The following is a 103891-nucleotide window of genomic DNA, read 5'->3' as shown; positions in this document are numbered from 1 at the left end:
AAGATCATGCGCCGGATCCTGCGCAAGATCGCCGAGAACGATTTCGGCTCCCTCGGAGACATCTCGACCCTCGCCGACCCTTCGGTCGTCGACGAGCTGATCAATAACAGGATGAACACGGACTGATCCGCCCCGAAGGTTTTGAAAGAAAAGGGCCGGTGGTCATCCACCGGCCCTTTTACTGTCGAATGACACCCCGGCCTCCGGCCGGCAAGGCGTTTCAGCACCCGGGCGCCGTGACCGTCGCCATGTCGCTGATGGTGCTCACGCCCGGTTCGCATTCCTCGGGCTCCTTGGCACAGCCCGCAAGCACCGCCACCAGACCGATCCCAAGCAGCAGTCCCTTGACCTTCGTGATGTTCCGCATTGCTCTCTCCCTTCCTTGGCGGGTGTCCCGACCCGCCGAAACTGAACTACACCGTTCAGTAAAACACATCCTTGATTCCGATCAAGACAGGCGGAGGCCCGGCCACCGCGTCATCGCGGCGCGCCGGGACCCGCCCGGCCTGCATATGGCCGCGCCGTCTAGTGCAGCGCGGCATCGGTGACGACATGGGTCCAGGCGCCCTCGGGTTCCCTTGTGATGACCGGGTCCGACCCGCCTGCCAGCAGCGTATCGACCGTGCGCCGGTAATCCTCGGGATCGAGCGCGCCATTAGAGCCCGCGGTCAGCTTGGCGACCTCGCCCATCATCCGGATCTGGTGCTTTTCGGTCTGCGCCCCGGTCTCGTCATGGTCGAGCACGATCATCGCGGCCTCTTCGGGATTGGCCTCGGCCCATTTCCAGCCCTTCATCGAGGCCCGCACGAAGCGCACCAGCTTGTCGACCTCGGCCGGATCGTCCAGCTTTTCCTCCAGCACGTACAACCCGTCTTCCAACGTGGCGACGCCCTGATCCTCGTATTTGAACGTGATCAGTTCCTCGGGCGCGATCCCCGCGTCGATCACCTGCCAGTATTCGTTATAGGTCATGGTCGAGATGCAGTCGGCCTGCTTCTGCAACAACGGATCGACGTTGAAGCCCTGTTTCAGCACGGTCACGCCGCCCTCGGACCCGTCGGTCGGAATGCCAAGATGCGCCATCCAGCTGAGGAAGGGATATTCGTTGCCGAAGAACCAGACCCCCAGCGTGCGGCCCGGGAAATCCTCGGGGCTTTCGACCCCAGTTTCCTTCAGGCAGGTCAGCATCATGCCCGAGGACTTGTAGGGCTGGGCGATGTTGACGATCGGCAGCCCTTTCTCGCGCGCGGCCAGCGCCGAGGGCATCCAGTCGATCATCACATCGGCCCCGCCGCCCGCGATCACCTGGCTCGGCGCGATATCGGGCCCGCCGGGCTTGATGGTCACATCAAGGTCTTCCTCGTCGTAAAAGCCCTTGTCGAGCGCCACGTAATAGCCCGCGAACTGGGCCTGGGTCACCCATTTGAGCTGCAGCGTGACCTCGTCGGCAGCTTGCGCCGACCCGGTCCCCAGAAGAAGCGCGGCCAGCGCCCCCGTCAGTTTCACGTCCATCCTTACCTCCTGTGGGGTCATTCGCCCCTTGCTTGTTGTCAAAGGCCCCGTTGCGACGGGTGCCAGAAGGTGACGGCGCGTTCGCACGCCGCCACCGCGCCGTAAAAGGCGGACCCAGCCAGGGCCGCCACGGCGATCTCGGCCCAGACCATGTCAAGCGCGAGCCGCCCGACCTCGGTCGAGATCCGGAAGCCCATGCCCCGGATCGGGCTGCCGAAGAATTCGGCCACGATGGCCCCGATCAGGGCCAGCGTGGTGGCGATCTTCAGCCCGTTGAAGATGAAGGGCATGGCCGCGGGCAGCCTCAGCTTGGTCAGCGTCTGCAGGTAGCTTGCGGAATAGGTCTTCATCAGGTCGCGTTGCATGGCATCGGCCGCCGAAAGCCCCTGGAGGGTGTTCACCAGCACCGGGAAGAAGACCATGGCGACGACCACCGCCGCCTTCGACTGCCAGTCGAAGCCGAACCACATCACGAGGATCGGCGCGGTCCCGACGATGGGCAGGGCCGCGATGAAATTGCCGACCGGCAGCAGCCCGCGTTGCAGGAAGGGCGAGCGGTCGATGGCAATGGCGCTCAGCACCCCCGCGCCGCAGCCCAGCACATAGCCCGACAGCGCGCCCTTGACGAAGGTCTGGACGAAATCGGCCCAGAGCACCGGCAGGCTGGTCGCGATCCGCGCCCCGATGGCCGAGGGCGGCGGCAGGATCACGCCCGGCACGTTCAGGCCGCGCACGAGCCCCTCCCAGACCACCAGCAGGGTCAGACCGAACAGCGCGGGCATCAAAAGGCCCAGCGTGCGCGTATTGCGCAGCCGCGCCAGCCGCACATTCAGCGCCCAGGCGGCGGCCCAGAAGCCCAGCGCCCCGAGAACCCAGCTCATCGTGCCATCCCCATCCGTTTCAGCGTGATCCGCTGCGCGAGCCCCACCAGCCCGACCAGCAAAGCGGCGAGGATCGCGGCGCCGAAAAGCGCGCTCCAGATCTGCACCGTCTGGCCGTAATAGCTGCCCGCCAGCAGCCGCGCGCCAAGGCCCCGGATCGCGCCCGTGGGAAGCTCGCCCACGATGGCACCGACGAGGCTCGCGGCCATCGCGACCTTCAGCGAGGTAAAGAGATAGGGCATCGACGAGGGCCAGCGCAGTTTCCAGAACACCTGGCCCGCACGCGCGCCCCAGGTCTTCATCAGGTCGAGATCCATCGCATCGGGGCTGCGCAGCCCCTTCACCATGCCGACCGCGACCGGGAAGAACGAGAGGTACGCCGAGATGATGGCCTTGGGCACCAGCCCGGTGATGCCGATGGAATTCAGCACCACGATGATCATCGGCGCGATCGCGAGGATCGGGATGGTCTGCGAGGCGATGGCCCAGGGCATCACGCTGCGGTCCATCGCGCGGTTATGAACGATGCCCACCGCCAGCAGGATGCCCGCGCCCGCACCGATGGCAAAGCCCAGCAACGTGGCCGACAGCGTGACCCAGCCGTGATAGATCAGGCTGCGCTTGGAAAAGGCCCGCCCCTCCAGCGCCATCGCCCCGGTCGTCTTCCAAAGCTCGGCCCCCACCTGATGGGGCGCGGGCAGCTTCGGGCGCTCTTGCTGCAGCGTATCCGACACGATCTGGCCGAGCGTCAGCTCCTGCCCCGCGCGCGCCGCCTGATCGAGCGTCCAGCGCGCATTCAGTGCCACCGCCGCCCCGTACCACAGCGCGAGGATCGCCAGCACCACCGTCAGGATCGGCAGAACGCTACGCATCGCGCCGCCCCTTGCGGGCCAGCCGCCGGGCCAGCAGGTGCATGCCCCAGACCAGAGGCGCCAGGACCACAAGAAACAAACCCCACCCTAGCACCGGCACCGCCATCACCGAGGGCAGGAAGACCCAGACCAGCAGGACCGCCAGCCACAGCCCGGCCAGCCCCGCCCCCGTCAGACGCTGTTTCCTAGTCATAGGCATGCCCCGCGCGCAGCCCCTCGCGGACGCGATGGGCGATTTCCAGAAATTCCGGCGTGTCGCGAATGTCGAGCGGTCGCTCTTTCGGCAGCGGGCTGTCGATCACATCGGCGATCCGCCCCGGGCGCGGGCTCATCACTACGATCTTTGTCGAGAGATAAACCGCCTCGGGGATCGAATGGGTGACAAACAGGCAGGTCTTGCCGGTCCGCGCCCACAGCGCCAGAAGCTGTTCGTTCAGATGGTCGCGCACGATCTCGTCCAGCGCGCCGAAGGGTTCGTCCATCAGCAGGATATCGGCATCGAAGGCCAGCGCCCGGGCGATGCTGGCCCGCTGCTGCATGCCGCCCGACAGCTGCCAGGGAAACTTGTTGCCGAAGCCCGCCAGGTCGACCAGCTCCAGCACCTTCTGCACCCGCGCCGCCTGTTCGGCCTTCGGATAGCCCATGATTTCCAGCGGCAACCGGATGTTGCGCGCAATCGTCCGCCAAGGGTAAAGCCCCGCCGCCTGGAAGACATAGCCATAGCTGCGTTCCTTGCGGGCATTGTCGGGGCTCATCCCGTTGACGCTGAGGCTGCCGCCGGTCGGATGTTCCAGCGCCGCCACACAGCGCAGGAAGGTGGTCTTGCCGCAGCCCGAGGGGCCGATGAAACTCACGAACTCGCCGCGCCCCACATCAAGCGACACATCGCTCAATGCCTGCACGGACCCGTCGCCGGTCTGGAACACCAGATCGACGTTCTCTGCCTTGATGACCGGTGTCTTCACGTCACGTCCCTTGCCTGCAAGGCGCACGCACCCGCGCGGCCCCGCCCCTCACATCCGGGCGCGAGGATCCCCCGCGCCCGCCCTCTCGCAAAGGGGACCGTAGCGTCAGACGCCGCTGGCCGGAATGCCCGCCCGCTCGATGGCCCGCGGCGCGGTCAGCGCCTTCCAGGACGACAGCGCCTTGTTGACGGCGCCATTCGGCGGGCGCTTGACGAATTCGCCCCAGCCTTCCTGCGGCTTCATCTCGCCATCGGCGACGGCGACGCGACCACGGGTCAGCGTATAGCGAGGCAGCCCTTTGACCTCCTTGCCCTCGAAGACGTTGTAATCGATGGCAGATTGCTGGGTCGCGGCGCCGATGGTTTTGGTCTTTTCGGGGTCCCAGACCACCAGATCGGCATCCGCGCCGACCAGCACCGCGCCTTTCCGGGGATAGACGTTGAGGATCTTGGCGATATTGGTCGAGGTCACCGCCACGAATTCGTTGGGTGTGATCCGCCCGGTGCCGACGCCATAGGTCCAAAGCATCGGAAGCCGGTCCTCAAGCCCGCCGGTGCCGTTCGGGATCTTGGTGAAATCGCCAACCCCATAACGTTTCTGATCGGTGGTGAAGGCGCAATGGTCCGTCGCCACGCAAGACAGCGAGCCCGAGGCGAGCCCCGCCCAAAGGCTGTCCTGATGCTGGCGGTTCCGGAAGGGCGGCGACATCACGCGGCGCGCTGCATGGTCCCAGTCGGCGTTGAAATATTCGTTCTCGTCCAGCGTCAGGTGCTGGATCAGCGGCTCGCCCCAGACCCGTTTGCCCTGCATCCGCGCGCGCCGGATCGCCTCATGGCTCTCCTCGCAAGAGACATGCACCACGTAAAGCGGCACGCCCGCCATGTCGGCAATCATGATCGCGCGGTTGGTCGCCTCACCCTCGACCTGGGGCGGGCGCGAATAGGCATGGGCCTCGGGGCCATTGTTGCCCTCGGCCAGCAACTTCGCCGACAGCTCGGCCACGACATCGCCATTCTCGGCATGGACCAGCGGAATGGCCCCCAGCTCGGCGCAGCGGCGGAACGAGGCGAACATCTCGTCGTCATTCACCATCAGCGAGCCCTTGTAGGCCATGAAATGCTTGAAGGTGGTGATGCCGCGCTCTTTCACCACCGTCTCCATCTCGTCGAAGACCTGCTTGTCCCACCAGGTGATCGCCATGTGGAAGGAATAGTCGCAATGCGCGCGCGTCGACTTGTTGTCCCACATCTTCAGCGCATCCAGGAGCCCCTGCCCCGGCGAGGGCAGCGCGAAATCGACCACCATCGTCGTGCCGCCCGCCAGAGCCGCGCGCGTGCCGGATTCGAAATCGTCCGAGGAATAGGTGCCCATGAAGGGCATTTCCAGATGGGTATGCGGGTCGATCCCGCCCGGCATCACATAGCAGCCGGAGGCATCCAGCACCTCGTCGCCGGAAAGATCGGGGCCGATCGCGGCGATCTTTCCGCCCTCGATCAGCACATCCGCCTCATAGGTCAGATCGGCGGTCACGATGGTGCCGTTCCTGATAACCGTGCTCATGTCTTTCTCCCTGCGTCTATTTTTTCTCCGGCGCTTTCAGGTGTTCGATTTCCACCTCGTTGCGCACAGAGCGTCTGTCCGCCTCTTGGCTTTGCCGGTATGCAAGCCAAGCAATCAGCAGACCGATTGCCGTGAAGCCGACTCCCACTCTTGTCATCCACTTCGCTTCGTTCCGGGCTTTCTGCTCATGGGCGTACCGCTTTTCAGAAACGGCACGATCCAGCAGTCGGCTTGCCTGGGTTTCCGAAAGCGTTCCACAAACGTGATTTTCGCAAAGGGTGCCCAATATCTGCTGATCCATGAGGGCCTGCAAACTCGAAGCTTCAAAGCTCTCTCGAAGTAGTTTAGCTTCACTTTCAATTTCTTGGGGAGCAGAAATACCGTAGCCTCCCTCTCCCCCTCCGCCAGCACTGAACGCAAAAACGGGTGAGTAGAGCATTAGCGCTACGAAGCAGGTCGCAGCAAACCTCACTCGACGATCCCCGCCGTCTCCAGCACCGCGTGGCAAAGCACGTCGGCCCCGGCCGCAGCCCAGTCCTTCGAGATTTCCTCGGCCTCGTTATGCGAGAGCCCGCCTACGCAGGGGCACATGATCATGGTTGTGGGCGCGACCTTGGCGGCCCAGCAGGCATCGTGCCCCGCCCCCGAAACGATATCCATATGCGAATAACCGAGCTTCTCGGCCGCGCTCCGGACCGCGCCCACCAGATCGGGGGTGAAGGTCACGGGGTCGAAATGGCCCACCGGCTCGACCGAACAACCGACGCCCAGATCCTCGCAGATCACCGCCGCGCGGGTCTCGATCTCGGCCCGCATCCGGTCGAGCTTGGCCTGATCGGGGGTGCGGATGTCGACGGTGAAGACCACGGTCCCCGGCAGCACGTTGCGCGAATTGGGCGAGAACTGCATCTGCCCCACGCCGCCCACGGCATTGGGCTGGGCCGCCATCGCGACCTCCTGCACCATCTCGAAGATGCGCGCCGCCGCCAGCCCCGCATTCACCCGCATCGCCATCGGCGTCGAGCCGGTATGCGCCTCGCGGCCCGTCAGGGTGAATTCCAGCCACCACAGCCCCTGGCAATGGGTGACGACCCCGATTTCCTTGCCCTCGGCCTCGAGGATCGGGCCCTGCTCGATATGCAGCTCGTAATAGGCATGCATCTTGCGGGCGCCGACCTCTTCCTCGCCCTTCCAGCCGATCCGGGCCAGCTCGTCGCCATAGCTGAGCCCCTCGAGATCCTTGCGGCCATAGGCATAGTCGAGGCTGTGCACCCCCGCGAAGACGCCCGAGGCCAGCATGGCGGGGGCAAAGCGCGCGCCTTCCTCGTTGGCCCAGTTGGTGACGACGATGGGATGCTTCGTCCGGATCCCGAGATCGTTCATCGTGCGCACCGCCTCCAGCGCGCCCAGAACCCCCAGCACCCCGTCATATTTTCCGCCGGTGGGCTGGGTGTCGAGATGGCTGCCCACATAGACCGGCAGCGCGTCCGCGTCCGCGCCCGCGCGCGTCGCGAACATCGTCCCCATCCGGTCGACGCCCATCGTCAGGCCGGCCTCCTCGCACCAGCTCTGGAACAGGGCGCGGCCCTCGGCATCGGCATCGGTCAGCGTCTGGCGGTTGTTGCCGCCGGCGATGCCGGGGCCGACCTTGGCCATCTCCATCAGGCTGTCCCAGAGCCGGTCGCCGTTGATGCGCAGATTCTCACCTGGGGCTGTCATCGTTCTTACCTCACCTGTCATTCGGTCTTGCCGTCAGTGCCTCGGAGCGCCGCCTTGCCCGGCACGGGCAGGTGCGGCGTCAGGGACAATATTCTTCGTCTGTCCGGCGGTTACATTCGGGCGTCCCGCGTCCGCGGGGCGTTTCCTCATCTGGCCGGGCCTCGGCCCGGCATTCACAATTCCCCTCGGGAGGTCGTGACCTTGGAAATTCTGAAAGACCAGTTCAAATGGATGCTGGGCCTCGTGGCCCTGATCGGCGTGTTCGGACTCGGCTACGAGCTGAACAAGGCCGATCCCAGCCCGAAAGCCGGGACCGAAGCCGAAGTCGCCGCGGTCGCGGCGCCCGCCGCCGACACCGCGGCTCCGGCAGAGGCCGAAGCGCCGGCCGAAGCGGCCCCGGCCCCGGCCGAGCCGCTCGAAGCCCCGGCCCAATAAGCCCGCAGCGGGTCCCGGACGACCCGGGACATCCGCCGCAGCCATTGCGCCCGCCGGTCCGCTCCGGCGGGCGCGCTGCTGGAAAGGCTCAGTCCAGCGCCTTGAGAACATCGGTCAGCTTGCCGAAAAGTTCGTCGATCTGGGCCTTGTTGATCATCAGGGGCGGCGACATGGCGATGATGTCGCCGGTGGTCCGGATCATCAGGTTCTTCTCGAAGGCATCGAGGAACGCGGCGAAGGCCCGCTTGGTCGGTTCGCCCGCGATGGGTTCCAGCTCGACCGCGCCGATCAGGCCCATGTTGCGGATGTCGATCACATGCGGCAAGCCCTTCAGCGCGTGCAGGGCATCCTCCCAATAGGGCGCCAGTGCCGCGGCATTCTCGAACAACCCTTCCTCGCGATAGGTCTGAAGCGTCGCCAGCCCCGCGGCCGAGGCGATCGGGTTCCCGGAATAGGTATAGCCGTGGAAGAACTCGATCATGTGCTCGGGGCCCTGCATGAAGGCGTCATGCACCTCGGAGGTGGTCAGCACCGCGCCCATCGGGATCACCCCGTTGGTCAGGCCCTTGGCGGTGGTCATCATGTCGGGAAGCACCCCGAAATGCTCGGCCGCGAAGGACGACCCAAGCCGCCCGAACCCGGTGATGACCTCGTCGAAGATCAGCAGGATGCCGTGTTTCTTCGTGATCGCGCGCAGCTTTTCCAGATAGCCCTTGGGCGGCAGCAGCACGCCGGTCGAGCCCGACATCGGCTCGACGATCACCGCGGCGATGGTCTCGGCGCCATGCAGCGCCACGATCCGTTCCAGCTCGTCCGCCAGATGGACGCCATGTTCGGGCTGGCCGCGGGTAAAGGCGTTCTGCTCCGGCAGATGGGTATGCGGCAGGTGGTCGACGCCGGTCAGCAGGCTGCCGAACATCTTGCGGTTGCTGACGATCCCGCCGACCGAGATGCCGCCGAAGTTCACCCCGTGATAGCCGCGCTCGCGCCCGATCAGGCGGGTGCGCGCGCCGTCGCCCCGCGCCCGGTGATAGGCGATGGCCATCTTGAGAGCGGTTTCGACCGATTCCGACCCGGAATTGGTGAAGAACACGTGATCCATGCCCTTCGGCGCCATGTCGCGCACCGCGCTGGCCAGTTCGAACGCCTTGGGGTGGCCCATTTGGAAGGCCGGCGCATAGTCAAGCTCGGCCGCCTGCTTCTGGATCGCCTCGGTGATCTTCGGCCGGCAATGGCCCGCGTTGCAGCACCACAGCCCCGCCGTGCCGTCCAGCACCTGGCGACCGTCGGCGGTGCGGTAATACATGCCTTCTGCGCCCACCAGCATTCGCGGCGCCGTCTTGAATTGCCGGTTCGCGGTGAACGGCATCCAGAAAGCCGACAGGTCGTTGGGACCGGAATTGCGATCGAGCGCCATGGGGGACCCCCTTGAATTATGGCCCTTCGCCCGCGCAAAGGCGAAAGACCCAAAACATTTGACCAAACGGTCAGGGGCACGCTAGCAGAGGTCGGGAACCAGTCAAGCGGACGGCTCCGGCCCCGGCCCGAGTCGTTCTCTCAGTGTCCGACCGAGTGGCGATTTTCGCCCGGGAATGATGGGATTTTGCGCAACCTATGGAAAGTGGAATTAACGGATCAGGCAAATTCCGGTGGCGCGCATGACCGACACCCCGCCCCGCACCCGGATCCAGCAGCGGAATCGCGAGACCATTCTCGGGGCGGCACTGGAGGTGTTCTCGCAGCACGGATTTCGCGGGGCGACGCTGGATCAGATCGCGCAGGCCGCGGGTCTGTCGAAGCCGAACCTGCTGTACTACTTCCCCTCCAAGGAGGCGATGCACGAGGCCTTGCTGGCGGGGCTGATGGACACCTGGCTCGCGCCGCTGCGCGCGCTTGACCCCGGCGGCGAGCCGCTCGACGAAATCCTGGGCTACGTGCACCGCAAACTGTTGCTCAGTCGCGATTTTCCGCGCGAAAGTCGGCTTTTCGCCAACGAGATCCTGCAAGGGGCCGAACGGATCCGGCCAACGCTTGAAGGCGAATTGAAGACCCTGGTCGACCAGACCGCCGCAGTGATTTCCGGCTGGGCACGCGAGGGCCGGATCGCGCCGGTCGATCCCTATCACCTGATCTTCTCGATCTGGGCGCTGACCCAGCATTACGCCGATTTCGACGTGCAGGTGCGGGCGGTTCTGGGCCCAGGCAAGGACGATCCGTTCGACGGCGCCGACCGCTATCTGGCGACCCTGTTTAGCCGCTTGCTGACCCCCTGACGAGGCGCGGCGGGCGTTAACCTTGAGATCAGAAACCTGCCGCCGGGATCTTCTCAAGACCCCCTGTCTCGTGCATATTTCCTGATGGTGGTGGGGGCCTGAGCTGGAGCTTGGGTGAAATGCAATTTATCGCTCCCATTTCGGTGGGAGGCGCGCATGACGTAGCGCCTACCATTGTCGCCCCTGCGGCGCCGACGGCGCCGGTGGCTGCTGCCGGATCTGGCGGCGGTTCAAGCCAGACCCGTTCGGAAACCGGCCAACGCGGCCAGACGCCGATGCGTCAGGAATTTCCTGCGCCCGATCCCGACCGCCCTGCCGGGCCGCCGCCCGCCTTCGATACGACGCCGCTTCAGCTTGAAGCCGAGCGGCGCCAGAACGAAGCCTCCGTCTTCTGGCGGGTCGAGATGGCCGGGGACACGTCCGAGCCGGCCCCGCGCCAGCTTGACATAGAAGTCTGACCTACTCCAACCCCTGCTCCGCGGCGCTTTTTCGCCCGGGATTGTTGGGGTGGGTCGTCCAGTTGGCATAACTCGCCGGCACTTCCATTCCGGTGCGCGGGTCTATTTCGCCCGGCGCCAGCTGACGCATCTCGATGCAGCCCTCCACCGGGCAGACGTCGATGCAAAGATTGCAGGCCACGCACTCTTCGTCCTTCACCACGAACGACCGGTCCGCCGTCATCTCGATGGCCTGATGACTGGTATCCTCGCAGGCGGCATAACAGCGGCCGCATTTGATGCAGGTTTCGGCGTCGATCTGCGCCTTGGCGATGTAGTTGAGGTTCAGATACTGCCAGTCGGTCACGTTCGGCACCGCCATGCCGACGAAATTCTCAAGCCGCGCATGGCCCTTGCGGTCCATCCAGTCCGACAGCCCCGCGATCATCTCCTGCACGATCCGGAAGCCGTAGGTCATCGCCGCCGTGCACACCTGCACGTTGCCCGCCCCCAGCGCCATGAACTCGGCCGCGTCCTTCCAGGTGGTCACCCCGCCGATGCCGGAGATCGGCAGGCCCCGGGTCGCCGGGTCGCGGGCGATCTCGGACACCATGTTCAGCGCGATGGGTTTGACCGCCGGGCCGCAATAGCCGCCATGGGTGCCCTTGCCGTCGATGGTGGGCTCGGGCGCCATCAGGTCCAGATCGACCGAGGTGATCGAGTTGATGGTGTTGATGAGGCTGACCGCATCGGCGCCCCCCTTATGGGCGGCGCGGCTGGCCAGGCGGATATCGGTGATGTTGGGCGTGAGCTTCACGATCACCGGCATCCGGGTCATCTGCTTGCACCACCGGGTGACCATCTCGACATATTCGGGCACCTGCCCCACGGCCGAGCCCATGCCGCGTTCGCTCATCCCGTGCGGACAGCCGAAGTTCAGCTCGACCCCGTCGGTGCCGGTTTCCTCGACCCGCGCGAGGATGCGCCTCCAGGCGTTTTCCTCACAGGGCACCATCAGCGACACCACCAGTGCCCGGTCGGGATAGTCGCGCTTGACCGTCGTGATCTCGCGCAGGTTCACTTCCAGTGGCCGGTCGGTGATCAGCTCGATATTGTTCAGCCCCAGAAGCCGCCGGTCGGCGCCGTAGATCGCGCCATAGCGGGGGCCGTTGACGTTCACGACCGGTGCGCCGTCCTCGCCCAGCGTCTTCCAGACCACGCCGCCCCAGCCCGCCTCATAGGCGCGGCGAACATTGTATTCCTTGTCGGTGGGCGGCGCCGAGGCCAGCCAGAACGGGTTCGGGCTTTTGATGCCCACGAAATCGCAGGAAAGATCGGCCATGGATCAGCCCTCCGCCATCAGCGTTGCGTGAATGTCCTCGGCGGCGTCGCGGCCCTCGGCCACCGCCGTCACCGTCAGATCGTCGCCCCCGGTGGCGCAGTCGCCCCCGGCCCAGACCAAGGGCAACGACGTCCGCCCCGGCCCGGTCACCGCGATCTTGCGGCCCGAAAGCGCGATCCCCTCGGGCGCGCCCTCAAGCTTCTGCCCGATGGCCTTGAAGACCTGATCGGCCCGGATCCGGAAGGTCTCGTCCGTCAGTTCCAGCCCGGTGTCGGTTTCGCGGGTATAGGCGAATTCCACTGCCTCGACCGCGCCCTCGCCCAGCAGGCGCAAGGGCGCCGCGCCCGTCACGATCCGCACGCCCTTGGAACTGGCCAGATGCTGTTCCTCTTCCGAGGCGCTCATCGCCGCGCGGTCCCGCCGATAGACCATTGTGACGGATTCCGCCCCCAGAAGCTTGGACTGCACCGCCGCGTCGACCGCCGTCATGCCGCCGCCGATCACCACCACATGGCGCCCGACCGGAATGGTCGACAGATCCTCGGCCTGGCGCAGCCGGGCGATGAAATCGACCGCATCCACCACCTGCGCCTTGTCCTCGCCCTCGGCCCGAAGCGCGTTGACGCCGCCCAGCCCGATCGCGAGGAAGACCGCGTCATGGCCCGCGCGCAGCTCGTCCAGCGTCATGTCGCGGCCCAGCGCCTTGCCGTTCGTGACGGCGATTCCGCCGATCCCCATCAGCCAGGCGACCTCGGCCTGGGCATAGTCGTTGACGGTCTTGTAGGCCGCGATGCCATATTCGTTCAGCCCGCCCGCCTTGGGCCGTGCGTCGAATAGCTGCACCTCATGGCCCTTCATCGCCAGCCGGTGCGCGCAGGCCAGCCCCGCGGGCCCCGCCCCCACCACGGCGATCCGCCGCCCCGTCGGCGCCGCGCGGACGAAGGGGTGACCCTCGCGCGTCATCAGCGTGTCGGTGGCAAAGCGCTGCAAGCGCCCGATCTCGACCGGGCGGGCCTCGGCGGTCATCCGCACGCAGGCCTCCTCGCACAGCTGTTCGGTCGGACAGACCCGCGCGCACATGCCGCCCAAGATGTTCTGTTCGAAGATCGTCCGCGCCGCCGCGGCAGGCGCCCCGGTCGCGATCTCGCGGATGAACAGCGGGATGTCGATGGCGGTGGGACAGGCCGTGACGCAAGGCGCATCATGGCAGAAATAACAGCGATCCGCGGCAACCGCGGCCTCATGCGCGGTCAGCGGCGGCGCCTTGTCGGCAAAGTTCCGGGTATAGTCGTCTGGCTGCAGACGCCCGGGAACGACGCCCGGGGTCAGTGGCGAATTGGCCATTCCGGCCCTCCCTGTCTTCCTGTCTTCGGGCAAGCCTGCCACAACCCCGGATTTTATCAAAAGGTAAATTTTTCAGCCTGCCGTTTTGCCCCAATTCCGGGCCGTGCGCGGGTCCATCTGCCCAAGGAAAAGGCGCCCCTTGTCCCGCACGCACTGTCGCAGGGCGGGTCGCGGGGCCGCCGAACGGCCCGATGCGTCTGACGGCCGGGCGCTCGCATGTCGGCGCGGCGGGCCGCGAAAACCGGCCGCACCGCCTTTCCATGGGGTTTTCCCTCGCGTATAAGCGCCCCAATTCTTACCGCGGCCCCGCCCATGGGCCTGGGGCCGCGCGACCGATCGAGGACAGGCATGACCAAGACTTCCCACGAGGCGGACGTCGCCTTCATCCAGGCGCTGGCCGAGCTTCTGCGCGAACACGACCTGACCGAACTGCAGGTCAAGCGCGAATACGGCGAGGACGACTCGCTGGATGTGCGGGTATCGCGCTCGCAGCCGGCCCCGGTCGTCGCGCACGCCCCGGCGATGCAGATGCCGGCCTATGCCCCGGCCCCCGCCGCGGCCGCCCCCGGCGCCACCGTCGAGGTCAGCGTCGAGGACCCGGCGCAGCATCCGGGCGCCGTCACCTCGCCGATGGTCGGCACCGCCTATCTGCAGCCCGAGCCCGGCTCGGACCCGTTCGTCAAGGTCGGCGAGACCGTGACCGAGGGCCAGACCCTGCTGATCGTCGAAGCCATGAAGACGATGAACCACATCCCCGCCCCGCGCGCCGGGACCGTCAAGCGCATCCTGATCGAGGATTCAGCGCCGGTCGAATTCGGCACGCCGCTGATGATCATCGAGTAGGACGCCGCGGGTCATGTTCGACAAGATCCTCATCGCCAACCGCGGAGAGATCGCGCTCCGCGTGATCCGGGCCTGCCGCGAGATGGGCATCCATTCGGTCGCGGTGCATTCGACCGCCGATGCCGATGCCATGCATGTGCGCATGGCCGACGAAAGCGTCTGCATCGGCCCGCCCCCCGGCACCGAAAGCTATCTGTCCATTCCCTCGATCATTTCGGCCTGCGAAATCACCGGCGCCCAGGCGATCCACCCGGGCTACGGCTTCCTGTCCGAGAACGCCCGCTTCGTGCAGATCGTCGAGGATCACGGCCTGACCTTCATCGGTCCCTCGGCCGAGCATATCCGGATGATGGGCGACAAGATCACCGCCAAGGAGACCATGAAGGCACTGGGCGTGCCCTGCGTGCCCGGGTCGGACGGTGGCGTGCCGGACCTCGAGACGGCGAAGACGGTCGCGGCCGAGATCGGCTATCCGGTCATCATCAAGGCCACCGCCGGCGGCGGCGGGCGCGGCATGAAGCTGGCCAAGACCGCCGAGGATCTGGAACAGGCCTTCCAGACCGCGCGGGCCGAGGCGAAATCGGCCTTCGGCAATGACGAGGTCTATATCGAGAAATATCTCGGGCGGCCCCGCCATATCGAGATCCAGGTCTTCGGCGACGGCAAGGGCAATGCGGTCCATCTGGGGGAACGCGACTGCTCGCTGCAGCGCCGCCACCAGAAAGTTCTGGAAGAAGCCCCCGGCCCCGTCATCGACCCCGAGACCCGCGCCCGCATCGGCAAGGTCTGCGCCGACGCTGTGGCCCGGATCGGCTATTCCGGCGCCGGGACCATCGAGTTTCTCTTTGAGGATGGCGAGTTCTACTTCATCGAGATGAACACCCGTCTTCAGGTCGAACACCCGGTCACCGAGGCGATCTTCGGCGTCGATCTGGTGCGCGAACAGATCCGCGTGGCCGAAGGCCTGCCGCTGTCCTTCGGTCAGGACGATCTGCAGCTGAACGGCCATGCGGTCGAGGTGCGGATCAATGCCGAACGGTTGCCGAACTTCGCGCCCTGCCCCGGCAAGATCACGGCCTATCACGCCCCGGGCGGGCTGGGCGTGCGGATGGATTCGGCGCTTTATGACGGCTATTCGATCCCGCCCTATTACGACAGCCTGATCGGCAAGCTGATCGTCCACGGCCGCGACCGGACCGAGGCTCTGGCCCGGCTCGACCGCGCGCTGGGCGAGCTGATCGTCGATGGGGTCGAGACCACGGCGCCGCTGTTCCGGGCCCTGCTGATGGAACCGGACATCCAGCGCGGCGCTTACAATATCCATTGGCTGGAACGCTGGCTGGAGTCCGGACCCGAGCTCTGACCGGCGCGCCCCCGGCCACGGGAGCGATGATGGATGCCGAACGCCTGACGCCACTGACCCTGCTCAGAGCCTATGCCATGGGGATTTTCCCCATGGCCGAGTCGCGTCATGACCCGCGCATCTTCTGGGTCAATCCGCGCAAGCGCGGCATCTTCCCGCTCGACGGCTTCCATATCTCGAAAAGCCTCGCCCGCACGATCCGCCGGGGCCGGTTCGAGATCCGCGCCGATACCGCCTTCGAGGGCGTGGTGCAGGGCTGCGCCAGCCGCCCCGAGACCTGGATCAACGACGAGATCTACCGCCTGTACCGGCAGCTTTTCGAGCTGGGCCACGCCCATACGATGGAGGTCTGGCAGAACGAGGAACTGGTGGGAGGGGTTTACGGCGTCACGCTGGGCGCGGCCTTCTTCGGCGAAAGCATGTTCTCGCGCCGCACCGACGCCTCGAAGGTGGCGCTGGCCTATCTGGTCGACCGGCTCAGGATCGGGGGGTTCACGCTCTTTGACACGCAGTTCCTGACCGACCATCTGGCCAGCCTCGGCGCCATCGAGATCGAGCGCGACGACTATCTGCTACGGCTGGAACGCGCCGTGAACCGGGGCGCGAATTTCGACCGGGCGGGGCCCCTCCCCGCGGCTCAGCTGCTTTTGCAGCGCAGCACCCAGACGTCGTAGCGCGAATTGTCGAGAGGGTTCAGCGCCGGGCTCGACGCGATCATCCAGCCCGAAAACAGGTGGCTGTTCCGGGTCGGGTCGGAAATGTCGAGATAGGCGAAGGCGTCCGAGGCCGGGTTGTCGGCCGGAAAGCGGCATTCGTCCAGTTTCACCGTCAGCCGCCAGACCCGGCCGGTCTCTCCCGGTGCCAGCGTCAGGTCGACCGTGTCGCCCGACAGCTTGTCGAGCCCCCGCAGCACCGCGCCATGGGGCGCGGTCGCGGTCACCGCAGCGGTCCGGGTCTCGGTCCGGTGTTCCTGCATCACCAGCGGGTCGGGGCGGCTCACCAGCGGCAGCGGGCGGCCCGCCAGCTGGGTCTGATCGAGCCCGAGCCCCTCCATCATCTCGTCGGCATGGGGCATGTCCTCCAGCGGCTCGACCGACCAGCCATCCGGGGTCCAGCCGTCGGGGCTCCACTGCTGCTGGGCCAGCGCGGGCAGCGCCGCCAGCGTCAGAAGCGAGGCCGCCAGCGCCGCTCGGATCATTGCCCGGCACCCCCGCCCGTGCTGGCCGCGTCGTCTCCGGCATCGGCCGCATCCGACCCGCCGCTGCCGCCGACGAATTTCATCAGCAGCGAAATCAGCCCGACCGCGCCCTGGGTGTCGATCACCTCGGCGCCCGGGTCCAGGTTGAAGGGCGAGCCGCCCGGCACCAGTTCGAGGAAGGTCCCGCCCAGAAGCCCTTCGGACGCGACCGCAGCGGTGCTGTCATCCGGGATCTCGATCCCGGTCTTCACCGAAAACCGGGCATCGGCGCGGAAGGTCTGCGGGTTCAGGTCAAGTGCGGTCACGGTGCCGACCTTGACCCCGGCCAGCCGCACATCGGTACCCACCGACACCCCCTCGGCCGAGCGGAAGCTGGCGGTCAGTTCGTAATGGTCCTGGGCGGCATTGCCGATCATGCCCGTCGCATTCGAGGCATAGACGAAAAAGCCTGCGGCCACCGCCAGCACGGCGGCGCCGGTCAGGATTTCGGTCGCGCTGTTCTCTGCCATATCGTGTTTATTCCGGTTGCCAGGCCTCGTAATCGCGCCGCGGCTCGGGCTCGGGCCGGCGGATCGAGCCCGGGGGCGCATAGGCCAGGGGCGTGCCTGTCAGGTTTTCCTTGTGGGGCTTTTCCCAGGCCTTGTGCGGCAGCGGCGCCTCGGTCGGGGGCGCGTCATAGGTGTGGTGCAGCCAGCCGTGCCATTCGGGGGAAATCCGGCTTGCCTCGACCTCGCCGTTATAGATCACCCAGCGCCGCTTGCCGTCCTTCGAGCGGTAGAAGATATTGCCCTGCCCGTCCTCACCGACCTTCTGGCCGTTGCGCGCGGTCCAGATCCGGGTGTTCACGGTCTGCCCGTTCCACCAGGTCACGTAGCTGAGAAAACTGTCGACCACGCCCATGCGTTCCTCCTGACCGGTTTGGAATTGGTATGGCCCAAGTCGGGGCCGAGGTCCAGTGCCAGGGCCGGGCCTCACGCAGTCGGCACCGCGCCTCGCGCGCGCGTCCGGTTCCTGTCCGGTTCCGGTCCGGTCCCAGAGGGCCGGGCGCGAGGCGCAGTCGACACCCGGGCTCAGTCGTCCATCTTCAGCGCGTTGATGAAGGCCTGCTGCGGGATCTCGACCTTGCCGAACTGGCGCATCTTCTTCTTGCCGGCCTTCTGCTTGTCCAGAAGCTTGCGCTTTCGCGTCGCGTCGCCGCCATAGCATTTCGCGGTCACGTCCTTGCGCAGCGCCGCGATGGTCTCGCGCGCGATCACCCGGCCGCCGATCGCCGCCTGAATCGGGATCTTGAACATGTGGCGCGGGATCAGCTCCTTCAGCTTCTCGCACATCGCCCGGCCGCGCATTTCGGCGCGGTCGCGGTGGACCATCACCGACAGCGCATCGACCGGCTCGTCATTGACGAGGATCTGCATCTTCACGAGGTAATCCTCGCGATAGCCCGAGATCTGGTAGTCGAAGCTGGCATAGCCCTTGGTCACCGACTTGAGCCGGTCGTAGAAGTCGAACACCACCTCGTTCAACGGGAGATCGTAGACCGCCATCGCGCGCGAGCCCGCATAGGTCAGGTCCAGCTGCTCGCCCCGGCGGTCCTGGCACAGCTTCAGCACGTCGCCCAGGAACTCGTCGGGCACGAGGATCGTGGCCTTGATCCGCGGCTCCTGGATGTGGTCGACATAGGTCAGGTCGGGCATGTCGGCCGGGTTGTGCAGCTCGCGCACCTCGCCGTCCTTCATGTGGATCTTGTAGATCACCGAGGGCGCCGTGGTGATCAGGTCGATCCCGTATTCCCGCTCCAGCCGGTCGCGCACGACCTCAAGGTGCAAAAGCCCGAGGAACCCGCAGCGGAAGCCGAAGCCCAGCGCCGCCGAAGTCTCCATCTCATAGGTGAAGGAGGCGTCATTCAGCGCCAGTTTCTCGATGGCATCGCGCAGATCGTCGAAATCGTTGGTATCGACCGGGAACAGCCCGCAGAAGACCACCGGCTGGCTGGGCTTGAACCCCGGAAGCGGCGTCTCGCAGCCCTTCTTCTCGGTCGTCACCGTGTCGCCGACGCGGGTGTCGCGGACCTGCTTGATCGAGGCGGTCAGAAAGCCGATCTCGCCCGGGCCCAGCTCGTCCACGTTCTGCATGGCGGGCCGGAAGACCCCGATCCGGTCCACCGGATAGATGCCGCCCGTCTTCATCATGCGGATGCGGTCGCCTTTCTTCAGCACCCCGTCGATGATCCGCACCAGAACCACGACGCCCAGATAGGCATCGTAATAGCTGTCGACCAGCAGCGCCTTCAGCGGCTTCGTCCGGTCACCCTCATGGGGCGGCGGCAGGCGGGTGACGATGGCCTCCAGCACGTCCGGGATGCCAAGCCCGGTCTTGGCCGAGATCCGGATCGCGTTCGAAGCGTCGATGCCGATCACGTCCTCGATCTGTTCGGCCACCCGCTCGGGCTCGGCCGCCGGAAGGTCGATCTTGTTCAGGACCGGGACGATCTCGTGATCGGCCTCGATGGCGGTATAGACGTTCGCCAGCGTCTGCGCCTCGACCCCCTGGGTCGCATCGACGACCAGCAGCGAGCCCTCGACCGCGCGCATCGACCGGCTGACCTCATAGGCGAAGTCCACATGGCCGGGCGTGTCGATCAGGTTCAGCACATAGATCTGGCCGTCCTTCGCCGGATATTCGATCCGGACGGTGTTGGCCTTGATGGTGATGCCGCGCTCGCGCTCGATATCCATCGAGTCGAGCAACTGCTCCTTCATGTCGCGTTCGGCGACGGTGCCGGTCAGCTGGATCAGCCGGTCGGCAAGGGTCGATTTCCCGTGGTCGATATGGGCCACGATGGAGAAGTTGCGGATGTATCTGAGCTCGGTCATGCGGGCGGATATGCGGTGGATTTCGAAGCCGGTCAATGGGCTGTTTCAGGGCGCCCCTCCGGGCGGGCCGGGGGCTGGGAGAGAACGGTGCGAAGGCCAGATATACCACATCCGGGCCGAGACGCACGCCGGCTGTTGAGGTGGGCGGCAGGTGTAGGATGCGGAGGCTGATGCAAAGGCCGCACTTCCCCGACTTGATCAGGCAGCGGGGGGACCGCAGACTGCGCCGTGCAGGGAGGAGAGGATGTCTATTGGCGACGGCGAAAGCACCAAGGCTTGGTTGAAGGACCAGCCGCATGAAGTTCAGGTGGCCTTCGCGACCAGATGTGCTTTGCGCTCCTTCCCGGCTTTAGCGCGAGAGAGCAACACGGTGCTCCGCAAATTGACGCTTCCAATGTTTCGCGCTGTAATGAATGCTGCGGCTATCGCGGTTAAAGATCGTCATGATCTCTCTTTTGCGGCTAGGCGCGCTGAAGATTTGCTTTTTAAAAGCAGAGATTCTACCAGCTCGAGGTTCTTTGGCGTTAATCCGGACGCAGCGGTATCTGCAACTCTGTATACTGCCAAGACTGCGAAAGCAGAATCCCCTCGTTGTGCGAATGAAGCTGCGTCCTTTGCCTTCCTTGCAATATCACCTCAGGTTCGCATGAGTGACTACTTCGCCTCGCATGACGGATTTTCGCCTTCCTTCGCGCGCCTTTACCCAACAGCATACGCTTTCCTTGAGAGCGCGATGGCTGACTTTAAGGCCCTATCCACAACAATTCCAGCCGATATTTTTCGCCGGGCTCTGTGGATTAAGGGAGAGATACCAGATGGTTTGAGCGAGCACTATGAAGACCTGAAATCGTTTTGGGCTGAAAGCCCTCGAACTTGGATCTTCTGGCAGAACTGGTACGAGGACATGCTGGCTGGCCGACCCGTCGACTGGGATTTCCTGCGGCAGGTCGTCCTCCTTCCCGACGAAGACTGGAAAGCCGGACCGGAGCGAATTGCGGAAAGGATTTCCGGCCTTCAGGCGCGCTATCTGGCGGAAAAGACACCACAGGCCGAACGGATCGAATTCGTGCCCGAGACGGGGCGCTTCCGGGCGGTCCCTGTCCCGGTCGTCAATCCGGGGCTGCTCGGGGCATCGTTGTCGCAGGTCTCGGATGCTCTTGACGACGCTTTGGCGAAGCCGTCGAACGGCCTGTCGGAACGCTCGCGCGAGGCACATGTCCTGCGCCGGACCGTTCTGAAATACGGCAACGACCCGCAACGGATCGAGATGGACCTGACCACGATCCATGCCGCCCTGACCCGTCAGATCGCCCGGGAGGACCTACCCCCCAGCGAAGAGAACCTTGCGCTTCAGGCGGCCTGCGAAGAAGGCGCCCGCGCCGTCCGGGCCACGCATCCCGAGATTGCCCGGAACCGCCAGATCCTGTCGCAGCAGGCCTGGACGGAAATGACACCCGAGGCGAAAGCCATCGTCGAAAAGGCTCTGCCGGTCCTGACCGCGATTTCCGATCAGTCCCTTGCCGAGGACTTCGGCGCCGATATTCCCGAGCTTGTGAACGACGCCATCGGTCCCCCGCCCGACTGGGCGCCCCGACTTCCGGGCGCCGATCCCGCCACCCGGGTCTTCAGCCGCGTGTCGCAGATGACCATCATCCTGCGAAGCTCGCTCGAAACGCTGGACGCGGTTGCGGACCGACTCGGGATGACTCGCGGCGAGGTCATCGGGATCTTCCTCAGTCTCGTGGGCATAGGCCTGTCTCTCCTTTAGCAATCCGGCCTCGAAACCCATTGCGTCCCCGCTAAGTGAAAAGTTTGAGAAGGGGCGAGACCGATGACCGAGCACACCAGCATCCGCATTCGCGTCACCGGCCACGTGCAGGGCGTGGGGTTTCGCGCCTGGACTCAAGCCCGCGCCGAGGAACTGGGGCTCTGGGGCTGGGTGCGCAATGTCGCCGATGGCAGCGTCGAGGCGTGGGTCTCGGGGCCTGCCGGGGCGGTGGCGGATCTAGTCGAGGCGCTTGGCCACGGCCCCGCCGCCGCGCGGGTCGCCGCGGTCGAGACCGGACCGGCCGATGCGGCCTCCGACGCTGCCGGAGCCGGCTTTCGCATCCTGCGCTGAGCGGTTTACGCCCTATATGGTCTCTGCGTCGCCTCTTGAAAGGATTGCGTTGTGACACGTTCGCCCGACACGGACCTCGACACAGGCCCCGGCCCCGCAGAGGCCCCCCGCGACACGGCCCAGCACGCACGCGAATTGACCGGTCACCTCGCCTGGCTCGACAGCTTCACCGGCGTGGCGCTGGGCGTTCTGGCGGCAGCCTCGGGGATCTACACCTATATCGGCGTGCGCTCGCTGCTCGATGACAGCGGCGCCTGGACGACCTTCGCGGCACTTGCCTATTCGCTGGCGGTCTCGGTCGCGATCTTCGTTTTCTGGACCTACATGATGCGCCTGCTGCCCGCGATGCGAAGCGCCGCGTCGCGGACGGGATTGCTGCTGTCGATGGGCCTGGGCAGCGTGGCGATCATCGCGATGTCGTCCTGGCTGAATGCGGCGGCGCTGGCGGGCGCGGCGGCCGTGGAACAGCACCTGGCCCATACGGTGCAGGACTATCAGGCCGCGCTGGAACGGACCCATGCCAACACCATCGCGGGCCAGAGCCTGTCGCGGGACGTCGCCCGCGTGCGCGCCAGTTTCGAAAGCCTGTCCGATCAGGAAGAGGGCGGCAACCTGTCGGGCCTTGCCGGCCGCGGCGCGGTGTTCCGCATCCTGACCCAGAAGGCGGCGGAACTGGCCGCGCTCGAGGACCAGATCGCAGGCCAGGGCCGTGCCGTCGAAGAGGCCTTCGCCGAGGGCAATGCGATCCTCAGCCGGATGCGCGCGCTGACCGTTCAGGCGGGGGCCGTCGAGAACCGGTCGCTGCTGTTTTCGGAAGAGGCGGTGCGGCTTTCTGGGATCGTGGCGCGCCTGCGCCAGCTGAACGCCGCGCCCCTGGTCGTGCGCGCGGCGGGCGATCTGCGCGACTCGGTCGTCCTGCCCACCCTCGATGCGGGCTCGGCGCTCGGGCGCCAGTCGCAGGAGGCCACCATCGCCTCGGTGCTGCAGGCGCTTCGCGACCGTGCCGACACGCTGGAGGCCGCCGCCACCCAGGTCGCCACCCGCCCGGAACCGGCCGAGGTCGAATACACCCCCCTCTCGGCCGCCGACGCGGTCATCCGCTATGCCGGGAATTTCGTGCCCTCCTGGGCGGGTGCCATCGCCATCGACCTGTTGCCGGGTGTTCTGGTCTTCATCCTCATGGTCACGCATCAGGCCATCCGGACCAGCCGGGGCGTCAGCGCCCTGCAGGACACGATGACGGTGGCCGAGCTGCGCGCCGCGCTCGAGGCCGCCCGCGCGCTGGGTCTGGACGACCGGGCCGCGCCCGTCCCCGGCGCCAGCGACCTGACACGGCCGAAGCCCATTCCGGTCAGGGGGGCGGAGTAGGCCATGGACGACACGCAGCCGTCCTCCGCGCGCGGCCTGCGCCGGGCGATAATGGCCGTGCTTGCGGTGCAGGCGGGCATCGCGGCCCTTCTCGTCGCCATCGATCTTGTCCAGGCCGTCCCGCGGCCGGGGCTTCCGTCGGCTCCGGGGCCCGCGGGTCCGTCGGTGCGTCCCTATGTGCCAGATCGCCATCCGGCCGGTCCCGATGCGCCGCGCGGACGCCCCATGGCAGACCGGCTTGCCTTCGATGGAACCGGCGACCGCCTGAACGTCTCGGGCCAGATCGCACCGGGCGACGCCGAGCGCATGGTCCAGGAGCTGTCCCGGCGTTCTGAGGCTGGCGAGCCTGTCCGTGTCGTCAATCTCGACAGCACGGGCGGTTCGGTTCGCGACGCGCTGGCCATCGGCCGCGAGCTGCGCGAGCGCGAGATCGACACCGACATTGCGGACAGCGCCATCTGCTTTTCGGCCTGTCCCTACATCTTCGCCGGCGGGGTCGAGCGGACGGTAAACCAAGGCGGCCGTCTGGGCGTGCATCAGCACTATTTCGGCGAAAGCACGTTCCTGCCCGCCTTCATGGCCGTCAACGACATCCAGCGCGGGCAGGCCGAGGTCATGGCGCATCTGCGGGCCATGGGCGTCGACCCCGCCCTGCTGGAACCCGCGATGCGCACGCCGCCCGGCGAGATCTACATCCTCGACCGGCAAGAGCTGGTCGAGTTCCGGCTGGTGACTTCGGACGACTAGCTGAAACAGTCCGACGCGTGCGGACAGGCCGTCACTCCGCCTTCCAGGGGACTTCGCGCCGCGGCCCCGGATGGCCCCGCCAGACATCGTCTGCGCGTTGGAGGGCTGGTGGAGCGGAACTCGGACCTCCGGAGCGAATGCCGGACGTTCGACGGGCAGAGCCGACCGAACGGTGTGAGGGCGCAATACGCCGCCGCCCGGCCGTCTTCGGCGGCGCCACGGGTCGGGCCGGAGAGGTTGCGGCGGACCTGATGCCTTCGGAACGGATCCATCGGCCGGGTTTCAGGTCCCGTTCGCCGCCCGCTTCGGGTCCGGGTGCCATCCGGCCGACCGGCCTTGTCGATGACCGGGATGCGGGGTGCGATGTCGCCCCCTGCCAGCCCGGCCGTGGTCCTGATCCGCCCTCCGGGACGATGCCGACCCCGTCTGTCACGCGGTGCCGCATCGTCCTTGTCGCGCCTCGACGTGACCGGCCGACCGCGTGCCGTCGACGGGCCTCAACGCCCGGCACGAGCCATGATCTGGGCCGCGCGCTGGATGGGCTCGCACTCTGCCAGATCGGCGGCCCCCGGACCGATCCGGCGGCGCCAGTTGGGGTGGCTGTCGACGGTGCCGGGCAGGTTCGCTTGTTCGGTGGCCCCAAGCATGTCCTCGACCTGCAACGCCGCCAGCCGGGCCGGACTTGCCGCCAGTGCCGCATGGAGCGCATCGACCCCGACCCCGCCGATCCGCACGCTCAGCGCATGGGCCTGACCCGCGCGCTCGGCCCGAAGCGCCTCGGCGCGGTCGGGCGGGATATGGCCAAGCGTCAGATGCCAGTCGATGTCGCGCCCCGCGCCCCAGGCGGCGAAGGGCGGCAGATCGTGGCTGCCGAAACTGCCCAGCACAGGCTCGGGCCAAGTCTCAAGATCGGTGTCGAACATCGCCAGCCGACAGCCCAGAAGCCCCGAGGCCGCCAGATCCTCGCGCAGCCCCTCGGGCACATTGCCGAGGTCCTCGCCCACGATCACCGCCCCCGCCCGCGCGGCCTCGATCCGTGCCACCGCCAGAAGGGCCGCGCGCGGCATTCGCACATAGCCCCCCGGCGCGCCCCCTTCGGGCACCCAGAAGGTGCGTTCGAAGCCAAGGATATGGTCGATCCGCAAGAGCCCGGCGAAGCGCAGCTGGGCGCGCAGGATCTCGGCCAGCGGGCGGAAGCCGCGCGCGGCCAGCGCGCCGGGCACCATCGGCGCCAGCCCCCAGCTTTGGCCTTGCGGCGCGAAGGCATCGGGCGGCGCGCCCAGAGAGACGCCCTGCGCGAAAAGCCCCGGATCGGCCCAGGTCTCGGCCCCGCCCGGATGGGTCCCGACCGCAAGGTCCAGATACAGCCCCTGCGCCATCCCCGCCGCCTGCGCCGCGGCGCGGACCCGGTCGAGCTGGCTCTCGGCCTGAAGCTGCAGCCAGAGATGGAAGGCGACCGCCTCGGCATTCTCGGCGGCGAAGCGACGCGTGGCCGGGCTGTCGGGGCTGCGATACTCGGCGGGCCAGTCGGGCCAATAGGGACCGAACCGGTCGGCCAGCGCCTGATGCAGCGCGAAGCGGTCCAGATCGGCGCCGTCGGCCGCTCTGCGACGTGCGGCCAGCGCCTTTGCGTCGAGACCGGCAAAAGCCGCGCGCAGCGCCGCCATCCGCGCGGCGATGGCGCCGGGATAGTCCACCAGATCGCCGCCCGCCTGCGTGCCCTCGCCGGGCACCGCCAGATGGGCCACGTTGAAGCGGCGGCGGCTCGAGGGCGAATAGGGGCTGATCGCGTGGGGATCGGTCGGAAAGCCCGCATGGATCGGGTTGATCCCGACAAAGCCTGCGCCAAGCCCGCCCAGCCAGGCCAGAGCGGTCCGAAGATCCTCGAAATCGCCCAGCCCGCCGGTCGCGGCATCGCGCAGCCCGTACAGTGGCAGCATGACGCCCCAACCGCGCTCGGGCAGCGGCAGCGCGGGGGGTGCCGCCAGCAAGGTGGACGTCTGGCCGCCCGAGATCAGCCGATGAATGCCAAGGGGCAGCGCGGGCAAAGGGTCCTCCGCACGGCCTTCGATCAGCCCGCCGCTCTCAAGCTCGATCCGCCACTCGGCCGGAACAGTCAGCTCGGGGGCCACGCCCTCGGCCGCGACCAGCCAGTCGGGCAGCACGCGGCCCGCCCGCATAGCCTCGAATGCGGCCAGCGTTTCGGCCGCCTCGGCCTCGGTCGCGGCGGGCAGTCCCATCGCGGCCAGGAGGGCCTGCGCGGTCTCCGGCAGGGTCTCGCGTTCGGTGCCGGTCAGGTCGCGATAAACCGGCAGCAGACCGGCCGCCTGGGCCAGCACGGCCAGAGCGGTCAAACCGGCTGCTCCTCTTCCAGCACCAGAACGGCCACGGCCTCGGCAGGCATCTGGAAGCTGCCCTCGACCGGCTCGGGCGCCAGATCGGGGCGCGAGCTGTCCAGATGCAGGCTCCAGACCTGGCCCTCGGGCGCGTCGGGCACCGTGACCTCGACCGCCTCGCCCGCGTTGAAGACCGCGACGATGGCATATTCCAGCGCGGCATAGGGCGGCGTGCCCGAGGCGGTGCGCAACTCGACCACCAGAAGCCGCAGCTCGGGGTCCTCCCAGTCGGCCCGGCACATCGGCTCGCCATCGGCGCGGCGCCAGAAGAGATCCTCGATCCCGTCGAGCGCGCGTTCGCGCGAATGCAGGAACAGCTTTTGCCGCAGGATCGGGTGCGCCTTGCGGAAGGCGATGCATTTCGCAGTGAAGGCCAGAAAGGCGTCGTCGGCGCCCTGCCAGTCGACCCAGGCGGTGGCGTTGTCCTGGCAATAGGCGTTGTTGTTGCCGTGCTGGGTATGGCCGATCTCGTCGCCCGCGAGGATCATCGGCACACCCTGGCTGAGGAAAAGCGTCGCCATCATGTTGCGCCGCCGCTGCGCCCGGGCCGCGGTCACGGCCGGATCGGTGCTAGGCCCCTCGACGCCCATATTGTCGGAATAATTCGCCGAATGGCCGTCGCGATTGTCCTCGCCATTGGCCTCGTTATGCTTGTCGTTGTAGCTGACCACATCCATCAGCGTGAAGCCGTCATGGGCGGTCAGCAGGTTGACGCTGGAACTGGCCGGACGGCCGGAATGGTCGAATTGCGGGGCCGAGCCCATCAGCCGCGCCGCCAGATCCGGCACCCGCCCCGGATCGCGGCGCCAGAACCGCCGCACCCCGTCGCGGAACCGGTCGTTCCATTCGGAAAAGGGCGGCGGGAAGGCGCCCAGCTGATAGCCGCCCGGGCCGATATCCCAGGGTTCGGCGATCAGCTTGACCCGGGCCAGCACCGGGTCCTGCCGCATCGCCTGGAAGATCGCGGCATTGGGGTCGAAGCCGCCCGGCCCCCGGCCCAGCGTCGCCGCCAGATCGAAGCGGAAGCCGTCCACATGCATCGTCTCGACCCAGTAGCGCAGGCTGTCCATCACCATCCGCAGGACCATCGGATGGCCGGTGTTCAGCGTGTTGCCGCAGCCGGTGTCGTTGACGTAATAGCGCCGGTCCTCGGCCAGCCGGTAATAGCTGGCATTGTCGATGCCCCGGAACGACAGCGTCGGCCCCATCTCGTTGCCTTCGCAGGTGTGGTTGTAGACCACATCCAGCAGCACCTCGATCCCCGCCGAATGCAGCCGCGCCACCATGCGCTGGAACTCGGCGATGTCGCCGGTCTCCATGTAGCGGGGATCCGGGGCGAAGAACGCGAGCGTCTGGTAGCCCCAGTAGTTCGTCAGCCCCTTCTCGACCAGGAAACGGTCGTTGAGGAAGGCCTGCACCGGCAAAAGCTCGATCGCGGTGATGCCGAGCCGGCGCAGATGGTCCAGCATCGGGTCCGAGGCCAGCGCGCGGAACTTGCCCGGGGCATGCAGCCGCGGGTGGCGGCAGGTCAGGCCCTTGACATGGGCCTCGTAGATCACGGTTTCCGACATCGGCGTCGCGGGCGGCGCATCGTCGCCCCAGTCGATATCGGGGGCCACCACGATCGAGCGCGGCGCATAGGGGGCGCTGTCGCGCGTGTCGAAGCTGAGATCGGCCTGTGCGGCACCCACCTCGTATCCCATCAGCGCGTCATGCCAGCGCGGCTGGCGCGAGATCCGCCGGGCATAGGGATCGACCAGCAGCTTGTTGGGGTTGAATCGGTGACCCTGGTCGGGATGGTACGGGCCCGAGATGCGATAGCCGTAATGCTGGCCCGGCTGCAGCCCGTCGATCCGGCCGTGCCAGACATGATGCGTGCGTTCGGGCAGGTCGATATTGGCGAGTTCGGTGCGGCCGGTTTCGTCGAACAGGCACAGCGACACCCGGCTGGCATGTTCCGAGAAGATCGCGAAATTGACGCCCTCGCCATCGTATCGCGCGCCAAGCGCGTTCGGACAACCGGCGGTGATCGTGGTGGGCAATGTCGTCATGGGGTGGGAACGATCTCCCGGAAGAGGCGGGCATAGGCGGCGGCAGAGCCCTGCCAGCCGACCGGCGCGCGCATCGCGTTGCGCTGAAGTTTCGCGAAAAGATCCGTGTCGGCATAGAGGTCGCAAAGCCGGTCGAGCGCGACCGACAGCGCCTCGGCGGTCACGGGGGCAAACTGGATGCCGGTCGCCACGCCCGCCGCCAGCGCCGCCGGATTGGCGTCGATCACGGTATCGGCCAGCCCGCCGGTGCGGGCCACGACCGGGATGGTGCCATAGCGCAGCCCGTACATCTGGGTCAGCCCGCAGGGTTCGAAGCGCGAAGGCAAGAGGATCGCGTCGCCCCCCGCGATCAGCCGGTGCGCCAGCGCCTCGTCATAGCCGATCCGGACCGCGACGCCCTCGTGTCGGGCCGCGGCCGAGCGCCAGGCCTGTTCCAAGGGCGGCTCGCCCGAGCCCAGAAGCGCCAGCCGCCCGCCGCGCGCCACCAGATCCGGCAGCGCCTGCAACAGCAGGTCGAGCCCCTTCTGCCCGGTCAGGCGCGAGACCACGACGCAAAGCGGCCCCGGCCCGTCGCTCAGGCCCATTTCCTCCAGCAGCGCCGCGCGTGCCTTGGCCTTGCCGCGCGGCTGCCTGAAGCGCACCGCATGGGGGTCGGTCGCGGGGTCCCAGTCGGCCTCGTCGATGCCGTTCAGGATACCCAGCACATCGCCCGCCCGCGCCCGGATCACCCCGTCGAGCCCGCCGCCGAATTCGGGCGTCCGCAGCTCGCGCGCATAGGTCGGGCTTACGGTCGTCACCTTCCAGGCATAGACAAGCCCCGCCTTCAGCGCGGACACCTGTCCGTAGAACTCCATGCCGCCCGGATGAAAGGCCCAGCCCGGCAGACCCAGCGCGGCCATCCGCGCGGCGGGCATCAGTCCGTGAAAGGCGATGTTATGGACCGTCATCACGGTCGGCAGATCGACGCTGCGGGCCTTGAGGTACAGCGGCACCAGACCCGCCTGCCAGTCGTGGCACTGGATCAGGTCGGGCTGCCAGCCGCCCGCGCCCTCGGCGCCGATCTGCGCCCCCATCCACGAAAGCGCGCCGAAACGGATGTCGTTGTCGGGCCAGTCGCTGCCGCCGCCATCGAGATACGGCCCGCCGGGACGGTCGAAAAGATGCGCGGCCTCCAGCACGTAAAGCTCGAGCCCGGCATGGCGCGCGAAGTAAAGCCGCGCCGGACCGCCGAAGAAATCAGGGCTTTCCCAGACCGTATCGGCCGCCTCCGTCCTGGCCAGCACCGCCGGATAGCCGGGGATCAGCACCCGCATCTCGACCCCTTCGGCCTTCAGCGCCCCGGGCAGCGCCCCCGCCACATCCGCAAGCCCCCCGGTCTTGACCAGGGGCACGCATTCGGACGCGACCGACAGGACGCGCAGGCTCATGCGCGCGCCCTCCGGTCCAGCATCGACTGGGTGATCAGGGTGATCCCGCCCTCGGTCACGCGGAACCATTTGGCATCCTCTTCCGGGTCCTCGCCGACGACCAGCCCCTGCGGGATCACGACGCCGCGGTCGATCACCACGTTCTTCAGGCGCGCGCGCCGACCGACCTCGACATAGGGCAGCACCACCGCATGGTCGAGCACCGCGTAGGAATTGGTGTGGACCATCGTGAACAGCAGCGAATTGCGCACCTCGGTGCCCGAGATGACGCAGCCGCCCGAGATCATCGAGGAGACCGCAGACCCGCGCCGGTCTTCCTCGTCATGGACGAACTTGGCGGGCGGGACGGATTCCGAATAGGTCCAGATCGGCCAGCTCTTGTCCCAGAGGTTCAGATCGGGGGTGAAATCGGTCAGGTCGATATTGGCCTTCCAGAAGGCGTCGATGGTGCCGACATCGCGCCAGTAGGCGGGCGAATCCGCGCGATCCTTGACGCAGGACGAGGTGAAGCGATGCGCCATCGCCTTGCCGCCCTTGACGATGCCGGGGATCAGGTCGGTGCCGAAATCGTGGCTGGAGCCGGGGTTATCGGCATCCTCGATCAGCAGCGCGCGCAGGAATTTCCAGTCGAAGACATAGATGCCCATCGACACCAGGCATTGATCGGGATCGCCGGGCATCCCCGGCGGGTCCTTGGGCTTTTCGATGAACTCGACGATCCGGTCGGCCTCGTCCACCTTCATCACCCCGAAGGCCGAGCCCTCCTGGCGGGGCACGGTCAGACACCCCACCGTCACGTCGGCGCCCGTCTCGACATGGTGACGCAGCATGATCTCGTAATCCATCTTGTAGATGTGGTCGCCCGCGAGGATCAGCACGTAATCGACGCCATAACTGTCGACGATGTCGATATTCTGGGTCACCGCATCGGCCGTGCCCTGATACCACAGGCTTTCCGAAACCCGCTGGCTGGCCGGAAGGATGTCGAGATATTCGTTGCGCTCGGCGCGGAAGAAGTTCCAGCCGCGCTGGCAATGGCGGATCAGCGAATGCGCCTTGTACTGGGTCGCGACCGCCATCTTGCGGATGCCCGAATTCAGCGCGTTCGACAGCGCGAAGTCGATGATCCGGGTCTTGCCGCCGAAATAGACCGCGGGCTTGGCCCGCATGTCGGTCAGCTCGTTCAGGCGGCTGCCGCGGCCGCCCGCCAGCACGAAGGCCATGCTGCGGCCCGCGAGCCTGCTGTAACGGGTCTCCATCGGTCCTCCTCCTCGTCAGGTCTCGCCGGGCATGAGAAACAGCACCGACAGCGGGGGCAGCGTCAGCTCGACCGAGGCCGGCAGGCCCTGATGCGCCACCTCTTCCGCGACGACGCCGCCCAGATTGCCCCGGTTGCCGCCGCCATAGATCGCGGCATCGGTATTCATCACCTCGCGCCAGCACCCGGCCCGGGGCAGCCCCACCCGCACGCCGCTGCGTTCGACGGGCGTCAGGTTGCAAACGATCGCGACCGGCGGATCGCCCTCCTGCCCCTGCCGCAGCCAGGCATAAACCGAAATCTCGGCCGCATTGGCCTCGATCCAGCGGAAGCCGTCGGCCTCGCAATCCTTCACATGCAGCGCGGGCATCGCGCGGTAAAGCGTGTTCAGATCGCGCACCAGCCGCTGCATGCCGCGATGCCAGTCGGCCCCCAGCACGCCCCAGTCCAGCTCGCCCGCCCGGTCCCATTCGGCGCGTTGCGCGAATTCCTGGCCCATGAACAAGAGCTTCTTGCCCGGATGGCCCCACATGAAGCCGTAATAGGCGCGCAGATTGGCGAATTTCTCCCAGTCGTTGCCCGGCATCTTCGCCAGCATCGAGCCCTTGCCGTGCACCACCTCGTCATGGCTGATCGGCAGGATGAAATTCTCGGAAAAGGCGTAAAGCAGCCCGAAGGTCAGCTGGTGGTGATGGAACTTCCGATGCACCGGCTCGCGCGCGATGTAATCGAGCGTGTCGTTCATCCAGCCCATGTTCCATTTATAGCCGAAGCCGAGCCCGCCCATGTCGACGGGCCGCGACACGCCCGGGAACGACGTGCTTTCCTCGGCCACCGTCATGATGCCCGGCACCTCGCGATAGGCGACCTCGTTCATCCGCTGCAGCATGGCGATGGCTTCCAGGTTCTCGCGCCCGCCATGGACGTTCGGCACCCATTCGCCCGCCTTCCGCGAATAGTCACGGTAAAGCATCGAGGCCACCGCATCGACCCTCAGCCCGTCGACATGGTATTCCTCAAGCCAGTACAGCGCGTTGGAATAAAGGAAATTCGCGACCTCGGTGCGGCCGTAATTGTAGATCAGCGTGTTCCAGTCGTGGTGGAACCCCTCGCGCGGGTCGGCATGTTCGTAAAGCGCGGTGCCGTCGAACTGCACCAGCCCGTGCGGGTCCGACGGGAAATGCGCGGGCACCCAGTCGAGGATGACCCCCAGCCCCTTGCGGTGCGCCGCATCGACCAGATCGCGGAATTCGTGCGGTGGCCCGTGGCGCACGGTCGGTGCGAACAGCCCGACAGGCTGATAGCCCCAGGACCCGTCGAAGGGGTGTTCCGACAGCGGCAGGAATTCGAGATGGGTGAAGCCCATGTCGGCGGCGTAATCGACCAGCTCTTCGGCCGCCTCCTTGTAGGAGAGCGGCCGGTTGCCCTCGTCCGCCTTGCGCCGCCACGAGCCCAGATGCACCTCGTAGACCGAGATCGGCGCGGTCCGGGCATTGTTGCCCGAGCGGTAGGTCATCCAGGCATCGTCGCGCCAGCCATAGCCCGAGATGTCGCGCACGACGCTGGCCGTCCTCGGCGGATGCTCGGCCCCGAAGCCCACCGGGTCGGCCTTCAGCGGCTGGACCGTGCCGTCGGCCCCGAGAATTTCGTACTTGTAGCAGTCGCCCTCGCCGATCCCCGGCAGGAAGATTTCCCAGACCCCGGTCGTACCCCGGCGCCGCATCGGCGCGCGGCGCCCGTCCCAGGCGTTGAAGGGCCCGACCACCGAGACACGCCGCGCATTCGGCGCCCAGACCGCGAAATGGGTACCCGCGACGCCCTCGTGGTTGCGGACATGGGCGCCCAGCACCTGCCAGATCCGGCGATGCGTGCCCTCGCCCAGAAGGTATTCGTCCAGCTCGCCGATCACCGGGCCGAAGCGGTAGGGATCGTCGAATTCCCAGGTCTGGCCGGTGCCGTCGCTGGCGCGCAGGCGGTAGCCGCCCTTGCCGGGCACCGCGCCGGTGAACAGGTCGGGCGCGTCGGTCCGGCGGGTCAGCGGATGGGCCTTGCCCTCGGCCAGCGCCTCCAGCGTCGCGGCGCCGGGCAGGAAGGCCGCCACGATCCGGCGGCGGCCGACCATATGCGGCCCCAGCACCGAAAACGGATCGTCATGCAGCCCCGCCTGCAGCCGCAGCGCATCCTCGCGGGCCGGAAACGGATCTTTCGCCGAGGCGGATCTTGCGGAACTCATACCCCGAAGCCTAAGACGGCCGGACCCAAATGCAACGGTCTCGTCATTCCGCGACCAGAGGCACGGTGCCCCAGATGTCGCCCATGTAGCCCCGGATCGTGCGATCCGACGAGAACCAGCCCGACCGCGCGGTGTTGCAGGCGGCCATCCGGTGCCAGACATCCGGATCGGCATAGGCCGCCTCGGCCCGGCGCTGGGCGTCCCAATAGGCGGTGAAATCGGAACAGACCAGGAAATAGTCCTGCCCGGTCAGGTTGGCGACGACCCCGCGATAGCGGTGCCGGTCCTTGGGCGAGAACGCGCCCTGGCTGATCGCCTTCAGCGCGCCGCCCAGACGCGGGTCGGCCTGGATCGCCAGCTTGGCGTGATCGGGCACGGCCCGGCGCGCCTCGACCTCGGCCGCGGTCATGCCGAACAGGAAGAAGTTGCGCGCCCCCACCCGTTCGCGGATCTCGACATTGGCGCCGTCGAGCGTGCCGATGGTCGGCGCCCCGTTCAGCGCGAATTTCATGTTGCCGGTGCCCGAAGCCTCCTTGCCGGCGGTCGAGATCTGTTCGGACAGATCCGCGGCCGGGATCAGCCGCTCGGCGAGGCTGACATTGTAGTTCGGCAGGAACAGCACCTTGAGATAGGGGCTGGTGACCGGATCGGCGTTCAGCACCTCGGCCACGTCATTGATCAGATGGATGATCTCCTTGGCAAAGACATAGCCGGGCGCGGCCTTGCCGGCGAAGATCTTGACCCGCGGCACCCAGCCCGCGCCCGGATTGGCCTTGATCTCGCGCCAGAGCGCGACGGTCTCGAGGATGTTCAGATGCTGGCGCTTGTATTCGTGGATGCGCTTGATCTGCACGTCGAACAGCGCCTCGGGATCGACCCGCACGCCCTGTTCGGCGGCCAGCCAGTCGGCGAAGTCTGCCTTGTTCTCGCGCTTGGCCTTGGCGTAGGCGTCGAGAAAGGCCGGATCGGACAGCGACGCCTCGAGCTTTTCAAGCTGTTCCAGATCGTCGACCCAGCCCTCGCCGATGGTCTCGGTGATCAGCCGGCTGAGGCGCGGGTTGGCCGACAGCACCCAGCGGCGCGGCGTGACGCCGTTCGTCTCGTTGACGATCCGGTCGGGATGCAGCCGGTGCAGCTCGGCGAAGACGGTTTCCTTCATCAGATCGGTATGGAGCGCCGAGACCCCGTTGACCTTGTGCGCCATGGTGAAGGCGATCTCGCCCATCTTGACCTCGCCATGCTCGCGCAGCGTGACCCGGCGGCCCGGCATCTCGGCGGCATGGGCCTCGTCGATCCGTTCGATCAGCTGCATGTGGCGCGGCAAGAGCCGGGTCATCAGATCCTCGGACCAGCGTTCCAGCGCCTCGGGCATCAAGGTGTGGTTGGTATAGCTGAGGCAGCCCCGCGCGGTGGCGATGGCCTCGTCCAGCGCCATGCCGCGTTCGTCATGCAAGAGCCGCACCAGTTCCGGCCCGGCAATCGCCGGATGGGTGTCGTTGAGCTGGATCGCGGCCTTCTTCGGCAGATCGGCCAGCGCGCCGCCCTCTTCCTCGAACCGGCGCAGGATGTCGCGCAGCGACGCGGCGGTGAAGAAGTATTCCTGCTTCAGCCGCAATTCCTTGCCCTGCCCGGTGGTGTCGTCGGGATAAAGCACGCGGCTGATGGTCCGCGCCGTCGCCTCGGGTTCGGCGGCGGCGGCATATTCGCCGCGATTGAACCGCGCCAGATCGAAGCCGTGGAGCGGCTGCGCCGACCACAGCCTGAGCGTATTGGCCCAGCGCCCCTTCCAGCCGATGATCGGCGTGTCGAAGGCCGCCGCGATCACCGCCTCGGCGCCGGTCCAGACCGCGCGGCCGTCCTTCTCGGTGACCTCGCCGCCAAAGCGGATTTCCTGGGCGACGTCGCGGCGTTCGAATTCCCAGGCATGGAACTGGCTCAGCCAGTCCTCGGGCTCCTCGACCTGACGGCCGTCCTGGAAGGACTGCCGGAACAGCCCGTTTTCATAGCGGATCCCGTAGCCGAAGGCGGGGCAGCCGATGGTGGCAAGCGATTCCATGAAGCAGGCCGCAAGCCGCCCGAGCCCGCCATTGCCCAGCGCCGCGTCGGGTTCGTTCTGCACCACCGCGTCAAGCTCGAGCCCCAGATCGGCCAGCGCGCCGCGGGCCTGATCCTCAAGCCGCAGGTTGACGATGGCGTCTTCCAGCAACCGGCCGATCAGGAATTCCATCGACAGGTAATAGACGCGCTTGGGCTGCGCCGCGCGGGTCGCGCTGTTGGCGGCGAACCAGCGGTCGACCAGCCGGTCGCGCACCGCCAGCGACAGGGCGATCCGCCAGTCGTGAAGGGTGGCATGGCCGGGATCGGTGCCCAGTTCGTAGGCGAGGTGACGCAGGATGGCATCGCGCAGGTCGGCGGCGGTCAAGAGAAGGCCTCCATCAGGGGATTGGACAGGTTGCGGTCCTGCCGCGATATGGAAGGAAAAGGGGCGCCGCTTCAAGCGCGAGTTCGCCAAAGACGTGCAAATGCCCTCTTCCGCGCCAGAGCGGCGCGCAGCCGACCCTTTTCCGGGCAGAGGCCGAAGCGGAGGGCTCAGGCCCCCTTCGGACGCCCGCTTGCGGTCCCGGCCTTGCGCGCGACGCGGCGCCGCAGAGGGCCGTGGCGTCACGGGCCGTCGCGGGGGATGGAGACGCCGTCAGGGGCCGGTATGGTAACGAGACCCGATGCCGGGTCCGGTCCCTGCACGCGGCCGGGTCCGGCGCCTGACGGCGATACGCGCCGCCGCCGGGACGGGAATGGCCATCATGGCGATGAGGCGAGATGCACGTCTTGGTTGAATCTAATTGATAAAATTTAATTGGAAGTTGAGTGAACCTGTGCGACACTCTGTGCGGTCGCAGCGAGACGTCCCGCACAGCCTGAAGCCGGGACCGGGTGGGTTGCGATGCGGCGCCCCCGTTCCGGGCGCCGCTGGGTCAGTACCGACCGGCGCGGGGTTCGCACGGGTCGGCAAATCTCTGGCGGGCCTGTCGCCCGCCGCCCCGACCAAGCCAGGCCCGAGGCGCGCATGCCGACAGGCTTTGAAACGCCAACCGACAGCACAGGCATCATTCCATTGAAGCACACCGCGATACGCAGCCTCGTGACCGGCGGCGCCGGGTTCATCGGCACCCATCTGTGCGAGGCGCTGCTGGCGAGGGGCCATCAGGTCATCTGCCTCGACAATTTCAGCACCGGGCGCGAAAGCAACATCGCACATCTGCGGGGCGATCCGGCCTTCACGCTGCTTTGCCGCGACGTGACGCAGGCGCTGCAGATCGAGGTGGACGAGATCTACAACCTCGCCTGCCCGGCCTCGCCCGCCCATTACGCCCGCGATCCGGTGCAGACCGTCAAGACGTCGGTTCTGGGCACGCTCAACCTGCTTGAACTGGCCCGCACCACCGGGGCGCGGCTGTTGCAGACCTCGACCTCCGAGGTCTATGGCGACCCGATCGTGCATCCCCAGACCGAGGACTACTGGGGCCATGTCAATCCGATCGGCCCCCGCGCCTGCTATGACGAGGGCAAGCGCTGCGCCGAGACGCTGATCTTCGACTTCCGCCGACTGTACGGCCTGCCGCTCAAGGTGGCGCGTCTCTTCAACGTCTATGGCCCGGGCATGAGCCCCGGTGACGGGCGGGTCGTGTCGAACTTCGCGATGCAGGCGCTTTCGGGAGAGCCGGTCACCATCTACGGCGACGGCCAACAGACCCGGTCTTTCTGCTTCGTTTCGGACATGATCCGGGCGCTGATTGCCTTCATGGCGACGCCGCCCGAGGTGACCGGGCCGCTCAACCTCGGTAATCCGGCCGAGATGCGGGTGCTCGACCTCGCCGAAACGGTGCTGCGGCTGACCGGGTCGCGGTCGGGGCTGGCTTTCCGCCCGCTGCCCTGCGACGACCCGGTGCAGCGCCGGCCCGACATCACCCGCGCCCGCAGGCTGCTGGGCTGGGCGCCGACGGTCGGGCTGGACGAGGGGCTGCGCGCCACGCTGGCCTATTTCGCCGGGCAGTGCGAGTTGCCCCCGATCCCCGCGCTGCGGCCGTTGCCGCCCGACCCGGTCGCGGCCGAAGCCCTGCGCGCAATCTGATCGGCAAGGACGCCAACCGGCAGGAACGCCCCGCGCGCGGAAAGTATCCCTGTTCCGGAAGGGGGCGTCGCCGCACCGCGCCCCGACCTGCCTGCCCGACGGGGCATTCAGTCTGCTTTGGCGCGAGTTTCCTTAAAATTGACGCAAAGTTGCGCTGATCTGGCTAGCGCTGGCGCGCGCCGCGCGGGCCGGCGCGACCGTCTTTCGCCGAGGTTTCCGTCATGTCCGCCGCCCCCCTGCCCGTCCGCACCGCCTTGGGTTTTGCCGCCAGACTGATGGCGCGGCTGCGCGCGCGCGCTCTGCGTTCAGGCTCCGGCCGGATCGAGATCGCGGCGGCGGCGGTGTCGATGGCGGTGCTGATGGGGCTGATGGGCACGATGACACTGGAGATCCGCGACCGCGAGGACCGGCTGCACGACCTGACCTCGGGCGCGGCGCAAACGGCCCTGGCCCGGTTGGAGACCGAACACAGCGCCCTGCAGAACGTGCTTTTTCTGGCGCGGCAGGACATGGTTCCGCCCGAACGGATCAGGCATCACATCGCCGCCTACCTCCGGCAGGCCGACCTTGTGACCCGGACTGCCCCCTATTCCGACCTCTTGCGCGATTTCGGATTGGGCGAGCAGATCCGGCACATCGACCGGGCAACCCGCCACATGGCCCGGATGGCCGCAGCCGACGATGCCGGGTTGCGCTCCCGCCTGCCCGGCCTCATCGACGAACTCGATGCCATACGAACGGATGTCCACGACCTGTCCTCGCAGGGCGCCGATCTCCTGATGCAGATCCACCTTCGGGCGCATGACCTGATCGACCGGCTCGAGAGCTCGCTGGCACTGATCGCCCTGGCGCTGATCTCGCTCTTGCTGGCCGGCATCGGCGCGCTGCTGCGCCTCGCACGGCAGATGCGCACCCGCAGCGCGTTGCTGCAGGCAAGCTCCTCCCGGCTCAATGCCGTGGTCATGACCGCGCTCGATGCGGTGATCGTGACCGATGAGGACGGGCGCGTGCTGGAATTCAACGCCGCCGCCGAACAGACCTTCGGCTATGCCCGCGACGAGGTCATCGGTCGCAGCGCCACCGATCTGTTGATCCCGCCCGACATGCACGACGCCCACAAGGCCACCCGGGCATACTACCGGGAGGCGCACCGGCGCGGCGAAGTCCAGAGCGGCCGGTTCGAGATGACCTTGCAACGCAAGACCGGCGAGCGGTTCGACGCCGAGCTCTCGGTGACCCATGGCGCCAGCGAGGACGGCCCGATTTCCGTCAGCTTCCTGCGCGACATTTCGGACCGCAAGGCCGCCGAGGCCGAACTGACCGCGGCGCGCGACCGGGCGCTCGCGGGCGAGAAGGCCAAGTCCCGGCTGGTTGCGGTGATGAGCCACGAGATGCGCACGCCGCTGAACGGGCTCCTTGGAACCATGGACCTGATGCAGCGCACACCGCTCGATGCCGAGCAGCGCCAGTATCTGGAGGTCATGGCCTGCTCGGGCGAGATCCTGCTGCACCATGTCGAGGACGCACTGGAAGCCTCGAGCCGGGATGCCGGGCGGTCCGAGGTCCGCAACGGGGCCTTCGACCTGCCCGCCAAGCTGAGGCACGTGGTCGCCATCCACCAGTCGCTGGCCAGGCTGCGCGACACCCGGCTGGTGCTGGACATCGCCCCCGGCCTCGAAGAGGTCCGCGGCGATGCGCTGCGGCTGCGCCAGATCCTGATCAACCTGATCTCGAACGCGGTCAAGTTCACCCGCGACGGCACGGTCACGATCTCGGCCGCGCGGGCCGCCGACGGCCGGGTCGAGATCCGCGTCGCCGATACCGGGATCGGCATCGCGCCCGAGGATCTGCCGCACATCTTCGACGAGTTCTTCACCGTCGACGCCACCTACGGGCGCGAGGCCGGCGGCACCGGGCTGGGGCTTGCCATCGTCGCCCGCCATGTGGGGCTGCTGGGCGGCGAAATCGCGGTCGACAGCCGCCCGGGCCGGGGCAGCGTCTTCACGCTGCGGCTGGATCTTCCCGAGACGCGGGCCGAGATCGCCCTGCCTCCCGCCCCGGCGGCCGCTTCGGGCCCGGCGCGGCCGCTCGACGTGCTGGTGGTCGAGGACAACCGCGTGAACCGCTTCGTCGCCCGCCGCCTGCTGGAAGGGCTCGGCCATCGCGTGACCGAGGCCGGAGACGGGATCGACGGCGTGGCGGCGGCCACGGCCCGGCACTACGACGTCATCCTGATGGATATCAGCATGCCCCGCCTCGACGGGGTCGAGGCTGCCCGGCGCATCCGCGCCGCGGGCGGCCCCCAGACCCGGATCGTCGCGATGACCGCGCATACCCTGCCCGCCGACCTGGCGCGGTTCCGCGCGGCCGGAATGGAGGAGGTCGCGCTCAAGCCGGTCTCGCGCAAGCGCCTGGCCGAGCTTCTGGGCGACACGTTCCCCGAGACCGCCGAAACGATCGCGCCCGACGGCTCTCGCCCGGCCGGACCCTGCCCGAACGCGCTGGACAAAACCGGTTCCGAGGCCCCGCCGCTGCTCCGCGCCGCCGGCTGAGCACCGAATCTCCGCGTTCCGCCGCGGCGGTGACGTCGCGCCCCCGGGCTGCGCACCGGCCGTGCCCAGCCGACAGCGCGACCGCGATATTCCTCTTTTCTTTCATACCCCTTCACGCGGTTTTGCGAGAATTGGAAAAATTCGTCGAAAAGACGACAAAAACCGGTATCATGTCCCCGAGCGTGTGGTCGTAGGGGGGTTTATGCGCTGCGTGCCGTTGGGGGACGGCTTGATTCAAGGATGCCGCGCGAAAACGCGACCCGGATTTCAGGGTTTCTTTCGCGCAATTCGACCAAGATCCGGAACCGCAGGGGTCGGACGTTTTCGTTCGGGCGGTCTTTTTTTGTCCTGAGTCCGTTTCCCTCGATCCGCAGCGGCTTTTCACAGCCGAAACCACAGCCAGTGTGAAGCGCGTTCGACGCAGACGGATGAAAAAGCCGCGCGCCGGGCCGCAGGTTGACGAGCCCGTTTTTTCAGGGCCAGCGAGGGACGGAAGCAATGACCTATTATTATGGACACTACCAGAAGCGTTACGAATGGACCGCCTATACCGAGGCCGATCTGCTGGCCTCGAACGACACCAACCTGTCCTGCGGCGACAGCTTCAAGATGCCCGCCTGCGCCACGGTGACGATGGCGACCTATGACGACGACAGCATCCTCTCGGGCGACGAGTATTGCGACGACAACGCCAGCGACTGGAGCGGCCAGGACGCCTATGTGAATGGCGGCCGCGTCGGCGCCCAGCTTTATGCCGAACAGTATCACGTGCTGCGCGGCTCGGACGGGCGGATCTATTACCTGATCGAGATCGAAGTCGAAGGCTATGACGCGCCCGGCAAGGGCGACGACTTCTTCACCTTCTATGGCGCGGTGCCGCCCGCCGGGGTGACGCTGACCGTGGTCCAGACCTGCAATGTCAGCGGCTGCATGATCGACTATGCCTGCCTCGGCGCGGGCTGCGTCGCACCGCCCAACACGCCGCCGACCTTCTCGAACGCGCCCGGCAACTGCATCACCATCGACGAGAACACCACCTTCGTCATCGACCTCGACGCGACCGACGCCGATGGCGATGCGCTGAGCTACGCGGTCGTCGGCGGCGCCGATGCGGCGCTCTTCAAGATCGACGCCGCGACCGGCCAGCTCGGCTTCATCGCCCCGCCCGATTACGAGGCCCCGGCCGATGCGGGCGGCGACAACACCTATGAGGTCCAGGTGCGGGTCTCGGACGGCAAGGGCGGCGAAGAGGTCAAGCTGCTGAAGGTCTGCGTCCAGGACGTCGCCGAGGGCGGTTCGGGCAGCTGCACGGTGATCGAGGCCGAGGACATGAGCCTGTGCGGCTACAAGGTCGAGGGCCGCTCGGATGCCTCGGACGGGGCGGGCATCATGCTGTGCGCGGGCTCGGGCTATGCCACGACGACCTTCCACGGCGGCACCGGAAGCTACGACCTTACGCTGACCTACATGGATGAAAGCGACGGCCGCGGCGCCATCGACGTCTATGTGAACGGCTCGACGGTCAAGACGATCTGGCTCAATGAAAACGGCGACGGCGACGGCGGCGTCGGCAGTTCCTCCTGGTCCAGCGTGACCATCGAGGATCTGTCACTGAAGGCCGGCGACAAGATCACCCTCAAGGGCTATGGCGATTGCGGTGAATTCGCCCGGATCGACAAGATCGAGATCTGCCAGCCCGCCTGCGAGCCCTGCGTGGTGATCGAGGCAGAGGACATGTGCGCCTACAACTTCGTCGCCGTCCGCGGCGCCGAGGCCTCGGGCGGCGAGCTGGTGCGGCTGGCCTGCGGCAACTGGGGGGCGCTTTCGACCAGCTTCAAGGGCTGCGACGGCACCTACGATCTGCGCGTCTTCGCGCAGGACGAGAATGACGGGCAGTCGACCCTCGTGATCAGGATCAACGGGCAGGAGGTGGGCACCATCCTTCTGGATGGCGATACCGACGGCGCAGGCGACGACAACGGCACCTTCACCGCCTTCAAGATCGAGAACCTCACCGTCCATGCCGGCGACAAGATCGAGATCTACGCCTGCGGCGACGATGGCGAATTCGTGCGGATCGACAAGATCCAGCTCTGCCAGGACGAAGAGCCGGTGCTCGGCGCGCTGGGCGATACGGTCTGGTACGACACCGACCGCGACGGCATCCAGGACGCGGGCGAGCTGGGCGCGGCGGGCGTGACCGTGACCCTTCTGAACGGCGACGGCAGCGCCACGGGCCGCAGCACCGTCACCGATGCCGATGGCAAGTACCTCTTCGACGGGCTCGAGGAGGGGCAGTACCGGGTGCAGTTCGACGGCGTGGCGGGCTATGACTTCACCACCGCCGACGCGGGCGACGATGCGCTCGACAGCGATGCCGACCCCGCGACCGGGCTCAGCCACATCATCGATCTTGGCGCGGGCGAAACCGACCTGACCATCGACGCGGGCCTCGTGACCAAGCTTGGCGCGCTGGGCGACACGGTCTGGTACGACACCGACCGCGACGGCCTCCAGGACGCGGGCGAGCTGGGCGCGGCGGGCGTTCTGGTGGCGCTTCTGAACGGCGATGGCAGCGCGACCGGGCGCACCACCGTGACCGATGCCGATGGCAAGTACCTCTTCGACGGGCTCGAGGCCGGTCAGTATCGGGTGCAGTTCGACGAGGTCGCTGGCTTCGACTTCACCACCGCCGACGCGGGCGACGACGCGCTCGACAGCGATGCCGACCCCGCGACCGGGCTCAGCCACATCATCGATCTTGGCGCGGGCGAGATCGACCTGACCATCGACGCGGGCCTGATCGAGGAGAACCGGACCCCCGAGCCCGAAGACGATGCCGGCCGCGGCTGCGCCGATACCGTGATCGTCGTCGACGTTCTGGGCAATGACAGCGATCCCGACGGCGACACGCTGACCATCACCGAAATCGACGGACAGGCGATTTCCGAAGGTCAGACCGTCTCGACCGCCGCGGGCGACGTGACGCTCGAAGGCGGAGTGCTGAAGGTGCTGGGCAACGCGAACGCCGCCATCGCCGCGCTCGACATCGGCGAACAGGCGACGGCGGGCTTCAGCTACACCGTCTCGGACGGCAATGGCGGCACCGCCTCGGCCAATGTCGAAATGACCTATTGCGGCGATGCCAACTCGCTGCAGTCGCTGATCGACAGCCTGCCCGAGACGGCCACCTATCAGGTGATCGCGGGCAACGAGGTCTCGCCGATCCAGGATTACGGCTATGACCTGCTGATCACCGGCACCGGCGACGACCGGCTCGACGGGATCGTGTTCGAGAAGGCCTATTGCCTCAGCTTCCAGACGGCGGTCGCAACCGATGGCAGCTTCGCCACCGCCCCCGAGCTGACCGGGAATATCGAAAGCGGCGAGGACGGCTCGGTCTTCGGCGCGACCCAGGTCGGACTGGCCAACGGGTTGGCCGCGGCCGACAATCTCGATCTGATCAACTGGATGATCGCCCAGGACTTCGAAGCCAATTCGGCCGGATCGGTCGATGGCAAGTTCTCGGGCTGGGAAGTCCAGCTGGCGATCTGGGAACTGACCGACACGCTGGACCCCGGGGTCTGGGGCACCGACAGCGTTTCGGATTTCGTGCTCGGGCTCGATCCCGCCTATGGTCAGAGCGCGGATGTGGATTTCCTCGTTCAGCAGGCGCTGGCCAATGGCGAGGGTTTCGTTGCCGGAGACGGCGACATCGCCTCGTTTATCGTCGATCCGGACCCGGTCACTCCGGAAAACGCGCAACCGTTCATCGTCGCCTTCGACTTCGACCAGAACGACTGCCTGTGCTGAACCGGGATACGACTGGCGAGGGCCGGGCAGCCGGCCTTCGACACCGGCGGGACATTCCGCCCAACCCGCAGGCCCCGGCCAACCGCCGACGGCCCTGTCATTTCTGAACCCAAGAGAGGGAGACGTTCCATGAAGACCATTCTGACTGCCCTTGCCGCCAGCATCGTCGCGACCGCAAGCCACGCCTCGAATTTCACCCCGCCGACGACGACGTCGGTGCCGGAAATCAGCGCCCTCGAAGGCACCGCCGCCATCGCCGCGCTGGTCGCCATCGTGTTCCTGGCCTGGGAGCGTCGCCGCCGCGCCGCCTGAGCGCCCGGACCGCCCTGGCCGGTTCTCCGGCCGCACGCGTGAGACCGGAAAGGCCCGCCTTGAGGCGGGCCTTTCTGCGCCGGGGGCACGGGGTCAGGCGGCGTCGCCCTGCCCCGGAGCGGTCTTGTCGGTCCCGGCCGCCTCGCCGGTTTCGGCCAGCGCCGCCAGCGCGCCCAGCGTCAGCGGTTTGATCGGCGGGCGGATGTGAAAATAGCCCGTCTCGTCCGGGCTCTGCCCCGTCGCCTCGGCCAGAATCTGGGTCACCGCAAGCCCGCAGACCCGCCCCTGACACGGCCCCATTCCGGCCCTAAGGAAACCCTTCAGCCGGTTCGGGCCGGGGCAACCCTGCGCGGCCGCCCGGCGGATCTCGCCCGCCGTCACCTCTTCGCAGCGGCAGACCATCGTCGTGTCGTCGGGCCGAAGCGCCTCGGCGAAGGGCGGATAGGCCGCATCCAGAAACGGCCGCACCGCCAGTTCGCGCCGCAGTTGCCGTCGCAGCGGTTTGGCGCGGCCGTCGCACTCCTCGTTGCCGATCCGGTCCAGGCCCTCTGCGATCCGAAGCGCGGCCAGCCGCCCCTGCAGCTCGGCCGCGCGGGCCCCGCCGATCCCGGCGCCGTCCCCCGCCACGAAAACGCCCTCGACCCCGCCCTCTGCCGACGCCGCCTCGCCCCAGGCATCGCAGACCGGCACGAAGCACTGCTGACGCGGCTCCCAGCGATGGTCGAGCCCCAGCGAGCGGGCCGCCTGCGGGTTCGGCACGACGCCGTGATGCAGGAAAACGGTGTCGCAGGGCAGCCGGTGCTGGGCACCGCCGCGGCGAAAGCGGACCGCCTCGGCCCGGTCCTCGCCCTCGATGGCGATCTCATGCGCGCCGACGATGCGCGGCACGCCTGCGCGCTGCAACACCCGCAGCAGCCGCCAGCCCTCGGTCATGTAGCCCCAGCCGCCGAAAAGCCCGCCCATATGCCGCAGCGCGCGGGCCAGATCGCCGCGGGTCTGGGTCTCGATCAGCGCGGCTGGGTTGATCCCGGCCCGCACCATCTGCACCGCGAAGAGGTACAAGAGCGGCCCGGTCCCCACCAGAACCGAGCGGCGCGGCACCAGCCCCGCCTGCTTCAGCAGGATCTGCCCGGCCCCGGCGGTCATCACACCGGGCAGCGTCCAGCCCGGCACCGGCATCGGCCGTTCCAGCGCACCGGTGGCCAGAAGCACCCGCCGCGCCCGCAACAGCCGCGCCTCCCCGGCCTGGGAATAGCAGATCGTGAAGCCCGGCTCGATCGCCCAGACCCCGGCGCCCCCCAGATGCGAGATGCGCGGATCGTCCAGCGCAGCTGTCAGGCGCCGCCCTTCGACGAAATCGGGTCCCAGAACGGCGCCGCGCATCGGGCCGACCCGGTCGACATCGCGATAGGCCTGCCCGCCCGGGCGCGGCTGGTCGTCGAACAGCGCGACCCGAAGCCCGAGCCCGGCCGCCTCGGCCGCCGCCGCCATGCCCGCCGGCCCCGAGCCGATGACGGCAAGGTCGGTCTCATGCATCGCCGGGCGCCCCCGGCCGGGTCAGGCGCATGCCCTCGGCCACTTCCAGCAGGCAGGCCTGCCGGGTTTCGCCCTCGACTTCGATCATGCAGTCGAAGCACGCCCCCATCATGCAATAGGGCGCGCGCGGCGCCCCCGAACAGGCGGTGCCGCGGAAGGTGTTCACGCCCGCCCCCAGCAGGGCCGCGGCCAGGTTCGCGCCGCGCGGCAGGTGCAGCGGCGCCCCGTCCAGCCAGACCCGCACCCGCGGGCCGGGTGCCTCAAGCGACAGGAAGGTTGAAACGGTCTTCACGGAATACCTCCAGATTGGGGGCCGCATCGGTCCCCTCGAGCCAGTCGGGCAGAAACCGCGCATGGGCCGCCGCCAGCGTGATGCCGGAATGACAGGTCACAAGATAAGCCCCGGGCATCGCGGCGCTTTCCTGATAGATCGGCAGCCCGTCCGGGCTCATCACCCGAAGCGCGCCCCAGCTGCGCAAGAGCTGGACCCGTGCCAGCGGGGGAAAGGCCGCCACCGCATCGGCGGCCAGCCGGGCCAGACCGGACCGGGTCACGCCGTCGTCAAAGCCCACCTCTTCGTTGGTGGCCCCGATCTGGATGCCGCCCTCGGGCACCTGCCGGGCGAACACCGAAGGCCGGTTCAGAAGCCGGGGCAGCTTTTCGGTGATCAGCACCTGGCCGCGCTGCGGCCGCACGGGGGCGCGAAACCCGAAGGCAGGCCCCAGCCGCGCCGCGCCAAGTCCGGCGGCCAGCACCACCTTGCCCGCCTCGAGGACGGTGCCGTCGGCGCAGGTCAGCCGGAAGGCCCCGTTGCGGGTGACCCCGGTCACCTGCCGGCCGGTCAGCACCCTGCCGCCCGCGCGCCGAACCGCCTCGCTCAGCGCGGCCAGCAGTCCCAGCGGATCGGCATGGCCGTCCTGGCGGTGCAGGATCGCCCCGGCCACGCGCGGCCCGATCGCGGGTTCTTCCCGTCGCAGCGCGGCAGTGTCGAGGATCTCGAACGGATAGTCGCCGCCAAGCGCGGCCCTCAGCGTCTCGTAGCGCGCGGCCGTGGTCTCGAGCCCCGCTTCGGTAAACTGGATGTCGTAGCCGCCTTTTTGCTCGACCCAGACCGACCGGCCGGCCGCAAGGGCCAGATCGGCCGCGAATCCGCCCCAGGCCGCGGCCGAGCGTTGCGTCCAGCGGGCATAGCGCGGCTCGGTCAGGCCCTTGCCCTGCACCCAGATCAGGCCGAAATTGCCGCGGCTGGCACTGAGCGCCGCGTCGCCGCCGTCGATCACCGTGACACGACGCCCCCGGAGCAGCAGTCCCCAGGCGACCGAAAGGCCGACGACTCCGCCGCCTATGATGGCGTATTCGCTGTCCATCCTAGCCCTTTCGTGCCCGTCCCCAGCGGGGCACGGCGTGGCCTCCCTCGGTCCCGGATAGCCGGATTCTGACCCGCCGTCGAGCGACCCGGGCCGGTGACGGCATTTCCCAGCCGGCCCTGCGCGACTCTGCCTGACCCTGCGCCCGGCATGCGCGAATTCTGGGCCTCTTCGGGATCGCGCCCCGGCGCCGGCCGGCCGGCTCAGGAGTGCGGCTTTCCGGTCCCGATCCGGCCGCCGGGATCGGGATAGCGGTAGATCCGGCCCTCGAAATTGCGCAACAGCAGGTCGTCGCCGTCGCGCCCCTCGACATGGTCGGGCACCAGCGCCACCTTGCCGCCGCCACCGGGCGCGTCGATGATGAACTGCGGCACCGCATAACCGGTCAGATGGCCGCGCAACCCGTCGATGAGGTCCAGCCCGGTCTCGACCGGGGTGCGGAACTGGCCCGAGCCGGTGATCGGGTCGCATTGCAGCAGGTAATAGGGCCGGACCCGCCGCCGCAGAAGCTCGCGGTAAAGCGTCCGCAGCGTCTCGACGTTGTCGTTGATGCCCTTCAGCAGCACGGTCTGCGCGCCGAGCGGAAGGCCCGCATCGGCCAGCCGGGTCAGCGCCTCGGTCGCCTCGGGGGTCAGTTCGGCGGGATGGGTGCAATGCACCGACATCCACAGCGGATGGTGCTTGCGCAGCATCCGCGTCAGCGCCCGGGTGATCCGCATCGGCAGCACCAGAGGCACCTTGGTGCCGATCCGGATGAACTCGACATGCGGGATCGCGCGCAGCCGCCCCAGAAGATAGTCCAGCTTGTCATCCGACAGCGTCAGCGGATCGCCGCCCGACACCAGCACGTCGCGGATCTGCGGCGTGGCCTCGATATAGGCGAAGGCGCGCTCCCAGTGGCGGGCCGAGATCTGCTGTTCGCCCCCGGTCTGGCCGACCATCCGCGAGCGCGTGCAATAGCGGCAATAGGTCGAACAGGTGCCGGTGGCCAGAAACAGGGCGCGGTCGGGATAGCGGTGCACGAGCCCCGGCACGGCGCTGGCCGGGTCCTCGCCCAGCGGGTCGTCGGATTCGCCCGGCAGGCGCAGATATTCCTGCCCGACCGGAATATGGGTGCGCCGCAGCGGCTCGGCCGGATCGTCGGCTCCCATCAGGCTGGCATAATAGGGTGTGATCCCGACCGGCAGCCCGCCCTTGTGCCGAGCGACCGCGGCCCGTTCGTCCCCGGAGAGGCGAAACACCCGTTCGAGCCCGTCAAGCGACCGGATCCGGGCGCGCAGCTGCCAGCGCCAGTCGCTCCACTCGGCCGCGGTCGCCTCGGGAAAGACCCGGCGCCGGAAGGCCCGCGCCTCGGGGCTCGACGGGAAGCCCGGCCGCCGCGCGGACGCGGCAGACGGAGCGGCGGGCGAAGCGGCGGGCGGGACCGCATCGCGGGAACCGACCCCGCCGTCGCGGGCGGTCGATGCATCGGAAAGGAGGTCTTCGGTCATCGCAGGCAGGGTCCGATGGGAAGCGGGCCGTCGCGCGTCGGTCGTCCGCGCGCTCGTATACCCCGAGGTCGGCTGGATGACGCCAAACGCACCCGAGTTCAATGGTCGCGCGGGCGGAATTCCGCCCGTCCCGCCGCAAGTATCCGGGAAAACGCCGCGACGTTGTCATATTTGCGACCCATTTCACGATTGACGCGCCGCGTCAGGCCGATAATTGTTTCGAATAATGGAACGGTTGTTCCGCTTTTCTGGAACTGGTGGAATGACGATACTGGAGAATGCGGCACTGGTGCTGCGCTGTTTCGGCAATAACTGCACCGACCTGACGGTGTCAGAGGTGTCCGAACGGCTGGGGTTGCCGAAGGCCTCGGCCTCGCGCCTGCTGAAGTCGATGCGCGAGACCGGGATGCTCGAAGAGATCGGCGGCAGCCGCCGCCACCGGCCGGGCCGCATGATGCTGAACCTCTCGGCCGCGTTCCGCTATTCCTCGGGCGTGATCGGGAGGGCCCGGGCCGCCGTCCATGAGCTGAGCCAGGCCTTCGGCCATACCGGCTATGTGTCGATCCGCGACGGCCGCCAGGTTCTGGCCATCGCCGATTTCGAGGGCACGAACGCGCTGCGCGTCGGCGCCAGCGTCGGCAACAAGCTTCCGGCCGAGCGTTGTGCCACCGGGCGCAGCCTGCTGGCGCGGCTGGCCCCGGCCGAGGTTGCCCTGCTTTATCCCGACGGCCCCGTCGCCGAACGGCTTGCGTCCCAGCTCGAAAGGATCCGCCGCACCGGCTATTCCTTCTCGTCTCAGGAAACCACGCCCGGGGTCGACGGGCTGGCCGTCGCGGTGGGCGATCCGGTGACGTCGGAGGCGGTCAGCCTCTGCCTGGTCTATCCGCATAATCTGGTCTCGGAAGCCGAACGCAACACCATGATCGACGCGATGCTCGACAGCGCCGGAGGCATCGCCGAAGCGGTGGGCGATCCGCTGTTCCGCGCGGCCGAACGCAGGGTTCCCGCGTAAGCTGGCGGCCAGACATCCGGGCTTTGACCAGTTTTTTTCAAGGCCTCATCCTGCGGCGCGGCACGATCCCGCCGAAGTGCGGACGCGCCCCGCCGACCCGATGCGGCGTTGCGCCCGAGATCGCCGCGACATCGTGCCACGGCAGATCTGCCGTGTCGTTTGAGATGAAGGTGACGCAGCGGTCGCCTATCCAGACCGCGAAAGATCGACGTCGCAAAACGAGACCCGGAACGGGCGCGTTCAACTCGGAGACCACATCATGACCGACCCGTTTCGCGCGCTCAACCGGCGCGACCTGTTCCTGCTGGCCGGAGCGGGGGTTGCCGGGGCTGCCCTGCCAGGCCGCCTTCGCGCCCAGGCGCCCCGGGTTCTGGTGATCGCCTCGGGGCAGGATTTTCCCAATCTCGACCCGCACACCGCAACCGGCTATGCCCCCGCCTTCTTCATGCGCAATGTCTACGATCCGCTGCTGCGCGTCTCGGGCAATCCGCCCCGTCCGGTGCCGGGACTCGCCCGCAGCTGGGACAGCTCGGCCGACGGGATGACGCATGAGTTCCACCTGGACCCGGCGGCGCGGTTTCACTCCGGCGCCCCGGTGACCGCCGAGGACGTGGTCTATTCCTTCGCGAGGGCACTGCGTCTGGCCAAGGGCAATTCCTGGATGCTGCGGGGCATCCTCACCCCCGGGGGGCTCGAGGCGGTCGACCCGGCGACGGTGCGAATGACCCTGGCCGCGCCCTTCGCCGCCTTCCTGCAGGTGCTGCCCTGGTTCCCGGTGGTCGAGAAGGCCGCGGTCGAGGCGCATCTGGGCGAGGATGACGGCCAGAGCTGGCTGATGACGCAGACCGCGGGCTCGGGTCCCTTCGCGCTGAAGCAGGCCCAGCCCGGCGCGCTTTACCGCTTTGTCCGGGCCCCGACCGCCTGGCAGGGCGGCGGCGGCAATCTCGACGGCGTGATCTGGCGCATCGCCCGGGAGGGTGCAACCGAGCGGCTGTTGCTGCAACGGGGCGAGATCAATGTCGCGCTGGACCTGACCTCGGAGGACATGGACGCGCTGGAAGGCGCGCCGGGCGTGGTGCGGGTGATCCAACCAGAATACCGCACCTTCACGATCAAGATGAACACCCGCCGCGGCCCGCTGGCCGATATCAACATGCGCCGCGCGATTTCCCATGCGCTCGATTACGACGCGCTGCGCGATACCGCCGGGTATGCCGATCTGATGGTCGGCCCGTTGCCCCTGGGCATCCTGGGGCACGACCCGGACCTGGCGGTGCCCCGCCACGACCCCGACGCCGCCCGTGCCCATCTGGCGCGGACCGCGACGCCCGAGGGCGGGATCTCGCTGAAGATCGTCTATTCCGCCAATCTCGAACAGCAACGGCGCTATGCGCTGGTGCTGCTGGACAGCCTCAGGGCGCTGAACATAACGCTTGAAATCCAGCCGATGCGCTGGCCCGAAATGATCGCCGCCTGCGCCAGCCCCGATACACTGCCGGACTTCTTCCCGGTCTATCAGACTGCGAATTACGGCGACCCGGACAATTTCGCCTATGCCGCCTATCATTCGGCCTCGAACGGCAACTGGCAGAACCCGGTCTTTGCCGACCCCGAAGTCGACCGGCTGATCGAGGCGGGCCGCACCGAAACCGACATCGAGGCCCGCAAGGCGATCTATGGCGACTTCCAGCGCAAGGTGGTCGCCGATGCGCCCGATCTCTTCGGGGTGCAGGAGCGGCGCAAGCTCGGCTTCCGCGACGCGGTGCAGGGCCATGTCTTCACACCGGTCGCCGCGAATGCCATCGAGTGCTGGCCGCTGTCGCTGGTCTGAGCCCGGACGCGCCCGCCCCCCCCGCCCCGGGCGCATCTGGCGACCGGGGTCCGCCGACGGCCTCTTTGCCCCGAGACCCGCTGAATGCTTCGCTTTCTTTTTCGCCGCCTTCTGATGCTGGGTCCGGTGCTGGTCGGGCTGACGGCGATCATGTTCGTCATTGCCCGGCTGCTGCCCGGCGACCCGGTGGGGCTGGCCGCGGGCCCCAACGCGACGCTGGCCGAACGCGCGGCGCTGGCGCAGGAATTCGGGCTCGACCGGCCGGTCTGGGACCAGTACCTGAGCTATGTCGCGGGGCTGGCCCGGGGCGATCTGGGGCGCTCGCTGATGACCCGGCGCCCGGTCGCCGAAGACATCGCCATCTATCTGCCCGCGACGCTGGAACTGGTGCTGGCGGCGATGGCGCTGGCCATCGCGCTGGGGCTGCCGCTGGGGCTTCTGACCGCGCTCTGGCAGAACCGCTGGCCCGACCGGCTTGGCCAGGTGCTGGCCATCGGCGCGATCTCGATGCCGCGGTTCTTTCTGGGGCTGCTGCTGCAACTGGTCTTCGCGATCTGGCTGATGTGGCTGCCGCTGGGCGGGCAATTGCCCGTCGTGACCCTGCCGCCGCCCCGGGTGACGGGGCTCGTCACCCTCGACGCGGCGCTGGCAGGCGACTGGGCCACGCTGGGTGCTGCCTGCCGCCATCTCGCGCTGCCCGCGCTGGCGCTGTCGTTGTCGCCGCTGGCGGCGATCCTGCGGATGATGCGCGCCTCGGCGATCGAGGTCATGGCGCAGGATTATGTGACCGCCGCCCGCGCGCTGGGCCTGCCGCGCCGCAAGATCCTGATCAAGACCATCGGCCGCAACGCGGTCTCGGCCACGCTGACGGTGATCGGGCTCTATTTCGGCTGGCTGCTGGGCGGCACCGTGCTGGTCGAGACGGTCTTCGACTGGCCCGGGCTCGGGCTTTACGCCACCCGCGCCATCCTCAGCCAGGACATGATGCCGGTGATCGGGGTGGCGCTGGTCACCGGGCTGATCTTCGTCGCGGTCAATCTGGCGGTCGACCTGGCCTACGGGCTGATCGACCCCCGGGTGCGCTACGAATGACGGCCGGGACCCGCCCGCCGAGGCCCGCCGCCCGCCGCCCGCGCGCCCTGCGCCGCTTCGGGCGGAACCGGCTGTCGCTGCTGGGCGCGGGGCTCGTGGCGCTGGTGCTGGCCCTCGCCCTTTTCGGCCCGCTTCTCGCGCCCTATCCCGCCCATGTCGCGGGCGGCATCGACACCGCCGCCCGGTTTCAGCCGCCCTCGGCCGCCCATCCCTTCGGCACCAACGAGCTGGGCCAGGACGTGCTGTCGCTGACGCTTGCGGGCGCCCGGGCCTCGGTGCTGGCAGGCTTTTCCGTGGTGCTGATCGGCGGCACCACCGGCATTCTGATCGGCGGCATCGCCGGATTTCTCGGCGGCTGGATCGACGAGATCCTGATGCGGCTGACCGACCTCATGCTGATCGTTCCGAACCTGATCCTTGCCATGACCGTAGCGGCCGTGCTGGGGCCGGGGTTCCAGAACATGGTGCTGGCGCTGGCGCTGGGCTGGTGGCCGGGCTACGCGCGGCTCCTGCGTGGCGAGGTGCTGGCCGCGCGCGAGCGCCCCCATGTCACCGCCGCCCGCGCGATGGGCGCCTCGCAAGCGCGGGTGCTGGTCCGCCACATCCTGCCCGATTGCGTCTCGCCGGTGATCGTCAAGATGTCGCTCGACATGGGCTTTGCGATCCTGATGGTGGCCGGGCTTGGCTTCATCGGCATCGGGGTGCGGCCGCCGGTGCCGGAATGGGGCACGATGCTGGCCACGGCGCGGGCCTACATGCCCGACATGTGGTGGGTGGCGATGGCCCCGGGCCTTGCGATCTTCGTCGCGGTCTTCGGCTTCAACCTCTTGGGCGACGGGCTGCGCGACAGCCTCGATCCGCGCGGAGGCCGCTGATGCCTCCGCTGCTGGAAATCCGCGACCTGCATCTGACGATGGCGACCCGCGACGGCCCGGTGCAGGTGCTGAACGGCGTCGCCCTCCGGATCGCGCGGGGCGAGATCTGGGGTCTGGTGGGCGAATCCGGCTGCGGCAAGACGCTGACCGGGCTGTCCGTCGCGCGCCTGGTGCCCTGCCCGCCCGCGCAGTATCCGGCGGGCGAGGTGCGGCTGGACGGCGAGGACCTGATGGCGCTGTCCGAACCCCGGATGCGCGCGCTGCGCGGCCGCCGGATCGGGATGATCCTGCAGGACCCCGCCACCAGCCTGAACCCGACGATGCGGATCGGCGATCAGCTGGCGGACGTGGCGCTGGCCGCGGCCCGCCACGATCCCGCGCTGCTGGGCCCCGGCCCCGCCCGGACGGCCGCCCGGGCGCTGGCGGCCACGATGCTCGACCGGGTCGGGATCGCCTCGGCGCGCCAGAGGCTGAGCGCCTGGCCGCACGAATTCTCGGGCGGGATGCGGCAGCGGGTGCTGATCGCCATGGCGCTGATCGGCGCGCCCGACCTGCTGATCGCCGACGAGCCCACATCGGCGCTCGACCTGCCCGTTCAGGCGCAGATCCTCGCGCTGATGCAGGGCATGGCGGCCGATCGCGGCCTCGGCATGATCCTGATCACCCACAGCATGGGCGTGGTGGCCCGGGCCTGCAGCCATGTCGCGGTGATGTATGCGGGCAGCATCGTCGAGACCGGCCCGGTCGTCGAGGTGCTGGACCGCCCGGCCCATCCCTATACCCGCGCGCTGATGGCCGCAGTTCCGGGGCGGCACACCCCGCGCGGCACGCTGAGCGCCCTGCCCGGCACCGTGCCCGACCTCCTGGCCCCGCCCCCGGCTGTCGCTTCGCGCCCCGCTGCCCCGGGACGGCCCCCGCCTGCCGCGCCGCCCGGCCCCCGCTGCGCCCCCTTGGCGCGGGCCATGCCGTCGCCTGCGCCCATGCGGACGGGCCCACCCATGGCTGATCCGCCGCTTCTGGAGCTGCGCGGCGTCTCGCGCCTCTACCGGCCGCGCCGCAGCCTGCTGGCCCGCAGCCCCGAGGTGGTGGCGCTCGATGGCGTCAACCTGCGGATCGCCCGGGGCGAAAGCCTCGGGATCGTCGGCGAAAGCGGTGCGGGCAAGTCCACCCTGACCCGCGTCATCCTGCGGCTCGAGCGCCCCGATGCGGGCCAGATCCTCTATCGCGGCGCCGATGTGGCCCGGTTCGGGCCGGGCGCGCTGCGCGCCTTCCGCGCCCGGGTTCAGATCGTGTTCCAGGACCCGCAGGCCGCGCTGAACCCGCGCATGACCGCCGAAGAGATCGTGACCGAGCCGATGCTGGTGCATCGCGACACCGTCGGGCTCGACCGGCGCGGACGGCGCGCGCGGGTGGCCGAGCTGATCGAGACGGTCGGGCTGAGGCCCGATCACCTGCGCCGGTTTCCCCACGAGCTGTCCGGCGGCCAGCGCCAGCGGATCGGGATCGCCCGCGCGCTGGCGGCGGGGCCCGAGCTGTTGCTGCTGGACGAGCCCACCTCGGCGCTCGACGTCTCGGCGCAGGCTCAGGTGCTGAACCTGCTGATCGAGCTGCAGGACCGGCTGGGCGTCGGCTATCTGTTCATCAGCCACGATCTGGCCGTGGTGCGTTACCTCTGCGACCGGATCGCGCTGATCCGTCAGGGACGTCTGGTCGAGGAAGGACCGGCCGCGCAGATCTTCGACGCTCCCCGCACCGCCTTTGCCCGGAGGCTGATCGACGCGACCCCCGACCTCGGAGTCCCCTTGCGGTCCGCCGGCAGGACGGCCGGGACCGACTGAGACCTCCGGCCCCCCGGGTCGCCCCCAGCCCCGGACCGCGGCCGGGCCTCTTCCCGCTGACATGGGCGATTCCCGGGGGCGACGCCCCGCCTCGCGCCCCGCGCGCGGCAGGGCTTTTGGGCCCCAAGGCATGAGAAACCGGTCGCTTTGCACAATTCGCAGGCACATCCCGGTGACACCGCGCGGTCCGGCGTCACAACGCCGTTACGCAAAGCCTTTAGTCACCGCCCCAAGGGCCACCGCATCTGCGGGGCTTGTCAGGTGGCAAACGCCATATATAGTCAAACGCAAGGAAAGGGGCGGGCACGTCCCGTCTCGGGGCCGGGCAGGCAGACGGGGCAGAGGCTGAGTCTCACCATGGATGGCGATTTCAGAACTTCGTTCGTGCGGGAGCCAGGCTCCCTCAAGCATCATCCGGCGCTGGTCCTGAACGCCGATTACCGCCCGTTGTCCTACTATCCGCTGTCGCTCTGGCCCTGGCAGGAGGCGGTCAAGGCGGCCTTCCTCGACCGGGTCGACATCGTGGCCGAATACGACAAGGTCGTCCGAAGTCCGACCCGGACGATCCGAATACCCTCTGTCGTCGTGCTGAAAGATTTCGTCAAACCGCAGAAGCGCGTGGCCTTCACGCGCTTCAATCTTTTTCTGAGGGACGAATTCAGCTGCCAGTATTGCGGCTGCAAGGGCGATCTGACCTTCGACCATGTGGTGCCCCGCGCCCGGGGCGGCATCACCAGCTGGGAAAACGTCGTCGCCGCCTGTTCGCGCTGCAACCTCCGGAAGGGCTCGAAAAGCCTGCGCCAGGCGGGCATGGCGCTTCGCCGCGCCCCGCGCCGTCCCCAGGCGACCGAGCTGCGCGATGTCGGCCGCAAGTTTCCCCCGAACTACCTGCATGACAGCTGGCTCGACTTCCTCTACTGGGACGCCGAACTGGAAGCCTGACCCGTCGTCGGCACGGCGCGTGCTGTAAAGGGAAGGATAGCTTCCACCAAAGGGCGGGGTCTGCGTTCCTGATGGAAGCATCGATTTGACCACCCTCGGTTTCGTTGGTCGTTTTGCTTGCATCGGACCTCCAGCGCTGCAAGCTCACTGGATTGCGCGGCGGCAGACCTGTTCACGTCTTTTACGATCTTGATGATCTCTGCTGCCTGATCAGGCCCGAAAAGCCCCGCGATCCCGATCTCGTGGATGTCGGTAAAGGGGTTTTCGCAGAAGGCGCCGGGATCGATGAGGCCGTTCTTGCAGAGGCTGTCGATGATCAGGTCCAGGACGGTGCTCTAGCTTGCGGTCAGTTGGTTGTCGGAAACGAAACGACCAAAGCACGTCTTGGCGGCCGCCCTGTCGAAGCCCGTGAGTGATCTCAGGAACATTCGTAGAGGCCATGGCAAGAACGGGCGCTCTCGGCGTGGTGCCACCGTCGGGCGCCGGGACGCGCCGAGCGCGCGCCCGGTTCGAACGGGTCGGCGCGCTCCGGAGCGCGGTCGCACAGAGGATCGACGACCGGCCCCGATTCGAGGCCTCACCGGCATCGGCCGCAGCCATGAGAGGCGTATGACCGGCGCGGGCAAAAGGAGCCGCGCAGGAGTTGAACATCGCCAGCCGCGAGGCCATGACGGAGCTCGTATGAGTTCCCCCGGCCGATGCGGCATTCATCCGGATTTCGGGGCGCTGAGTAAAAGGTTCGCCCCGGATGCACCGACTTCTGCCCCTGCTGTTGCTGAGCCTCGCGCTCCTGACCTGCACGCCGGTCGCGCCGGCCCCCGAGCCCACGGTCGCACCCTATACCCGCGCGGCCTTCGGCCCGGGCTGGGCCGATCCGGATGGCGATTGCCTCGACACCCGGGCCGAGCTGCTGGCGGAACTTTCCACCGTACCGGTGACCCTCGCGCCCTCCAGCTGCTCGGTGCGCCACGGCCGCTGGATCGCGCCCTACACAGGCAAGGTGGTGACCGAGGCCGGGGATCTCGACATCGATCACATCGTGCCGCTGCGCTATGCGTGGGGCCATGGCGCCGCCAGCTGGTCGGCCGAGAAGCGCGCCCGCTTCGCCCTCGATCCCGTCAATCTGTTGCCCGTGACCGCCTCGGCGAACCGTTCGAAGGGCGCGCGGGGGCCGCTGGAATGGCTGCCGCCCGATCCCGGCTTCCAATGCCAGTATGTCCTGCGGTTCCGGCGGATCGCCAGGGCCTACGGGCTGGCGCATACCGCCGCGGAAGAGCGGGATCTGGTGGCGCTGACCGGGCAGGTCTGCGGGGCGTAAAAACGACCGGACATGGTTGCGTCCCAGAGCCTGCCGAGGGGTCCCGCGCGGCGTGGAGCGGCGGTGGCTCTTCGAGCTTTCAGAGGTTCCGGAGGTTTCGGACGAGGGCAGCGAACAGCGACCCGTCCGTCGCATCATCCGGCCCACGCCAGCGACGTCGGATCAACCCGAGGCTCCGTTTCAGGTCGGTGACGCGCATCTCCTGCCTTTTCGCTTGTCGCGGGACAGCTTGCAGGCCCGGGTCCTTCGGCATTCGCGGGCGATGTCGCGGGCCTTTTCGTGAGGCTCGCGGCTGACGTATCGCGTCTCGGACTTCGGGCAACCCACCTCCCCGGATGGACAGGCCCGGCAGCCGCCCCTCAAGGCGCGGCGTGTCCCCCGCCCCCCAATCCTTGCCCCGGTCCGGGTCGGAGCAATTGCGGCTGAACTGCCTGAACGCATGCTCCTCTCCGGGCCAGTCCTGCCGGCCGCGGCAATGATCGCGCGGATCGTCCGATCCGGATCGGCGGCGGGCAAGGTGCCTGTCACCGGGCCGATCGTCGGACAGCACCCCTGACCGTGGCGCCAGACACATGCAAGCCATGGGCGAGATGGAGGGGGAAAGGCGCCCATGCGCCTCAAAACGGCTTTCTGCACCACCGCCCCTGAACGGCATCGAGATTTTTGTTGCAAATGACTTGCAACTGCATAGATCAGAGATCAGCGACCCGACACGCGGAGCCGACGATGAGACCGATCACCGCTTGCCTGCTGACCGCCTGTGCGGCCGCAGCCCTGAGTTCCAGCGCGGCCCTGGCGGCGGAAAAGCTGAAGGTCGTCACCAGCTTCACGGTACTGGCCGACATGGCGCAGAACGTGGCGGGCGAGGCGGCCGAGGTCGTCTCGATCACCAAGCCAGGGGCCGAGATCCACGGCTATGAACCCACGCCGCGCGACATCGTGCGCGCCTCGGATGCCGATCTGATCCTGTGGAACGGGCTGAACCTGGAACTCTGGTTCGAACAGTTCCTGGCCAATCTGGGCGATGTGCCCTCGGCCACGCTGAGCGCGGGGATCGACACGATCCCGATTGCCGCGGGCGCCTATGAGGGCAACCCCAATCCGCATGCCTGGATGGGGCTTGAAACCGCGCTGGTCTATGTCGACAACATCGCCCGGGCGCTGGCAGCCCGCGATCCGGACAATGCCGCGACCTATGCCGCGAATGCGGCGGCCTACAAGGACCGCCTGCGCGCCACCATCGAGCCCCTGAAAGCCGAGATCGCCCGCATCCCCGAGGACAAGCGCTGGCTGGTGACCTGCGAGGGCGCGTTCAGCTACCTGGCGCGCGATTTCGGCCTCCGGGAACTGTATCTCTGGCCGATGAACGCCGACCAGATGGGCACGCCGCAGCAGGTGCGCGCGGTGATCGACGGGATCCGGGCGCACGACATTCCGGTGGTCTTCTGCGAAAGCACGGTGAACGCCGATCCCGCGACGCAGGTGGCGCGCGAGACCGGGGCGGCCTTTGGCGGGGTGCTCTATGTCGACAGTCTCAGCGATCCGACGGGGCCGGTGCCAACCTATCTGGACCTCTTGCGCGTGACCTCGGAAACCGTGGCGACCGGCCTGATCGAGGCGACGGCCACGAACTGACGCCCAGCGCGGCCTTGGAAAGGACGACAATGCTGCACCGCCCGACCGCCGACGACGCGACGACCACCGATGCCGATCCGGGAAAAGGTCCGGGGGCAGGTCCGGGCACCGATCCGGGCGCGGGTCCCGAAAGCGGCATTCTCGCGCGCGGCGTCACCGTGACCTACCGCAACGGCCATACCGCGCTGCATGACGTGAGCTTCGCCATCCCGCGCGGCACGATCACCGCGCTGGTGGGCGTGAACGGCGCCGGGAAATCGACGCTTTTCAAGGCGATCATGGGCTTCGTGCCGGTCGCGACGGGCGAGATCCGGCTGCTGGGGCTGGAGGTGCGCGAGGCGCTGAGGCGCAATCTGGTGGCCTATGTCCCGCAGGCCGAGGAGGTCGACTGGTCCTTCCCGGTGCTGGTCGAGGATGTGGTGATGATGGGCCGCTACGGCCATATGGGCTTTCTGCGGCGTCCGCGCGCGGCGGACCGGGCCGCGGTCGACCGCGCGCTGGGCCGCGTCGGCATGGAGGCGTTTCGCCACCGCCAGATCGGCGAGCTGTCGGGCGGCCAGAAAAAGCGGGTCTTTCTGGCCCGCGCCCTGGCGCAGGACGGCCGGGTGATCCTGCTGGACGAGCCCTTCACCGGCGTCGATGTCAAGACCGAGGAGCAGATCGTGGCGCTGCTGCGCGCGCTGCGGGACGAGGGCCGGGTGATGCTGGTCTCGACCCACAATCTGGGCTCGGTGCCCGAATTCTGCGACCGGACGGTGCTGGTGCGGGGCACGGTGCTGGCGGCGGGGCCGACCGCGACGACCTTCACACGTGCCAACCTCGAACGCGCCTTCGGCGGCGTGCTGCGCCAGTTCACCCTGGGCGGCTCCAAGCTGCACGATGACGACGACCCGCGCCAGATCTCGATCCTGACCGACGACGAACGCCCGCTGGTGCAATATGGCGACCGCACCCAAGACCGCGAGGGCGCGCAATGAGCCTGCTCGAGCCCTTCGCCTATGGCTACATGACCAACGCGATGTGGGTCTCGGCGCTGGTGGGGGCGGTCTGCGCCTTCCTGTCGGCCTATCTGATGCTGAAGGGCTGGTCGCTGATCGGCGACGCGCTGTCCCATTCTGTCGTCCCGGGGGTCGCGGGCGCCTACATGCTGGGCCTGCCCTTCGCGCTGGGGGCGTTCCTTGCAGGCGGGCTTGCGGCAGGCGCGATGCTGGTCCTGTCGGACCGCTCGGGGCTGAAGACCGATGTGGTGATCGGGCTGATCTTCACGTCCTTCTTCGGGCTGGGGCTCTTCATGATCTCGCTCAGCCCGGTCTCGGTCTCGGTGCAGTCGATCATCATGGGCAATGTCCTTGCGATCACGCCCGGCGACACGCTGCAACTGGCGATCATCGGTTTCGTCTCTCTGGGCATCCTGCTGGCCAGGTGGAAGGACCTGATGGTGACCTTCTTCGACGAGGCCCATGCCCGGTCCATCGGACTGAGGCCGCAACTGCTGAAAGCCGTGTTCTTCACCCTGCTGTCGGCCTCGGTGGTGGCGGCGATGCAGACGGTCGGCGCGTTTCTGGTGATCGCGATGGTGGTGACGCCCGGCGCCACCGCCTATCTTCTCTGCGACCGGTTTCCGCGGCTGATTGCCGTGGCCGTCGCCATCGGCGCCGGAACCGGGTTTCTGGGCGCCTATGCCAGCTATTTCCTCGACGGCGCGACCGGCGGGGTGATCGTGCTGATGCAGACGCTGATCTTCCTGACCGCCTTCGTCTTCGCCCCGAAACACGGGGTGCTGGCCGCGCGGCGCAAGGCGGCCGAGGCGCTGAGACGCGGGCCGAACGGATGGGAGGCCGCATCGTGATCGACAGCCTGCTGATGCCGTTTCAGTTTCCGTTCATGCAGAACGCCTTCCTGATCTGCGTGCTGGTGGCGGTGCCGACCGCGCTTTTGTCCTCTTTTCTCGTGCTGAAGGGTTGGGCGCTGATGGGGGACGCGGTCAGCCACGCGACGCTGCCCGGGATCGTTCTGGCCCATATCGCGGGCGCGCCGCTGATCCTCGGCGCCTTCGCGGCGGGCATGACCAGCGCGCTTCTGACCGGGTATCTGGCCGAAAACAGCCGGATCAAGCGCGACACGGTGATGGGCGTCGTCTTTTCGGGGATGTTCGCGCTGGGGGTCATCCTCTTTACCGCCTTCCCCTCCAACGCCCATCTCGACCATATCCTTTTCGGCAACATGCTGGGCGTCGGGCCGCAGGACCTGTGGACCGCGGGGCTGATCTCGCTGGGCGTGACGCTGGCGCTGGCCGCGAAATGGAGGGACCTGATGCTGCACGCCTTCGACCCGGCCCAGGCCAGGGCCTCGGGCCTGCCGGTGGGAGTGCTGCATTACGGGCTTCTGACGGCGCTGTCGCTGACCATCGTGGCGACACTGTCGGCGACCGGGCTGATCCTGGCCGTTGGCCTGCTGATCGCCCCCGGTGCCATCGCCTTTCTGCTGGTGCGGAGTTTCGGGCGCATGCTGGTCGTCTCGGTCGCCGTCTGCCTTGCGGCCATGCTGGGCGGGACCTATGCCAGCTTTTATCTCGACAGCGCCCCGGCGGCGACGATCATCCTGGTGCTGACGGCGTTTTTCGCGGCGGCCTTCGGACGGCGTCTGCACCTGACCCGGGCCGCCTCGCGACGCGCGGGCATCGCGGGCTGAGCGCCGGGGCGCGCACCGACCGAAAGGAAGACCGCCATGCAGGACCAAACCGACAGGCTGACCCGGGCGCTGCGCGCGGCGGGGGTGCGCATCACCCGTCAGCGTGCCGTCCTGCTCGACGTGCTGGCCGAGACCGAGGATCATCCCGATGCGGTCGAGCTGCACCGCCGGGCCGAGCCCCGGGTGCCGGGCCTGTCGCTGTCCACGGTCTACCGCACGCTGAGCGCGCTCGAGGAACAGGGCGTGATCCAGCGCCACCAGTTCGAGGGCGCGCCCGCCCGTTTCGAACGCGCCGAGTCCGCCCATCACGACCACATGATCGACGTCGAGACCGGCGAGGTGGTCGAATTCCGCTCGGACCGCATCGAAGAGCTGCAGGCCCGCATCGCCACCGAACTGGGTTATGAAATCGTCCATCACCGGATGGAGCTTTACGTTCGCAAGAGGCGCGGCTGAGGCCGGACCGGCGCCGTCCTCCAGCGCCCCCTCCCGGCCGGATTGGCGCCGTCACCAACGGAATTTCTCGCCAGCGCCGTAACACAACCGTTATGGTCGGTATCGTTGCCCCTTCGGCGTGTGTTGCATAGCACCGGGCAGGTTCCGCTCCCCTTGAGCCTCTTACGGATATTGCATGTCACTCATCTCCTTGACCCGGTCGCTGCCGTTCCGGTCCCCGCTCGATTGTCTTGCGGTGCTGGCCGCGCTTGTCTGGCTGACCCCCGCCGCCCTTGCCCAGGCCCCCGCGACCGGCGGCGCGCCTCCGATGCAGGTGGGCGTGATCGAGATGCAGCGCCAGGAGGTGCCGCGCACCGTCACCCTGCCCGGCCGGGCCGTGGCCTTCGAGGATGTCGAGATCCGGCCCCGGGTCGACGGCGTCGTCGAAGAGGTGGTCTACAAACCCGGCCGCCCGCTGAAAGTGGGCGATCCGCTTTACCGGATCGACGATGCGGCCTATCGCGCCGCGGTCGCCGGTGACGAGGCCGATCTGGCCAAGGCCGAGGCCAATCTGCCGGTCGTGCAATCCGCCTATGAGCGGGCGCTCAAGCTGGAGGGCAACAACTATTCCGCCGCCCAGGTCGACGCCGCCCGTGCCGAACTGCAAGAGGCGAGGGCCACGCTCGACGCGGCCCAGGCCGCGCTCGACTATTCGCGGACCCAGCTGTCCTGGACCACGATCCGCAGCCCGATCGAGGGCGTGCCCGATGTGTCGGCGGTGTCGGTCGGCGACCTGGTCACGGCGGCGCAAGGCGACGCGCTGACCACCGTCACCCGGCTCGACCCGATCTATGTCGACATGATCGAGACCAGCGCCCGGGTGCTGTCCGTACGCGGCCAGATCGAGGCCGGCACGCTGAAGCTGAACGACCGTCTCAGGGCCCGGCTGGTGCTGGAAAACGGCCGGACCTACGAGGGCGAGGGCCAGCTGGTCACGCCGGGAACCAGCGTCGCGACATCGACGGGCACCATGAGCGTGCGGTTCCGCTTCGACAATCCGCGGCGGCTGATCCTGCCCGGCATGTTCGTCCGGGGCGAGGTCTCGGTCGGCACGGTCGAGGCCTTCCTGGTGCCGCAGCGCGCCGCCGAGCGCGACGGCTCGGGCACGCTGACCGCCTTCGTGGCGGGGGCCGACGGCACCGCGCACAAGACCGCGCTGACCGAGATCGGCAGCCACGAGAACAGCTGGATCGTCGAGGACGGGATCGAGCCCGGCGACCGGCTGATCGTCGACGGGCTGAAATCTCTGACCGACGGCCAGAAGGTGCAAGCGGTGCCCGCCACGCTTGATGAAAACGGGCTGGTGCAGGACGCCGCCCCTACGACGCCCGGCGCGCCCGCAGCGCCCGCCGCCCCCGCGACGCCCGGCGCGGAGGACTAGACCATGGCCGCGTTCTTCATCCGACGCCCGGTCTTTGCCTGGGTGCTGGCCATCGTCACCATGCTGGTGGGCGTCTTCGGCCTCGCGACGCTGCCGATCTCGCAATATCCCGACATCGCGCCGACCACCGTGCGGATCTCGGCCACATATACCGGCGCCTCGGCCGAAACCGTCGAGAATTCGGTGACCACCGTGATCGAGGACGGCATGACCGGGCTCGACGGGCTGACCTACATGACCTCGACCTCGTCCGAGGGGTCGGCCAGCGTGTCGCTGACCTTCGACGACACGGTCGATCCCGACATGGCGCAGGTGCAGGTGCAGAACAAGCTGCAGCTGGTGCAATCGAAGCTGCCCGGCAGCGTCACCCAGCAGGGCGTGGCGGTGACCCGCTCGACCAGCTCGATCCTGATGGTGGGCGCGCTCGTGTCCGAGGATGGCAGCCTCAGTTCGGTCCAGCTGGGCGATCTGCTGAGTTCGACGATCGAGGACGCGGTGCAGCGGACCGAGGGCGTGGGGTCGATCAACGTCTTCGGCACGCAATATGCGATGCGCATCTGGCTCGATCCCGACCGGCTTTTCCAGTACCAGCTGACGCCCGCCGACGTGACCGCCGCGGTCGCGGCACAGAACACCAACGTCACCGTCGGCGCGCTGGGCGCGCAGCCCGTGGTCGCGGGCCAGCAGATTACGGTATCGCTGTCGGCCCAGTCGCAGCTGAGCTCGGTCGAGGATTTCCAGCGCATCCTGCTGAAGACCGAACCCGACGGGTCCAGCGTCTATCTGGCCGATGTCGCGCGGATCGAGCTGGCCGAGGAAAGCTATGGCAGCTCCAGCCGCTTCAACGGCAAGCCCGCGGCGGGCTTCGGGGTCAACCTCGCGACCGGGGCCAACGCGGTCGAGACCGCCAGCCGGGTCCGTGCCACCATCGACGGGCTGGCGGGATCGCTGCCCGAGGGCGTGGCGGTCGAGTACCCCTATGACACCTCGCCCTTCGTCGAGCAGTCGATCGAGCAGGTCTATCACACCCTGGGCGAGGCCATCGTCCTGGTCTTTCTGGTGATCCTTCTCTTCCTGCAAAGCTGGCGCGCGACGCTGGTGCCGACCATCGCGGTGCCGGTCGTGCTGCTGGGCACCTTCGGGGTGCTGGCGGCGCTGGGCATGTCGATCAACACGCTCAGTATGTTCGCGCTGGTGCTGGCGATCGGGCTATTGGTCGACGACGCCATCGTGGTGGTCGAGAATGTCGAGCGGGTGATGGCCGAAGAAGGGCTCGGGCCTCGCGAGGCCACCGAAAAGAGCATGGGCGAGATTTCGGGCGCGCTGGTTGGCATCGTGGTGGTGTTGTCGGCGGTGTTCCTGCCGATGGCCTTCATGTCGGGCTCGACCGGGGTGATCTACCGGCAGTTCTCGGTGACGATCATCTCGGCGATGGTGCTGTCGCTGCTGGTCGCGCTGATCCTGACGCCCGCCATGTGCGCGACCCTGCTGCGGCCCGGAGACGGCCATGCGCAGCTGGCGCCTCTGCGCTGGTTCAATGCCGGGCTCGACCGGCTGACCGGCGGCTATGGCGGCAGCGTGGCGCGGTTTTCCCGGCGGCCGTTCCGGATGCTGATCGTGCTGGCCGCGGTCGGGATCGGTGCCGGGCTCGTCTATCGCGAGGTGCCCTCGTCCTTCCTGCCGACGGAGGATCAGGGCGTGCTGATGGCGACCATCGAGCTGCCCCAGCACGCCACCACCGCCCAGACCGAGGAGGCGGTCGCGGCGCTGGAAAACCACATGCTGACTGCCACCGACGGCGCGGTCGACTCGGTCTTCTCGGCGGTCGGCTTCAGCTTCGGCGGCAGCGGGCAGAACGCGGCGATGATGTTCGTCAAGCTGCGCGACTATGCCGACCGGCCCGGACTTGACGCCGAGACCCTGAGCACCCGGACCAACGGCGCCTTCTTCCAGAACCGGTTCGGCCAGATCTACGTCATGCAACCGCCCGCGATCCCAGGCATGGGCACCTCGTCCGGTTTTACCATGTATCTGGTCGATCAGGCGGGGACCGGACAGGAGGCGCTGAAGGCGGCCGCCGACCGGCTGGTGGCCGACGCGACCGCCGATGGCCGCGTCACCAACCTGCGCGGCAATGACGACGCCACCAAGCCCTCGCTCCGGCTCGATATCGACCAGCAGAAGGCCGAGGCGCTGGGCGTGTCGCTGTCCGACGTCAACGGGATGCTGGCCACGGTCTTTGCCGGAACCTATGTCAACGATTTCCCGCTGGGCAACGACCTGCGCGAGGTGATCGTGCAGGGCGATGCGCGCTGGCGGATGCAGCCCGAGGATATCGACGCCTGGTATGTGCGCAATTCGGGGGGCGAAATGGTGCCGCTTTCGGCCTTCGTGACCCGGGTCTGGGATGAGGTGACGCCCTCGCTCGACCGCTATGGCGGCACCCGCGCGATGGAAATCTCGGGGGCTCCCGCGCAGGGGATCAGCTCGGGCGACGCCATGGAGGTGATGGAAGAGCTCGTCTCGGGCGCCGAGGGCGGCTATGGCGTCGCCTGGACCGGCCTGTCCTATCAGGAACGGCTGTCGGGCAATCAGGAACCGCTGCTTTATTCGCTGTCGGCGCTGGTCGTGTTCCTGGCGCTTGCGGCCCTTTACGAAAGCTGGGCGGTGCCCTTCGCGGTGATGCTGTCGGTGCCGGTCGGGATTCTGGGCGCGCTGCTGGCGACCTGGCTTCTGGGCCAGTCGAACGACGTCTATTTCAAGGTCGGCCTGCTGACGACCATCGGCCTGGCGGCGCGGAACGCGATCCTGATCGTCGAATTCGCCGAAACCCTCCGGCGGCAGGGCGAGGCCCTGGTCGAGGCGACGGTCACCGCCGCCCGGCAGAGGCTGCGGCCGATCCTGATGACCTCGCTTGCCTTCGGCTTCGGCATCCTGCCGCTGGCGCTGGCCAGCGGCGCCGGGGCCAATGCGCAGAACTCGATCGGCATCGGCATGCTGGGCGGCATCGTCTTCTCGGCGCTGTTCGGCATCGTGATGGTGCCGGTCTTCTACGTTGCCGTTCTGACCGCCGTCGCCCGGCTGCGTCCGTCGTCCCGCCCGGCGCCCGAAGAGGTCCGGGGCTGAGCCCGCAAGCCGCGCCCGGCCGGCCGAGAAAGGGCCGGTCGGGCGCAGCGGTTCATCGCGCCCGGTCGCGCGCGCCGCGCCGTTCGACCAGCGGGTCGTTATGTAGATTTTTCTTATATTGCAAAAGGCCTTGCCCCGTCCGAACAAGAGAGACCGGCAGCAGGCCGGACGTGCCGGCCCGACGGGTCGGCCCATCGGGAAAGGAATGACAAGATGAAACTCAGCGCACGCAACATCCTCGCCGGGACCGTCACCGCGGTCGAGACCGGAACCGTCACGACCCATGTCAAGATCGACGTGGGCGGCGGCGCCATCGTCACCGCTTCGATCACCAACGAGGCCGCCACCGACCTGAACCTGAAGGTCGGCGACAAGGCCAGCGCCATCATCAAGTCGAGCGACGTTCTGGTCGGCAAGGACTGATCCTTCCGTCCCGGGGGGCGGGCCCGAGCCTGCCTCCCCTGCCCCTTGCCTGCCCTCCTGCCCGCCCCCGCCGGGGGAAACCCGCGGATCAGTGTTCCGGGCTCAGTGTTCCGGGCTCAGTGTTCTGGGCAGGGCCGCCCGCCATAGTCGGGCTTGAGGTCGATCAGCGGCGTCCCGTCGACGCAATCGAGCCCCCGCACCAGCAGCACATCGCCCTCGCGCCCCAGAAGCGTGACCACCGAACAGGCCACCGGATTGGGCCGGTTGGGCGAGCGCAGCGCGAAGGTGCCGACGGTCTCGCCGTCATTGCGCGGGCTCTGGCGCACCAGATCGCGCCGCGCCCCGTCCATCCAGTACAGAAGCAGCAGGTTTTCCTTGCGCTCGATCCCGGCCAGCGCCTCGCGCCAGCGCGGGTCGATCTCGATCCGGCAGACCGGGCCAGCGGTGCGGTCGCCCTGGCGCGGGCAATCGCGCGGCGACGTCCAGGGGGTCCTGAGCCGCCCGACGAACCACACTGTCGCATCGCCGGTCTGCGGCAGCGGGGCGCAGACCTCGCCCGCCCGGATCTCGGCCATGACCTTTTCCATGCGTCTTCCTTTCGCGTCTGGCCGCGCACTGGCGGCGAAGGGGATTTTCGCTATGTTCACCACTTATATAACGGCTGGCAAGAGGCCGCCCCGCCGCGGCGATCTCTCTGGTGCGGGGTCGCTGTCCGACCGGGCAGAATGCCCGTAAAAGCGGCGCCATCGAAGGCGTCCCGGTGGCGGGATGCGCGCAAAGGCGCGCCTGTTCCCAAGATCAGCGACACCCCGCCCGGTGGCATGCCACTCAGCGGTGGCGGGCCGGGCGCCTTCGCGCTAAGACGGGGCGATGTCTGCGAAAGGAGCGAGACGGCGATGCCGGTTGGAGTGCGCAGTGCGCTGACGCTGGAACGGCCCGGGGCGCGGATGGGCGCCGACCGGGTGGCGCTTCTGGCCGCGGTCGGCCGGACCGGGTCGATCTCGGCGGCTGCGCGCGAGGTGGGGCTGTCCTACAAGGCCGCCTGGGACGGGGTGCAGGCGATGAACAACATCTTCGCAAGCCCCCTGGTCAGCGCCGCCCCCGGCGGGCGCGCGGGCGGCGGCGCGGCGCTGACCCCCGCGGGCGAGAAGATCATCGCCGCCTTCACCGCGATCCAGGAGGGGTTGGAACGGGTGGTCGCCTCGCTCGACAGCCAGATCGACCTCGACCCCGGCGACATTCTCTGGAGCCTGATGATGAAGACCTCGGCCCGCAACACCTACCGCGCCACCGTGACCTCGGTGACCGAAAGCCCGGTCAGCGCCGAGGTGCAGATGGATATCGGCGGCGGCCAGACGCTGGCCTCGGTCATCACCGGCCACAGCGCCGCCGAGATGGGGCTGGCCCCCGGCATCGAGGTCTTCGCGCTGGTCAAGTCGAGCTTCGTGATCCTCGCGAAGGGGCACGAGCTTGGCCCGATGTCGGTCCGCAACCGGCTGACCGGCACCGTCACCGGGCGCACCGACGGGCCGGTGAACAGCGAGATCGTGCTGGATCTCGGAAGCGACAAGACGCTGGTCGCGACGATCACCCGCGAAAGCGCCGAGGCGCTGGCGCTGGCCCCGGGCGACGCCGCGACCGCGCTGATCAAGTCGAGCCATGTGATCCTGGCCCTGCCCTAGGTCCCCGTGGGCCCGGCAGGCCGGTCGCTTGTGCCGCAGATCGGACCTCAGACCGTCAGACCCGGGCGCAGGTCCCGGCCCGGCACCAGTCCAGGACCGCCGCCCGGTCGGGCACGAGCCGGTCGGCCACGCCGCCGGTGAAGTCGTCCCAGGCCTCGGTGCAATCGGCCTTGACCGCGACCAGCACCGGCACCTGCCGCTCGCAGGCGCGTTCGATCACCGAGCGGAACCCGTGCCCCTCGACCTCGGCCTTGCCGAAGCGCGGCAGGATCAGCATGTCGGGCGCGGTCTCGAGTGCGGCCAGCGCGGCGCAGGCCGCCTCGGCCAGCCCCTGCGGGTCGAGCTTGCAGCCCTGCGACCCCGGCCCCAGATCCTGCGAGATCGAAAAGACGCCGCCGCCGGTCAGGTCCTCGACCGCCATGCCGCCATTCGGGCCGCGACCCTGACGGAACCCGGCGACACGGGCGCCCTCGGCGCGCAGGGCCGCCACGACCTCCGCCAGCAGCGCGTCGATGGCCAGATCTTCCAAAAGCGGGATCGCGGCGATCCGGAACGGGGCGTCGTCGCTGGTGTCGGTCATCCTTGCCTCTCGCGGATAGCGTTCTGCATTGAAGCTACATAGCGCATCCCGGGCCGCGCAATGCCGACCCGAGGATCGGGCCGCGCGGCGCGACCTTTCGCCACGCAACGGCGCGTCCGACAGATCGAAATGCCCAAAACCGCGCCACCCGTGCGTTGCGGGGCGGCGTCCTGGCAGGTCGTGGGGGGCGAGCGCCGATTCCGTTCTTGCATGTGCGGCGCAAATTCGTATCTACGCGAAGACCAACCAAAACCGTCAGATATACGCCGCGGCTCTGCCCGGCGAACAGCAAAAGCCAGATCGCCCGTCCCCGGACGCGCTGTCCAGCCATGTGACACGCAGAATTGGGGACAACGCATGAACCGGACCTCCCGAGGCCTGCTGCTTCTGGGCGCCTGCTGGGCAGGCAGCGCCGCTTTCGGCCAGGATACCAACCAGACCTATCTCGGCACCCTGCGGATCGAGGGGGCAGAAGCCCAGGACCTTCTGGGCAATACCGAAGTCTCCGCCGAGGACCTTGAAAACCGCAACCCGTCCAGCGTGAAGGACGTCTTTCAGGGCGAGGCCTCGGTCACGGTCGGGGGCGGCGCGGCGATCGCGCAGAAGGTCTTCGTGAACGGGATCGAGGAAAGCCTGCTGTCGGTCACCATCGACGGCGCGCGCCAAAACAAGGGCGCCTTCCACCATACCGGCAACGTGCTGATCGACCCGGAACTGCTGAAGCGGGTCGAGGTGACCAAGGGCCTTGCCCCGGCCGATGGCGGCCCGGGCGGTCTGGCCGGGTCCATCGCCTACGAGACCAAGGATGCCCGCGATCTGCTGGAGCCGGGCAAGAGTTTCGGCGGCATCGCCAGCATCGGCACCTCGACCAACGGCACCGACCTGCGCAGCGCGTTGACGCTCTTCGGCCAGCAGGGCGGGCTTGACTACCTGCTGAGCGGCACGCGCGAGATCGGCGGCGAGTACGAGGACGGCGACGGCACCACCATGACGGGGACCGAGCCCGACCTGAGCTCGTATACCGCCAAGCTTGGCTTCACCACGCCATCGGGCAAGCGGCTGACCTTCAGCGCCTCGGAAACAGAGGACGAGGGCCGCCGGGCGGCGCAGCTGGGCGGCAACGGGCTTTACTTCATCCGGCCCGACTTCGCCGGGCTGACTTCGGGCGACAGCGTGCTGGTCGACGGCTATGCCCGGCGCAGCTCGTTCACGTTCAGCTATGCCGACGAGGCGCCCGAAGGCTGGTTCGCGCCCAAGCTGCAACTGTCCTATAACGAGCAGGAGGTCGACGTCGTCGGCGCCTGGGGGCTCAATACCAGCCTCAGCGGCAGCGCCAGCAACGAATGGCAGATCGGCACCGGCACCCTGACCGCCGGGCTCGACTTCTTCGACGAGACCGCCAAGGGGCGCGGGCGCGGCACCGCCCCCTATGACAGCCGCGGCAAGGAGAGCATGACCAATGTCGGCCTCTTCGCCCAGGCGCGCCAGGACCTGACCGACAGGGTCTCGGTTTCCTACGGGCTGCGCTATGACATGCAGGAGTTCGACGCCGCCGACGGACAGGAATTCGACGGCAGCGGGCTCAGCGCCAATGCCTCGGTCGATGTGGTGCTGACCGAACGGCTGACGCTGAATGCCGGGATCGCCTCGACCTGGGGCGGCTACGAGCTGGGCGAGGCAGCGCTGGTCAATTTCGGCGGCGACTGGACCTATGACGGCTTCACCACCTCGCGCAGCACCGCAAGCCGCCTGGGCCTGCGCTACGAGACCGGCCCCTGGTCAGTCAGCGGCGCGGTTTTCTACACCGGAATCGACGATCTCAACGCGGTGCTGCCCACAGGCGCTGACCGTGGCGCACTGGCCGATGTCACCTCGCGCGGGGTCGAGGGGTCGATCGGCTGGCAGGGCAGCGACGGCTTCGCCCGGCTGAACTACACCTATGCCGATGTCGAGCTCGATGGCGACACTGTCGGCACCACGTCCTACTACTATGGCCGCCCGGTCGGGCATATCATCGCGCTGGAAGGTGGGCTCGACGTGACACCGGCCTGGCGGCTGGGCGGATCGGCGGAAATCGCCCTGAAGAACACCGACACGCCGACCGACCTTCCGGGCTATGAAGTGCTGAACCTGCACGCGACCTATGCCCCCGAACGGCTGAACGGAGTCGAGATCCGGTTCGATATCCGCAATGTGCTGGATGAAACCTATGCCAGCCGCAGCTCGGACGGGCTGAATTACAGCCGGGTGGTCGCGCTGAACGAGGCGGGCCGGACCTTCGGGGTCAGCGCCCGCTGGCGGTTCTGAAATCGCAAGTGGCGCGGGGCATGGCCGGACCGATGGGTCCTAGCCGGCCCCGGCCCTGCCCCGAACCGGCCGGGGCCGCCTAGGCGGCCTTGGCACCGTTCCAGTCCATCTTCTCGAAGCCCTCGCGGAAGGCGAAGCGCGCCAGATGGCTGTCGACGATGTTGCGGGCAAGCTCCAGCGCGGCGGCATCGGCCCCGCTGACGGTGACGCTCAGCACCCCGTCGGCGGCCTCGAGGCTGGCCTCGCCCGGGGGCAGCGCGACCCGGCCGCGGTCGGCGTCGTATTCGACCTCGACCTTGTGGGCGAAATGCTTGCAGAGCTGCTGAAGATAGCTGCTCGCCTTTTGCGTGGCGAACACGCCGGTATCGTGAAGAAGGGCCATCTTTTATTCCTGACTTTTTCCGTCAATTTAGACCTTGCCCCGGTTGCGGGCAAGGCGCTATGGGGGCGTGACCGGTCACAGCACCGCTACCACGCAGGGATCCCGGACGCCGCCAGCCCGCCGCAAGCCCGTCTCCGCCCCCATCGCAGGAAAGGACGCATCATGCGCTGCCGCCGTCTGGCTCCGCTTCTGGCTCCGCTTGCCCTGGCGCTTTGCCTCGGCCTTCCGGCAGCCGCCCGCACCGTCACCGTCGAGACCGCCACCGGCCCGACCGCGCTGACCGCCGACCCGCCCCGGGTGGCGGTGATGGACATCGCGGCGCTCGACACGCTGGACGCGCTGGGGATCAACGTCGCGGGCGTGCCCGAGCCGCATTACCTGCCCTATCTCGACGCAGCCGCCAGCCGTGCGACCCGGATCGGCACCCTGTTCGAGCCCGATTTCGAGGCGCTCGCGATCCTCGATCCCGGGCTGATCGTGGTCGGCAGCCGGTCCTCGGGACAGGCCGCCGCGCTGGCGCGGATCGCGCCGACCATCGACATGACCGTGACCGGGCAGGACATGCTGGCCGAGACCCGCGCCCGGCTGCAGGCCTATGGCCGCCTCTTCGGGCGCGAGACCGAGGCCGCAACGCTCGAGGCCGCGCTGGATGCCCGGATCGCCGCCGCCCGCGCGGCCGTCGCGGACAAGGGCAACGCGCTGATCCTCTTGACCAATGGCGGCAAGATCTCGGCCTATGGCCGCGACAGCCGCTTCGGCTGGCTGCACACCGCCTTGGGTCTGCCCGAGGCGCATCCCGATCTGGGCGCCGCCACCCATGGCGAGGCGATCTCGTTCGAGTTCGTGGCCGAGACCGACCCCGACTGGATCCTCGCCATCGACCGCGGCGCGGCCATCGGCGCCAGCGGCGAGGCGGCCGCGGCGACGCTTGACAACCCGCTGGTCCGAGGCACCGAAGCAGCGCAAGCAGGCCAGATCGTCTACCTCGACAGCGGGCCGCTTTATATCGCGGGCGGCGGGGTGCAGTCGATGATGCACACGCTCGACGAAATCGTCGCGGCCTTTTCCGCCGACCGCCCATGACGGCCGGGCTGCGGCTCTGGCTGGGGCTCGGCACCGCGCTGGCGGCGCTGGCGGGGCTGAGCCTCTGCATCGGCGCGGCCTCTCTTTTCTCGGGCGATCTCGGCACCGGCTGGCTGATCGCGGTCAGCCGCTTCCCGCGCACGGCGGCAGCGCTTCTGGCCGGGATGGGGCTGGCGCTGGCGGGCGTGGTGATCCAGCAGACAGTGCAGAACCGGCTGGTCGAGCCCGCCCTGACCGGCACCCCCGAGGCCGCGATGCTGGGGCTTCTGGGCATCACCCTGATCGCGCCGGGCGCCGCGCCCGTCTGGAAGATGGCGGCCGCGACGGCTTCGGCGCTGATCGGAACGGCGGGGTTTCTGGCGCTCGCCCGCCGCATCCCGCGCCAGGACCCGATGCTCTTGCCGCTGGTCGGGCTGATCTATGGCGGCATCCTCGGCGCCGCCGGGCTGTGGCTGGCCTGGACGACCGATCTTGTCCAGTATCTGGGGATCTGGCGGCTCGGCGAGTTCTCGGGCGTGGTGCAGGGCCGCTACGAGCTGCTTTGGGGCATCGCGGCGCTGGCGCTGCTGGTCTATGCGGCGGCCGACCGGATCACCCTTCTGGGTCTGGGCGAGACCCAGGCGCGCAGCCTCGGGCTGAACCATGCCCAGACCCGCACCCTAGGCCTGGTCGCCGTCGCGGCGATCACCGCGCTGGTGATCGTGACGGTCGGCGCCCTGCCCTTCGTCGGGCTGGTGGCCCCGAACCTCGTGTCGCGCTGGCGCGGCGACAACCTGCGCGCCAACCTGCCGCTGGTCGCGGCCGGGGGGGCGGCCATGGTTCTGGCCGCCGACATCCTCGGCCGGGTGCTGCGGGCGCCTTACGAGATCCCGGCGGCCACCGTCTTCGGCGTCTTCGGCGCAGGCGTCTTCCTCTGGCTGCTTTATGCCGCTCCGGGACCGGCGCGTAATGGCTGAGACTGCGCTGCCGCCTTTGCGCCCCGCCCTGAGGCTCTGGGCACTGACCGGGCTGCTGGCGGCGCTGTCGCTGGTCTTCCTGTTCTGGCACTTGCGCGGCCCGACCGGGTTCATCCTGTCGCTGCGCGCGACCCGGCTCGCCGCGCTGATCCTTGTGGGCGCCGCCACCGGCATGGCGACGGTGCTGTTCCAGACCGTGGCCGCGAACCGGCTTCTGACCCCCGGGATCGTCGGGATCGACGCCCTGTTCATCTTCCTGCAGACCGCGCTGGTGGCGACGCTGGGCGGGCTTGGCTATGCGCTCTTGCCCGAGTTCGGCCGGTTCCTGGCCGAAACCGCGCTGCTGACGCTGGCCGCGGCCGCGCTGTTCGGCCTGTTGCTGCGGCGGGGCGCGGGCGACGTGACGCGGATGATCCTGACCGGGGTGATCCTCGGTGTCCTGCTGCGCGGTCTGGCCGAGCTTTCCCAGCGGATGCTGGACCCGTCCGAATTCGCCGTGGTCCAGCAGGCGATGTTTGCCAGCTTCGGCTCGGTGCCCTCCGGCGCGCTCTGGATGGCCGCCGTCGTTCTGGTCGGGGCGGCCGCGATCGCGATGGTCCTGTCGCCCGCACTGGACGTCGCGGCGCTGGGCCGGCCGACGGCGCGGGGGCTTGGCCTTGCCCATGACCGGCTGGCCATCGCGGCGCTGATGCTTGTTGCGGCGATGGTCGCGGTCTCGACCGCGCTGGTCGGGCCGGTGACCTTTCTGGGCCTCATCGCCGCAGCGCTGGGCCGGGTGCTGGCGGGCACCTACCGCCATGCGGTCCTGCTGCCCGCGGCCGGGCTCTCGGGCGCGGCAATCCTCGTCGCCGGGCAATTCGTGTTCGAGCGGCTTCTGGGCCTGCACTCGACGCTGGCCGTGCTGGTGGAATTCTTCGGCGGGCTGCTGTTCCTCGCCCTCGTCCTGAACAGGAGATCCGCATGATCGAGGTCCGATCGCTGTCCTACGCGGCAGGTGCCACGCCGATCCTGCACGAGGTCGCGCTGGACCTCGCGCCGCGCGGCATCACCGCGCTGATCGGACCGAACGGTGCGGGCAAGTCGAGCTTGCTGCACTGCATCGCGGGGCTTGCGCGCCCCGGCGCAGGCACGGTGCGGATCGACGGGCTCGACCCTTTCGCGGTTCCCGACCGACGGCGGGCGCGGCAGGTGGCGCTGCTCCAGCAATCGCCCACGGTCGCCAGCCGGTTGCGGGTGGCCGAGCTGGTGGGCTTCGGCCGCTGGCCGCATCATGCCGGGCGGCCCGGCCCCGAGGATGCCCGCGTCGTCGCCGAGGCGCTGACCGCCTTCGAGCTCGACGCACTGGCCGAACGGCCTCTCGACACCCTGTCGGGCGGCCAGCGCCAGCGCGCGATGGTGGCCATGGCCTATGCCCAGGCGACGCCCTGGCTGCTGCTTGACGAGCCGCTGAACGCGCTCGATCCGCGCCATGCGCGCGACCTGATGGCCCGGCTGCACGATCTTTCGCGCCCCGGCCCCGAGGGCCGCGCGGTGGTGGTCGTTCTGCATGACATCAACGCGGCGGCGCTTTGGGCCGACCGGGTGGTGGCAATGAAGGACGGCCGGGTGATCGCCGCGGCCGGGGCCGCCGAGGTGCTGCGCGCCGAGATCCTCGAAGAGGTCTTCGACACCCGGTTCGAGATCGTCCCCCATCGCGGGAGGCAGCTGGTCGTGACCCTCTGAATCGGGGCAGACACCGCCCGTCCTACCGCCCCTCGATCCGGATCGAAAAGCTGCGCTGGGCGCCCGGGGGCGGCGGCGGGAAGGGGGCCGCGCGCTGGACGATCCGGAGCGCCGCCTGATCGAGCGCGGCCGAACTCGAGCCGCGGACCACCGAGGCCGAGGCAAGGCTGCCATCGGCCCCGAGGCGGAAGGCCACCACGGCAGCGCCACGCGCGCGGATGCGGGGTTTCGGCACCCGCGACAGCGCCCGCATCACCAGGCCCGGATAGTTCGAGGCCGCGGCATTCCCGGACTCGGCGGTCGCCCCGCCACTGCCGCTGGTGGCGGCCTGTGCCCGGTCGGTGCCCGCCGCCTGACCGGCGCGGGCATTGCGGTCGGCATTGCCCCGGGGCGCGGCCCGAGGCTGGCGGTCGGGCTCAGCCTTCACCGTCTCGGGCGGCGGCGGTTCGGCGGCCTTCGGCGGGGGCTGCTCGGCGGCCGGAGGTGCAGGGTGCTGCGGCTGCGGCGCGGCCTCGGGCAGCGGGCGCAGGGCTTCGGCGGGCGCGGGTTGCACCGCCTCGACCGGGTCGGGCGGCCGGGCGGCGACCGGCTCGGGCGGCGCCGTGGCCTCAAGCACGGTTTCGGCGCTTTCGGCGGTCAGCCGCCCCGCCGCCATGTCGGCGAAACTGGCACCGACCGCCGCCTCGACAGCACCCGCGCGGCCTTCCATCCGGGTTTCGGTCTGCGGCACCAGCACCAAAGCCAGCGCCCCATGGGCACCAAGCGCGAGGCCCAGCGCCAGAACCTTGCCCGCGCGGGAGGACGGGATCATCGCAGCCCCCGTTCGGTCACGATCACGACCCGCCCGGCTCCGGCCGCGCGCAGCGCGCGCGCCAGCGCCACCAGATCGGCGGCGGGCGCCTCACGATCCGGGATAACCCGCACCGTCGCGCCCGTATCGGTCCCGGCATCGGGGTCGAGCGCCTCGACAAAGGCCTCGGGGGTGATCTCGGCGCCCTGCCCGGTGATCCGGCCGTCGGCATGCAGCACCAGCGCATCGGCCGGGGCCGCGCCCTCCAGCCCTTCGGTATCGACGAGTTTCAGCGTCGCATCGAGCGGTGCGGCCAGCGTGCCCGCGACCAGAAAGAAGATCAGCAGAAGAAACACGATGTTGATCAGCGCGATGGTCGGTTCGCGCGGGGCGCGGCGGGATTTCGCGGTCATGACGCCCCCAGAACGGTGACACGGATCCCGGGCACCGCCCGCAGAACCACCAGCAGATCGGTCAGCCGCTGGGCGCTGACCGCGCCGCGCAGCGCCACCAGCACCGGCTGCGCGTCCGCGGCCATACCCTCGGCCGGAGCCAAGGCAAGGGTGTCGGCCAGAGCCTCAAGCGGCATGTCGCGGCCGTTCAGCCGCAGCCCTTCGGGGGCGAGCTGCAGGAAAAGCGGTTTCGTCTCGGGCGTGGCCGCGGACCCGCCCGGCGCCGCGGCCGAAAGGTCGACCTCGGCAAAGCGGGTGAAGGTCGAACTCAGCATGAAGAAAAGCAGCAGCAGGAAGATCACGTCGACCAGCGGCGTCAGCGACAAGGGCCGCCGTCGCCTACGCATGGACCGGACCCGCCGACGCCTCGCCCGCACGCGGCACGCCGTGCGGCCGGGACGGGGCCAGCACGGTATGGATCGCGGTTTCGGCCAGCACCCGCTCGGCCTCCATCCGGCTTTCGAACCAGCTCAGGATCAGCGCGGTCGGCATCGCGACCGCAAGCCCCACCGCCGTCGTCAGCAGCGCCACCCAGATGCCCCCCGCCAGGATCGACGGATCGACCTGCGTGCCCGCCGCCTGCAGCGCCTGAAACGCCGCGATCATGCCCAGAACGGTGCCGAAGAGACCCAGCAGCGGCGACAGCTGCGCCACGGAATCAAGCAGGCGGAAGCCGCGTTCCAGACGGGCGAAGCGGGCCTCGGCCTCGGCGCCCAGCCGCTCGGGATCGGTCTGGCCCGACATGGCAAGCTCGATCACCGGGCGCAGATAGCTGCGCGAGGTCCCGAGCGCGGCGCGCGCCAGCCCCCGGTCGCCGCCATCCCAGGCCGCCACGGCCTCGGTCAGCGCCCGGTGCCGCCCGACGCCTGCCGCCGCGAATTGCCAGAGCTTGTAGATCACCACCGCCACCGTCAGCACCGAGACCCCGATCAGGATCAGCACGACCGGACCGCCCAGATCGGCGACCCGGCGCAGAAGCTCGACCGCCGCCCCGATCATCCGATCAGCTCCACATCGGTGCGCGAACTGAGATCGAGCCCCTCGGCGCAGGCCGCCTCGCCCAGCGTCCCCGCCTCGCAGGCGCTGGTGCCGTTGATCAGGATCTGCCCCAGATCGTCGCAGGCGAGCCCCGGGATCGAGAATTGCCGCACCCGCGGCCGCCCGGCGGGCAGGTCGCCGAAATCGAACAGGGTCAGCCGCTCGACCTGTCCCGCGCGGTCGATCAGCACGGTTTCGAACACCGCACGCTCGATTGCGGCCGGATGCCCGTTCCGGGCCATGAAGCTGATCAGGCAGCCGGTCTCGGCGGGGGCGACCGCGTTCAGCTCGATCGCAAGATGCGGCCCGGCCTCCTCGGCCCGGGCGCCCTGCGCCAGCATGAAGACACAGGCCGCGGCAGCGGCTCCAAAGTGAGATATGCCCATCGCGCGTTCCATTCCCTGCGATCCATCGGTCAATCTGTCCTCTGGCGGCGGGACTTGGTCCTCGCATCTGGCTGGAACGATCGCGCGCAAAGAACCACAGCGGCGCGGTTGGTGCAATACCTGACTAAAACGTTCTGGTCACACTTGGACCGCAGCCACCTCCCGGCGCGGCCGCCCTGCCCCGGCCGCCCGGAGCCGCCGGAAACCGTTGCCTGTGGCCCGGATTCGGGGCCAAATGGCAGGGCATCCCCTGAGCGTCCGGACCCATGCCGCACAAGACATTCGTTCTGCTTCTGGCCCTGTCGCTGATGTCCTGCGGCCCGTCGCCGGGGCGCCAGCCCCCGCCCGCCGCGACGGCCGAGCCGCACCGCGCCGCCCCCTTGCGCCTGGCCGCGGCCGCGCGGCCGCGCTTCGACGATCACGACCCGCATGACTGGACCGGCGCCGGACCCCGCGCCTTTCCGGTGCACGGCATCGACGTCTCGCGCTGGCAGGGCGCCATCGACTGGCCGAGGGTGCGCAAGGCGGGCGTGTCCTTCGTCTATGTCAAGGCGACCGAGGGGATGGAGGACAGCGACCCGATGTTCGGCCAGCACTGGACGGGTGCGGGTCGGGCCGGCGTGACGCGCGGCGCCTATCACCATTTCTACTTTTGCGCCCCGGCCGAGCGGCAGGCGCGCTGGTTCATCGCCAATGTGCCCAAAAGCGCCGACGGGCTGCCGCACATGCTGGACATGGAATGGAACCCGTTTTCGCCGACCTGCCGGGTCAGGCCCGATGCCGCCACCGTCCGCGCCGAGGCCACGACCTTCCTCGATATCGTCGAACGGCACTACGGCCGACGGCCGGTCATCTATACCACGGTCGATTTCGCCCGCGACACCGGCATCACCCGGTTGCCGGGCACGGGCTTCTGGCTGCGCTCGGTCGCCGGGCCGCCCGCGACGACCTATCCGGGCACGCCCTGGACCTTCTGGCAATATACCGGGACCGGGCGGATCGACGGGGTGGCCGGGCCGGTCGATATCAACGTCTTTCGCGGGTCCGAAACGGACTGGCGGGTCTGGGACGGGCACGGCCTGCCCTAGGGCCGGACGGGGCGACACCCTGGCCGCCCCGCCTGGCCCCGCCTACCAGCTGCGGCGCAACGTGGCGCTGATCTTGCGGCCCGGGTTGTAGAAATCGGCCCCGAACCCGCCATAGGCCACATGCTTCTCGTCGAAGAGGTTCGAGACATTGAGGCTCAGTTGCGTGTCCTTGCGCAGATCGTAGGTATAGGACGCATCGAAGACCGTGGCGCTGCCGGTCGAGATCGAGTTGGCGTCGTCGAACCAGTAGGACCCGGTATGGCGCGCGCCGAGCCCGAAGGTCATGTCGCCCCGCCGCCCCGCGCCGGGCAGGCGGTAGTTGACCCATAGCGAGGCAATGTTGCGCGGCACGAAGGACAGCTGATTGCCCTCGCTGCCCCGGGTGCCGTTCTCGACGATCTCGGAATCGAGATAGGAATAGGCAGCGGTCAGGCTGACATTGCGGGTCATGTCGAGCTTGGCCTCGAGGTCGATCCCGCGCACCTCGACCTCGCCGATGGTGTCGTCAAAGCCGGTCGCGGGATTGGTCCGGGTGATGTTGGTCTTGCTGAGGTCGTAGATCGCCGCCGTGAACAGCGCCCGGCCGTTGCCGGGGCGGTACTTGACGCCCAGCTCGTATTGCTCGCCCTTTTCGGGGTCGAGCCCGATCGAAGCCGGGACGACCGATTCCGCATAGGACGCATAGGTCGAGAGCGTGGGCGTGATCTTCCAGGTCAGGCCGAGCCGGGCCGTCGTCTCGCTGTAATCGGCGCTGGAGGTGACGCCGGTCAGCCGGTTCGTCTCGTCGATATCGAGCCAGTCATGGCGCAGGCCCGCGGTCACGATCACCCGGTCGGAGAAGGTCAGTTCCTGCTGCAGGTAGATCGCCCTGCCCTCGCGGTCGGTGCGCAGGTCGCGATAGGGGGCCAGCGTGCCGAGATCGATGCCGCCGGTATAGACCGGGTTCGTCCAGTCGATATCGGGCGCCGCCGTGAACCAGTTGGTCGAGGCCGCGCGGCTTTGCGACAGTTCGACCCCAACCAGTGTCCGGCTGTCGACCGATCCGACGGAGGTGTCGTATTGCAGATGCGCATCGGCCACCAGACCGTGCGAGTCGCTGTCATTGGCAAAGAAATCCCGGCTGGCCCAGGTCCCGCCCGCAGCCGAGGCGCCCGAGATATAGGCATAGCCGAAATCGCTTTCGGTATCGCTGTAGCGCAGGATCGACCCCAGGGTCAGGCCGCCGCCGAAATCGTGATCGAGGCTCAGCGTCGCTGTGCTGCGTTCGGTACCGCGATAGTTGAAATCGGGCTCGCCCAGGAAGACCGAGCGCGACAGATCGGTGCCGACCGGATGGCCGCCGCTGCCCGGCACGTCGTCGCGCTTGAGATAGTCCAGAACGAAGCTGAGCTCGGTCGCCGCGCTCGGGCGCCAGGTCAGACCGCCCATCAGGAAGGTTTCGTCGTCCTGCGAATGATCGTATTCCTTCTCGGCCTCGCGGCGCTTGCCGGTCAGCCGGAAGGACAGCGTGCCGTCGCCGGTCAGGTCGTCCCCGAAATCGACCCCAAGCTCGCGACTGTCGAAGGACCCGAGTGTGCCATAGACCTCGCCGAAGCGGCCCTGCCGGGGGCGCTTGGTGACATAGTTCACCGACCCGCCGGGGTCCGAGACGCCGAAGGTGGTCGAGTTGGCGCCCTTGACCACCTCGACCCGCTCGAAGGCATAGGCTTCCTCGCGGACATTGCCGAAGGCCGACCCGAGGCTCAGCCCGTCGCGATAGGTATAAGCGTCGAAGCCGCGAATGCGGAAGAAGTCGAACCGGTCGTCCGAGCCGTAGAAATCGGTGACCACGCCGGGCGTGTATTGCAGGACCTCCTCGACGCTCGCAGCCCCCCGCTCGCGGATCTCCCGCGCGGTGATGACCGACACCGCCGCCGGCGTGTCCAGCACATCGGTCGCCATCCCGCTGCCGCCGGTCACTTCGGTCGCAACGATGCTGGTCTCGTCGTCCGACTGCGCCTCGATCACGATGGGTTCAAGGTCGTAGGCATCCGCCGGGGCGCGTCCCGCCTGCGCCAGCGCAAGGCCCGGAAGAAGCGCCGCCAGCGCGCTGCAGCCCATCAGCCGCGCCATGGAAGAGCGGCGCCCGCCCGCGGCAGGCCTGGGGTCTCTGGTCTGATTCTGCATCGTCTGTTCCACAAGATTGATTTTTTCTCGCTGGCTACCGGCGCGCTGCGGCCTCCGGATCGCTTGCCTTGCGACGAGGGAACGAACCTGTCCGCGGGCCCCCGGCCCCGGATGACGGCGCGTTATCGATCCCGACCGCCTCTAGACGCTCGTGCCGCCGAGGTACAGCCATTTCCGAGTTTTTCTGTCGGGCACCTTGACCTCCGGCGATCCGGCGGCCAGAGAGGCGCGGCGGCTTGACCCTGCCGGGCGATGATGAAATGTTGACCAAAATTGTCAACCTTTCAGGCCTCCGAAATGTCGAACCTCCCCCGCCTTTGTCTTTGCCTGGGCCTTGTCGCGATGGCGGCGCATCCCCTCCCGGCGGCCGCCGATGACTATCCGCTGACCGTCCGGCACGCCTTCGGCAGCACCACCCTCACGGCACAGCCGGTGCGCGTGGCGACCGTGGCCTGGGCCAATCACGAGGTGCCGCTGGCGCTGGGGGTGGTGCCGGTGGGCTTTGCCCGCGCCAATTTCGGCGACGATGACGGCGACGGGCTGCTGCCCTGGGTGGCGGCGCGGCTGAAGGATCTGGGCGCCGAGACCCCGGTCCTGTTCGACGAGGGCGACGGCATCGACTTCGAGGCGGTGGCCGCGACCCGGCCCGACGTGATTTTGGCGGCCTATTCGGGGCTCAGCCGGTCGGATTACGAGATCCTCAGCAAGATCGCCCCGGTCGTGGCCTATCGCGACGCGCCCTGGTCCGGCGACTGGCGCGAAACGATCCGGCTGAACGGCACGGGTCTTGGCCGCGCCGAGGCCGCCGAGGCGCTGATCGACCGGATCGAGGGCGAGATCGCCGAGGCGCGCGACCGCCATCCCGAACTTGCGGGCAAGTCGGCCATGTTCGTGACCCATCTCGATACCCGCGATCTCAGCGTGGTGCGGTTCTACACCGCCGCCGATACGCGGGTGAAATACCTTCAGGATCTTGGGCTTGCCCTACCCCGCAGCGTCGAGGAGGCCAGCCGCGACGGCCAGTTCGCAGGCGCCTTCAGCGCCGAGCGGATCGACGCCTTCGACGATGTCGACATCCTTGTCACCTATGGCGGGCAGGCGCTGCTGGACCGGTTGCAGGCCGACCCGCTGACCTCGCACATGCCGGCCGTCGCCAGTGGCGCGGTGGTGATGCTGGGCAATGACGCGGTCGGCACCGCCGCCAGTCCGACGCCCCTGTCGATCCCCTGGGTGCTGGGGGACTACGCCGACCGTCTGGCCGAGGCGGCACGGGCCGCCGAATGAGCGTCGCATCTGCCGAAGGCGCGGCGCGCGCCGCCCTGCCGGGCCGCGCGCGGCTGGGCTGGCTGGTCGCGGCGCTGGGGCTTTTCCTTGCGGCCTCTGCGCTGTCGGTCGCGGTCGGCACCCGGCCGGTCGGCTGGGGCGACATCCTCGCGGGGATCGGCGGGCGCGCCGACACCATCGGCGCGGCGGCGGTGGCGGCCCGGCTGCCGCGCACCTGCCTGGCGGCCCTGGCCGGCGCGGCTCTGGGGCTTGCGGGCGCGGTGATGCAGGGCGTGACCCGCAATCCGCTGGCCGATCCGGGCATTCTGGGGGTCAATGCGGGCGCGGCACTGGCGGTGGTGATCGGCATCGCCTGGTTCGGTATCGCGACACTGTCGGCCTATATCTGGCTTGCCATCCTGGGCGCGGGCCTTGCCGCAGGCTTCGTCTATGCCATCGGCACGCTGGGACAGGGCGGCGCCACGCCGCTGAAACTGGCGCTGGCGGGAGCCGCGACCTCGATTGCGGCCTCGTCGCTGACGCTGGCGGTCACCCTGCCCCGCGCCGATATCGCGGGCGGGGTGCGTTCCTGGCAAGTGGGTGGCGTAGGCGGCGCGACCTTCGAGGCGCTTTTGCCGATGCTGCCGGTGCTGGCCGCCGGGCTGACGCTGTCGCTGCTGTCGGCGCGCGGGCTGAACCTGCTGGCGCTGGGCGACGACACCGCCGCGGGGCTTGGCCTTCGGGTCGCGCGGACCCGCGCGCTGGCCGCGCTCGGCGCGGTGCTGCTCTGCGGCGCGACCACCGCGATCTGCGGTCCCATCGGCTTCGTCGGTCTGGTGGTGCCGCATGTCTGCCGCCTGCTGGTCGGGGTCGATCACCGCTGGCAGCTGCCCTTCGCCGCCCTTTCGGGCGCGATCCTGCTGCTGTCTGCCGATGTGGCGGGGCGGGTGCTGGCCCGGCCGTCCGAGCTTGACGTGGGCATCGTCACCGCCTTTCTGGGCGCGCCCTTCTTCATCTGGGTCGTCCGCCGCCGCCGGTTGCGCGCGCTATGACCGCGGCCCTCGCCAACCGGATCGTCGCCGCCGGGCGCGCCAGAGCCCGCCGCCGGACCCGCATCGCGCTGGGACTTGGCGCGCTGCTTTGCGCGGGCGTGGCGCTGGTCCTGATCTCGGGCCCGACGCTGACCCCGCCGCTGGACGTGCTGCGGGTTCTCGCAGGCGGCGACGTGCCGGGCGCAAGCTTTGCCGTGCGCGAGCTGCGCCTGCCCCGCGCGGTGCTGGCGGTGCTGGCCGGGATGAGCTTCGGGCTGGGCGGCGCGGCTTTCCAGACCATGCTGCGCAATCCGCTGGCCAGCCCCGATATCGTCGGCATCACCGCAGGCGGCAGCGCTGCTGCGGTCTTTGCCATCGTCGTGCTGGGTTGGCGCGGCCCCGAGGTCTCGGTCTTCGCGCTGGCCATGGGGCTGGCCGTGGCGCTGGCGATCTACCTTCTGTCCTGGCGCAACGGGGTCGCGGGCGCGCGGCTGATCCTGATCGGCATCGCGATCTCGGCCATGCTGGACAGCGCCATCGCCTATATCCTGTCGATCGCCCCCGCCTGGCCCCTGCAGGAGGCGATGCGCTGGCTTGCGGGCAGCCTCAACGGCGTCCAACTGGCCGAATCCGGGCCGCTTCTGGCCGCGCTTGTTGTCTTCGGCGGACTGCTGCTGGCGCTGTCGCGCGATCTCGAGGCGCTGCGGCTGGGCGATGACAAGGCGGCGGCGCTGGGCGTCCGGCTGGGCCGCACCCGGCTTCTGGTGACGCTGGCGGCGGTCGGGCTGATCGCCGTCGCGACCTCGGTCACCGGCCCGATCGCCTTCGTGGCCTTCCTCTCGGGGCCGATTGCCGCGCGTCTGGCCGGGCCCGACCGCTCGGTGCTGATCCCGGCCGCGCTGGTCGGCGCGGGCCTGGTGCTGGCCGGAGATTTCGCCGGCCAAAGCCTCCTGCCTTCGCGCTATCCGGTCGGGGTCGTGACCGGCGTGCTGGGCGCGCCCTATCTTCTGTATCTCATCATCCGCGTGAACCGCGGCGGAGGCTCGATGTGACCGCCCCACCCCTTCTCGTCCGCGATCTTCAGGCAGGCTACGCCGAGCGCACCATCCTCGACGGGCTGACCCTGGCCGTGCCGCCCGGACAGATCACCGCCATCGTCGGCGCCAATGCCTGCGGCAAGTCCACGCTCTTGCGCTGCATCGCCCGGCTGCTGGCACCTGCCCGTGGTCAGGTGCTGCTGGACGGCAAGGAGATCCACCGCATGGCGCCGCGCGCGCTGGCCCGCCGGATGGGACTTTTGCCGCAAGCGCCGGTCGCGCCCGAAGGCATCGCGGTCGCCGATCTGGTCGGGCGCGGGCGCTATCCGCATCACGGGCTTCTGTCGCGCTGGTCCCGGCAGGACACCGAGGCAGTCGCGGCCGCGCTTCAGGCCACCGGCACCGCCGATCTGGCCGAACGCGCGGTCGACGAGCTGTCGGGCGGCCAGCGTCAGAGGGTCTGGATCGCGATGGCGCTGGCGCAGGAGACCGAGCTGCTTCTGCTCGACGAGCCCACGACCTTTCTCGACATCGCCCATCAGGTCGAGGTGCTGGACCTGCTGACCGACCTGAACCACAGCCGCGGCACGACCATCGTCATGGTGCTGCACGATCTCAATCTCGCGGCACGCTACGCCGATCATCTGGTCGCGCTGGCGGGCGGGCGGCTTTACGCGCAGGGCCGCCCCGAAGAGGTGCTGACGGCGGAAACGGTGAAGGCGGTGTTCGGGCTCGATTGCCGGGTCGTGACCGACCCGACCTCGGGCCAGCCGATGATGCTGCCGCTCGGGCGGCACCGGATGCAGGCCAGCGCCTGAGGCAACCGGCGTCCCGGGAAACGGCCCCCGCGCAAACCGCCCCGCTGACAGACGGTCCCTGACGAACGGCCCCTGACGAACGGCCCCTGACGAACGGAGCCGGGCAAAGGAAGCCGGGCAAACGAGCCTTGCGCGAACAGACCTTGCAGGAACGGACCCGCGCAAAACGAAAGGCCGCCCCTTGCGGCGCGGCCCCGGTCTGACCCTTGCCGGGGATGACCCCCGGAGGCGGCTAGATCACTTGATCTTGCCTTCCTTGTATTCGACGTGCTGACGCACGACGGGGTCGTATTTCTTGACCACCATCTTCTCGGTCATGGTGCGGGCGTTCTTCTTGGTCACGTAGAAATGGCCGGTGCCCGCGGTCGAGTTCAGGCGGATCTTGATGGTTGTCGGCTTCGCCATGTCTCATCTCCGTCGCGCGGGCGGCATTGCGCCCGTGAATTCCTTGAAGCCCGCGTTTTAGCGATCCGCGCCCCCGAGTCAAGCGGGTTCTGGCCCTGCAGCCCCTGCCCGCCCCGGGGCGCGTGTCTCAGGCCAACACCTGCGGCAGCCGCATCGCCTTGTGGATCCGCTGGCGTGCGGCGCGGCCCAGATGCAGCGCCTCGGCCAGCCGGTCGAGATGGGCGATCTCGGCCGGGCTGTCGACCTTGGTCGTCACCACCGCCGCGGCATAGACAGCCGTCCGCTGATGGTTGCCGGTCTCGGCCGCCAGCGCGTCGATGTCGATGGGTTTGCCCATCTCGGCCTCGACGAAGGCGCGTTCCTCGGCCGTGGCATCGCCCAGCACATCGAGGATCGCGGCGCGCTCGGTCGCGTCGATCTCGCCGTCGGACTTGGCCGCCATGATCATCGAGCGGATCAGCAGCCGCGCGTTCTTCTCCATCGAGACGCCGGGCGGCGAGACCTCGCCCATCGCGTTCAGGATATCCCGCGCATTGACCGAGCCCGCCCAGGCGGCCCCGCCCAGCGCCGCCATCAGCCCGCCGAGCCCCACCATCGCGTGATCGCCGGTCTCGCGCGCCTTCGCGCCCAGCCACTTGGCGTTGTCCTTCAGCGCCGCGGCGCCGCCCGGCACCTGCATCCGCTCCAGCAGCGGCCCCATCTGGCTGCCGATCCCGGCCCGCGTCGCCGCCGATTTCACGGAATCGGCGATCCCGGCGCCGCCGCCCATCTTCTGGAACTTCTCCAGCCCCTTGGCGGCCGCAAAGCCCACGGCAAGGGTGGCCATCGTCCTGACAAAACTCATCCGGTCTTCCGTCCCTCTGCTATCCCCTGTCCGGGGCAGCGCGCTTCCCACCCTCGGAACCTAGACGCTTTCGGGCATCGGCCAAGACCAAAAACAGCCCGTCCCGGCGAGGGCCGGGCAGCGTTTCGGAGGGAGACAGGCCAGATATGCGCGGATGGCCTGTAAGCCGGATTCTGTCCGGGGGCGCGAGGCCCCCTGGATGACCATTCCTCTGGGCGTACCGTTACCGATACGCTCAAGCTGCCAACCCGGACCCCTGGGCCGAAGCCGCCCTGCAGGTCCAGCCTGCGCGGGGTCCCTATTCGGCATTGCTCCCGGTGGGGCTTGCCGTGCCGGTCCTGTTGCCAGTCCCGCGGTGGGCTCTTACCCCACCGTTTCACCCTTACCTCCGAAACCGGAGGCGGTCTGTTCTCTGTGGCGCTTTCCCTGGGGTTTCCCCCGCCGGGCGTTACCCGGCACCGTCGCTTCGTGGAGTCCGGACTTTCCTCGAAGGCTTGCACCCCCGCGGCCATCCAGCCATCCGCGCGACGCCCGATCTAGGCGCCCGTGCCGTCCGGGTCAACGGGGAAGCGGCGGGCAAGATCGGCAATGACAGACATGTCGGCGGCGGCAAGCGGCCCCTCGGCCCAGGGGCGGAAGCGTTGGCGCAGCGCGTCGAGCACGTGGCCCGTCTGCCACCCCGCGCCATAGCCGAAGGCCGTGGCGGCCTTGCGGAAGGCGGCCTCGTCGGGGGCGATGGCACCGACCGGTTCGGGCCAGACCGCCAGCCCCTGCCGCGCGAGCCTCAGCCAGTCGAACCGCCGGCCCGGGTCCCATTTGCGATCGGGCGCCATGTCGGAATGGCCGATCACCCGTTCGGGCCGGATCGACCAGCGCGCGAGGATGCCGGCCAACAGCGCCTCGAGCGCGGCCATCAGCGGCGCCGGGAACGGCCGGTCGCCCGGATTGTCGAGCTCGATCCCGATCGAGCGGGAATTGACGTCCTCCACCCCGCCCCAGCATCCGGCCCCGGCATGCCAGGCCCGGGCCGTCTCGTCGACCAGCTGGACGACCTGTCCGTCGGCGGCGATCAGGTAATGCGCCGAGACCTCGGCCGCCGGATTGCAGAGCCGGTCGAGTGCCGACGCGGCGTCGGCCATGGCGGTGAAATGCAGCACGACCATGTCGGGCCGCGCCCCGCCACGCCGGGCGCCGCAATTGGGCGAGGGACGCCAGAGCGGCGTCACGCGGTTATCTTTCGGCAAGCCGGAACGGCGAGGGGTCCCAGTAGCAGGCGAAGCCGTCGCCATCGGGGTCGATCCCCAGCCGGTCGCGCTCGGGCCCGCCATTCTTGAGGAAGGCTTCCTGAGCGTGATCGTCCGAGCCGTACTTGGCGCAGCGCCGGGCCAGCGTTTCGGGCGCAACGGCGCGGCCGCGCTTGTAGACCTGCTGGCCGAGCGGATTGGTGGTGCTCAGCGCATATTCGATGATGCCGGCACCATCGCCGCCCGGACGGGGGGGCAGCGGCTCGGGCGGGATGAAGGTATATTGCTCGCGCTGCTGCTCCAGCCGCTCGCGGTCGCTGGCGATGGTCTCGCGGGCGCTGACGGCGGCAAAGCTCTGTTCGTCCGAGATCCCGGCATGGTTTTCAGCCTGCGCGCCGGGCATGGCGGTGGCATCGGAACTCTCGACCGCCGAAATTGGCCCGCCGGTGATCTCGGTCACGACGCCCTGCGCGGGCGCCGCATCAAGCGGTTGGGCCGAGACCGTACCCTGCAGCACACCCTCGCGATGGGCGCTGTAATCGGCGTAGTTGTCGAACCCGACTCCGGCCGCGGAATCGGGCAGTTGCGTATTGCACGCGGCCAGCGCCAGAAGCGCCATCGCGGAGGTCACGGCACGCATCGGGTCCATCCTGCTCGTGGTTTCGATCCCAGTGATCCGGCGCGCCTTACCACCATTTCGCGGGCTTGGAAACAAATCCTGCGGCGCGTTCAAGAACATGTGCGGTGTTCAGCAGATCGCCCTCGCCCCAGGGCTGGCCGATCAGCTGAAGCCCCAGCGGCAGGCCCTGCGCGTCAAGCCCCGCGGGCACCGAAATGCCCGGCAGACCGGCGAGGTTCACGGTCACGGTGAAGACGTCGTTGAGATACATCGCCACCGGATCGGCATCGGCCATCTCGCCCAGACCGAAGGCGGCCGAGGGCGTCGCGGGCGTCAGGATCGCATCGACGCCGCCGGCGAACACCTCGTCGAAGTCGCGCTTGATCAGCGCGCGGACCTTGCGGGCGCGGTTGTAATAGGCGTCGTAGAAGCCCGCCGACAGCACATAGGTGCCGATCATCACCCGGCGCTGGACCTCCTTGCCGAAGCCCTCGGCGCGGGTCTTTTCGTACATCTGCACGATGCCGTCGCCCTGCCCCAGCTTGGCCCGGTGGCCATAGCGCACCCCGTCATAGCGCGCGAGGTTCGAGGACGCCTCGGCGGGCGCGATCACGTAATAGGCGGGCAGCGCGTATTTCGTGTGCGGCAGGCTGATCTCGACGATCTCGGCGCCTGCATCCTTCAGCATCGCACTGCCGTCGGCCCAGAGCTTCTCGATCTCGGCGGGCATGCCCTCCATGCGGTATTCCTTCGGGATACCGATGGTCTTGCCGCGAATGTCGCCCGTCAGCATCGCCTCGAAATCCGGGACCGGAATGTCGGCGCTGGTCGAATCCTTCGGGTCATGGCCCGACATCGCGCCCAGCATGATAGCGGCGTCGCGCACCGTCTTGGTCATCGGCCCGGCCTGATCCAGCGACGAGGCGAAGGCCACGATCCCCCAGCGCGAGCAGCGCCCGTAGGTCGGCTTGATGCCGACGATGCCGGTGAAGGCTGCGGGCTGGCGGATCGAGCCGCCGGTATCGGTACCGGTCGCGGCCATGCAAAGATCTGCGGCAACCGCCGAGGCCGAGCCGCCCGAAGAGCCGCCCGGCGTCAAGGCCGTGTCCTCGTTGCCGCGCCGCCAGGGGTTGACCGCATTGCCATAGGTGCTGGTCTCGTTCGACGAGCCCATGGCGAACTCGTCCATGTTGAGCTTGCCCAGCATGACCGCGCCCGCATCCCAGAGGTTCTGGGTCACGGTCGACTCGTATTCGGGCCGGAAACCTTCAAGGATCTTCGAGGCGGCCTGCGAGGCCACGCCCTTGGTGCAGAAAAGATCCTTGATCCCCAGAGGCATGCCGCAAAGCGCGGGCGCCTCGCCCGCCGCGATCCGCGCGTCGGCGGCCCTGGCCTGGTCCAGCGCGATCTCGGGGGTCTTGTGGACGAAGGCGTTCAGCGCGCCCGCGCCGTCGATGGCCGAAAGATAAGCTTCGGTCAGGGCGACCGAAGTGGTCTCGCCCTTGCGCAGCGCGTCGCGCGCCTCGGCAATGGTCAGCCGGGTCAGATCGCTCATGGCGTTACTCCACCACCTTGGGAACCGCGAAAAAGCCCTCGCGCGCGTCGGGCGCGTTGGCCAGGATCCGGTCCTGCATCTCGCCATCGGTCACCACGTCCGCGCGCCGTTTCAGCCGCATCGGGGTGACGCCGGTCATCGGCTCGATGCCGGTCACGTCGACCTCGTTCAATTGTTCCATGAAGGTCAGGATGCCCGACAGCTCCTGCGCCAGCGCCGGCAGGTCGTCTTCCTGAACGGCGATCCGGGCGAGGTGCGCCACCCGCCGCGCGGTGTCGATGTCGATGGACATGGGGCCGCCTTTCCGTGCTCGTGAAATTCGTCCCCGCGTTTAGCCGTCTGCCGCGCATGCTGCAAGAGCGCGCCCGGGGGCCGAGCCCCCCAGCCCCGCAAGGCGACAGGCAATGTCGCGGGCGGGACGCAAAGCGGCGTCGGGGGAATGGCGCTTGCACTCGCGCCGGGCCTTTCTCCATAACGCAAGGCGCCGAAACGCGCGTTCAAGACATTCAGGCAAGGATTCCGCCGATGGCCTCGACACATTTCATCCTGACGCTCACCTGCGACGACCAGCCCGGGATCGTCGCCACCGTCGCGAATGCGGTCACCGCGCTCGGCGGCAACATCCAGGACAGCGCCCAGTTCCGCGATCCCGAAAGCAACCGGTTCTTCATGCGGGTCGCGTTCCACACGCAGGCCCCGTCCGAGGCCGAGGCGATCCGCGCCCGGCTGGCCCCCGCCATCAACGGCTACGGCATGGACGCCGAGGTGGTCGATGCCGAGCGGCGTCCGAAGATCATCCTGATGGTGTCGAAATTCGACCATGCGCTGCTGCATATTCTCTATCAGATCCGGGTCGGCTGGATGGAGGCCGACGTGGTCGCCGTGGTCTCGAACCACGAAGACAGCCGCGCCACGGCCGAGGCGGCGGGCATTCCCTATTACTGCTGGCCGGTGACGAAAGAGACCAAGGCCGAGCAGGAACAGAAGCTGATCGACCTGGTGGCCGAGACCGGCGCCGAGCTGGTGGTTCTGGCGCGCTACATGCAGGTGCTCTCGGACAAGCTCAGCCGCGCGCTGTCGGGGCGGGTGATCAACATCCACCATTCCTTCCTGCCCTCGTTCAAGGGCGCCAAGCCCTATCACCAGGCGCATGAGCGCGGGGTCAAGCTGATCGGGGCGACGGCGCATTTCGTGACCGCCGATCTCGACGAGGGGCCGATCATCGAGCAGGAGACCGAGCGCGTGAACCATGCCTTCTCGGCCGAGGACTATGTGGCGGTCGGGCGCGACATCGAAAGCCGGGTGCTGGCGCGGGCGGTGCGGCTGCATCTGCAACGCCGGGTCCTGCTGAACGGTCACAAGACTGTCGTCTTCATGCCCGGCTGAGGCCGGAGATGGCGATTCGCCGGAGGCCCCCTCCCTCCGGCGCATCGGCCAGGGCGCTGACCCCAGGCCCCCTTTCCGAAGAAAGGGGAATTTGTCCAACAATTCCTTTTTACCTTTTCGCATTTTGCGGCGTTTCGCCAAGCCACCCGCTTTTCATTCCGGAATGCCAGACTTGCACAATGTGATAGCGCGTTATTTTATACGACATTAAAAGGAGGCCACGCCTTTGGATGTCTGCCCCTTAAAATCGCATGTTTTAATTCTACTGAAGAATGTGCCATGCTGCCTTGAACCCGCGTTGGAGGAGATGTCGGGCATGGATGTGCTGGAGCGTATCAGGGGAACGCGTATCCCTCTTGCCATTCTTGCAATCGAGGCCGACGTTCCCGAAGCCGACATCGCGGCGGCGCTCAAAGGCTCGGGCGCGCTGACATTTTTGCAGGAATGCCGGATTGCCCGGCATCTCGACAGATCCGACCTGACGGGGCGATGGCGCCGCCGGAACTGACCGGGCGCCCGCGGGCCTGTCCGGATCGGCGGGCAGGATCTCAATTTGATGCCGGACGCGGGCAGATCGGCAGGGTCCGAGGCGTCATCCCGGCGCGGCGTCCATGGAAACGCGCCGGACATGCCGCCGGTAAACCTCGATCATCCAGCCCAGCATCGCCGCGTTGAGAAGGTGCCACAGAAAATGCGTTCCCAGCGGCAACACCGCGCAAACCGGCATGTCGATGGTGCGGAAGGTCAGCGAGACCGTCAGCAGGCCGACGCCAAGTCCCAGCCCGGCCGCGACCTCCGGCAGGCGGCGGGCCAGAGCCAGCGCATAGACGAGGATCAAAAGCGCGACCGGCGCATAGCCCGCCGACGACCCAAGCCACTCGAGACGCCCGAAAAGCGGGCCGGTGACGGCGGCGTAGGGAAAGAAGAGCGCGGTCAGCCCCAGCGCGGGCCAGAGCCCGAGACCCCAATAGGCGCGGTTGGCCACGAAGACATATAGCAGGATGAAACAGAGGATCGGCAGGACATCCGCCAATGAGGCCCATTCGCTGGCCAGGGTGTGAAAGAGAAAGCTGCCGATACCGATCACCCCCAGCACCGCCGCCAGCGCGCGGCCCAAAGGCAGCCCGGCACAGCGGTGCCACATCACCAGCGCGGCCAGGACGAAGGCGGCATTGGTCGCGGCATTCACCGGCTCGGCCCAGAAGGTGAAATCGGTCCGCTCGCAATAGGCGTCGATCTGTCGCGTCCAGTCCATGGGCATGCCGGCTCCGCTCTGTTACCTTTCCCGGCAATCATGGAGCACGCGGCCGGCGCGGCAAAGGGAGAAACCCGGGGGCGGGGCCGGCGCGGCAGAGGAGAACGCGACATGAAGATCACCTGGCTCGGGCATTCCGGCTTCCGTATCGAGATCGAGGACCAGATCCTGCTGATCGACCCCTGGCTCGTGGGCAATCCGATGTTCCCCGAAGAGCGGCGGGCCGAAGCCATCGGCGGCGCGACCCATATCCTGGTCACCCACGGCCATTTCGACCATGTCGCGGACACCATCGCCATCGCGCGCGAGCTGTCGATCCCGGCAGTCGGCATCTTCGATCTGATGAGCTGGTGGGAATCCCGGGAAGGGATCGAGGTGATCGGCTTCAACAAGGGCGGCACGGTCCGGCTTGGCACTGTCGCGGTGACGATGGTGAACGCCACCCACTCCTCCTCGACCCAGGGAGCGGACGGCCCGGTCTATACCGGCACCGAATCGGGGTTCATGATCGCCGGCGAGGGCCATGTGATCTATGTCAGCGGCGATACCGACGTGATGGCGGACATGGAGATCTTCAATGACCTGCATGCGCCCGATATCGGACTGCTATGTGCCGGCGGACACTTCACCATGGACATGAAGCGCGCGGCCTATGCGGCCCGGACCTTCTTCCATTTCAAGACGGTGATCCCCTGCCACTATCGCACTTTCCCGCTTCTCGAGCAGTCCGCAGAGGCGCTTAAACAGAACCTGCCCGGCGTGCGGGTGATCGAACCCGAGGTCCTGGTGCCGATCGAGCTATAGGGCATCCTCTGCCCCAGCGCGGGCCGCCACGATTTTTCGCAGAAAAATCGCGCCCTTCGGCGGCCCCTCCGCCCCGCTCACCGACGCGGGGCGAAAAACGCCTTCAGAAGCGCCTCGGCCTCGGTCGCCGCAATGCCGTCATAGACCTCCGGCACATGATGGCTCTGCGGATGATCGAAAACCCGCGCCCCATGCGCAACGCCCCCCGATTTCGGGTCCGCCGCCCCGTAATACAGCCGCGCGATCCGCGCCTGCCCGATGGCCGAGGCGCACATCGGACAGGGCTCCAGCGTCACATAGAGATCATGGCCCGGAAGCCGTTCCGACCGGGCCGCCGCGCAGGCCGCCCGCAGGGCCAGGATCTCGGCATGGGCGGTCGGATCGGCCAGTTCCCGGGTCCGGTTCCCCGCCGCCGCCACGATGCGGCCGCCGGGCGCCACCACGACCGCGCCCACCGGCACCTCGCCCCGCCGCTCCGCGGCACGGGCTTCGGCCAGCGCCCTGTCCATATGGCTGCGAAACGGGCTCATCCTTCCCTCATGCCTTGCCCCCGTCGCCCGCGCAAGCCGCTTCCCCCGCCCCTCGATCCGGCGTAAACCCCACCCATGGACAAGACCGGACAAGAGGGCGAGCGGATCGCCAAGATCCTGGCGCGCGCAGGGCTCGCGTCGCGGCGCGAGGCCGAGCGGATGATCGCCGCCGGGCGGGTGACGGTGAACGGCCGCCGGATATCAAGCCCCGCGCTGAACGTGACCGCCGCCGACCGGATCGCCGTCGACGGCGCCCCGCTGGCGGCGGCCGACCGGCCGCGGCTCTGGCTCTATCACAAACCCGCGGGGCTCGTGACCACCGCCAAGGACGAGAAGGACCGCGAGACCGTCTTCGACAAGCTGCCCGAGGACATGCCCCGGGTCATGTCGGTCGGACGGCTCGACCTCAATTCCGAGGGCCTGCTGCTTCTGACCAATGACGGCGCGATCAAGCGGCGGCTGGAACTGCCCTCGACCGGCTGGCTGCGCAAGTACCGCGTCCGGGTCAAGGGCACGCCCGAGGACGCCACGCTCGCCCCCCTGCGCGAGGGCATTGTCATCGCGGGCGAAAGCTTCCGGCCGATGGAGGTCACGCTTGATCGTCAACAAGGCGCCAATGCCTGGCTGACCGTCGGCCTGCGCGAAGGCCGCAACCGCGAGATCCGCCGCGCCATGGAGGCCATCGGGCTGACCGTGAACCGGCTGATCCGGATCAGCTATGGCCCGTTCCAGCTTGGCGCTTTGAAGGCGGGCGAGGTCGAGGAGATCCGCGGCCGCGTGTTGCGCGATCAGCTGGGGCTCGAAAGCCCCGAGGGCGAGGCAACCGGCCGTGCGAAGACCCTGCGTCCCCGATCGGGCAGCGGGAAACCCGCAGGTCCCAAAGCGCCCGGATCGAAGCCCGGCGGCGCCAGGGTAACCGGCCAAAAGCCGCCCGGCGTCAAACCTGCGCGCCGGACGGGCGGACGCGACCAGGAAGACATCTCGGACCCGCCCCCGGGCCGCAAACCGCCCCGCGGCACCGGAGGCACGGGCGCCGCGCGGCCGATGCGGCGGCGCGGCAAGGCTCCGCCCGGCTGATCGGCAAAACCCGCCGACACTTGCTTTTAACGGCCGCGTCGCATCCCATGTATAAGGGAAGATCGTGAAGACAGAGGGGATCATGTCGGGCACCGGGTTGCAGAAACTGTCATTCTTCCTGCTGATCGCGCTGGTCCTTTACGTGGCCGTCATGGGGGGCGCGTGATGGCCAACCGGTTCGGCGACCGCTACAGCCCCGGCACGCCCGGCCCCGAGACGGTCGCGCCCCCCCGCCATCCGTTCCAGGGGCGGCGTCCGGCACGGGCCGCGGGCCGGGCCAATGCGATGTTCTTCGCGCCCCTGCCGCTTTTGCCGCGCGCCTTCTTTTCCGACCCGGCGGGGCTGGCGCTGACGCTTGGCGCCTTCGGCGTGCTGATCCTTGCCGCCTGGCTGACCCGCGAGGGGCTGCGGGCCGAGGATGCTTGGGCCGCCCGCAAGGTGGCCCGCCGCCCGGCGCTGCCGCGCAAGATCCTGGGCTCGGTCCTGACAGGCGCGGGGCTCTTGCTGGCGGGGATCGGTGGCGGCGACTGGCTGGCCCCGGCGATCTATGCCGTCTTGGGCACCGCCCTTCACAGCTTTGCCTTCGGCCTCGATCCGCTCAGCGACAAGGGGATGGAAGGCATCGACAGCTTTCAGCGGGACCGAGTGGCGCGCGCCATCGAAGAGGCCGAAAAGCATCTGGCGACCATGTCCGAGGCGATCCGGCGCGCCGGCGACCGCGGGCTCGACGCGCGGGTCGAGCGGTTTCAGGCGGTCGTGCGCGACATGTTCCGCACCGTCGAGGAAGACCCGCGCGACCTGACCGCCGCCCGGCGCTATCTGGTCGTCTATCTGCTGGGCGCGCGCGACGCGACGGTCAAGTTCGCCGATCTTTACGCCCGCACCCGCGATGCCTCGGCACGCCGGGATTACGAGGCGCTTCTGGGCGATCTCGAGGACAATTTCGCTGCCCGCACCCGGGCGCTGATTCAGGACGACCGCACCGATCTTGACGTCGAGATCGAAGTCTTGCGCGACCGGCTGCAACGGGAAGGCATCCGCCCGGCGCCCGTCGCGCCCATTTCGGGAGAGAATGCATGAGCTCGGACAACAATCGCCTGAAGGCGGCGCAGGACGTCGCCGAAGTTGAAAAAGTGACATTGGCGGTCCTGCCCGAACCGGCCCGGGATCTGGTCCCGCTGGAAGGGGCCGAGCCGCCGGTGGCCGAGGCGATCCGCGCCCGCATGGCCGAGATCGACATGTCCGACAGCAATTCGATCATCGGTTTCGGGTCCAGTGCCCAGGCCGAGTTGCAGACCATCAGCCAGGCCATGCTGGCCGATGTGCGCAACAAGGACGTGGGGCCTGCGGGCGACTCGCTCCGCGAGATCGTGACCACGATCCGGGGCTTTTCGGTGTCCGAACTCGACGTGCGGCGCGAGGCGAGCTGGTGGGAAAAGCTGATGGGGCGCACCGCGCCCTTCGCCAAGTTCGTTGCGCGATTCGAGACGGTTCAGGGCCAGATCGACTCGATCACCGACCGGTTGCTGACCCATGAACATACGCTGCTGAAGGACATCAAGTCGCTCGACAAGCTTTACGAGAAGACCCTCGATTTCTACGACGAGCTCGCGCTTTACATCGCCGCGGGCGAAGAGAAGCTGAAAGCTCTCGACGCGACCGAGATCCCCGCCAAGGAGGCCGAGGTCGCCGCGGCCCCCGAGGCCGATCAGGTGATCCGGGCGCAGGAATTGCGCGACCTGCGCGCCGCGCGCGACGATCTTGAACGCCGGGTGCATGACCTCAAGCTGACCCGCCAGGTGACGATGCAGTCGCTGCCCTCGATCCGGCTGGTGCAGGAAAACGACAAGTCGCTGGTCAGCAAGATCAACTCGACCCTGGTCAATACCGTGCCGCTTTGGGAAACCCAGCTGGCGCAGGCGGTCACCATCCAGCGCTCGAAAGAGGCCGCGCTGGCGGTGCGCGAGGCCAGCGACCTGACCAACGAACTGTTGACCGCCAATGCCGCCAACCTGCGCCAGGCCAACAGGACCGTGCGCGAGGAAATGGAACGGGGCGTCTTCGACATCGAAGCGGTCAAGAAGGCCAATGCCGATCTGATCGCGACGATCCAGGAAAGCCTGACCATCGCCGACGAGGGCAAGTCCCGGCGCGCCCAGGCCGAGGACGATCTGAAAAAGATGGAGGCAGAGCTGCGCGACACGCTCGCCGCCGCCAAATCGCGGGCGCAGGGCGCCGGCGCCCTGCCGGAGGCGTGACCGCATCGTGACGCCCGCATCGCGCCCTTCTTTTCTGCCGGGGCTCCGGCCAGGGGCGCTGGCCAGCGCCCTTGCCGTGGCCTTGGCCGGCTGTCAGATGGCACCCGCGCCGCCCGAGACACGGCCCGCCGCCCGCCCCGCCGAAGCGGTGCGACCGCAGCTTTCGCCCGACAGCCAGGCTCTGGCCCGGCATTACGCCCGGGTGCAGGCCGATCTTCTGTCGCGCGGCCTGCTGCGGAGCGATGGCGGCGAGACCGATGTGCCCTTCACCCGCCGCGCGCTGGTCGAGGATTTCGTGCGGATCGCGCTGTTCGACGAATATGTCAGCCGCGACGGGCATCTGGTGGCGCGCGAAACCGAAAGCCGGCTCCGGCGCTGGGAACAGCCCGTCCGCTTTGGCATCACCTTCGGCGAAACGATCCCGGCCGCCCAGCGCAGCCAGGACCGCGCCGAGATCGCGGCCTATGTCCGGCGGCTGTCGCGGGTGACCGGGCTGCCGATGTGGGTGACCAGCCCCGAACAGGCCAATTTTCAGGTCTTCATCGTCAATGAGGACGAACGCCGCCGCCTGGGTCCCGAGCTCGAACGTCTGATCCCGGGCATCGACGTCGCCGCCCAAAGCACGATCGCCGTGATGCCGCGATCGACCTTCTGCCTGGTGCTGGCCTTCTCGAAGGGCGAGTCCAGCACCTATTCCAGCGCCGTCGCCGTGATCCGCGGCGAACATCCCGACCGGCTGCGGCAATCCTGCTTGCATGAGGAACTGTCCCAGGGGCTGGGGCTGGCCAATGACAACCCCTCGGTGCGCCCGTCGATCTTCAACGACGACGAGGAATTCGCGCTGCTGACGCCCCATGACGAATTGCTGCTGAAGATGCTTTACGACCGGCGCCTGCGCCCGGGCATGACCCCGGCCGAGGCCCGCCCCATCGTCGAGCAGATCGCGGCCGAGCTGATGGGGGGCGATGCCTGAGGCATGCGCTCTGGTGCCCGGCATGGCCGCGTCCGGCACCGGCCCTATAGTTTGCCCCGGACACAACGGAGGACCTGACCCATGGGCATTTTCGACTTTCTCTCCGGCGAGTTCATCGACGTCATCCATTGGGTCGACGACACCCGCGACACCATGGTCTGGCGGTTCGAACGCGAGGGCCATGCCATCAAGTACGGCGCCAAGCTGACGGTGCGCGAGGGTCAGGCGGCGGTCTTCGTCCATGAGGGCCAGCTGGCCGATGTGTTCACGCCGGGCCTTTACATGCTGGAAACCAACAACATGCCGGTGCTGACCACGCTGCAGCATTGGGATCACGGCTTCCGCTCGCCCTTCAAGTCGGAAATCTACTTCGTCAACACCACCCGCTTCACCGACCTCAAATGGGGCACCAAGAACCCGGTGATGCTGCGCGACCCCGAATTCGGCCCGACCCGGATCCGCGCTTTCGGCAGCTATGCGGTCCGCGTCACCGACCCGGCCCGCTTCATGGTCGAGATCGTCGGCACCGATGGCGAATTCACCATGGACGAGATCGGCTTCCAGATCCGAAATGTCATCGTGCAGGAATTCTCGCGGGTGATCGCGGCCTCCGGCATCCCGGTGCTGGACATGGCCGCCAACACCGCCGATCTGGGCAAGCTGATTTCGGGCGAGGTGTCGAAGACGCTCGAGGCCTACGGCCTGACCATGCCCGAATTCTACATCGAGAATATCAGCCTGCCGCCCGAGGTGGAAAAGGCGCTGGACAAGCGCACCTCGATGGGGATCGCGGGCGATCTGGGCCGCTATACCCAGTATTCCGCGGCCGAAGCCATGACCGAAGCCGCCCAAAGCCCCGCGGGCAGCGGCATGGCGGCCGGGATCGGCGCGGGTCTGGGTATGGCGATGGCCCAGAGCGTCGCCCAGACCGGCCCCTGGGGCACGGTGCCGCGCAGCGCGGCGGCCGAGGCCGCGATGCCGGTCCCCCCGCCCCCGCCGCCGGTCGAACATGTCTGGCACATCGCCGAGAACGGCCAGACCTCGGGGCCGTTCTCGATGGCACGGCTGGGGCGGATGGCCAGCGAGGGCAGCTTCCGCCGCGACAGCTTCGTCTGGACCCAGGGCCAGGACGGCTGGAAGCGCGCCGAAGAGGTGCCCGAGCTGGCCCGGCTGTTCACCGTCGCCCCGCCACCGCCTCCGCCCGGGGTCTGAGCCCAGGATGACCGCCCCCGACCACCGCTTTCCCTGCGACCAGTGCGGGGCCGACCTGCGCTTCTCGCCCGAGGATGGCCGGCTGATCTGCGACCATTGCGGCCATGAGGAGCCCGTCGAGGGCACCGGCCCCTGGGACGCGCCGCTGGCCGAGCTCGACTACCGCGCGGCGCTCGACGCGGCCCTGCCGGGCGCCGAGATGCAGGACGTCCGGCAGATCAAGTGCCCCAATTGCGGCGCCGAATTCGAGCTGGACGAAGCCACCCATGCCGCCGAATGCCCGTTCTGCGCCACCCCCGTCGTCACCGGAACCGGGGTTCAGCGGCGGATCAAGCCCAAGGGCGTGCTGCCCTTCGCGCTGTCCGAGGCCGAGGCGCACAAGGCGATGACCGACTGGCTGGGGCGGCTCTGGTTCGCGCCGAACGGGTTGCAGGCCTATGCCCGCAAGGGCCGCCGGATGGAGGGCATCTACGTCCCCTACTGGACCTTCGATGCCGACACCAAATCGCAATACAGCGGTGCGCGCGGCACGATCTATCACGAAAGCCGCCGGGTGATCCGCGAGGGTCGGTCGGAAACGGTGCAGATACAGAAGATCCGCTGGACCCCGGTGTCGGGCCGGGTCGCGCGGTTCTTCGACGACGTGCTGGTGCTGGCCGCGACCAGCCTGCCCAAACGCTATACCGACGCGCTCGAACCCTGGGATCTGTCGTTGATGCTGCCCTACCGGCCGCAGTATCTGGCGGGCTTCCGGGCCGAAGGCTACACGGTCGATCTGGAAACCGGCTTTGCCGAGGCGCGCCGGACCATGGACCGGGTGATCCGCCGCGACGTGATGTTCGACATCGGCGGCGACAGCCAGCGGATCGACCGGCTCGAGACCCAGGTTTCGGCCGTCACCTTCAAGCATGTGCTGCTGCCGGTCTGGCTGGCCGCCTACCGCTATCGCGGCAAGACCTACCGCTTCGTCGTCAACGGGCGCAGCGGCCGGGTGCGGGGCGAGCGGCCCTGGTCGGCCTGGAAGATCGCCATTGCCGTGGTGCTGGGTCTCGCGCTGGCAGCCGGGATCGGCTACCTGGCGGCGCTGCAGCAGTGAGGCGATGCCCGTTTGCACCGGCAGAGGCGGCAGGCTAGCCTGCGTCTGACCCAACACGGCGAGCGGACCATGATCCTTTGCGCGGGCGAAGCCCTGATCGACATGCTGCCCCGGACCAGTGCCGAGGGCGAACCGGCCTTTGCCCCCCATGCGGGCGGGGCGGTCTTCAATACCGCGATCGCGCTTGGCCGGCTTGGCGCGCCCACGGGCTTTCTGGCGGGCCTCTCGACCGATCTTTTCGGCACCCAGCTTGCCGGGGCGCTGGCCGCCTCGGGCGTCGAGACCGGGCTTTGCCTGCGTTCGGCCCGGCCGACCACGCTGGCCTTCGTCACGCTTGTCGGCGGCCAGGCGCGCTATGCCTTCTATGACGAGGCCACGGCCGGGCGGATGCTGACGCCCGCCGACCTTCCCACCCTTCCCGCGTCGGTGCGCGCGCTGTTCTGCGGCGGCATCTCGCTGATGGCCGAGCCCTGCGGCAGCGCCTATGAGGCGCTGTTCCTGCGCGAGGCCGGGGCGCGGGTGACCATGCTCGACCCCAACATCCGGCCCGGCTTCATCGCCGACGTGCCCGCCTATCGCGCCCGGATCGCGCGGATGATCGCGGCGGCCGACATTCTCAAGATCTCGGACGAGGACCTGCACTGGCTCGAGGGGCCGGGGGACGCGCGCGATCTGGCGCGGGGGTTTCTGGCTCGGGGACCGCGGCTGGTGCTGCTGACCCGGGGCGCCGAGGGCGCCGATGCGCTGACCGCCGGGGCCGAGTGCCACGTGCCTGCGCCGCCCGTGCAGGTGGTCGATACCGTGGGCGCGGGCGACACGTTCAATGCCGGGCTGCTGGCCGGGCTGGCGCAGGCGGGCAGGCTCGACCGCGACGCCCTTGCCGCCGGTCTGCCACAGAACGTGATCGAGGCCGCACTGGGCTTTGCGATCCGCGCCGCCGGCGTCACCGTCTCGCGCGCGGGCGCCAACCCGCCCTGGGCGGAGGAGCTGGCATGAGGGCGCTGGTCCAGCGCGTCAGCGAGGCCGCGGTTCGGGTCGATGGCGCCTGTCTCGGCGAGATCGGGCCGGGACTGATGATCCTCGTTTGCGCCATGGCGGGCGATACCGGGGCCGAGGCCGACAAGCTTGCCCGCCGCATCTCGCGGATGCGGATCTTCCGTGACGCGGACGACAAGATGAACCTTTCGGTGCTCGATACCGGCGGCGCGGCGCTGGTCGTCAGCCAGTTCACACTGGCCGCAGATACCTCCAGCGGCAACCGACCGGGCTTTTCGCGCGCCGCCCCTCCGGCCGAGGGCGAACGGCTGTATCTGCGGTTTGCCGAGGCGCTGGCCGCCGAAGGCGTGCCGGTCGCGACCGGGCGGTTCGGGGCCGACATGAAGGTCTCGCTTGTCAATGACGGGCCGGTCACGATCTGGATCGAGGCATGACCGCGCGCGGCCCGGCCTGACCCGCCGTCGTCCGGAGACGTCGATGGCCCTGCCTTCGCCCTTCGCTGACTGGTTCGCCGCCCGGGACTGGACCGTGCATCCGCATCAGACCGCGATGCTGACCCGGGCGGACGCGCCCTCCCTGCTGCTGATCGCGCCCACCGGGGGCGGCAAGACGCTTGCAGGTTTTCTACCTTCTCTGGTCGAGATTTCGAAAAATCCCGCGTCGGGCTTGCACACTATCTACATTTCACCGCTGAAGGCGTTGACTGCCGACATCCGCCGCAACCTCGGTCGGCCGATCGAGGACATGGCCCTTCCGATTCGCGTCGAGGACCGCACCGGCGACACCTCGCAGGCCCGTCGTCGTCGCCAGCGCGCCGACCCTCCGCATATCCTGCTGACCACGCCCGAAAGTCTGGCGCTGCTTCTCAGCTACGAGGACGCACCGCGGATCTTTGCCGGGCTGCGCCGGGTCATCGTCGACGAAATTCATGCGCTGGCCGAGTCGAAGCGCGGCGATCTGCTGACGCTGAGCCTCGCCCGGCTGCAACGGCTCTGCCCCGGGCTCCGCCGGGTCGGGTTGTCCGCGACCGTCGAGGATCCGCCCGCGTTGGCAGAGTTCCTGGGCCCGACGAGCGCGCCTTGCGAGATCCTGACCGCCGATCCGGGCCCGCCACCCGACATCGCGATGCTGGACACCGGTGCGCCGCCGCCCTGGGCCGGGGGGGGCGGGCGCCACGCCATCCCGGCGGTGCTGGACCAGATCGCGCGCCACCGCACGACGCTGATCTTTCACAACACCCGCGCCCAGGCCGAGCTTTTCTTCCGCGACCTTTGGCTGGCCAACGAGGATGCCCTGCCGATCGCGATCCACCATGGCAGCCTGTCGCGCGAGGCCCGCGAAAAGGTCGAGACGACAATGACCGAGGGGCGGCTTCGGGCGGTCGTCTGCACCGGTTCACTCGATCTCGGGATCGACTGGGGCGATGTCGATCTGGTGATCCAGGTCGGCGCGCCGAAGAATGTCAAGCGGCTGGTGCAGCGGATCGGCCGCGCCAATCACCGCTATAGCGCGCCGTCGAAGGCCCTGCTTGTGCCCGCGAACCGGTTCGAAGTGGTCGAATGCGTGGCAGCACTCGACGCTGTGCGCGCGGGCGATCTGGATGGCGAGCCGCGCGGCCCCGGCGCGCGGGATGTGCTGTGCCAGCACATTCTGGCCACCGCCGCTGCAGGCCCCTTCGACGCCGAGGCCCTGTTCGCCGAGGTGCGCTCGGCCGGGCCCTATGCCGACCTCACGCGGCCCCGTTTCGACGCCTGCCTCGACTTCGCGGCCACCGGCGGCTAC

At 68.5% G+C, this 103891-nt stretch carries 96 protein-coding genes and 1 other RNA gene (1 of these 97 only partly in view); 52 read left to right on the top strand and 45 right to left on the bottom strand.

The features are described 5' to 3' along the window. Positions 1–220 precede the first annotated feature (220 nt). The 9 genes from C8N38_RS21395 to C8N38_RS09310 all read right to left on the bottom strand — a co-directional run bounded on the left by C8N38_RS21395 (position 221) and on the right by C8N38_RS09310 (position 7509). Positions 221–367, bottom strand: a complete 147-nt coding sequence (locus tag C8N38_RS21395) for a hypothetical protein (RefSeq protein ID WP_158272331.1) — start codon at positions 365–367, stop codon at positions 221–223. Positions 368–525: 158 nt separating this feature from the next. Beyond that, the gene (locus tag C8N38_RS09340) at positions 526–1512 is read right to left on the bottom strand and encodes an ABC transporter substrate-binding protein (RefSeq protein WP_108026437.1); all 987 of its coding nucleotides are present in this window, start codon (positions 1510–1512) and stop codon (positions 526–528) included. 38 nt (positions 1513–1550) lie between these two features. Continuing rightward, positions 1551–2393, bottom strand: coding sequence for an ABC transporter permease (locus C8N38_RS09335; RefSeq protein ID WP_108026434.1), 843 nt, complete (start codon positions 2391–2393; stop codon positions 1551–1553). Further along, positions 2390–3265 carry an ABC transporter permease gene (locus C8N38_RS09330; protein ID WP_108026431.1) on the bottom strand — a complete coding sequence of 292 codons (876 nt, stop codon included), beginning with the start codon at positions 3263–3265 and terminating at the stop codon, positions 2390–2392. Before C8N38_RS09330 ends, C8N38_RS09335 begins: the two co-directional genes overlap by 4 nt. Next, positions 3258–3458 carry a hypothetical protein gene (locus C8N38_RS09325; RefSeq protein WP_108026428.1) on the bottom strand — a complete coding sequence of 67 codons (201 nt, stop codon included), beginning with the start codon at positions 3456–3458 and terminating at the stop codon, positions 3258–3260. Before C8N38_RS09325 ends, C8N38_RS09330 begins: the two co-directional genes overlap by 8 nt. Next, positions 3451–4230: an ABC transporter ATP-binding protein gene (locus C8N38_RS09320; protein ID WP_245895635.1), complete on the bottom strand. Its 780-nt coding sequence runs from the start codon at positions 4228–4230 to the stop codon at positions 3451–3453. Before C8N38_RS09320 ends, C8N38_RS09325 begins: the two co-directional genes overlap by 8 nt. Positions 4231–4335: 105 nt before the next feature. Next, positions 4336–5790, bottom strand: a complete 1455-nt coding sequence (gene hydA / locus C8N38_RS09315; RefSeq protein ID WP_108026422.1) for a dihydropyrimidinase — start codon at positions 5788–5790, stop codon at positions 4336–4338. 16 nt (positions 5791–5806) lie between these two features. Next, a complete protein-coding gene (locus C8N38_RS21110) occupies positions 5807–6262 on the bottom strand; it encodes a hypothetical protein (protein ID WP_146176251.1) in 456 nt (151 codons plus the stop codon). Continuing rightward, positions 6259–7509: a Zn-dependent hydrolase gene (locus C8N38_RS09310; protein ID WP_108026419.1), complete on the bottom strand. Its 1251-nt coding sequence runs from the start codon at positions 7507–7509 to the stop codon at positions 6259–6261. Before C8N38_RS09310 ends, C8N38_RS21110 begins: the two co-directional genes overlap by 4 nt. A gap of 201 nt (positions 7510–7710) precedes the next feature. Between C8N38_RS09310 and C8N38_RS21635 the strand changes: the two genes are divergently transcribed. Continuing rightward, positions 7711–7944, top strand: a complete 234-nt coding sequence (locus tag C8N38_RS21635) for a hypothetical protein (RefSeq protein ID WP_181497963.1) — start codon at positions 7711–7713, stop codon at positions 7942–7944. 88 nt (positions 7945–8032) lie between these two features. Here the strand turns inward: C8N38_RS21635 and aptA are convergent, their stop codons facing one another. After that, entirely contained in the window at positions 8033–9361 is a 1329-nt protein-coding gene (aptA, locus tag C8N38_RS09300) for an omega-aminotransferase AptA (protein ID WP_108026416.1), read from the bottom strand. Between the two features lie 241 nt (positions 9362–9602). On the opposite strand from aptA, the gene C8N38_RS09295 reads away from it, so the two are divergent. Together C8N38_RS09295 and C8N38_RS09290 are read left to right on the top strand one after the other, a co-directional pair. Continuing rightward, the gene (locus tag C8N38_RS09295; protein ID WP_108026413.1) at positions 9603–10217 is read left to right on the top strand and encodes a TetR family transcriptional regulator C-terminal domain-containing protein; all 615 of its coding nucleotides are present in this window, start codon (positions 9603–9605) and stop codon (positions 10215–10217) included. Positions 10218–10492: 275 nt separating this feature from the next. After that, entirely contained in the window at positions 10493–10675 is a 183-nt protein-coding gene (locus C8N38_RS09290; RefSeq protein ID WP_108026410.1) for a hypothetical protein, read from the top strand. Position 10676: 1 nt separating this feature from the next. Here C8N38_RS09290 and preA read toward each other — a convergent pair whose 3' ends face one another. Then, complete coding sequence (preA, locus tag C8N38_RS09285; protein ID WP_108026407.1) at positions 10677–11996, bottom strand: NAD-dependent dihydropyrimidine dehydrogenase subunit PreA; 1320 nt, start codon at positions 11994–11996, stop codon at positions 10677–10679. A gap of 3 nt (positions 11997–11999) precedes the next feature. Then, the gene (locus C8N38_RS09280) at positions 12000–13340 is read right to left on the bottom strand and encodes an NAD(P)-dependent oxidoreductase (protein WP_108026404.1); all 1341 of its coding nucleotides are present in this window, start codon (positions 13338–13340) and stop codon (positions 12000–12002) included. A gap of 348 nt (positions 13341–13688) precedes the next feature. On the opposite strand from C8N38_RS09280, the gene accB reads away from it, so the two are divergent. From accB to aat, 3 genes are read left to right on the top strand one after another with little or no spacing between them, the layout of a single operon-like run. Further along, a complete protein-coding gene (accB, locus tag C8N38_RS09275; RefSeq protein ID WP_108026401.1) occupies positions 13689–14183 on the top strand; it encodes an acetyl-CoA carboxylase biotin carboxyl carrier protein in 495 nt (164 codons plus the stop codon). Between the two features lie 13 nt (positions 14184–14196). After that, positions 14197–15546, top strand: a complete 1350-nt coding sequence (gene accC, locus C8N38_RS09270; RefSeq protein WP_108026398.1) for an acetyl-CoA carboxylase biotin carboxylase subunit — start codon at positions 14197–14199, stop codon at positions 15544–15546. 29 nt (positions 15547–15575) lie between these two features. Next, positions 15576–16220, top strand: coding sequence for a leucyl/phenylalanyl-tRNA--protein transferase (gene aat / locus C8N38_RS09265; protein WP_108026395.1), 645 nt, complete (start codon positions 15576–15578; stop codon positions 16218–16220). Here aat and C8N38_RS21865 read toward each other — a convergent pair. The 4 genes from C8N38_RS21865 to lepA all read right to left on the bottom strand — a co-directional run bounded on the left by C8N38_RS21865 (position 16184) and on the right by lepA (position 19617). Continuing rightward, positions 16184–16744 (bottom strand): DUF2155 domain-containing protein, encoded by a 561-nt coding sequence (locus tag C8N38_RS21865; protein WP_245895633.1) that lies wholly within the window; start codon positions 16742–16744, stop codon positions 16184–16186. The two genes, aat and C8N38_RS21865, sit on opposite strands and share 37 nt — an antisense overlap. Then, positions 16741–17253 carry an outer membrane lipid asymmetry maintenance protein MlaD gene (mlaD, locus tag C8N38_RS09255; protein ID WP_108026392.1) on the bottom strand — a complete coding sequence of 171 codons (513 nt, stop codon included), beginning with the start codon at positions 17251–17253 and terminating at the stop codon, positions 16741–16743. Before mlaD ends, C8N38_RS21865 begins: the two co-directional genes overlap by 4 nt. A gap of 7 nt (positions 17254–17260) precedes the next feature. After that, a complete protein-coding gene (locus tag C8N38_RS09250; protein ID WP_108026389.1) occupies positions 17261–17644 on the bottom strand; it encodes an NADH:ubiquinone oxidoreductase subunit NDUFA12 in 384 nt (127 codons plus the stop codon). Positions 17645–17814: 170 nt separating this feature from the next. Next, complete coding sequence (lepA, locus tag C8N38_RS09245) at positions 17815–19617, bottom strand: translation elongation factor 4 (protein ID WP_108026483.1); 1803 nt, start codon at positions 19615–19617, stop codon at positions 17815–17817. A 244-nt stretch (positions 19618–19861) separates the two neighbouring features. Here lepA and C8N38_RS21105 point away from each other — a divergent pair, with 244 nt between their 5' ends. The 4 genes from C8N38_RS21105 (at position 19862) to C8N38_RS09225 (ending at position 23851) form a co-directional block, all read left to right on the top strand. After that, the gene (locus tag C8N38_RS21105) at positions 19862–21385 is read left to right on the top strand and encodes a hypothetical protein (protein ID WP_146176250.1); all 1524 of its coding nucleotides are present in this window, start codon (positions 19862–19864) and stop codon (positions 21383–21385) included. Between the two features lie 63 nt (positions 21386–21448). Further along, the gene (locus C8N38_RS09235; protein WP_108026383.1) at positions 21449–21736 is read left to right on the top strand and encodes an acylphosphatase; all 288 of its coding nucleotides are present in this window, start codon (positions 21449–21451) and stop codon (positions 21734–21736) included. Between the two features lie 51 nt (positions 21737–21787). Further along, positions 21788–23104 (top strand): hypothetical protein, encoded by a 1317-nt coding sequence (locus tag C8N38_RS09230; RefSeq protein ID WP_425440032.1) that lies wholly within the window; start codon positions 21788–21790, stop codon positions 23102–23104. A 225-nt stretch (positions 23105–23329) separates the two neighbouring features. Next, on the top strand, positions 23330–23851 hold the full coding sequence (locus tag C8N38_RS09225; protein ID WP_245895632.1) for a COG3904 family protein: 522 nt from the start codon (positions 23330–23332) through the stop codon (positions 23849–23851). Positions 23852–24348: 497 nt separating this feature from the next. Here C8N38_RS09225 and malQ read toward each other — a convergent pair whose 3' ends face one another. From malQ to C8N38_RS09195, 6 genes are read right to left on the bottom strand one after another with little or no spacing between them, the layout of a single operon-like run. Beyond that, positions 24349–26205, bottom strand: a complete 1857-nt coding sequence (gene malQ / locus C8N38_RS09220; protein WP_245895630.1) for a 4-alpha-glucanotransferase — start codon at positions 26203–26205, stop codon at positions 24349–24351. Next, positions 26202–28298 carry a glycogen debranching protein GlgX gene (gene glgX / locus C8N38_RS09215; RefSeq protein WP_108026377.1) on the bottom strand — a complete coding sequence of 699 codons (2097 nt, stop codon included), beginning with the start codon at positions 28296–28298 and terminating at the stop codon, positions 26202–26204. The genes malQ and glgX overlap by 4 nt, the downstream gene beginning before the upstream one ends. After that, entirely contained in the window at positions 28295–29725 is a 1431-nt protein-coding gene (glgA, locus tag C8N38_RS09210) for a glycogen synthase GlgA (protein ID WP_108026374.1), read from the bottom strand. The genes glgX and glgA overlap by 4 nt, the downstream gene beginning before the upstream one ends. Then, the gene (gene glgC / locus C8N38_RS09205; RefSeq protein WP_108026371.1) at positions 29722–30984 is read right to left on the bottom strand and encodes a glucose-1-phosphate adenylyltransferase; all 1263 of its coding nucleotides are present in this window, start codon (positions 30982–30984) and stop codon (positions 29722–29724) included. The genes glgA and glgC overlap by 4 nt, the downstream gene beginning before the upstream one ends. Positions 30985–30999: 15 nt before the next feature. Then, positions 31000–33216, bottom strand: coding sequence for a 1,4-alpha-glucan branching protein GlgB (gene glgB / locus C8N38_RS09200; RefSeq protein WP_108026369.1), 2217 nt, complete (start codon positions 33214–33216; stop codon positions 31000–31002). Between the two features lie 43 nt (positions 33217–33259). Continuing rightward, complete coding sequence (locus tag C8N38_RS09195; RefSeq protein ID WP_108026366.1) at positions 33260–35638, bottom strand: glycogen/starch/alpha-glucan phosphorylase; 2379 nt, start codon at positions 35636–35638, stop codon at positions 33260–33262. Between the two features lie 642 nt (positions 35639–36280). Here C8N38_RS09195 and C8N38_RS09190 point away from each other — a divergent pair. From C8N38_RS09190 to C8N38_RS09175, 4 genes are all read left to right on the top strand, one after another. Then, entirely contained in the window at positions 36281–37345 is a 1065-nt protein-coding gene (locus C8N38_RS09190; protein WP_108026363.1) for a UDP-glucuronic acid decarboxylase family protein, read from the top strand. Between the two features lie 221 nt (positions 37346–37566). Further along, complete coding sequence (locus C8N38_RS09185) at positions 37567–39897, top strand: hybrid sensor histidine kinase/response regulator (protein WP_108026360.1); 2331 nt, start codon at positions 37567–37569, stop codon at positions 39895–39897. A gap of 498 nt (positions 39898–40395) precedes the next feature. Beyond that, positions 40396–43710, top strand: coding sequence for an SdrD B-like domain-containing protein (locus C8N38_RS09180; RefSeq protein ID WP_108026357.1), 3315 nt, complete (start codon positions 40396–40398; stop codon positions 43708–43710). Positions 43711–43839: 129 nt separating this feature from the next. Then, positions 43840–44022, top strand: a complete 183-nt coding sequence (locus tag C8N38_RS09175; protein WP_108026355.1) for a hypothetical protein — start codon at positions 43840–43842, stop codon at positions 44020–44022. Between the two features lie 93 nt (positions 44023–44115). On the opposite strand, the gene C8N38_RS09170 is transcribed toward C8N38_RS09175, so the two are convergent. The 4 genes from C8N38_RS09170 to C8N38_RS09155 all read right to left on the bottom strand — a co-directional run bounded on the left by C8N38_RS09170 (position 44116) and on the right by C8N38_RS09155 (position 48415). Beyond that, positions 44116–45558, bottom strand: a complete 1443-nt coding sequence (locus C8N38_RS09170; protein WP_108026352.1) for an FAD/NAD(P)-dependent oxidoreductase — start codon at positions 45556–45558, stop codon at positions 44116–44118. After that, positions 45551–45850, bottom strand: coding sequence for a 2Fe-2S iron-sulfur cluster-binding protein (locus C8N38_RS09165; RefSeq protein WP_108026350.1), 300 nt, complete (start codon positions 45848–45850; stop codon positions 45551–45553). The genes C8N38_RS09170 and C8N38_RS09165 overlap by 8 nt, the downstream gene beginning before the upstream one ends. After that, positions 45819–46925, bottom strand: a complete 1107-nt coding sequence (locus C8N38_RS09160) for an NAD(P)/FAD-dependent oxidoreductase (protein WP_108026348.1) — start codon at positions 46923–46925, stop codon at positions 45819–45821. The genes C8N38_RS09165 and C8N38_RS09160 overlap by 32 nt, the downstream gene beginning before the upstream one ends. A 203-nt stretch (positions 46926–47128) precedes the next feature. Next, positions 47129–48415, bottom strand: a complete 1287-nt coding sequence (locus C8N38_RS09155; protein ID WP_108026345.1) for a KamA family radical SAM protein — start codon at positions 48413–48415, stop codon at positions 47129–47131. Between the two features lie 262 nt (positions 48416–48677). Here C8N38_RS09155 and C8N38_RS09150 point away from each other — a divergent pair, with 262 nt between their 5' ends. From C8N38_RS09150 to C8N38_RS09125, 6 genes are all read left to right on the top strand, one after another. Next, entirely contained in the window at positions 48678–49427 is a 750-nt protein-coding gene (locus C8N38_RS09150) for an IclR family transcriptional regulator (RefSeq protein WP_108026341.1), read from the top strand. 259 nt (positions 49428–49686) lie between these two features. After that, positions 49687–51258, top strand: a complete 1572-nt coding sequence (locus tag C8N38_RS09145; RefSeq protein WP_108026339.1) for an ABC transporter substrate-binding protein — start codon at positions 49687–49689, stop codon at positions 51256–51258. 84 nt (positions 51259–51342) lie between these two features. Then, positions 51343–52350, top strand: coding sequence for an ABC transporter permease (locus C8N38_RS09140; protein ID WP_108026336.1), 1008 nt, complete (start codon positions 51343–51345; stop codon positions 52348–52350). Beyond that, entirely contained in the window at positions 52347–53225 is an 879-nt protein-coding gene (locus C8N38_RS09135) for an ABC transporter permease (RefSeq protein ID WP_108026333.1), read from the top strand. The genes C8N38_RS09140 and C8N38_RS09135 overlap by 4 nt, the downstream gene beginning before the upstream one ends. Continuing rightward, positions 53225–55063 (top strand): dipeptide ABC transporter ATP-binding protein, encoded by a 1839-nt coding sequence (locus C8N38_RS09130; protein WP_215731123.1) that lies wholly within the window; start codon positions 53225–53227, stop codon positions 55061–55063. The genes C8N38_RS09135 and C8N38_RS09130 overlap by 1 nt, the downstream gene beginning before the upstream one ends. Before the next feature lie 357 nt (positions 55064–55420). Further along, positions 55421–56005, top strand: a complete 585-nt coding sequence (locus tag C8N38_RS09125) for an HNH endonuclease (protein ID WP_108026330.1) — start codon at positions 55421–55423, stop codon at positions 56003–56005. Here the strand turns inward: C8N38_RS09125 and C8N38_RS22280 are convergent. Next, on the bottom strand, positions 55978–56292 hold the full coding sequence (locus C8N38_RS22280; protein ID WP_425440033.1) for a hypothetical protein: 315 nt from the start codon (positions 56290–56292) through the stop codon (positions 55978–55980). The genes C8N38_RS09125 and C8N38_RS22280 overlap by 28 nt on opposite strands. Before the next feature lie 461 nt (positions 56293–56753). Between C8N38_RS22280 and C8N38_RS09120 the strand changes: the two genes are divergently transcribed. The 9 genes from C8N38_RS09120 (at position 56754) to C8N38_RS09080 (ending at position 67074) form a co-directional block, all read left to right on the top strand. After that, positions 56754–57323, top strand: a complete 570-nt coding sequence (locus tag C8N38_RS09120) for an HNH endonuclease family protein (RefSeq protein WP_108026327.1) — start codon at positions 56754–56756, stop codon at positions 57321–57323. A gap of 726 nt (positions 57324–58049) precedes the next feature. Then, on the top strand, positions 58050–58958 hold the full coding sequence (locus C8N38_RS09115; protein WP_108026324.1) for a metal ABC transporter substrate-binding protein: 909 nt from the start codon (positions 58050–58052) through the stop codon (positions 58956–58958). Between the two features lie 29 nt (positions 58959–58987). Continuing rightward, on the top strand, positions 58988–59935 hold the full coding sequence (locus tag C8N38_RS09110; protein ID WP_108026322.1) for a manganese/iron ABC transporter ATP-binding protein: 948 nt from the start codon (positions 58988–58990) through the stop codon (positions 59933–59935). Then, positions 59932–60807, top strand: a complete 876-nt coding sequence (locus C8N38_RS09105; protein ID WP_108026319.1) for a metal ABC transporter permease — start codon at positions 59932–59934, stop codon at positions 60805–60807. The genes C8N38_RS09110 and C8N38_RS09105 overlap by 4 nt, the downstream gene beginning before the upstream one ends. After that, on the top strand, positions 60804–61649 hold the full coding sequence (locus C8N38_RS09100; protein WP_170120309.1) for a metal ABC transporter permease: 846 nt from the start codon (positions 60804–60806) through the stop codon (positions 61647–61649). Before C8N38_RS09105 ends, C8N38_RS09100 begins: the two co-directional genes overlap by 4 nt. Before the next feature lie 36 nt (positions 61650–61685). Beyond that, entirely contained in the window at positions 61686–62105 is a 420-nt protein-coding gene (locus tag C8N38_RS09095; protein WP_108026317.1) for a Fur family transcriptional regulator, read from the top strand. A gap of 175 nt (positions 62106–62280) precedes the next feature. After that, positions 62281–63525: an efflux RND transporter periplasmic adaptor subunit gene (locus C8N38_RS09090; RefSeq protein WP_108026315.1), complete on the top strand. Its 1245-nt coding sequence runs from the start codon at positions 62281–62283 to the stop codon at positions 63523–63525. Between the two features lie 3 nt (positions 63526–63528). Further along, a complete protein-coding gene (locus C8N38_RS09085) occupies positions 63529–66651 on the top strand; it encodes an efflux RND transporter permease subunit (RefSeq protein WP_108026313.1) in 3123 nt (1040 codons plus the stop codon). A gap of 213 nt (positions 66652–66864) precedes the next feature. Next, positions 66865–67074 (top strand): TOBE domain-containing protein, encoded by a 210-nt coding sequence (locus tag C8N38_RS09080; RefSeq protein WP_108026311.1) that lies wholly within the window; start codon positions 66865–66867, stop codon positions 67072–67074. Positions 67075–67190: 116 nt separating this feature from the next. On the opposite strand, the gene C8N38_RS09075 is transcribed toward C8N38_RS09080, so the two are convergent. After that, positions 67191–67661: an SAM-dependent methyltransferase gene (locus tag C8N38_RS09075; protein ID WP_108026310.1), complete on the bottom strand. Its 471-nt coding sequence runs from the start codon at positions 67659–67661 to the stop codon at positions 67191–67193. A 309-nt stretch (positions 67662–67970) separates the two neighbouring features. Between C8N38_RS09075 and C8N38_RS09070 the strand changes: the two genes are divergently transcribed. Continuing rightward, positions 67971–68756: a TOBE domain-containing protein gene (locus tag C8N38_RS09070; protein WP_108026309.1), complete on the top strand. Its 786-nt coding sequence runs from the start codon at positions 67971–67973 to the stop codon at positions 68754–68756. 55 nt (positions 68757–68811) lie between these two features. On the opposite strand, the gene C8N38_RS09065 is transcribed toward C8N38_RS09070, so the two are convergent. Then, positions 68812–69336, bottom strand: a complete 525-nt coding sequence (locus C8N38_RS09065; RefSeq protein ID WP_108026307.1) for a DUF2478 domain-containing protein — start codon at positions 69334–69336, stop codon at positions 68812–68814. 357 nt (positions 69337–69693) lie between these two features. Here C8N38_RS09065 and C8N38_RS09060 point away from each other — a divergent pair, with 357 nt between their 5' ends. After that, positions 69694–71643, top strand: coding sequence for a TonB-dependent receptor domain-containing protein (locus C8N38_RS09060; RefSeq protein ID WP_108026305.1), 1950 nt, complete (start codon positions 69694–69696; stop codon positions 71641–71643). A 79-nt stretch (positions 71644–71722) separates the two neighbouring features. Here C8N38_RS09060 and C8N38_RS09055 read toward each other — a convergent pair whose 3' ends face one another. After that, entirely contained in the window at positions 71723–72025 is a 303-nt protein-coding gene (locus C8N38_RS09055; protein ID WP_108026303.1) for a DUF2218 domain-containing protein, read from the bottom strand. A 162-nt stretch (positions 72026–72187) separates the two neighbouring features. Between C8N38_RS09055 and C8N38_RS09050 the strand changes: the two genes are divergently transcribed. Genes C8N38_RS09050 through C8N38_RS09035 form a run of 4 tightly spaced genes read left to right on the top strand, consistent with a single transcriptional unit; the run spans position 72188 to position 75786 of the window. Further along, complete coding sequence (locus C8N38_RS09050) at positions 72188–73108, top strand: siderophore ABC transporter substrate-binding protein (protein WP_108026301.1); 921 nt, start codon at positions 72188–72190, stop codon at positions 73106–73108. After that, positions 73105–74064, top strand: coding sequence for an ABC transporter permease (locus tag C8N38_RS09045; RefSeq protein WP_108026299.1), 960 nt, complete (start codon positions 73105–73107; stop codon positions 74062–74064). Before C8N38_RS09050 ends, C8N38_RS09045 begins: the two co-directional genes overlap by 4 nt. Next, entirely contained in the window at positions 74057–75028 is a 972-nt protein-coding gene (locus C8N38_RS09040) for an iron chelate uptake ABC transporter family permease subunit (protein ID WP_108026297.1), read from the top strand. The genes C8N38_RS09045 and C8N38_RS09040 overlap by 8 nt, the downstream gene beginning before the upstream one ends. Next, a complete protein-coding gene (locus C8N38_RS09035; protein WP_108026295.1) occupies positions 75025–75786 on the top strand; it encodes an ATP-binding cassette domain-containing protein in 762 nt (253 codons plus the stop codon). Before C8N38_RS09040 ends, C8N38_RS09035 begins: the two co-directional genes overlap by 4 nt. Before the next feature lie 22 nt (positions 75787–75808). Here C8N38_RS09035 and C8N38_RS09030 read toward each other — a convergent pair whose 3' ends face one another. The 5 genes from C8N38_RS09030 to C8N38_RS09010 are packed head-to-tail and all read right to left on the bottom strand — an operon-like array spanning position 75809 to position 78464. Then, positions 75809–76597: an energy transducer TonB gene (locus C8N38_RS09030; protein ID WP_108026293.1), complete on the bottom strand. Its 789-nt coding sequence runs from the start codon at positions 76595–76597 to the stop codon at positions 75809–75811. After that, a complete protein-coding gene (locus tag C8N38_RS09025; RefSeq protein ID WP_108026292.1) occupies positions 76594–76989 on the bottom strand; it encodes an ExbD/TolR family protein in 396 nt (131 codons plus the stop codon). The genes C8N38_RS09030 and C8N38_RS09025 overlap by 4 nt, the downstream gene beginning before the upstream one ends. Then, the gene (locus C8N38_RS09020; protein ID WP_108026290.1) at positions 76986–77375 is read right to left on the bottom strand and encodes a biopolymer transporter ExbD; all 390 of its coding nucleotides are present in this window, start codon (positions 77373–77375) and stop codon (positions 76986–76988) included. The genes C8N38_RS09025 and C8N38_RS09020 overlap by 4 nt, the downstream gene beginning before the upstream one ends. Next, on the bottom strand, positions 77368–78027 hold the full coding sequence (locus C8N38_RS09015; RefSeq protein WP_108026288.1) for a MotA/TolQ/ExbB proton channel family protein: 660 nt from the start codon (positions 78025–78027) through the stop codon (positions 77368–77370). Before C8N38_RS09015 ends, C8N38_RS09020 begins: the two co-directional genes overlap by 8 nt. After that, positions 78024–78464, bottom strand: a complete 441-nt coding sequence (locus C8N38_RS09010; protein WP_245895627.1) for a hypothetical protein — start codon at positions 78462–78464, stop codon at positions 78024–78026. The genes C8N38_RS09015 and C8N38_RS09010 overlap by 4 nt, the downstream gene beginning before the upstream one ends. Positions 78465–78718: 254 nt before the next feature. On the opposite strand from C8N38_RS09010, the gene C8N38_RS09005 reads away from it, so the two are divergent. Continuing rightward, complete coding sequence (locus C8N38_RS09005) at positions 78719–79540, top strand: glycoside hydrolase family 25 protein (protein WP_108026286.1); 822 nt, start codon at positions 78719–78721, stop codon at positions 79538–79540. A gap of 42 nt (positions 79541–79582) precedes the next feature. Here the strand turns inward: C8N38_RS09005 and C8N38_RS09000 are convergent, their stop codons facing one another. Then, positions 79583–81652 (bottom strand): TonB-dependent siderophore receptor, encoded by a 2070-nt coding sequence (locus C8N38_RS09000; RefSeq protein ID WP_245895625.1) that lies wholly within the window; start codon positions 81650–81652, stop codon positions 79583–79585. A gap of 351 nt (positions 81653–82003) precedes the next feature. Between C8N38_RS09000 and C8N38_RS08995 the strand changes: the two genes are divergently transcribed. Genes C8N38_RS08995 through C8N38_RS08980 form a run of 4 tightly spaced genes read left to right on the top strand, consistent with a single transcriptional unit; the run spans position 82004 to position 85855 of the window. Continuing rightward, positions 82004–82990: an iron-siderophore ABC transporter substrate-binding protein gene (locus C8N38_RS08995; protein ID WP_108026284.1), complete on the top strand. Its 987-nt coding sequence runs from the start codon at positions 82004–82006 to the stop codon at positions 82988–82990. Continuing rightward, positions 82987–84021: a FecCD family ABC transporter permease gene (locus C8N38_RS08990; RefSeq protein WP_108026282.1), complete on the top strand. Its 1035-nt coding sequence runs from the start codon at positions 82987–82989 to the stop codon at positions 84019–84021. The genes C8N38_RS08995 and C8N38_RS08990 overlap by 4 nt, the downstream gene beginning before the upstream one ends. Continuing rightward, entirely contained in the window at positions 84018–85052 is a 1035-nt protein-coding gene (locus C8N38_RS08985; protein WP_108026280.1) for a FecCD family ABC transporter permease, read from the top strand. The genes C8N38_RS08990 and C8N38_RS08985 overlap by 4 nt, the downstream gene beginning before the upstream one ends. Then, positions 85049–85855 (top strand): ABC transporter ATP-binding protein, encoded by an 807-nt coding sequence (locus tag C8N38_RS08980; protein WP_108026278.1) that lies wholly within the window; start codon positions 85049–85051, stop codon positions 85853–85855. The genes C8N38_RS08985 and C8N38_RS08980 overlap by 4 nt, the downstream gene beginning before the upstream one ends. 237 nt (positions 85856–86092) lie before the next feature. On the opposite strand, the gene rpmG is transcribed toward C8N38_RS08980, so the two are convergent. The 7 genes from rpmG to gatC form a co-directional block, all read right to left on the bottom strand. After that, the gene (gene rpmG / locus C8N38_RS08975; RefSeq protein ID WP_042459900.1) at positions 86093–86260 is read right to left on the bottom strand and encodes a 50S ribosomal protein L33; all 168 of its coding nucleotides are present in this window, start codon (positions 86258–86260) and stop codon (positions 86093–86095) included. A gap of 127 nt (positions 86261–86387) precedes the next feature. Next, the gene (locus tag C8N38_RS08970; RefSeq protein ID WP_108026276.1) at positions 86388–87104 is read right to left on the bottom strand and encodes a DUF533 domain-containing protein; all 717 of its coding nucleotides are present in this window, start codon (positions 87102–87104) and stop codon (positions 86388–86390) included. A 146-nt stretch (positions 87105–87250) separates the two neighbouring features. After that, positions 87251–87628, bottom strand: an RNA gene (rnpB, locus tag C8N38_RS08965) — RNase P RNA component class A. A gap of 12 nt (positions 87629–87640) precedes the next feature. Continuing rightward, positions 87641–88267 carry an N-acetylmuramoyl-L-alanine amidase gene (locus C8N38_RS08960; RefSeq protein WP_170120312.1) on the bottom strand — a complete coding sequence of 209 codons (627 nt, stop codon included), beginning with the start codon at positions 88265–88267 and terminating at the stop codon, positions 87641–87643. Between the two features lie 67 nt (positions 88268–88334). Beyond that, positions 88335–88988 carry a hypothetical protein gene (locus tag C8N38_RS08955; protein WP_245895624.1) on the bottom strand — a complete coding sequence of 218 codons (654 nt, stop codon included), beginning with the start codon at positions 88986–88988 and terminating at the stop codon, positions 88335–88337. Positions 88989–89034: 46 nt separating this feature from the next. Next, the gene (gene gatA / locus C8N38_RS08950) at positions 89035–90522 is read right to left on the bottom strand and encodes an Asp-tRNA(Asn)/Glu-tRNA(Gln) amidotransferase subunit GatA (protein ID WP_108026272.1); all 1488 of its coding nucleotides are present in this window, start codon (positions 90520–90522) and stop codon (positions 89035–89037) included. A 4-nt stretch (positions 90523–90526) separates the two neighbouring features. Next, positions 90527–90814, bottom strand: a complete 288-nt coding sequence (gene gatC, locus C8N38_RS08945) for an Asp-tRNA(Asn)/Glu-tRNA(Gln) amidotransferase subunit GatC (protein ID WP_075785453.1) — start codon at positions 90812–90814, stop codon at positions 90527–90529. Between the two features lie 233 nt (positions 90815–91047). Between gatC and purU the strand changes: the two genes are divergently transcribed. Then, a complete protein-coding gene (gene purU, locus C8N38_RS08940; RefSeq protein ID WP_108026270.1) occupies positions 91048–91908 on the top strand; it encodes a formyltetrahydrofolate deformylase in 861 nt (286 codons plus the stop codon). Positions 91909–92224: 316 nt separating this feature from the next. After that, a complete protein-coding gene (locus C8N38_RS08935) occupies positions 92225–92416 on the top strand; it encodes a hypothetical protein (RefSeq protein ID WP_108026268.1) in 192 nt (63 codons plus the stop codon). A gap of 84 nt (positions 92417–92500) precedes the next feature. On the opposite strand, the gene C8N38_RS08930 is transcribed toward C8N38_RS08935, so the two are convergent. Next, the gene (locus tag C8N38_RS08930) at positions 92501–93163 is read right to left on the bottom strand and encodes a ceramidase domain-containing protein (protein ID WP_108026466.1); all 663 of its coding nucleotides are present in this window, start codon (positions 93161–93163) and stop codon (positions 92501–92503) included. Between the two features lie 111 nt (positions 93164–93274). Between C8N38_RS08930 and C8N38_RS08925 the strand changes: the two genes are divergently transcribed. Then, entirely contained in the window at positions 93275–93967 is a 693-nt protein-coding gene (locus C8N38_RS08925; RefSeq protein WP_108026265.1) for a metal-dependent hydrolase, read from the top strand. A gap of 77 nt (positions 93968–94044) precedes the next feature. Here C8N38_RS08925 and C8N38_RS08920 read toward each other — a convergent pair whose 3' ends face one another. After that, positions 94045–94497, bottom strand: coding sequence for a nucleoside deaminase (locus tag C8N38_RS08920; RefSeq protein WP_108026263.1), 453 nt, complete (start codon positions 94495–94497; stop codon positions 94045–94047). A 75-nt stretch (positions 94498–94572) separates the two neighbouring features. Between C8N38_RS08920 and C8N38_RS08915 the strand changes: the two genes are divergently transcribed. The 9 genes from C8N38_RS08915 to C8N38_RS08875 form a co-directional block, all read left to right on the top strand. Continuing rightward, positions 94573–95574, top strand: a complete 1002-nt coding sequence (locus tag C8N38_RS08915) for a pseudouridine synthase (protein ID WP_108026261.1) — start codon at positions 94573–94575, stop codon at positions 95572–95574. A gap of 165 nt (positions 95575–95739) precedes the next feature. After that, positions 95740–96654, top strand: coding sequence for a 5-bromo-4-chloroindolyl phosphate hydrolysis family protein (locus tag C8N38_RS08910; RefSeq protein WP_108026260.1), 915 nt, complete (start codon positions 95740–95742; stop codon positions 96652–96654). Beyond that, positions 96651–97832, top strand: coding sequence for a toxic anion resistance protein (locus C8N38_RS08905; protein ID WP_108026258.1), 1182 nt, complete (start codon positions 96651–96653; stop codon positions 97830–97832). The genes C8N38_RS08910 and C8N38_RS08905 overlap by 4 nt, the downstream gene beginning before the upstream one ends. 97 nt (positions 97833–97929) lie before the next feature. Further along, positions 97930–98805, top strand: coding sequence for a DUF2927 domain-containing protein (locus C8N38_RS08900; protein WP_108026256.1), 876 nt, complete (start codon positions 97930–97932; stop codon positions 98803–98805). Between the two features lie 81 nt (positions 98806–98886). Beyond that, positions 98887–100017 carry an SPFH domain-containing protein gene (locus tag C8N38_RS08895; protein WP_108026254.1) on the top strand — a complete coding sequence of 377 codons (1131 nt, stop codon included), beginning with the start codon at positions 98887–98889 and terminating at the stop codon, positions 100015–100017. Between the two features lie 7 nt (positions 100018–100024). Beyond that, the gene (locus C8N38_RS08890) at positions 100025–101113 is read left to right on the top strand and encodes a TFIIB-type zinc finger domain-containing protein (RefSeq protein ID WP_108026252.1); all 1089 of its coding nucleotides are present in this window, start codon (positions 100025–100027) and stop codon (positions 101111–101113) included. A 69-nt stretch (positions 101114–101182) separates the two neighbouring features. Next, complete coding sequence (locus tag C8N38_RS08885; protein WP_108026250.1) at positions 101183–102109, top strand: carbohydrate kinase family protein; 927 nt, start codon at positions 101183–101185, stop codon at positions 102107–102109. Then, complete coding sequence (gene dtd / locus C8N38_RS08880) at positions 102106–102543, top strand: D-aminoacyl-tRNA deacylase (protein WP_108026248.1); 438 nt, start codon at positions 102106–102108, stop codon at positions 102541–102543. Before C8N38_RS08885 ends, dtd begins: the two co-directional genes overlap by 4 nt. Positions 102544–102586: 43 nt before the next feature. Next, positions 102587–103891: the 5' portion of a ligase-associated DNA damage response DEXH box helicase gene (locus C8N38_RS08875; RefSeq protein ID WP_108026246.1), read on the top strand. It continues 1098 nt past the right edge of the window; 1305 of the gene's 2403 nt are visible here — the first part of the coding sequence; it begins with the start codon at positions 102587–102589; the stop codon falls past the right edge of the window.

The sequence above is a fragment of the Rhodovulum kholense genome (assembly GCF_003053725.1).
In the GTDB taxonomy this organism is placed as follows: Bacteria; Pseudomonadota; Alphaproteobacteria; order Rhodobacterales; family Rhodobacteraceae; genus Rhodovulum; species Rhodovulum kholense.
Note: the sequence above shows the minus strand (reverse complement) of the source record. Positions and strands in the feature narration are given on the sequence as shown.

Bases quoted from the DNA above. Each gene is read 5' to 3' on its own strand.
- C8N38_RS08930 (WP_108026466.1), bottom strand. From the start codon at position 93,163: ATGGACTGGACGCGACAGATCGACGCCTATTGCGAGCGGACCGATTTC.
- C8N38_RS09340 (WP_108026437.1), bottom strand. From the start codon at position 1,512: ATGGACGTGAAACTGACGGGGGCGCTGGCCGCGCTTCTTCTGGGGACC.
- C8N38_RS09120 (WP_108026327.1), top strand. From the start codon at position 56,754: ATGCACCGACTTCTGCCCCTGCTGTTGCTGAGCCTCGCGCTCCTGACC.
- lepA (WP_108026483.1), bottom strand. From the start codon at position 19,617: ATGACCGAGCTCAGATACATCCGCAACTTCTCCATCGTGGCCCATATC.
- C8N38_RS09090 (WP_108026315.1), top strand. From the start codon at position 62,281: ATGTCACTCATCTCCTTGACCCGGTCGCTGCCGTTCCGGTCCCCGCTC.
- C8N38_RS09105 (WP_108026319.1), top strand. From the start codon at position 59,932: ATGAGCCTGCTCGAGCCCTTCGCCTATGGCTACATGACCAACGCGATG.
- C8N38_RS09080 (WP_108026311.1), top strand. From the start codon at position 66,865: ATGAAACTCAGCGCACGCAACATCCTCGCCGGGACCGTCACCGCGGTC.
- hydA (WP_108026422.1), bottom strand. From the start codon at position 5,790: ATGAGCACGGTTATCAGGAACGGCACCATCGTGACCGCCGATCTGACC.
- accC (WP_108026398.1), top strand. From the start codon at position 14,197: ATGTTCGACAAGATCCTCATCGCCAACCGCGGAGAGATCGCGCTCCGC.
- C8N38_RS21105 (WP_146176250.1), top strand. From the start codon at position 19,862: ATGTCTATTGGCGACGGCGAAAGCACCAAGGCTTGGTTGAAGGACCAG.
- C8N38_RS09045 (WP_108026299.1), top strand. From the start codon at position 73,105: ATGACGGCCGGGCTGCGGCTCTGGCTGGGGCTCGGCACCGCGCTGGCG.
- C8N38_RS09160 (WP_108026348.1), bottom strand. From the start codon at position 46,925: ATGGACAGCGAATACGCCATCATAGGCGGCGGAGTCGTCGGCCTTTCG.
- C8N38_RS09095 (WP_108026317.1), top strand. From the start codon at position 61,686: ATGCAGGACCAAACCGACAGGCTGACCCGGGCGCTGCGCGCGGCGGGG.
- C8N38_RS08905 (WP_108026258.1), top strand. From the start codon at position 96,651: ATGAGCTCGGACAACAATCGCCTGAAGGCGGCGCAGGACGTCGCCGAA.
- C8N38_RS09110 (WP_108026322.1), top strand. From the start codon at position 58,988: ATGCTGCACCGCCCGACCGCCGACGACGCGACGACCACCGATGCCGAT.
- C8N38_RS09035 (WP_108026295.1), top strand. From the start codon at position 75,025: ATGATCGAGGTCCGATCGCTGTCCTACGCGGCAGGTGCCACGCCGATC.
- C8N38_RS09075 (WP_108026310.1), bottom strand. From the start codon at position 67,661: ATGGAAAAGGTCATGGCCGAGATCCGGGCGGGCGAGGTCTGCGCCCCG.
- C8N38_RS09295 (WP_108026413.1), top strand. From the start codon at position 9,603: ATGACCGACACCCCGCCCCGCACCCGGATCCAGCAGCGGAATCGCGAG.
- C8N38_RS09140 (WP_108026336.1), top strand. From the start codon at position 51,343: ATGCTTCGCTTTCTTTTTCGCCGCCTTCTGATGCTGGGTCCGGTGCTG.
- C8N38_RS09070 (WP_108026309.1), top strand. From the start codon at position 67,971: ATGCCGGTTGGAGTGCGCAGTGCGCTGACGCTGGAACGGCCCGGGGCG.
- C8N38_RS08990 (WP_108026282.1), top strand. From the start codon at position 82,987: ATGAGCGTCGCATCTGCCGAAGGCGCGGCGCGCGCCGCCCTGCCGGGC.
- C8N38_RS09335 (WP_108026434.1), bottom strand. From the start codon at position 2,393: ATGAGCTGGGTTCTCGGGGCGCTGGGCTTCTGGGCCGCCGCCTGGGCG.
- C8N38_RS21395 (WP_158272331.1), bottom strand. From the start codon at position 367: ATGCGGAACATCACGAAGGTCAAGGGACTGCTGCTTGGGATCGGTCTG.
- mlaD (WP_108026392.1), bottom strand. From the start codon at position 17,253: ATGGCAGAGAACAGCGCGACCGAAATCCTGACCGGCGCCGCCGTGCTG.
- C8N38_RS09190 (WP_108026363.1), top strand. From the start codon at position 36,281: ATGCCGACAGGCTTTGAAACGCCAACCGACAGCACAGGCATCATTCCA.
- C8N38_RS21865 (WP_245895633.1), bottom strand. From the start codon at position 16,744: ATGATCCGAGCGGCGCTGGCGGCCTCGCTTCTGACGCTGGCGGCGCTG.
- C8N38_RS09005 (WP_108026286.1), top strand. From the start codon at position 78,719: ATGCCGCACAAGACATTCGTTCTGCTTCTGGCCCTGTCGCTGATGTCC.
- C8N38_RS09085 (WP_108026313.1), top strand. From the start codon at position 63,529: ATGGCCGCGTTCTTCATCCGACGCCCGGTCTTTGCCTGGGTGCTGGCC.
- C8N38_RS09250 (WP_108026389.1), bottom strand. From the start codon at position 17,644: ATGGGCGTGGTCGACAGTTTTCTCAGCTACGTGACCTGGTGGAACGGG.
- C8N38_RS09000 (WP_245895625.1), bottom strand. From the start codon at position 81,652: ATGGCGCGGCTGATGGGCTGCAGCGCGCTGGCGGCGCTTCTTCCGGGC.
- C8N38_RS09235 (WP_108026383.1), top strand. From the start codon at position 21,449: ATGACCGAGCACACCAGCATCCGCATTCGCGTCACCGGCCACGTGCAG.
- purU (WP_108026270.1), top strand. From the start codon at position 91,048: ATGGCCTCGACACATTTCATCCTGACGCTCACCTGCGACGACCAGCCC.
- C8N38_RS09010 (WP_245895627.1), bottom strand. From the start codon at position 78,464: ATGGAACGCGCGATGGGCATATCTCACTTTGGAGCCGCTGCCGCGGCC.
- glgB (WP_108026369.1), bottom strand. From the start codon at position 33,216: ATGAGTTCCGCAAGATCCGCCTCGGCGAAAGATCCGTTTCCGGCCCGC.
- C8N38_RS09135 (WP_108026333.1), top strand. From the start codon at position 52,347: ATGACGGCCGGGACCCGCCCGCCGAGGCCCGCCGCCCGCCGCCCGCGC.
- C8N38_RS09030 (WP_108026293.1), bottom strand. From the start codon at position 76,597: ATGATCCCGTCCTCCCGCGCGGGCAAGGTTCTGGCGCTGGGCCTCGCG.
- C8N38_RS09025 (WP_108026292.1), bottom strand. From the start codon at position 76,989: ATGACCGCGAAATCCCGCCGCGCCCCGCGCGAACCGACCATCGCGCTG.
- C8N38_RS08995 (WP_108026284.1), top strand. From the start codon at position 82,004: ATGTCGAACCTCCCCCGCCTTTGTCTTTGCCTGGGCCTTGTCGCGATG.
- C8N38_RS08890 (WP_108026252.1), top strand. From the start codon at position 100,025: ATGACCGCCCCCGACCACCGCTTTCCCTGCGACCAGTGCGGGGCCGAC.
- C8N38_RS09050 (WP_108026301.1), top strand. From the start codon at position 72,188: ATGCGCTGCCGCCGTCTGGCTCCGCTTCTGGCTCCGCTTGCCCTGGCG.
- C8N38_RS08900 (WP_108026256.1), top strand. From the start codon at position 97,930: ATGGCACCCGCGCCGCCCGAGACACGGCCCGCCGCCCGCCCCGCCGAA.
- C8N38_RS09125 (WP_108026330.1), top strand. From the start codon at position 55,421: ATGGATGGCGATTTCAGAACTTCGTTCGTGCGGGAGCCAGGCTCCCTC.
- gatA (WP_108026272.1), bottom strand. From the start codon at position 90,522: ATGAGCGATCTGACCCGGCTGACCATTGCCGAGGCGCGCGACGCGCTG.
- C8N38_RS08935 (WP_108026268.1), top strand. From the start codon at position 92,225: ATGGATGTGCTGGAGCGTATCAGGGGAACGCGTATCCCTCTTGCCATT.
- rpmG (WP_042459900.1), bottom strand. From the start codon at position 86,260: ATGGCGAAGCCGACAACCATCAAGATCCGCCTGAACTCGACCGCGGGC.
- C8N38_RS08970 (WP_108026276.1), bottom strand. From the start codon at position 87,104: ATGAGTTTTGTCAGGACGATGGCCACCCTTGCCGTGGGCTTTGCGGCC.
- C8N38_RS09145 (WP_108026339.1), top strand. From the start codon at position 49,687: ATGACCGACCCGTTTCGCGCGCTCAACCGGCGCGACCTGTTCCTGCTG.
- C8N38_RS09325 (WP_108026428.1), bottom strand. From the start codon at position 3,458: ATGACTAGGAAACAGCGTCTGACGGGGGCGGGGCTGGCCGGGCTGTGG.
- C8N38_RS09020 (WP_108026290.1), bottom strand. From the start codon at position 77,375: ATGCGTAGGCGACGGCGGCCCTTGTCGCTGACGCCGCTGGTCGACGTG.
- C8N38_RS08925 (WP_108026265.1), top strand. From the start codon at position 93,275: ATGAAGATCACCTGGCTCGGGCATTCCGGCTTCCGTATCGAGATCGAG.
- C8N38_RS09280 (WP_108026404.1), bottom strand. From the start codon at position 13,340: ATGGCCAATTCGCCACTGACCCCGGGCGTCGTTCCCGGGCGTCTGCAG.
- C8N38_RS09175 (WP_108026355.1), top strand. From the start codon at position 43,840: ATGAAGACCATTCTGACTGCCCTTGCCGCCAGCATCGTCGCGACCGCA.
- C8N38_RS09040 (WP_108026297.1), top strand. From the start codon at position 74,057: ATGGCTGAGACTGCGCTGCCGCCTTTGCGCCCCGCCCTGAGGCTCTGG.
- C8N38_RS08985 (WP_108026280.1), top strand. From the start codon at position 84,018: ATGACCGCGGCCCTCGCCAACCGGATCGTCGCCGCCGGGCGCGCCAGA.
- C8N38_RS08955 (WP_245895624.1), bottom strand. From the start codon at position 88,988: ATGCGTGCCGTGACCTCCGCGATGGCGCTTCTGGCGCTGGCCGCGTGC.
- C8N38_RS09290 (WP_108026410.1), top strand. From the start codon at position 10,493: ATGCGTCAGGAATTTCCTGCGCCCGATCCCGACCGCCCTGCCGGGCCG.
- C8N38_RS09150 (WP_108026341.1), top strand. From the start codon at position 48,678: ATGACGATACTGGAGAATGCGGCACTGGTGCTGCGCTGTTTCGGCAAT.
- accB (WP_108026401.1), top strand. From the start codon at position 13,689: ATGACCAAGACTTCCCACGAGGCGGACGTCGCCTTCATCCAGGCGCTG.
- C8N38_RS09330 (WP_108026431.1), bottom strand. From the start codon at position 3,265: ATGCGTAGCGTTCTGCCGATCCTGACGGTGGTGCTGGCGATCCTCGCG.
- C8N38_RS08915 (WP_108026261.1), top strand. From the start codon at position 94,573: ATGGACAAGACCGGACAAGAGGGCGAGCGGATCGCCAAGATCCTGGCG.
- C8N38_RS09015 (WP_108026288.1), bottom strand. From the start codon at position 78,027: ATGATCGGGGCGGCGGTCGAGCTTCTGCGCCGGGTCGCCGATCTGGGC.
- C8N38_RS09065 (WP_108026307.1), bottom strand. From the start codon at position 69,336: ATGACCGACACCAGCGACGACGCCCCGTTCCGGATCGCCGCGATCCCG.
- C8N38_RS09060 (WP_108026305.1), top strand. From the start codon at position 69,694: ATGAACCGGACCTCCCGAGGCCTGCTGCTTCTGGGCGCCTGCTGGGCA.
- C8N38_RS08895 (WP_108026254.1), top strand. From the start codon at position 98,887: ATGGGCATTTTCGACTTTCTCTCCGGCGAGTTCATCGACGTCATCCAT.
- C8N38_RS08960 (WP_170120312.1), bottom strand. From the start codon at position 88,267: ATGGTCGTGCTGCATTTCACCGCCATGGCCGACGCCGCGTCGGCACTC.
- C8N38_RS09055 (WP_108026303.1), bottom strand. From the start codon at position 72,025: ATGGCCCTTCTTCACGATACCGGCGTGTTCGCCACGCAAAAGGCGAGC.
- C8N38_RS09170 (WP_108026352.1), bottom strand. From the start codon at position 45,558: ATGCATGAGACCGACCTTGCCGTCATCGGCTCGGGGCCGGCGGGCATG.
- C8N38_RS08910 (WP_108026260.1), top strand. From the start codon at position 95,740: ATGGCCAACCGGTTCGGCGACCGCTACAGCCCCGGCACGCCCGGCCCC.
- C8N38_RS09225 (WP_245895632.1), top strand. From the start codon at position 23,330: ATGGCAGACCGGCTTGCCTTCGATGGAACCGGCGACCGCCTGAACGTC.
- aat (WP_108026395.1), top strand. From the start codon at position 15,576: ATGGATGCCGAACGCCTGACGCCACTGACCCTGCTCAGAGCCTATGCC.
- C8N38_RS08885 (WP_108026250.1), top strand. From the start codon at position 101,183: ATGATCCTTTGCGCGGGCGAAGCCCTGATCGACATGCTGCCCCGGACC.
- C8N38_RS09155 (WP_108026345.1), bottom strand. From the start codon at position 48,415: ATGACCGAAGACCTCCTTTCCGATGCATCGACCGCCCGCGACGGCGGG.
- dtd (WP_108026248.1), top strand. From the start codon at position 102,106: ATGAGGGCGCTGGTCCAGCGCGTCAGCGAGGCCGCGGTTCGGGTCGAT.
- preA (WP_108026407.1), bottom strand. From the start codon at position 11,996: ATGGCCGATCTTTCCTGCGATTTCGTGGGCATCAAAAGCCCGAACCCG.
- C8N38_RS09310 (WP_108026419.1), bottom strand. From the start codon at position 7,509: ATGACAGCCCCAGGTGAGAATCTGCGCATCAACGGCGACCGGCTCTGG.
- aptA (WP_108026416.1), bottom strand. From the start codon at position 9,361: ATGGCGCTCGATCGCAATTCCGGTCCCAACGACCTGTCGGCTTTCTGG.
- glgC (WP_108026371.1), bottom strand. From the start codon at position 30,984: ATGGAGACCCGTTACAGCAGGCTCGCGGGCCGCAGCATGGCCTTCGTG.
- gatC (WP_075785453.1), bottom strand. From the start codon at position 90,814: ATGTCCATCGACATCGACACCGCGCGGCGGGTGGCGCACCTCGCCCGG.
- glgA (WP_108026374.1), bottom strand. From the start codon at position 29,725: ATGAGCCTGCGCGTCCTGTCGGTCGCGTCCGAATGCGTGCCCCTGGTC.
- C8N38_RS09115 (WP_108026324.1), top strand. From the start codon at position 58,050: ATGAGACCGATCACCGCTTGCCTGCTGACCGCCTGTGCGGCCGCAGCC.
- C8N38_RS09130 (WP_215731123.1), top strand. From the start codon at position 53,225: ATGCCTCCGCTGCTGGAAATCCGCGACCTGCATCTGACGATGGCGACC.
- C8N38_RS08920 (WP_108026263.1), bottom strand. From the start codon at position 94,497: ATGAGCCCGTTTCGCAGCCATATGGACAGGGCGCTGGCCGAAGCCCGT.
- glgX (WP_108026377.1), bottom strand. From the start codon at position 28,298: ATGACGACATTGCCCACCACGATCACCGCCGGTTGTCCGAACGCGCTT.
- C8N38_RS09180 (WP_108026357.1), top strand. From the start codon at position 40,396: ATGACCTATTATTATGGACACTACCAGAAGCGTTACGAATGGACCGCC.
- C8N38_RS09185 (WP_108026360.1), top strand. From the start codon at position 37,567: ATGTCCGCCGCCCCCCTGCCCGTCCGCACCGCCTTGGGTTTTGCCGCC.